122 protein-coding genes, 3 tRNA genes and 4 rRNA genes (2 of these 129 cut by a window edge) are annotated in these 110,276 nt (G+C 53.5%); 87 read left to right on the forward strand and 42 right to left on the reverse strand.

Features of this window, described 5'->3' with window-relative positions; genetic code table 11:
• From ppiA to argD, 5 genes are all read left to right on the forward strand, one after another.
• Window positions 1-350, forward strand: the 3' portion of a protein-coding gene (ppiA, locus tag K6958_RS01790; protein WP_249893093.1) for a peptidylprolyl isomerase A. 223 nt of this gene lie to the left of the window's left edge; 350 of the gene's 573 nt are visible here — the last part of the coding sequence; its start codon lies beyond the left edge, outside the window; the stop codon is at window positions 348-350.
• Window positions 351-448: 98 nt separating this feature from the next.
• Entirely contained in the window at window positions 449-619 is a 171-nt protein-coding gene (locus tag K6958_RS01795; RefSeq protein ID WP_249893094.1) for a YhfG family protein, read from the forward strand.
• On the forward strand, window positions 609-1,202 hold the full coding sequence (locus tag K6958_RS01800; RefSeq protein ID WP_249893095.1) for a putative adenosine monophosphate-protein transferase Fic: 594 nt from the start codon (window positions 609-611) through the stop codon (window positions 1,200-1,202). The genes K6958_RS01795 and K6958_RS01800 overlap by 11 nt, the downstream gene beginning before the upstream one ends.
• A 40-nt stretch (window positions 1,203-1,242) precedes the next feature.
• Window positions 1,243-1,830 (forward strand): aminodeoxychorismate synthase component II, encoded by a 588-nt coding sequence (locus tag K6958_RS01805; RefSeq protein ID WP_249893096.1) that lies wholly within the window; start codon window positions 1,243-1,245, stop codon window positions 1,828-1,830.
• Between the two features lie 89 nt (window positions 1,831-1,919).
• Window positions 1,920-3,143, forward strand: a complete 1,224-nt coding sequence (gene argD / locus K6958_RS01810; protein ID WP_249893097.1) for a bifunctional acetylornithine/succinyldiaminopimelate transaminase — start codon at window positions 1,920-1,922, stop codon at window positions 3,141-3,143.
• Between the two features lie 30 nt (window positions 3,144-3,173).
• On the opposite strand, the gene K6958_RS01815 is transcribed toward argD, so the two are convergent.
• The 5 genes from K6958_RS01815 to K6958_RS01835 form a co-directional block, all read right to left on the reverse strand.
• The gene (locus tag K6958_RS01815) at window positions 3,174-5,249 is read right to left on the reverse strand and encodes a YccS/YhfK family putative transporter (RefSeq protein WP_249893098.1); all 2,076 of its coding nucleotides are present in this window, start codon (window positions 5,247-5,249) and stop codon (window positions 3,174-3,176) included.
• 61 nt (window positions 5,250-5,310) lie between these two features.
• Window positions 5,311-5,943 (reverse strand): cAMP-activated global transcriptional regulator CRP, encoded by a 633-nt coding sequence (crp, locus tag K6958_RS01820; RefSeq protein WP_017803012.1) that lies wholly within the window; start codon window positions 5,941-5,943, stop codon window positions 5,311-5,313.
• Window positions 5,944-6,247: 304 nt separating this feature from the next.
• On the reverse strand, window positions 6,248-7,117 hold the full coding sequence (locus tag K6958_RS01825) for a phosphoribulokinase (protein WP_249893099.1): 870 nt from the start codon (window positions 7,115-7,117) through the stop codon (window positions 6,248-6,250).
• A gap of 123 nt (window positions 7,118-7,240) precedes the next feature.
• Entirely contained in the window at window positions 7,241-7,462 is a 222-nt protein-coding gene (locus tag K6958_RS01830; RefSeq protein WP_249893100.1) for a YheU family protein, read from the reverse strand.
• 3 nt (window positions 7,463-7,465) lie between these two features.
• Entirely contained in the window at window positions 7,466-8,455 is a 990-nt protein-coding gene (locus tag K6958_RS01835) for a hydrolase (protein WP_249893101.1), read from the reverse strand.
• A 79-nt stretch (window positions 8,456-8,534) separates the two neighbouring features.
• On the opposite strand from K6958_RS01835, the gene K6958_RS01840 reads away from it, so the two are divergent.
• Window positions 8,535-9,137 (forward strand): LysE family translocator, encoded by a 603-nt coding sequence (locus K6958_RS01840; RefSeq protein ID WP_249893102.1) that lies wholly within the window; start codon window positions 8,535-8,537, stop codon window positions 9,135-9,137.
• On the opposite strand, the gene K6958_RS01845 is transcribed toward K6958_RS01840, so the two are convergent.
• Window positions 9,138-10,118: a LacI family DNA-binding transcriptional regulator gene (locus tag K6958_RS01845; RefSeq protein WP_249893103.1), complete on the reverse strand. Its 981-nt coding sequence runs from the start codon at window positions 10,116-10,118 to the stop codon at window positions 9,138-9,140.
• Between the two features lie 305 nt (window positions 10,119-10,423).
• Here K6958_RS01845 and tauA point away from each other — a divergent pair, with 305 nt between their 5' ends.
• From tauA to tauD, 4 genes are read left to right on the forward strand one after another with little or no spacing between them, the layout of a single operon-like run.
• Window positions 10,424-11,404, forward strand: coding sequence for a taurine ABC transporter substrate-binding protein (gene tauA / locus K6958_RS01850; RefSeq protein WP_249893104.1), 981 nt, complete (start codon window positions 10,424-10,426; stop codon window positions 11,402-11,404).
• 10 nt (window positions 11,405-11,414) lie between these two features.
• Window positions 11,415-12,182 (forward strand): taurine ABC transporter ATP-binding subunit, encoded by a 768-nt coding sequence (gene tauB, locus K6958_RS01855; protein WP_249893105.1) that lies wholly within the window; start codon window positions 11,415-11,417, stop codon window positions 12,180-12,182.
• Window positions 12,179-13,000 carry a taurine ABC transporter permease TauC gene (gene tauC, locus K6958_RS01860; RefSeq protein ID WP_249893106.1) on the forward strand — a complete coding sequence of 274 codons (822 nt, stop codon included), beginning with the start codon at window positions 12,179-12,181 and terminating at the stop codon, window positions 12,998-13,000. The genes tauB and tauC overlap by 4 nt, the downstream gene beginning before the upstream one ends.
• A complete protein-coding gene (gene tauD / locus K6958_RS01865; RefSeq protein ID WP_249893107.1) occupies window positions 12,997-13,848 on the forward strand; it encodes a taurine dioxygenase in 852 nt (283 codons plus the stop codon). The genes tauC and tauD overlap by 4 nt, the downstream gene beginning before the upstream one ends.
• A 108-nt stretch (window positions 13,849-13,956) precedes the next feature.
• Here tauD and K6958_RS01870 read toward each other — a convergent pair whose 3' ends face one another.
• Both K6958_RS01870 and K6958_RS01875 read right to left on the reverse strand, forming a co-directional pair.
• Window positions 13,957-16,083 carry a sensor domain-containing phosphodiesterase gene (locus tag K6958_RS01870; RefSeq protein ID WP_249894760.1) on the reverse strand — a complete coding sequence of 709 codons (2,127 nt, stop codon included), beginning with the start codon at window positions 16,081-16,083 and terminating at the stop codon, window positions 13,957-13,959.
• 353 nt (window positions 16,084-16,436) lie between these two features.
• Window positions 16,437-18,338: an ABC transporter ATP-binding protein gene (locus K6958_RS01875; RefSeq protein ID WP_249893108.1), complete on the reverse strand. Its 1,902-nt coding sequence runs from the start codon at window positions 18,336-18,338 to the stop codon at window positions 16,437-16,439.
• Window positions 18,339-18,461: 123 nt separating this feature from the next.
• On the opposite strand from K6958_RS01875, the gene kefG reads away from it, so the two are divergent.
• The 4 genes from kefG (at window position 18,462) to slyD (ending at window position 21,807) form a co-directional block, all read left to right on the forward strand.
• On the forward strand, window positions 18,462-19,013 hold the full coding sequence (gene kefG, locus K6958_RS01880; RefSeq protein ID WP_249893109.1) for a glutathione-regulated potassium-efflux system ancillary protein KefG: 552 nt from the start codon (window positions 18,462-18,464) through the stop codon (window positions 19,011-19,013).
• Entirely contained in the window at window positions 19,014-20,819 is a 1,806-nt protein-coding gene (gene kefB, locus K6958_RS01885; protein WP_249893110.1) for a glutathione-regulated potassium-efflux system protein KefB, read from the forward strand.
• 43 nt (window positions 20,820-20,862) lie between these two features.
• Window positions 20,863-21,057 (forward strand): YheV family putative zinc ribbon protein, encoded by a 195-nt coding sequence (locus tag K6958_RS01890; protein ID WP_249893111.1) that lies wholly within the window; start codon window positions 20,863-20,865, stop codon window positions 21,055-21,057.
• Between the two features lie 198 nt (window positions 21,058-21,255).
• Window positions 21,256-21,807 (forward strand): peptidylprolyl isomerase, encoded by a 552-nt coding sequence (gene slyD, locus K6958_RS01895; protein ID WP_249893112.1) that lies wholly within the window; start codon window positions 21,256-21,258, stop codon window positions 21,805-21,807.
• Between the two features lie 101 nt (window positions 21,808-21,908).
• On the opposite strand, the gene K6958_RS01900 is transcribed toward slyD, so the two are convergent.
• The 4 genes from K6958_RS01900 to K6958_RS01915 form a co-directional block, all read right to left on the reverse strand.
• Entirely contained in the window at window positions 21,909-23,039 is a 1,131-nt protein-coding gene (locus K6958_RS01900; RefSeq protein WP_249893113.1) for an ABC transporter permease, read from the reverse strand.
• A complete protein-coding gene (locus K6958_RS01905) occupies window positions 23,039-23,956 on the reverse strand; it encodes an ABC transporter ATP-binding protein (RefSeq protein WP_249893114.1) in 918 nt (305 codons plus the stop codon). Before K6958_RS01905 ends, K6958_RS01900 begins: the two co-directional genes overlap by 1 nt.
• Window positions 23,953-24,906, reverse strand: a complete 954-nt coding sequence (locus K6958_RS01910; RefSeq protein WP_249893115.1) for an HlyD family secretion protein — start codon at window positions 24,904-24,906, stop codon at window positions 23,953-23,955. The genes K6958_RS01905 and K6958_RS01910 overlap by 4 nt, the downstream gene beginning before the upstream one ends.
• 291 nt (window positions 24,907-25,197) lie before the next feature.
• Complete coding sequence (locus K6958_RS01915; RefSeq protein WP_249893116.1) at window positions 25,198-25,416, reverse strand: SlyX family protein; 219 nt, start codon at window positions 25,414-25,416, stop codon at window positions 25,198-25,200.
• 277 nt (window positions 25,417-25,693) lie between these two features.
• Here K6958_RS01915 and fkpA point away from each other — a divergent pair, with 277 nt between their 5' ends.
• The 43 genes from fkpA to K6958_RS02130 all read left to right on the forward strand — a co-directional run bounded on the left by fkpA (window position 25,694) and on the right by K6958_RS02130 (window position 51,926).
• A complete protein-coding gene (fkpA, locus tag K6958_RS01920; RefSeq protein ID WP_249893117.1) occupies window positions 25,694-26,512 on the forward strand; it encodes an FKBP-type peptidyl-prolyl cis-trans isomerase in 819 nt (272 codons plus the stop codon).
• 176 nt (window positions 26,513-26,688) lie between these two features.
• The gene (locus K6958_RS01925; protein WP_249893118.1) at window positions 26,689-27,411 is read left to right on the forward strand and encodes a helix-turn-helix transcriptional regulator; all 723 of its coding nucleotides are present in this window, start codon (window positions 26,689-26,691) and stop codon (window positions 27,409-27,411) included.
• On the forward strand, window positions 27,411-27,794 hold the full coding sequence (gene tusD, locus K6958_RS01930) for a sulfurtransferase complex subunit TusD (RefSeq protein WP_249893119.1): 384 nt from the start codon (window positions 27,411-27,413) through the stop codon (window positions 27,792-27,794). The genes K6958_RS01925 and tusD overlap by 1 nt, the downstream gene beginning before the upstream one ends.
• Window positions 27,794-28,153, forward strand: coding sequence for a sulfurtransferase complex subunit TusC (tusC, locus tag K6958_RS01935; RefSeq protein WP_249893120.1), 360 nt, complete (start codon window positions 27,794-27,796; stop codon window positions 28,151-28,153). Before tusD ends, tusC begins: the two co-directional genes overlap by 1 nt.
• A gap of 9 nt (window positions 28,154-28,162) precedes the next feature.
• The gene (tusB, locus tag K6958_RS01940) at window positions 28,163-28,450 is read left to right on the forward strand and encodes a sulfurtransferase complex subunit TusB (RefSeq protein ID WP_249893121.1); all 288 of its coding nucleotides are present in this window, start codon (window positions 28,163-28,165) and stop codon (window positions 28,448-28,450) included.
• A 125-nt stretch (window positions 28,451-28,575) separates the two neighbouring features.
• Window positions 28,576-28,950, forward strand: coding sequence for a 30S ribosomal protein S12 (rpsL, locus tag K6958_RS01945; RefSeq protein WP_003852912.1), 375 nt, complete (start codon window positions 28,576-28,578; stop codon window positions 28,948-28,950).
• Between the two features lie 96 nt (window positions 28,951-29,046).
• The gene (gene rpsG, locus K6958_RS01950; RefSeq protein WP_038629748.1) at window positions 29,047-29,517 is read left to right on the forward strand and encodes a 30S ribosomal protein S7; all 471 of its coding nucleotides are present in this window, start codon (window positions 29,047-29,049) and stop codon (window positions 29,515-29,517) included.
• Window positions 29,518-29,610: 93 nt separating this feature from the next.
• Entirely contained in the window at window positions 29,611-31,719 is a 2,109-nt protein-coding gene (gene fusA / locus K6958_RS01955) for an elongation factor G (protein WP_249893122.1), read from the forward strand.
• Window positions 31,720-31,788: 69 nt separating this feature from the next.
• Window positions 31,789-32,973: an elongation factor Tu gene (tuf, locus tag K6958_RS01960; RefSeq protein ID WP_249893123.1), complete on the forward strand. Its 1,185-nt coding sequence runs from the start codon at window positions 31,789-31,791 to the stop codon at window positions 32,971-32,973.
• A gap of 204 nt (window positions 32,974-33,177) precedes the next feature.
• Entirely contained in the window at window positions 33,178-33,372 is a 195-nt protein-coding gene (gene bfd, locus K6958_RS01965) for a bacterioferritin-associated ferredoxin (RefSeq protein ID WP_249893124.1), read from the forward strand.
• A 391-nt stretch (window positions 33,373-33,763) separates the two neighbouring features.
• Window positions 33,764-35,743, forward strand: coding sequence for a glycosyl hydrolase family 18 protein (locus K6958_RS01970; RefSeq protein WP_249893125.1), 1,980 nt, complete (start codon window positions 33,764-33,766; stop codon window positions 35,741-35,743).
• A 207-nt stretch (window positions 35,744-35,950) separates the two neighbouring features.
• Entirely contained in the window at window positions 35,951-36,427 is a 477-nt protein-coding gene (bfr, locus tag K6958_RS01975; RefSeq protein ID WP_249893126.1) for a bacterioferritin, read from the forward strand.
• A gap of 353 nt (window positions 36,428-36,780) precedes the next feature.
• Window positions 36,781-37,092 (forward strand): 30S ribosomal protein S10, encoded by a 312-nt coding sequence (gene rpsJ / locus K6958_RS01980; protein ID WP_001181005.1) that lies wholly within the window; start codon window positions 36,781-36,783, stop codon window positions 37,090-37,092.
• A gap of 32 nt (window positions 37,093-37,124) precedes the next feature.
• Complete coding sequence (rplC, locus tag K6958_RS01985; protein WP_085068476.1) at window positions 37,125-37,754, forward strand: 50S ribosomal protein L3; 630 nt, start codon at window positions 37,125-37,127, stop codon at window positions 37,752-37,754.
• Between the two features lie 10 nt (window positions 37,755-37,764).
• Entirely contained in the window at window positions 37,765-38,370 is a 606-nt protein-coding gene (gene rplD / locus K6958_RS01990) for a 50S ribosomal protein L4 (protein ID WP_249893127.1), read from the forward strand.
• A complete protein-coding gene (gene rplW / locus K6958_RS01995) occupies window positions 38,367-38,669 on the forward strand; it encodes a 50S ribosomal protein L23 (RefSeq protein ID WP_038629756.1) in 303 nt (100 codons plus the stop codon). The genes rplD and rplW overlap by 4 nt, the downstream gene beginning before the upstream one ends.
• Window positions 38,670-38,686: 17 nt before the next feature.
• Window positions 38,687-39,508, forward strand: a complete 822-nt coding sequence (gene rplB, locus K6958_RS02000; protein WP_103061372.1) for a 50S ribosomal protein L2 — start codon at window positions 38,687-38,689, stop codon at window positions 39,506-39,508.
• Window positions 39,509-39,524: 16 nt separating this feature from the next.
• Window positions 39,525-39,803 (forward strand): 30S ribosomal protein S19, encoded by a 279-nt coding sequence (gene rpsS, locus K6958_RS02005; protein WP_004929772.1) that lies wholly within the window; start codon window positions 39,525-39,527, stop codon window positions 39,801-39,803.
• 14 nt (window positions 39,804-39,817) lie between these two features.
• Window positions 39,818-40,150 (forward strand): 50S ribosomal protein L22, encoded by a 333-nt coding sequence (gene rplV, locus K6958_RS02010; protein WP_007891659.1) that lies wholly within the window; start codon window positions 39,818-39,820, stop codon window positions 40,148-40,150.
• Between the two features lie 17 nt (window positions 40,151-40,167).
• Window positions 40,168-40,869: a 30S ribosomal protein S3 gene (gene rpsC, locus K6958_RS02015; RefSeq protein WP_085068468.1), complete on the forward strand. Its 702-nt coding sequence runs from the start codon at window positions 40,168-40,170 to the stop codon at window positions 40,867-40,869.
• 12 nt (window positions 40,870-40,881) lie between these two features.
• A complete protein-coding gene (gene rplP / locus K6958_RS02020) occupies window positions 40,882-41,292 on the forward strand; it encodes a 50S ribosomal protein L16 (protein ID WP_008927134.1) in 411 nt (136 codons plus the stop codon).
• Window positions 41,292-41,483: a 50S ribosomal protein L29 gene (gene rpmC / locus K6958_RS02025; protein ID WP_038629759.1), complete on the forward strand. Its 192-nt coding sequence runs from the start codon at window positions 41,292-41,294 to the stop codon at window positions 41,481-41,483. The genes rplP and rpmC overlap by 1 nt, the downstream gene beginning before the upstream one ends.
• Window positions 41,483-41,737 (forward strand): 30S ribosomal protein S17, encoded by a 255-nt coding sequence (gene rpsQ / locus K6958_RS02030; RefSeq protein WP_003850147.1) that lies wholly within the window; start codon window positions 41,483-41,485, stop codon window positions 41,735-41,737. The genes rpmC and rpsQ overlap by 1 nt, the downstream gene beginning before the upstream one ends.
• A 417-nt stretch (window positions 41,738-42,154) precedes the next feature.
• Entirely contained in the window at window positions 42,155-42,526 is a 372-nt protein-coding gene (rplN, locus tag K6958_RS02035; protein ID WP_038629760.1) for a 50S ribosomal protein L14, read from the forward strand.
• A 10-nt stretch (window positions 42,527-42,536) separates the two neighbouring features.
• Window positions 42,537-42,851 carry a 50S ribosomal protein L24 gene (gene rplX / locus K6958_RS02040; RefSeq protein WP_038629761.1) on the forward strand — a complete coding sequence of 105 codons (315 nt, stop codon included), beginning with the start codon at window positions 42,537-42,539 and terminating at the stop codon, window positions 42,849-42,851.
• 14 nt (window positions 42,852-42,865) lie between these two features.
• On the forward strand, window positions 42,866-43,405 hold the full coding sequence (rplE, locus tag K6958_RS02045) for a 50S ribosomal protein L5 (RefSeq protein ID WP_038629762.1): 540 nt from the start codon (window positions 42,866-42,868) through the stop codon (window positions 43,403-43,405).
• A gap of 14 nt (window positions 43,406-43,419) precedes the next feature.
• Entirely contained in the window at window positions 43,420-43,725 is a 306-nt protein-coding gene (gene rpsN, locus K6958_RS02050; RefSeq protein ID WP_085068464.1) for a 30S ribosomal protein S14, read from the forward strand.
• Between the two features lie 33 nt (window positions 43,726-43,758).
• Window positions 43,759-44,151: a 30S ribosomal protein S8 gene (gene rpsH / locus K6958_RS02055; protein WP_017374146.1), complete on the forward strand. Its 393-nt coding sequence runs from the start codon at window positions 43,759-43,761 to the stop codon at window positions 44,149-44,151.
• 11 nt (window positions 44,152-44,162) lie between these two features.
• Window positions 44,163-44,696: a 50S ribosomal protein L6 gene (rplF, locus tag K6958_RS02060; RefSeq protein ID WP_085068462.1), complete on the forward strand. Its 534-nt coding sequence runs from the start codon at window positions 44,163-44,165 to the stop codon at window positions 44,694-44,696.
• A gap of 9 nt (window positions 44,697-44,705) precedes the next feature.
• Complete coding sequence (gene rplR / locus K6958_RS02065; protein ID WP_249893128.1) at window positions 44,706-45,059, forward strand: 50S ribosomal protein L18; 354 nt, start codon at window positions 44,706-44,708, stop codon at window positions 45,057-45,059.
• Window positions 45,060-45,073: 14 nt separating this feature from the next.
• The gene (gene rpsE / locus K6958_RS02070; protein ID WP_085068460.1) at window positions 45,074-45,574 is read left to right on the forward strand and encodes a 30S ribosomal protein S5; all 501 of its coding nucleotides are present in this window, start codon (window positions 45,074-45,076) and stop codon (window positions 45,572-45,574) included.
• Between the two features lie 6 nt (window positions 45,575-45,580).
• Window positions 45,581-45,760 (forward strand): 50S ribosomal protein L30, encoded by a 180-nt coding sequence (gene rpmD / locus K6958_RS02075; RefSeq protein WP_004846568.1) that lies wholly within the window; start codon window positions 45,581-45,583, stop codon window positions 45,758-45,760.
• 3 nt (window positions 45,761-45,763) lie between these two features.
• Complete coding sequence (rplO, locus tag K6958_RS02080) at window positions 45,764-46,198, forward strand: 50S ribosomal protein L15 (RefSeq protein WP_249893129.1); 435 nt, start codon at window positions 45,764-45,766, stop codon at window positions 46,196-46,198.
• Between the two features lie 7 nt (window positions 46,199-46,205).
• A complete protein-coding gene (secY, locus tag K6958_RS02085; protein ID WP_104955947.1) occupies window positions 46,206-47,537 on the forward strand; it encodes a preprotein translocase subunit SecY in 1,332 nt (443 codons plus the stop codon).
• A gap of 31 nt (window positions 47,538-47,568) precedes the next feature.
• Window positions 47,569-47,685: a 50S ribosomal protein L36 gene (gene rpmJ / locus K6958_RS02090; RefSeq protein ID WP_004160566.1), complete on the forward strand. Its 117-nt coding sequence runs from the start codon at window positions 47,569-47,571 to the stop codon at window positions 47,683-47,685.
• Window positions 47,686-47,830: 145 nt separating this feature from the next.
• A complete protein-coding gene (rpsM, locus tag K6958_RS02095) occupies window positions 47,831-48,187 on the forward strand; it encodes a 30S ribosomal protein S13 (RefSeq protein ID WP_008457189.1) in 357 nt (118 codons plus the stop codon).
• 16 nt (window positions 48,188-48,203) lie between these two features.
• Window positions 48,204-48,593, forward strand: coding sequence for a 30S ribosomal protein S11 (gene rpsK / locus K6958_RS02100; protein ID WP_004160563.1), 390 nt, complete (start codon window positions 48,204-48,206; stop codon window positions 48,591-48,593).
• Window positions 48,594-48,624: 31 nt separating this feature from the next.
• A complete protein-coding gene (gene rpsD, locus K6958_RS02105) occupies window positions 48,625-49,245 on the forward strand; it encodes a 30S ribosomal protein S4 (RefSeq protein ID WP_085068454.1) in 621 nt (206 codons plus the stop codon).
• Window positions 49,246-49,270: 25 nt separating this feature from the next.
• Window positions 49,271-50,260 carry a DNA-directed RNA polymerase subunit alpha gene (locus K6958_RS02110; protein ID WP_085068452.1) on the forward strand — a complete coding sequence of 330 codons (990 nt, stop codon included), beginning with the start codon at window positions 49,271-49,273 and terminating at the stop codon, window positions 50,258-50,260.
• Window positions 50,261-50,300: 40 nt separating this feature from the next.
• Window positions 50,301-50,687, forward strand: a complete 387-nt coding sequence (rplQ, locus tag K6958_RS02115) for a 50S ribosomal protein L17 (RefSeq protein ID WP_003850180.1) — start codon at window positions 50,301-50,303, stop codon at window positions 50,685-50,687.
• Window positions 50,688-50,808: 121 nt separating this feature from the next.
• Window positions 50,809-51,177 (forward strand): DnaJ family domain-containing protein, encoded by a 369-nt coding sequence (locus K6958_RS02120; RefSeq protein WP_249893130.1) that lies wholly within the window; start codon window positions 50,809-50,811, stop codon window positions 51,175-51,177.
• Between the two features lie 2 nt (window positions 51,178-51,179).
• A complete protein-coding gene (zntR, locus tag K6958_RS02125; protein WP_249893131.1) occupies window positions 51,180-51,617 on the forward strand; it encodes a Zn(2+)-responsive transcriptional regulator in 438 nt (145 codons plus the stop codon).
• Window positions 51,618-51,671: 54 nt separating this feature from the next.
• Complete coding sequence (locus tag K6958_RS02130; RefSeq protein WP_249893132.1) at window positions 51,672-51,926, forward strand: alternative ribosome-rescue factor A; 255 nt, start codon at window positions 51,672-51,674, stop codon at window positions 51,924-51,926.
• A 9-nt stretch (window positions 51,927-51,935) separates the two neighbouring features.
• Here K6958_RS02130 and mscL read toward each other — a convergent pair whose 3' ends face one another.
• From mscL to def, 5 genes are all read right to left on the reverse strand, one after another.
• Window positions 51,936-52,346 carry a large-conductance mechanosensitive channel protein MscL gene (gene mscL / locus K6958_RS02135; protein WP_249893133.1) on the reverse strand — a complete coding sequence of 137 codons (411 nt, stop codon included), beginning with the start codon at window positions 52,344-52,346 and terminating at the stop codon, window positions 51,936-51,938.
• 127 nt (window positions 52,347-52,473) lie between these two features.
• Window positions 52,474-53,850, reverse strand: coding sequence for a Trk system potassium transporter TrkA (trkA, locus tag K6958_RS02140; RefSeq protein ID WP_249893134.1), 1,377 nt, complete (start codon window positions 53,848-53,850; stop codon window positions 52,474-52,476).
• Between the two features lie 39 nt (window positions 53,851-53,889).
• A complete protein-coding gene (gene rsmB / locus K6958_RS02145; protein WP_249893135.1) occupies window positions 53,890-55,179 on the reverse strand; it encodes a 16S rRNA (cytosine(967)-C(5))-methyltransferase RsmB in 1,290 nt (429 codons plus the stop codon).
• Window positions 55,180-55,227: 48 nt separating this feature from the next.
• Entirely contained in the window at window positions 55,228-56,175 is a 948-nt protein-coding gene (gene fmt / locus K6958_RS02150; protein WP_249893136.1) for a methionyl-tRNA formyltransferase, read from the reverse strand.
• Window positions 56,176-56,189: 14 nt separating this feature from the next.
• Window positions 56,190-56,702 (reverse strand): peptide deformylase, encoded by a 513-nt coding sequence (def, locus tag K6958_RS02155; RefSeq protein WP_249893137.1) that lies wholly within the window; start codon window positions 56,700-56,702, stop codon window positions 56,190-56,192.
• 127 nt (window positions 56,703-56,829) lie between these two features.
• On the opposite strand from def, the gene dprA reads away from it, so the two are divergent.
• The 6 genes from dprA to K6958_RS02185 are packed head-to-tail and all read left to right on the forward strand — an operon-like array spanning window position 56,830 to window position 60,611.
• The gene (dprA, locus tag K6958_RS02160) at window positions 56,830-57,954 is read left to right on the forward strand and encodes a DNA-protecting protein DprA (RefSeq protein WP_249893138.1); all 1,125 of its coding nucleotides are present in this window, start codon (window positions 56,830-56,832) and stop codon (window positions 57,952-57,954) included.
• Complete coding sequence (smg, locus tag K6958_RS02165; protein ID WP_103061387.1) at window positions 57,926-58,399, forward strand: DUF494 family protein Smg; 474 nt, start codon at window positions 57,926-57,928, stop codon at window positions 58,397-58,399. Before dprA ends, smg begins: the two co-directional genes overlap by 29 nt.
• A gap of 25 nt (window positions 58,400-58,424) precedes the next feature.
• Window positions 58,425-58,979: a DNA topoisomerase family protein gene (locus K6958_RS02170; RefSeq protein WP_249893139.1), complete on the forward strand. Its 555-nt coding sequence runs from the start codon at window positions 58,425-58,427 to the stop codon at window positions 58,977-58,979.
• Complete coding sequence (gene tsaC, locus K6958_RS02175) at window positions 58,957-59,544, forward strand: L-threonylcarbamoyladenylate synthase type 1 TsaC (RefSeq protein WP_249894761.1); 588 nt, start codon at window positions 58,957-58,959, stop codon at window positions 59,542-59,544. The genes K6958_RS02170 and tsaC overlap by 23 nt, the downstream gene beginning before the upstream one ends.
• Window positions 59,545-59,547: 3 nt before the next feature.
• Window positions 59,548-60,366, forward strand: a complete 819-nt coding sequence (aroE, locus tag K6958_RS02180) for a shikimate dehydrogenase (RefSeq protein WP_249893140.1) — start codon at window positions 59,548-59,550, stop codon at window positions 60,364-60,366.
• The gene (locus K6958_RS02185) at window positions 60,363-60,611 is read left to right on the forward strand and encodes a DUF1488 family protein (RefSeq protein WP_249893141.1); all 249 of its coding nucleotides are present in this window, start codon (window positions 60,363-60,365) and stop codon (window positions 60,609-60,611) included. The genes aroE and K6958_RS02185 overlap by 4 nt, the downstream gene beginning before the upstream one ends.
• Here the strand turns inward: K6958_RS02185 and K6958_RS02190 are convergent.
• Window positions 60,575-61,141 (reverse strand): gamma carbonic anhydrase family protein, encoded by a 567-nt coding sequence (locus K6958_RS02190; protein WP_249893142.1) that lies wholly within the window; start codon window positions 61,139-61,141, stop codon window positions 60,575-60,577. The genes K6958_RS02185 and K6958_RS02190 overlap by 37 nt on opposite strands.
• A gap of 470 nt (window positions 61,142-61,611) precedes the next feature.
• On the opposite strand from K6958_RS02190, the gene K6958_RS02195 reads away from it, so the two are divergent.
• From K6958_RS02195 to rrf (K6958_RS02225), 7 genes are all read left to right on the forward strand, one after another.
• Window positions 61,612-63,153 (forward strand): 16S ribosomal RNA (locus K6958_RS02195).
• 72 nt (window positions 63,154-63,225) lie between these two features.
• Window positions 63,226-63,302 (forward strand) — tRNA-Ile (locus K6958_RS02200).
• A gap of 112 nt (window positions 63,303-63,414) precedes the next feature.
• Window positions 63,415-63,490: transfer RNA gene (locus K6958_RS02205), tRNA-Ala, on the forward strand.
• Window positions 63,491-63,660: 170 nt separating this feature from the next.
• Window positions 63,661-66,563: ribosomal RNA gene (locus tag K6958_RS02210) — 23S ribosomal RNA — on the forward strand.
• Between the two features lie 201 nt (window positions 66,564-66,764).
• A 5S ribosomal RNA gene (rrf, locus tag K6958_RS02215) occupies window positions 66,765-66,880 on the forward strand.
• Between the two features lie 14 nt (window positions 66,881-66,894).
• Window positions 66,895-66,970: transfer RNA gene (locus K6958_RS02220), tRNA-Thr, on the forward strand.
• An 86-nt stretch (window positions 66,971-67,056) separates the two neighbouring features.
• Window positions 67,057-67,172 (forward strand): 5S ribosomal RNA (rrf, locus tag K6958_RS02225).
• Together the 16S, 23S and 5S rRNA genes with 3 tRNA genes alongside form the textbook arrangement of a ribosomal RNA operon.
• Window positions 67,173-67,369: 197 nt before the next feature.
• Here the strand turns inward: rrf (K6958_RS02225) and K6958_RS02230 are convergent.
• The 17 genes from K6958_RS02230 to acuI form a co-directional block, all read right to left on the reverse strand.
• Window positions 67,370-68,125: an amino acid ABC transporter ATP-binding protein gene (locus K6958_RS02230; RefSeq protein WP_434085184.1), complete on the reverse strand. Its 756-nt coding sequence runs from the start codon at window positions 68,123-68,125 to the stop codon at window positions 67,370-67,372.
• An 11-nt stretch (window positions 68,126-68,136) separates the two neighbouring features.
• The gene (locus tag K6958_RS02235; protein ID WP_249893144.1) at window positions 68,137-69,237 is read right to left on the reverse strand and encodes an amino acid ABC transporter permease; all 1,101 of its coding nucleotides are present in this window, start codon (window positions 69,235-69,237) and stop codon (window positions 68,137-68,139) included.
• Between the two features lie 15 nt (window positions 69,238-69,252).
• The gene (locus K6958_RS02240; protein WP_434085185.1) at window positions 69,253-70,431 is read right to left on the reverse strand and encodes an amino acid ABC transporter permease; all 1,179 of its coding nucleotides are present in this window, start codon (window positions 70,429-70,431) and stop codon (window positions 69,253-69,255) included.
• 66 nt (window positions 70,432-70,497) lie between these two features.
• Window positions 70,498-71,523 carry an amino acid ABC transporter substrate-binding protein gene (locus K6958_RS02245; RefSeq protein ID WP_249893145.1) on the reverse strand — a complete coding sequence of 342 codons (1,026 nt, stop codon included), beginning with the start codon at window positions 71,521-71,523 and terminating at the stop codon, window positions 70,498-70,500.
• 345 nt (window positions 71,524-71,868) lie between these two features.
• Entirely contained in the window at window positions 71,869-72,789 is a 921-nt protein-coding gene (gene lpxP / locus K6958_RS02250; RefSeq protein WP_249893146.1) for a kdo(2)-lipid IV(A) palmitoleoyltransferase, read from the reverse strand.
• Window positions 72,790-72,983: 194 nt separating this feature from the next.
• Entirely contained in the window at window positions 72,984-73,280 is a 297-nt protein-coding gene (fis, locus tag K6958_RS02255; RefSeq protein ID WP_000462905.1) for a DNA-binding transcriptional regulator Fis, read from the reverse strand.
• A gap of 24 nt (window positions 73,281-73,304) precedes the next feature.
• A complete protein-coding gene (dusB, locus tag K6958_RS02260) occupies window positions 73,305-74,270 on the reverse strand; it encodes a tRNA dihydrouridine synthase DusB (protein WP_249893147.1) in 966 nt (321 codons plus the stop codon).
• A 301-nt stretch (window positions 74,271-74,571) separates the two neighbouring features.
• On the reverse strand, window positions 74,572-75,306 hold the full coding sequence (locus tag K6958_RS02265; RefSeq protein ID WP_249893148.1) for a carbonic anhydrase: 735 nt from the start codon (window positions 75,304-75,306) through the stop codon (window positions 74,572-74,574).
• Window positions 75,307-75,474: 168 nt separating this feature from the next.
• On the reverse strand, window positions 75,475-76,356 hold the full coding sequence (gene prmA, locus K6958_RS02270) for a 50S ribosomal protein L11 methyltransferase (RefSeq protein ID WP_249893149.1): 882 nt from the start codon (window positions 76,354-76,356) through the stop codon (window positions 75,475-75,477).
• A gap of 11 nt (window positions 76,357-76,367) precedes the next feature.
• On the reverse strand, window positions 76,368-77,819 hold the full coding sequence (gene panF / locus K6958_RS02275; protein ID WP_249894569.1) for a sodium/pantothenate symporter: 1,452 nt from the start codon (window positions 77,817-77,819) through the stop codon (window positions 76,368-76,370).
• Complete coding sequence (locus K6958_RS02280; protein ID WP_249894570.1) at window positions 77,809-78,066, reverse strand: YhdT family protein; 258 nt, start codon at window positions 78,064-78,066, stop codon at window positions 77,809-77,811. The genes panF and K6958_RS02280 overlap by 11 nt, the downstream gene beginning before the upstream one ends.
• Before the next feature lie 62 nt (window positions 78,067-78,128).
• Window positions 78,129-79,478: an acetyl-CoA carboxylase biotin carboxylase subunit gene (accC, locus tag K6958_RS02285; RefSeq protein ID WP_249893150.1), complete on the reverse strand. Its 1,350-nt coding sequence runs from the start codon at window positions 79,476-79,478 to the stop codon at window positions 78,129-78,131.
• 11 nt (window positions 79,479-79,489) lie between these two features.
• Window positions 79,490-79,957, reverse strand: coding sequence for an acetyl-CoA carboxylase biotin carboxyl carrier protein (gene accB, locus K6958_RS02290; protein WP_085068405.1), 468 nt, complete (start codon window positions 79,955-79,957; stop codon window positions 79,490-79,492).
• Between the two features lie 21 nt (window positions 79,958-79,978).
• Window positions 79,979-80,431 (reverse strand): type II 3-dehydroquinate dehydratase, encoded by a 453-nt coding sequence (aroQ, locus tag K6958_RS02295; protein WP_249893151.1) that lies wholly within the window; start codon window positions 80,429-80,431, stop codon window positions 79,979-79,981.
• Between the two features lie 235 nt (window positions 80,432-80,666).
• Window positions 80,667-81,272, reverse strand: a complete 606-nt coding sequence (msrQ, locus tag K6958_RS02300) for a protein-methionine-sulfoxide reductase heme-binding subunit MsrQ (protein WP_249893152.1) — start codon at window positions 81,270-81,272, stop codon at window positions 80,667-80,669.
• Window positions 81,273-82,277, reverse strand: coding sequence for a protein-methionine-sulfoxide reductase catalytic subunit MsrP (gene msrP, locus K6958_RS02305; protein ID WP_249893153.1), 1,005 nt, complete (start codon window positions 82,275-82,277; stop codon window positions 81,273-81,275).
• Between the two features lie 118 nt (window positions 82,278-82,395).
• Entirely contained in the window at window positions 82,396-83,379 is a 984-nt protein-coding gene (gene acuI / locus K6958_RS02310; protein WP_249893154.1) for an acrylyl-CoA reductase (NADPH), read from the reverse strand.
• A gap of 213 nt (window positions 83,380-83,592) precedes the next feature.
• Here acuI and csrD point away from each other — a divergent pair, with 213 nt between their 5' ends.
• From csrD to tldD, 8 genes are all read left to right on the forward strand, one after another.
• Window positions 83,593-85,542, forward strand: a complete 1,950-nt coding sequence (gene csrD, locus K6958_RS02315; protein WP_249893155.1) for an RNase E specificity factor CsrD — start codon at window positions 83,593-83,595, stop codon at window positions 85,540-85,542.
• A gap of 305 nt (window positions 85,543-85,847) precedes the next feature.
• Entirely contained in the window at window positions 85,848-86,891 is a 1,044-nt protein-coding gene (gene mreB / locus K6958_RS02320) for a rod shape-determining protein MreB (protein WP_003855260.1), read from the forward strand.
• A 69-nt stretch (window positions 86,892-86,960) separates the two neighbouring features.
• Complete coding sequence (mreC, locus tag K6958_RS02325) at window positions 86,961-87,995, forward strand: rod shape-determining protein MreC (RefSeq protein ID WP_249893156.1); 1,035 nt, start codon at window positions 86,961-86,963, stop codon at window positions 87,993-87,995.
• A complete protein-coding gene (mreD, locus tag K6958_RS02330; RefSeq protein WP_249893157.1) occupies window positions 87,992-88,480 on the forward strand; it encodes a rod shape-determining protein MreD in 489 nt (162 codons plus the stop codon). Before mreC ends, mreD begins: the two co-directional genes overlap by 4 nt.
• Before the next feature lie 8 nt (window positions 88,481-88,488).
• Complete coding sequence (locus K6958_RS02335) at window positions 88,489-89,076, forward strand: Maf family protein (RefSeq protein ID WP_249893158.1); 588 nt, start codon at window positions 88,489-88,491, stop codon at window positions 89,074-89,076.
• Entirely contained in the window at window positions 89,076-90,545 is a 1,470-nt protein-coding gene (gene rng, locus K6958_RS02340) for a ribonuclease G (RefSeq protein ID WP_249894571.1), read from the forward strand. Before K6958_RS02335 ends, rng begins: the two co-directional genes overlap by 1 nt.
• A gap of 178 nt (window positions 90,546-90,723) precedes the next feature.
• Entirely contained in the window at window positions 90,724-94,554 is a 3,831-nt protein-coding gene (gene yhdP, locus K6958_RS02345) for an AsmA2 domain-containing protein YhdP (protein ID WP_249893159.1), read from the forward strand.
• Window positions 94,555-94,618: 64 nt separating this feature from the next.
• Window positions 94,619-96,064 (forward strand): metalloprotease TldD, encoded by a 1,446-nt coding sequence (gene tldD, locus K6958_RS02350; RefSeq protein ID WP_249893160.1) that lies wholly within the window; start codon window positions 94,619-94,621, stop codon window positions 96,062-96,064.
• 34 nt (window positions 96,065-96,098) lie between these two features.
• Here the strand turns inward: tldD and aaeR are convergent, their stop codons facing one another.
• Window positions 96,099-97,019: an HTH-type transcriptional activator AaeR gene (gene aaeR, locus K6958_RS02355; protein ID WP_249893161.1), complete on the reverse strand. Its 921-nt coding sequence runs from the start codon at window positions 97,017-97,019 to the stop codon at window positions 96,099-96,101.
• Window positions 97,020-97,290: 271 nt separating this feature from the next.
• Between aaeR and aaeX the strand changes: the two genes are divergently transcribed.
• The 5 genes from aaeX (at window position 97,291) to K6958_RS02380 (ending at window position 102,327) form a co-directional block, all read left to right on the forward strand.
• Window positions 97,291-97,494, forward strand: coding sequence for a p-hydroxybenzoic acid efflux pump operon protein AaeX (gene aaeX, locus K6958_RS02360; RefSeq protein ID WP_249893162.1), 204 nt, complete (start codon window positions 97,291-97,293; stop codon window positions 97,492-97,494).
• Between the two features lie 8 nt (window positions 97,495-97,502).
• Window positions 97,503-98,435, forward strand: a complete 933-nt coding sequence (aaeA, locus tag K6958_RS02365; RefSeq protein WP_249893163.1) for a p-hydroxybenzoic acid efflux pump subunit AaeA — start codon at window positions 97,503-97,505, stop codon at window positions 98,433-98,435.
• Between the two features lie 11 nt (window positions 98,436-98,446).
• Complete coding sequence (gene aaeB / locus K6958_RS02370) at window positions 98,447-100,411, forward strand: p-hydroxybenzoic acid efflux pump subunit AaeB (protein WP_249893164.1); 1,965 nt, start codon at window positions 98,447-98,449, stop codon at window positions 100,409-100,411.
• Between the two features lie 129 nt (window positions 100,412-100,540).
• Entirely contained in the window at window positions 100,541-101,992 is a 1,452-nt protein-coding gene (locus tag K6958_RS02375) for an NAD-dependent succinate-semialdehyde dehydrogenase (protein WP_249893165.1), read from the forward strand.
• Window positions 101,993-102,039: 47 nt separating this feature from the next.
• Window positions 102,040-102,327: a barstar family protein gene (locus tag K6958_RS02380; protein ID WP_249893166.1), complete on the forward strand. Its 288-nt coding sequence runs from the start codon at window positions 102,040-102,042 to the stop codon at window positions 102,325-102,327.
• 102 nt (window positions 102,328-102,429) lie between these two features.
• Here the strand turns inward: K6958_RS02380 and yhcN (K6958_RS02385) are convergent, their stop codons facing one another.
• The 3 genes from yhcN (K6958_RS02385) to argR all read right to left on the reverse strand — a co-directional run bounded on the left by yhcN (K6958_RS02385) (window position 102,430) and on the right by argR (window position 104,165).
• Window positions 102,430-102,699 (reverse strand): peroxide/acid stress response protein YhcN, encoded by a 270-nt coding sequence (gene yhcN, locus K6958_RS02385; protein ID WP_249893167.1) that lies wholly within the window; start codon window positions 102,697-102,699, stop codon window positions 102,430-102,432.
• Window positions 102,700-102,817: 118 nt separating this feature from the next.
• Window positions 102,818-103,081, reverse strand: coding sequence for a peroxide/acid stress response protein YhcN (gene yhcN / locus K6958_RS02390; protein ID WP_249893168.1), 264 nt, complete (start codon window positions 103,079-103,081; stop codon window positions 102,818-102,820).
• Window positions 103,082-103,694: 613 nt separating this feature from the next.
• Window positions 103,695-104,165, reverse strand: a complete 471-nt coding sequence (gene argR / locus K6958_RS02395; protein ID WP_038628827.1) for a transcriptional regulator ArgR — start codon at window positions 104,163-104,165, stop codon at window positions 103,695-103,697.
• Between the two features lie 445 nt (window positions 104,166-104,610).
• On the opposite strand from argR, the gene mdh reads away from it, so the two are divergent.
• Window positions 104,611-105,546, forward strand: coding sequence for a malate dehydrogenase (mdh, locus tag K6958_RS02400; protein ID WP_249893169.1), 936 nt, complete (start codon window positions 104,611-104,613; stop codon window positions 105,544-105,546).
• A gap of 56 nt (window positions 105,547-105,602) precedes the next feature.
• Here the strand turns inward: mdh and degS are convergent, their stop codons facing one another.
• On the reverse strand, window positions 105,603-106,658 hold the full coding sequence (gene degS / locus K6958_RS02405) for an outer membrane-stress sensor serine endopeptidase DegS (RefSeq protein WP_249893170.1): 1,056 nt from the start codon (window positions 106,656-106,658) through the stop codon (window positions 105,603-105,605).
• Between the two features lie 91 nt (window positions 106,659-106,749).
• Window positions 106,750-108,120 carry a serine endoprotease DegQ gene (degQ, locus tag K6958_RS02410; RefSeq protein ID WP_249893171.1) on the reverse strand — a complete coding sequence of 457 codons (1,371 nt, stop codon included), beginning with the start codon at window positions 108,118-108,120 and terminating at the stop codon, window positions 106,750-106,752.
• On the opposite strand from degQ, the gene K6958_RS02415 reads away from it, so the two are divergent.
• The gene (locus K6958_RS02415) at window positions 108,044-108,286 is read left to right on the forward strand and encodes a hypothetical protein (RefSeq protein ID WP_249894765.1); all 243 of its coding nucleotides are present in this window, start codon (window positions 108,044-108,046) and stop codon (window positions 108,284-108,286) included. The two genes, degQ and K6958_RS02415, sit on opposite strands and share 77 nt — an antisense overlap.
• On the opposite strand, the gene zapG is transcribed toward K6958_RS02415, so the two are convergent.
• Window positions 108,229-108,633 carry a Z-ring associated protein ZapG gene (zapG, locus tag K6958_RS02420; RefSeq protein ID WP_249893172.1) on the reverse strand — a complete coding sequence of 135 codons (405 nt, stop codon included), beginning with the start codon at window positions 108,631-108,633 and terminating at the stop codon, window positions 108,229-108,231. The two genes, K6958_RS02415 and zapG, sit on opposite strands and share 58 nt — an antisense overlap.
• Window positions 108,634-108,808: 175 nt before the next feature.
• Between zapG and zapE the strand changes: the two genes are divergently transcribed.
• Both zapE and rplM read left to right on the forward strand, forming a co-directional pair.
• Window positions 108,809-109,936, forward strand: coding sequence for a cell division protein ZapE (gene zapE, locus K6958_RS02425; protein ID WP_249893173.1), 1,128 nt, complete (start codon window positions 108,809-108,811; stop codon window positions 109,934-109,936).
• Between the two features lie 224 nt (window positions 109,937-110,160).
• Window positions 110,161-110,276, forward strand: partial view of a 50S ribosomal protein L13 gene (gene rplM, locus K6958_RS02430; protein WP_006121722.1) — the start only. It continues 313 nt past the right edge of the window; only the first 116 of its 429 coding nucleotides appear in the window; the start codon lies at window positions 110,161-110,163; the stop codon falls past the right edge of the window.

Genomic DNA, 110,276 nt, shown 5'->3' on the forward strand with positions numbered 1-110,276 from the left:
CGGGCTTTATGATTCAGGGCGGCGGCTTCCTGACGGATATGCAGCAGAAACCCACCAACGCGCCGATTAAAAACGAAGCGGACAACGGCTTGCGTAATACCCGCGGCACCATTTCGATGGCGCGTACCGCGGAAAAAGACAGCGCCACCAGCCAGTTCTTTATTAACGTTGCCGACAACGCCTTCCTCGATCACGGACAGCGTGATTTTGGCTATGCCGTATTTGGTAAAGTGGTAAAAGGCATGGACGTAGCCGACAAAATTTCTCAGGTGCCGACTAAAAATATCGGGCCTTATCAAAATGTTCCCAGCAAGCCGGTGGTTATCCTTTCCGCCAAAGTCCTGCCGTAATTTTCTTGCCGTCGCATCTGCGGCGGCACGCCAGCCTTCCTGCAGAGCGCTAATTTGCTGCTTATACTTAGGTCACTCTTTCTTTGACCGGAGGCAGTATGCCAACAAAACTGACCGAAAAGCAGAAAGCCACCTTATGGCAGCGGCGGCGCAACGCTAATTTTCTGGCCAGTAGCAAACTGGAAGGCTTATCTTTTGCGGAAGTGACGCTGGATGCTGAGCAGGCCGAACAGCGCTTAGAAGCATTACGGAGGCAATATGGCGGCTAACGCAATGAACGGGCGCGATCCCTACTACTGGCAAAACGACGATGTGCTGCGTAACCGTCTCGATTTGCATGATGCCGCTCAGTTGCAAAAAGCGGAAGCGGCATTTACCTCGCTGCGGGCAGCGACCATCGAACTGGGGCCGCGCAACCTGGGCTTTCCTTATCTGTGCGCCATTCATCGTACGCTGTTCCAGGATCTTTATGACTGGGCTGGCGAGATCCGCGAAATCGATCTCTACCTCGGCAATACGCCGTTTTGCCACTTTGAATATATCGAGAAAGAGGGCAACGCCCTGATGGACGCGCTTGAGGAAGAAAACGGCCTGGCCGATCTCCCTTTTGAGCAATTTGTGGCAAGGCTGGCGCACTATTATTGCGAAATCAATATGCTGCATCCGTTCCGCGATGGCAACGGCCGCGCTCAGCGTCTGTTTTTTGAACAGTTAATTATTCATGCAGGATATGACATTGACTGGAGTAAGACAGAACGCGAAGCCTGGTTGCGGGCGAACGAAGAGAGCGTGAATGGTGATTTGCAGGGGCTGACCGATATCTTTAGCAACGTAGTGAGCGAGCCGAAGTAAGCGCGTAGAATAGCGGCGTTTTAGTCAGCCCGGAGTAAAAATGCTGCTGCTTATTGATAACTACGACTCTTTTACCTGGAACCTATACCAGTATTTCTGCGAGTTGGGAGCGGAAGTACTGGTGCGCCGCAACGATGAGATTACACTGGCGGAGATGGAGGCGCTGCCGCTAACGCATCTGGTGATCTCTCCTGGGCCCTGTACGCCCGATAAATCAGGCATCTCTCTGGAGGCTATCCGCACCTTTGCCGGACGGCTGCCGCTGCTCGGCGTTTGCCTGGGGCATCAGGCGCTGGCGCAGGTATTCGGCGCGCGTGTTATCCGGGCGCGTCAGGTTATGCACGGTAAAACTTCCGCCGTTGCTCATCAGCAGCGTGGCGTATTCGCCGGACTGGCGCAGCCGCTGACCGTCACGCGTTATCACTCGTTGATTGTGGAAAAAGAGACGCTGCCAGCCTGCCTGGAAGTGACCGCCTGGAGCCTGCGCGACGGTCAGCCGGATGAAATCATGGGGTTACGACATAAAACGCTGGATGTGGAAGGCGTGCAGTTCCATCCGGAAAGCATCCTGAGTCAGCAGGGGCATCAGCTACTGGCTAATTTCCTGCGCCGCCGGCCGGGCGCTTAATACCTTCGCATAATTCCGTTTGACTTATTATGCATATTTTATGATTATTTTTTCACAGATGGCTAACGTAAAATTAAATGAGGTAGCGAATGGCAGCGGAAAAAATGGCGGTTACGCGGGAAACCTTCGACAAAGTGATATTGCCTGTTTATGCACCAGCGCAGTTTGTGCCGGTTAAAGGCAAAGGCAGCCGGGTATGGGATCAGCAGGGCAAGGAATATATCGATTTTACCGCCGGGATCGCCGTAACCGCGCTGGGCCATTGCCATCCGGCACTGGTGGAAGCGCTAAAAACTCAGGGGGAAATGCTGTGGCATACCAGCAACGTTTTCACCAACGAGCCCGCGCTGCGCCTTGCCAGCAAGCTGATTGACGCCACTTTCGCCGAACGGGTGTTTTTCGCTAACTCCGGCGCCGAAGCCAACGAGGCCGCATTTAAGCTGGCGCGTTATTATGCCGCCACGCGCCACAGCCCGTATAAAAGCAAAATCATCGCCTTCCATAACGCTTTCCATGGCCGCACGCTGTTTACCGTATCGGTCGGCGGACAGCCGAAATATTCCGATGGCTTTGGCCCGAAGCCGGCCGATATTGTCCACGTTCCCTTTAACGATCTTGCAGCGGTGAAGGCGGTGATTGACGATCACACCTGCGCCATCGTGGTCGAGCCGATTCAGGGCGAAGGCGGCGTAGTGCCGGCAACCCAGGAATTTATGCAGGGGCTGCGCCAGCTATGCGATCAACATCAGGCGCTGCTGGTGCTGGATGAGGTACAGAGCGGAATGGGACGCAGCGGTAAGCTGTTTGCCTATCAGCATTACGGCGTGCAGCCCGATATCCTGACCTCGGCGAAAGCATTAGGCGGCGGCTTTCCGATTAGCGCCATGCTGACTACCAACGAGATCGCCTCGGCGATGGCGCCGGGCGTCCACGGCACTACCTATGGCGGTAATCCGCTGGCCTGCGCCGTGGCGGAAGCAGCGTTGGATACGATCAATACGCCATGGGTACTGGACGGCATTGAACAGCGGCGTCAACGTTTTGTTGAGGCGCTGGAAGCGATTAACGCCAAACTGGATCTGTTCAGCGAAATTCGCGGTAAGGGATTGCTGATCGGGGCGGAGCTTCAGCCGCAGCATAAGGGCAAAGCGCGCGATATTCTTAACGCCGCTGCGGCCGAAGGGCTGATGATTTTAACTGCGGGCAGCGATGTGCTGCGCTTTGCGCCTTCGCTGGTTATTCCGCTGGCGGATATTGGCGAGGGTATGGCGCGTCTGGCCAGGGCCGCCGATAAGGTGTTGAATCCGGCCTGATTCAGGGGCGCGCCCGCGGCAAGGGCGCGCTTATCTTTTCCGTAGGCGGCGCACCAGCCATTTGCCATGGTGCGGCCGCTGGCTCCATGCCAGTGACGAAATAGTATGCATCACGGAAAGGTGCTCAAGGATACGCTTTACGTGGCGCTCCATAATGGTTGTCGGCCCTTCCTGATTGTCTGATTGCGCTTCCAGAATATTGGTCTGCTGGCCAGGTCCGTCGTAGGCCAGCCGCTGCTGGCAGCGCTGCAGCGCAATTTCGCACGATTGCAGATAGCTTTGCGCCAGCGTAGGAGGCAGCATGGTGTGCTCGCGCGCCAGAATGGTCATCGCGTTAATATGCTCAACAATAAACTGGCTGTGCGTGACCCAAAGTTTCATATCCTTCAGATATCGCGTATTAAAGGCGGGTTCCTGCATCGCCTGACTCAGGGAATTAAACAGCGCGTTGTGCGCCTGATTCACCCGTACCCGCTGCCAGGCCAGCTTCTGCGGCGACGCCTCATTTCCCAGCAGCATTTGTAACGCTTCCTGATAGGCTTCCAGTGCATCATGCGCATTCTGCCGCAATAGCCCGCTTTGCCATTGCGGCCATAGCCAGACCATGCCGCCAAAAGCGATGCAACACCCCATCAGCGTATCCATCAGGCGCGGCAGCAGAAAATGCGCGCCGTTCAGCGACAGCAGCTGCAGTGAATAGACGCCGGTAAGGGTAAAACCGATGGTCGCCCAGCCATAATATTTACGGATAAACAGATAGCTGACCAGAGTAATCGCCAACATGATCACCAGCACTAATGACTCCGGCACCGCAAAGTGCAGCGCTGCCGCGGCAATAATCAACCCGGCCAGCGTACCGAGCGCTCGGTGTTGGATACGCACGCGCGTGGCGCTGTAGCCGTTCTGGCTGACAAACATAATCGTCATTAAAATCCACCACGGCTTCGGCACGTTAAAGGTTAGCGCCAGCACGCTGCCGAACACCAGCATCACCGCAAAGCGTGCCGCGGTACGCAGGGCAGAGGATTTCAGTGACAGATAGCTGCGCAGGGCGGGAAGCAGCGGCAGCTGACGCTGGCGATCGGCCATCAGGTCGCGTCGATAGAGCGGACGTTGAGTACGCAGCACACGGGCGATGCGGCTGAAATGGTAATAACAGAAGTGGCCGACCGGATTTTCCGGATGCTGACGCGCAATTTTTTCCAGACCCAGCAGCGGCTTTTCCATTGTGAAACGTGACGGCAGCCGATGATAAAGCAGGTCGTCCGCCAGTTCGCGCAGCCGTGCGGCAATAGTTTGTGCATTCCAGCGGATCACCGCTTCCGCATGGCTTTGCTCTACCAGCTTTTGTACTTCCTGCGGCTGATGCAGGCTGACAGCGATATGCTCCTGCAGATCGAGCGCGACCTGAAACGCACGCATCAGATGGCGATGGCTGTGATCGCGGTTGGCGGCCAGCATATGCATTTGCTGATAACAGGTATTAATCAGATCGACGGCTTTTTGCTGACGCGCCAGCAGCGGCGGCAGCGCTTTTTCCGGATCGGTAAGCTGCGTTAGCAGGGTATATTTCGCTTCGCAGTAATCCGCCAGTTCGTGGTACAGCAGGCTGAGCGTTTCGCGCATAGGCTGCTCTTTCCACAGCCGGAACCAGAACCAGTTAAACAGCCCATACCAGAAGGTGCCGCCGATATAGAGCAGCGGCGGTCCCCAGATGGGCATATTGCCCACCAGACCGAGGGTAAAAATGGCGGCAATCAATGAAGCGGGCAGCAGGCGGGCATGAAGCGGACCGATTTCCCCGGTCACGCCCAGTACTAACGCCATGGCGAACAGCGTAACGGGTAGCGGCACCTGCTGTAACGATAGCCATTGAAGCAGGAAACTGCTAAAAGCAAACAGCGCACCGCCAACGATAAGGCGCTTAAAGAAACGCCGATGCGGCGTATCCAGACCGGCAATATTGCAGCAGGCGGGAACCAGCGAGAAGAGTAGCCCTTTTTGTAAATCGCCCAGCAACCAGCCAAAGGCTACCGGTAAACAGAGCACCAGCGTTTGACGCAGCGCGTAGTTCACTTCGGGATGGTAAATAATTCTCCGCCACATACTACATCACCAAAATAGACACGGCGTGATGCCAGGCATCACGCCGTGTCTTCAGCGTAGCTTAACGGGTGCCGTAAACGACAATCGTTTTACCGTGCGCGGAGATCAGATTTTGATCTTCCAGCATTTTCAGAATACGACCTACCGTCTCGCGTGAGCAGCCAACGATCTGGCCGATCTCCTGACGGGTAATCTTGATTTGCATCCCGTCCGGGTGCGTCATCGCATCCGGCTGTTTGGCAAGGTTAAGCAGCGTTTGGGCAATGCGGCCGGTAACGTCAAGGAAAGCTAAATTGCCTACTTTCTCTGAAGTTACCTGTAGGCGACGCGCCATCTGTGAAGAGAGACGCATCAAAATGTCAGGATTCACCTGAATCAGCTGACGGAATTTTTTGTACGAAATTTCGGCTACTTCACAGGCGGTTTTCGCTCGTACCCATGCACTACGTTCCTGGCCTTCTTCAAACAGGCCAAGCTCGCCAATGAAATCACCCTGGTTAAGATAGGAAAGGATCATCTCTTTGCCTTCTTCATCCTTGATCAGTACCGCAACCGCACCTTTTACGATGTAATAGAGCGTCTCGGCCTTTTCACCCTGATGAATCAACGTGCTTTTTGATGGATATTTGTGAATATGGCAATGTGACAGGAACCATTCGAGTGTAGGGTCTGTTTGCGGTTTGCCGAGAACCATTCGCTATTATCCTCTGTTGTAATCGTGCCCTAAATACAGGGGGCAGTTTTCCCTGTCAGGCGTTGAAATCTTCAAGCGTTTCCTGCTGGAAATTATGCAGGCAACTGCGAGGCTTAAGGGCGTGCAGTCGTCCCGTTCTCGTTTCATCGAACGAAAATATTACAGCTTTGTTTGTAGCACAGCTTTATCTTACTGTCTCCTGTTGTCTCGCTTCAGCTTGTGCTGAATCGGACAATTGCCGTTTAGCTGTTGAAAGCCCAGGCAGGCAATTCGCTTACTTATCTGAAGACAGAGAATAGGCAGATTATTCGATTTTTTTGCCTTCAATCAGGCGTTTCACTAACGGCAGCATAATCAATTCCATTGCCAGCCCCATTTTCCCGCCGGGCACCACCAACGTATTGATATGTGAAATAAACGAACCCTGCAGCATCGCCAGAAGATAGGGGAAATCAATATCTTCCAGGCCGCGGAAATGGATTACTACAAAGCTTTCATCCAGCGAGGGGATCGCGCGCGCGGCAAAGGGATTCGACGTGTCCACGGTGGGCACGCGCTGAAAGTTGAGATGGGTGCGGGAAAATTGCGGCGTGATGTAGTTAATATAATCTTCCATTGAGCGCACCACCGAATCCATTACCGCTTCGCGTGAGTGGCCGCGTTCGCTGGTATCGCGTACCAGTTTTTGAATCCACTCCAGATTGACGATAGGCACCACGCCAACCAGCAAATCCACCTTTTCCGCCACGTTATGCTGTGGCGTGACGACGCCGCCGTGCAACCCTTCATAAAACAGGATATCCGTGGGTTCCGGCAGCGGCTGCCACGGCGTAAAGGTGCCGGGCACCTGATTCCACGGCACCGCTTCGTCATAGGTATGCAGATATTTACGCGACTGGCCGCGGCCGCTTTCGCCATATTCAACAAAGGTCTGTTCCAGCAGGCCGAAGTCGTTGGCCTCCGGTCCGAAGTAGCTGATGTGCCGGCCCAGATCGCGCGCCTTGCGGATCGCCATATCCATTTCCGGGCGCGTATAGCGATGGAAACTGTCACCTTCCAGCTCGGCAGCGTGCAGGTTAAGCTGCTGAAAAATTTTACGAAAGGCAAGACTGGTGGTGGTGGTTCCCGCTCCGCTGGAGCCGGTCACCGCGATAATCGGATGTCTGGCTGACATAAATACTCTCTGGGTAAAATCGGGCGATGAGCATTGTTAACACGTTTCGGCCTGCAGTGTCATTACCGTGCGCGCCCGTCACCACCTGTTAATGTGACAGGCCGCACAGAGCGAGCCGCAGCGCTATTCGCCGCGAAACTGCCCGCGCGGCATAATGTTTACCGTTTCATGCAGCTCCGACCAGACCAGCACGGCTTCGCCGCTTTTCAGCTGGCGACGGACATCTTCCACCTTTTCCGCCAGCGAACGTTCCTGCTCGCCATAGTCGGTGCCCTCGCGCAGCACGAAAGCTTCAATCAGGTTATCCAGGGTTTCCGGAGAGAGATCTTGCCAGGGAATAATCACAGCTTAGTTATCCAGATAAGGTGATAGCCATTGCGGAATACGCTGCTCCAGCCACATTTGCGGACGGCGCAACGTCCCGCCGACAAAACCGACATGGCCGCCATATTCCGTCAGTTGATATTCAATGTTAGCAGGTAACCGCGTTAGATCGGGAATCACCTCATCGGTCATAAATGGATCGTCCTTAGCGTGAATAATTAACAGCGGTTTACGTACGTCGGGCAGCAGCGGCATGGCGCTGGCGCGCCGATAATAATCACCGGCATCGGCGAAACCGTGAGCGCGCGCGGTGATCGCATCATCGAAATCACGCAGGCGCTTTAGCGCCTCCAGCTGCGGCAGGTCAATCGGCAGCGTGCCGGGCCAGGCCTGTAGCTTGCGCCGGGCATTAAGCTTGAGCTGGCCTAACAAATAGCGCTGATAGACGCGGGAGAATCCCTGTTCAAGCTTAGCGCTACAGGGTTCCAGCATCAGCGGCGCAGAGACGGCAACGGCGGCATCCAGCGGACAGTCATCGCCCTGCTGACCCAGCAAGCAGGCCAGCATATTGCCGCCCAGCGAGACGCCGACCGCGGCCGTCGGCGCATGGCCCAGCGTGGTTTGCAGCCAGCGTAAAAAATAGCTGGCATCTTCGGTTTCTCCTGAATGATAGATGCGGCCCATGCGGTTGGGGACGCCGCTACAGCCGCGAAAGTGCATCACCACCCCCAGCCAGCCGCGGCGTTGCCAGGCCTGCAGCAGACCGTGCGCATAGGGGCTATGGAAGCTTCCCTCCAGCCCATGAAACAACACCGCGCGCGGCTTGTGGCGCGCCTGCATCGGATCTTCGCTCCAGGCCAGATCGATAAAATCCCCGTCGGGCAGTTCAAGGCGCTGCCAGTGAGGACGCAAATAGACCCGACGGCGAAACAGGCGCGGCAGCACCGTTTGCAGATGCGGATTATGCAGTCCTTTCAGGGGAATAAAGGATTCCTGACTGTGAAAAAAGCTCATCGTTTCACGCTTGTACGCATTCAGGCGCACTGTTAGTTTACAGGGATTAACATTTTATCGGGTGGGGAGCACCCTTTTTATGGAACTCAGTCTGTTTTTATCAATGCTTGGTTTTCTTTGGGTAGCGGCGATTACGCCTGGTCCAAATAATACGCTACTGACCACGGCCGGCGCTAATTTTGGTTTTCTGCGGTCGCTTCCCTTGATGCTGGGGATCATGTTGGGCATGCAGCTGATGCTGGCGCTGGTGGCGTTTGGCGTGGGCGGTCTGATTCTGGTTTATCCCTCTCTGCACCTTTTTTTGAAAATTGTCGGCAGCCTCTATCTGCTGTGGCTGGCATGGAAGATCGCCACGGCGGCCTATGAAAAGATCGAGATGGGCGATACGCCTCTCCGGCCGATGCCCTTATGGCAGGGCGGGCTGTTACAGCTGGTGAATCCTAAAGCCTGGCTAATGGCGCTGGGCGCCGTAGCCAGCTTCAGTCTGGCGGGCGAAGCCTATCGCGGTTCAATCGTGGCGATCAGCATTGGCATGGCGCTGGTTAACCTGGTCGCCGGCGTGCTCTGGCTGGGCTTCGGCACCCTGATTGGCCGTCTGCTGCGTAGCCGCCGCGCATGGAAAACTTTCAATTTGTCGATGGGCGTTCTGACCGCCGCCTGCGTGCTGCTGATCTGGCACTGATTAGCTGGAGGCGCGCGCCACCAGCTGGCAGGGAAGCCGCTCATGAATTTGGGGCGCCAGAGGGTTGCGGATGCGCTGCAAGAGCAGCTGTACGCTGCGGGTGCCCAGCTGATGCATCGGCTGTTCCAGCGTGCTGAGCGGCGGTGAAAGCATCGCGCTCCAGGGCAGGCCGTCAAAGCCCAGGATGGCGATATCCTGCGGGATCGCAAGCTGATGCTGACGCGCGCAGTGAATCGCTCCTACCGCCAGCACATCGGAGACGGTGAATACCGCATCGGGCGGCTCTTTCCCCTCCAGCAGCCGCTGCATGGCGGCAAAGCCTGCCTCGCACTCGACTTCATTGGCATATTCCACGCCGGACCACGCCAAACCCAGTTCCGCTAACGCCGAGTGGTAACCAATCTCACGCTGTTGCGCATAGAGATAGCGCGGATCGCCGTTAATCATCGCGATACGTCGCCGGCCACGCTGCGCCAGATGTTGCACCGCCGCGCGCGCGGCCTGTTGGTTATCGATCGTAACCGATGAGCCCGCCACATCAGGATCGCCTTCGGCACATTGTACCCAGGGCGCATCGCCAATCATTTGGCGCAGCTCGGGCAGGTTGCTGGCGGCATCCATAGTAATCACGCCATCCACCACTTTACCGCTGAGCAGCGTCAGGTAAGCGGATTCGCGCTGGGTTTGCGAATCGGAATTGCACAGCAGGATATGGTAGCCATGCGCTTCCGCTTCGGCCTCAATGCCGCGCACCACGCGTGAGCAGAAAGGATTAATAATATTGGACACCAGCACCAGCAACATACGGCTCTGAGAGGTACGTAGCTGACGCGCCAGCAAATTAGGCTGGTATTGGCAGGCGGCGATAGCGGCTAAAACACGTTCACGGGTTGCCGGCCGAACGCCCTCATAGCCGTTCAGCACGCGTGAAACGGTCGCGGTCGATACACCAGCGAAACGGGCAACTTTCTCAATCGACATGGAAAACCCTCTGACAACTCACCAATGAAGGTCGATACACCAGCGAAACGGGCAACTTTCTCAATCGACATGGAAAACCCTCTGACAACTCACCAATGAATAGCCTGTAAAACATCGTTATACAGTGGCTGATTCAGGGCCATTTTTCATCAGAAAAATAACCCTTTTTTAATTTTCAGATAACGATAGCGAAATCTTTTCTAAGTCAATTTAGCGATTAAACATAATTTTTAATTACTTCATGCTGTGTCAGCCTCTCAGTTACAACTGAGCCATCACAAGGATAACAACAGGCGGAACGCAAGATGGTGAAGATTACGCGATTTTTAGCATGGGTAGCGACATTAGCGCTGCTGGCGACTCAGGCGCACGCGGTTGAGGTAACGGTGGCGTATCAGACCTCGGCGGAACCGGCGAAAGTCGCCCAGGCAGACAACACCTTCGCTCAGCAAAGCAGCGCCCAGGTTAACTGGCGTAAATTCGACAGTGGCTCCAGCGTCGTCCGTGCGCTGGCTTCCGGAGACGTACAGATCGGCAATATCGGCTCCAGTCCGCTGGCGGTCGCTGCCAGTCAGAAGCTGCCGATTGAAGTTTTCCTGCTGGCTTCGCAGCTTGGCAGCTCGGAAGCGCTGGTGGTGAAAAAGACGATCGCGTCACCGCAGGATCTTATCGGCAAGCGTATCGCGGTGCCGTTTATCTCTACTACTCATTACAGCCTGCTGGCGGCACTGAAACACTGGGGAATTAAACCCAGCCAGCTGCAGATCATTAACCTGCAGCCGCCAGCGATTATCGCGGCCTGGCAGCGAGGTGATATCGACGGCGCCTATGTCTGGGCACCAGCCGTTAATGAGCTGACCAAAAGCGGCAAGGTGTTGACCGATTCGGCGCAGGTGGGCCAGTGGGGGGCGCCGACGCTGGATGTGTGGGTCGTGCGCAAAGATTTTGCCGCGCAACATCCGGAGATCGTTACCGCGTTCGCCCGCAGCGCACTGGCGGCGCAGCAGGCTTATCTTGCTCATCCGCAGCAGTGGCTACAGCAGCCTGAAAATCTTAACAAACTTTCCCGACTGAGCGGCGTGCCGACGGATCAGGTGGCCGACCTGGTACAGGGCAACACCTACCTTAACGCGCAGCAACAGATTGCCCAACTGGACGGGCCGGTCAACAAGGCGATTGGCGATACGGCTCAGTTCCTGAAGCAGCAGGGCAAAGTGGCGCAGGTTGATACGGATTATCACGACTATGTTACTGACCGTTTTATTCATCCTTTGCTCCAGCCGTAAGGGGTTAACCATGCTTGCTGTTAATCATGTCAGTGCGCGTTACCACGGGCAGCTTGCCTTGCAGGATATCAACTTAACGTTGAACGCGGGCGAACTGGTGGTCGTGCTGGGGCCATCCGGCTGCGGGAAAACCACCCTGTTAAACCTGATCACCGGTTTTTTGCCAACGGAAGAGGGCCAGATCACGCTGGCGGGGGAGCCGATAAGCGGGCCGGGTGCCGACCGCGGGGTGGTTTTTCAACATGAAGGCTTACTTCCCTGGCGCAACGTGGTGGATAACGTGGCGTTGGGTCTGCAGCTGGTGGGCGTGGACGTTAAAACGCGGCGGGAGAAAGCGGGGCGAATGTTAAAAAAAGTCGGGCTGGAAGGCGCAGAAAAGCGCTTTATCTGGCAGCTTTCCGGCGGTATGCGCCAGCGCGTCGGCATTGCGCGCGCGCTGGCCGCCGATCCAAAGCTGTTATTACTGGATGAGCCTTTTGGCGCGCTGGATGCGTTCACCCGCGAGCAGATGCAGGAACTGCTGCTGCGCCTGTGGCGCGATAGCGGTAAGGGGATTTTGCTGATAACCCACGATATTGAAGAGGCGGTATTCCTGGCCAGCGAGCTGGTGCTGATGACGCCGGGACCTGGACGTATCAGCGAGCGTCTGACGCTGGATTTTGGCCGCCGCTTTGCCGCTGGCGAATCCTGTCGCGCCATCAAATCCGATCCCGCCTTTATTGCCCAGCGCGAATATGTGCTGAGCCGGGTATTCCAACAGCGTGAGGCGTTTTCATGAGTCTACAAATGCTGGATAAACCGCGCGTGTGGCGCTGGCGCTGGCCGCTTTCCCGTCAGCTGACGCTGAGCCTGGTGACGTTAACGCTATTGCTGGCGCTGTGGTGGCTGGTTACCGCGTTACGGCTGATTGCGCCGCTGTTTTTACCGCCGCCGCAGCAGGTATTGCATCAGTTGCTGACCATCGCCAGCGCGCAGGGATTTATGGATGCCACGCTCTGGCAGCATCTGGCTGCCAGCCTTGGGCGGATCCTGTTGGCGTTGCTGGCGGCGGTGCTGATCGGGGTGCCGACAGGCATTGTAATGGGGCTAAGCGCGACGGCGCGCGGCATCCTCGATCCGCTGATCGAGCTTTACCGTCCGGTACCGCCGCTGGCCTATCTGCCGCTGATGGTGATCTGGTTCGGTATCGGCGAAACCTCCAAGATCCTGTTGATCTATCTTGCTATTTTCGCACCGGTCGCGCTGTCGACGCTACAGGGCGTCAGAAATGCGCAACAGGTACGTCTGCGGGCGGCGCAGTCGCTGGGAGCCAGTCACTGGCAGCTGCTACGCCTGGTTATTTTGCCCGGTGCGCTGCCAGAAATCCTTACCGGTCTGCGTATTGGTTTGGGCGTTGGCTGGTCAACGCTGGTGGCGGCAGAGCTGATCGCCGCTACGCGCGGACTGGGCTTTATGGTGCAGTCTGCCGGTGAGTTCCTGGCAACGGATGTGGTGCTGGCCGGCATTTTGGTGATTGCGTTAATCGCATTCGGTTTAGAACTGGGCCTGCGGACGCTACAGCGTCGGTTAACGCCCTGGCATGGAGAATCACAATGAATGAACGTCTGGTTATTACCGCGCTGGGACCTTACATCGGCGCCACCGTTGATAATCTCGATCTTTCCCGTCCGCTGAGCGATGGTCAGTTCGAACAGCTGTGGCACGCGCTAATCCGTCATCAGGTGCTGTTTCTGCGCGACCAGCCATTGACGCCGACGCAGCAGCGGGCGCTTGCCGCGCGCTTCGGCGATTTACATATTCACCCGGTCTATCCTCACGCCGACGGCGTGGAAGAAATTATCGTGCTGGATACGCATCACGATAATCCGCCCGATAACGATAACTGGCACACCGACGTTACCTTTATCGCTACGCCGCCGGCGGGGGCGATTCTGGCGGCAAAACAGGTGCCGGAGCATGGCGGCGATACACTGTGGGCCAGCGGCATTGCAGCTTTTGCGGCGCTTTCTCCGCCGCTACGCACGCTGCTGAGCGGCCTGCAGGCTGAACATGATTTTACCCAATCTTTTCCGGAATATAAGCACCGCGCCACGCCGGAACAGCATGCCCGCTGGCGCCAGGCGGCGGCGAACCATCCGCCGCTGTTGCATCCGGTGGTGCGTACCCATCCGGTCAGCGGCCAGCAGGCGCTGTTTGTGAACGAAGGGTTTACCACGCGGATTGTCGATCTGGCGCCGAAAGAGAGCGAGGCGCTGCTGGGCTTTTTATTTACCCATATAAACAAGCCGGAGTTTCAGGTGCGCTGGCGCTGGCGGGCTAACGATGTCGCTATCTGGGATAACCGGGTCACACAGCACTATGCGAACGCCGACTACCTGCCCACCAGACGCATCATGCACCGCGCCACTATTCTGGGGGATAAGCCGTTTTATCGTCCCGCCTGAGCGGGCGCACGGTTTATGACCAGACATAATGCGTATTTTTCATAACTGAAACGGCGCGATCTTTAATCAGGTCGCTGCCGTCGTTTTTTACAGGTTGGGCGCTACGTTTCAGGCGATATTTTCCAGGGGGCCAGGTTGCCCCAACAGATAACCCTGAAGATAATCGACGCCCAGTAGGGTTAACAGGCGCTGTTGCTCAGGGGTTTCGACATATTCCGCTACTACGCATAGCTTTTTCTCACGCGCGATTTCGCAGATGGACTTCACGATAAGTTGGTTGAGTCGGTCGTTTTCAAGATCCTTAATGAACATGCCATCAATCTTAATCACATCAACATTTAACCTTTTAACCTGCTCATAGTTGGCGAAGCCGGTGCCAAAGTCATCGATAGCGATACGAAAACCCGCATTACGCAACTGACAAATATTGTTGATTGCCGTTGGTTGATTAAACAGATACTGCTCTTCAGTGACTTCAAAAAGAACATTTTCATGAGGGAGATGATATTTTTTGAATATCTCGCAGAGGGTCTCGCTAATGCCGCGTTCCGTCAGGGTTGCCGGCAGCAGATTAATCGCCAGCTGTGGCAGCGGTTTGCCCTGTTGCTGGCGCTGGCGCAGGAAGATAGCCGCTTTTTTGACCACCAGTTGATCAAGGCGCGCGCTAAGATGGCATTCAGTCACCAGCGGCATAAACTGACTGGGCATAATGATGGTTTGATCGTCCCGCAAGCGACAAAGGACTTCGTAATAGCGATGCTCGCTTTGAGCAGAGACGATGGGTTGCGCAAATAAAACAAGACTTTCTTTGGCGATAGCCTGCTTAATCTTTTTCAGCATTTCCACCTGAGCAGAAACCTGGTCGGCGATCGTTTTGCCCGTATCATCCAGAAAGAGTAGCCCTCCCTGATGTAGGGCTTGCTCCGCGAGATAGCAAAGTTGACCGCACATACGATAGAGATCGTTGTGCGCTGGCGTAAAAGAGCCAAAAGAGGAGGCATAGTTAAAATCAATGATATTGCCTTGCCATCTAATCTCACTCTGGCTTAATTGTGCCATCAGCTGCCGCAGGCGCTGGGCGATATCGTCCCCCTCTAACAGAATAATTAAGCCATCACCGGCGATTTGATAAACGCCCTCTCTTTCACCAAGACTCGCCTTTATCTCGTCAATGATGCGACGCTTACAGTACACCCGCATTTGAATGCCGTAATGACGCCCGAAGAATTTAAGGTTATCGAGATAGAGATAGCACAGGGTTGGCGACTCAACGGACTTTAACTCTCTTGACAGCGCACGCAAATTAGCACGTTGCACCATGGGGTCTGTTAATGCTAAACGGTAAAAGGCCTGTTGCATCCACTGGCTTTTTCGGTAGGCGGATGCGATATAAAGCAGGCTGATAGTAAACGCGATAAATGTTGAAGAGGCGAAAGTCAGGGAATAGATTGAATTAATAGATAAAACTTCAAGATTAAAATACATCAACAGATAGCAGCTGCAAGCCCAAAGGAAAGTCATCAGGCGCAGTGAAAAACGCATAATGCCCCAGGCGAAAAGAATAAAAATCAGCGGGACTAAATAGCTGGAAATAATTGCCAGATGAGGAAACAGCAAGAAAATAAGAAAGAATGAAGCCAGCATTGCGCACCAAACGATGGCGCTTAATCGATTCTTTTCATTTGTCAGGCTTGATTTGCTGCTGATGTAAAATGTTTTGGCGTAGCGAGGATTAGCCAGCATACGAAGCGGAAAATAAAATAGCGGCGTGAAAATAACCGCTGAAGCGATCAGTATTTGCAAATTAAGTATGCTGTAGAGATCTATATTACTGGAGAAGTAACCTGCAACGGTATCCTCTGGAATGGCATATCCTCTGCCCCAGATAACCGTTAGCACCCGGGTTAATAGGGGAGCCAACATATCCATAAAAAGCAGGCGTATGCCGATGTCGCTGTTACCCAGATTATAGCGCCAGCGCCAGCCAAGTTTTTTGCGCGTCAGCCAGCCGCAAAACAGGATCGGTGTCAGTATGGTTAAGGTCAGGCCAAGGGAGAGCTGGAAAGAATTGAATGCCAGCCAATAGGCCAGGAATAGCGCTGTATAGAGCGGCAGAATAGCAGTGCGGCCAAAAAGATAAAGCGCAGCAATAGATAAACCGTAAGGCAGGTAACAAACATACACCAGATTATCGCTTATCACCTCGGTAGGCGATAACAGGCGAGACAACGGCATGCTGAACAAAAGTAAAGAGAATATAATCAGGCTTTTTTTAAGCTGCCTGGCATACGGTTTATTCACGATGTAACCTGTGTTTGAAAAGAATGCTCATGCTTTCCGGGAGGCAATCTTATGAATAAGAGACACCGGTTACAAGGTAAGGAAAAGTTAAAAAATAGGTAATTGTTAATTTTATAGTATTGCGCTCAGGCAGGCGTAGCCTAACGAACGTTATCAAATGGCATTACTGTCTCATTAATGGTGCTTTATTTTGTAATGCTGAAGTTATAAATGTGAAATAGAATAAATGCTGCGGCGGTTAATTTTTTACGAGGCCGTCGTCCCGTTAATTAACCGCCTCAGGCAAATCAGGAGGCCAGCATGGTTTCCAACTGCTCCTGCACATCCAGCCAGGCCATTTCGCACGCTTCCAGCGCCGATTTCGCCGCGGCCTGCTGCTGTAACGCCGCGGTCAGATCGGCTTTCCGGCTCGCATCGTAAATAGCAGAATCGGCCAGCCTGTTCTCTGCATCGGCCAGCTGGGCGTTAAGCTTATCCATCTCTTTTTCCAGCTTCTCGATCTGTTTACGCAGCGGCTGCGTTTGCGCCCGCAGCTCGGCTTCGCGCCGCTTCTGATCTTTCCTTGCCTGCGCGCTGTTGCCGTTTTCCTGTTTTGGCTCGCTCTCTTGCGTCTGGCGTTTCTGCAGATCGCTTAGCCACTGTTGGTAATCATCCAGATCGCCAGCAAACACTTCTACTTTGCCGTCATGGACCAGGTAAAGATCATCAGTGGTGGAGCGTAGCAAATGCCGATCGTGCGAGACCACCACCAGCGCGCCTTCAAAATCGATCAGCGCTTCGGTTAATGCCTGACGCATATCCAGGTCGAGATGATTGGTCGGTTCATCCAGCAGCAGCAGGTTTGGTCGCTGCCAGACAATCAGCGCCAGCACCAGACGCGCTTTCTCGCCGCCGGAGAAGCGTTCGGTCGGCTCGCTGACTTTATCGCCCTGGAAACCGAAGCCGCCAAGGTAATCGCGCAGCTGTTGTTCCGGCAGCTTCGGCGCCAGACGCGCCAGATGCTGCAATGGAGACTCATCGGCCCGCAGAAATTCCAACTGATGCTGCGCGAAATAACCCAGCTGCACTCCTTTCGCCAGGCCAATTTCCCCTTTTTGCGGCGCCAGTTCACCCGCCAGCAGCTTAATCAACGTCGATTTCCCGGCGCCGTTGCGGCCGAGCAGGCCAATGCGCGAGCCGGGCACCAGGTTAAGTTTGATTGAGTCCAGGATCACGCGGTCATCATAGCCGGCGGTAACCTTCTCCATATTCAGTAGCGGATTAGGTAAGTTCTCCGGCGCGCGGAAGCTGAAGCTGAAGGGGTTATCAACATGCGCAGGAGAAAGAAGCTCCATGCGCTCCAGCATTTTGATACGGCTCTGCGCCTGTTTCGCTTTACTGGCTTTGGCGCGGAAACGATCGATATAACTTTGCAGGTGCGCCACTTTACGCTGCTGATGTTCGTACTGGGACTGCTGCTGAGAAAGCTTGGTGGCGCGCTGCTGTTCAAACGAGCTGTAGTTGCCGGTATATTCAAACAGCGCTTGCTGTTCAATATGCAGGATTTTATCCACCACCGGATCGAGGAAATCCCGGTCGTGCGAAATCAAAATCAGCGTGCCGCTGTAGCTTTTTAACCAGCGCTCCAGCCAAATCACGGCGTCTAAATCAAGGTGGTTGGTCGGCTCATCCAGCAGCAGCAGATCGGAGCGGCATATCAGCGCCTGCGCCAGATTGAGACGCATGCGCCAGCCGCCGGAGAAATCACTGACCGGACGCTGCAGCTGTTGCTGGCTAAAGCCCAAACCGTGAAGCAGACTGGCGGCACGCGCCTGTATGCTCCATGCCTGAATAGCATCCAGCTTGCCGTGCAGCAGAGCGATGGCGTTGCCGTCATTTTTTTCATTGGCGCGCTGTAGCTCGGCTTCGAGCTGTCGATATTCACGATCGCCGTCGATAACGTAATCGATGGCGGCCACCGGCAGCGCGGGCGTCTCCTGGTTAACCCAGGCCAGCGACCAGGTGCCAGGGAAGGTGACGCTGCCCGCATCGGCGCTGAGTTCATTTTTTAACAGCGACAGCAGCGTCGATTTGCCACAGCCGTTTTTGCCCACCAGCCCAACTTTTTGTCCGGGATTGATGGTGGCGGTGGCATTGTCTAACAGCACGCGGGTACCGCGTCGGATCTGTAACGAAGAGAATACAATCATAAGCGCCGTATTGTCAGAATATGTTAATTTATTGTCATCATAATCAGTCAGGAATCGTAGATTCCGTTATGTCGTGCATGGTAGCGGAAATCCTGCATCATGACGACGATTTGGAGGAGTCAGATGGCGCAGCTGCCTAAGGTTTTGCTGCTGTATGCCCATCCGGAATCGCAAGACTCGATCGCCAATCGCATCTTGCTGCAGCCGGCACAGCAATTACCGCACGTTACCGTACACGATCTGTACGCGCACTATCCCGATTTTTTTATTGATATTCACCATGAACAGCAACTGCTGCGGGAGCATCAGGTCATTATCTTCCAGCATCCTCTTTATACCTATAGCTGTCCGGCGCTACTGAAAGAGTGGCTGGATCGCGTGCTGTCGCGCGGGTTCGCCAGCGGCATCGGCGGCAATGCGTTGGAGGGAAAATACTGGCGCAGCGTGATCACTACCGGCGAACCCGAAACTGCCTATCATCAGGACGGCCTTAACCGCTATCCGATGACGGAGATTATGCGTCCCTTTGAGCTGACGGCGCAGATGTGTCGCATGCACTGGCTGTCGCCGATGATTATTTACTGGGCGCGGCGGCAAACGCCGGAAACGCTGAAAAACTATGCCGAGGCCTATGGCAGCTGGCTTTCTTCCCCTTTGCCTGCTGGAGCTTTATAAATGGAAGGGCAAACTTTACTGACGGCAGGCGTGGTTTATCTGTTCGCGGCCGTGGTTGCGGTGCCGATCGCCGCCCGCCTGGGCATTGGCGCGGTGCTGGGCTATTTGCTGGCGGGCATTGCGATTGGCCCCTGGGGGCTGGGATTTATCAGCGACGTTGACGAGATCCTGCACTTTTCAGAAATCGGCGTGGTCTTTTTGATGTTCCTGATTGGTCTGGAGCTGAATCCTGCGAAGCTATGGGCGCTGCGCCGCTCAATTTTCGGCGTCGGCGCCGCGCAGGTTATTTTTAGCGCCGCGGTACTGGCCGGGCTGCTGTTGTTAACCGATTTCTCCTGGCAGGCGGCCATCGTCGGCGGTATTGGTCTGGCGATGTCCTCAACGGCGATGGCTCTGCAGCTAATGCGTGATAAAGGCATGAATCGCAGCGAGTCGGGGCAACTGGGCTTTTCAGTGTTGCTGTTTCAGGATTTGGCAGTGATCCCGGCGCTGGCGCTGGTGCCGTTGCTGGCCGGCACCGATAGCGGCCATACCGACTGGATGAAGGTGGGAATGAAGGTGCTGGCCTTTGCCGGCATGCTGATTGGCGGTCGACTGCTGCTGCGTCCGATTTTCCGCTATATCGCCGCGTCTGGCGTGCGTGAAGTTTTTACTGCCGCGTCGCTGCTGCTGGTGCTCAGTTCCGCGCTGTTTATGGATGCGCTGGGGCTATCGATGGCGCTGGGCACCTTTATCTCCGGTATTCTGCTGGCGGAGAGCGAATATCGCCACGAGCTGGAGATTGCCATCGAACCGTTTAAAGGCTTGCTGCTTGGGTTGTTCTTTATTTCCGTCGGCATGGCGCTGAATCTGGGCGTGCTCTATACACATATTCTGACGGTGCTGCTTGGGGTGCTGGTGCTGGTGGCGGTAAAAACGCTGGTGCTTTATCTGCTGGCGCGCATTTACGGCCTGCGCAGCTCAGAGCGTCTTCAGTTCGCCAGCGTGCTGAGCCAGGGCGGCGAATTCGCGTTTGTGCTGTTTTCCGCTGCCTCGGCCGTGCGGCTGTTTCACGGCGATCAGCTGCCGCTGCTGCTGGTGACAGTGACGCTTTCGATGATGACAACGCCGTTGCTGATGCAGGGCGTTGACCGCATTCTGGTGCGGCGCTTTAACGATGGGGATGAGCAGACGGAAAAACCCTGGGTGGATGACGATCAGCCGCAGGTTATTGTGGTGGGATTCGGACGTTTCGGCCAGGTGATTGGGCGCTTGTTGATGGCGAACAAGAAGCGTATCACCGTGCTTGAACGAGACATTAGCGCCGTCAGTTTAATGCGCAAGTATGGTTATAAAGTATACTATGGGGATGCGACGGAACTGGATTTGCTGCGTGCCGCCGGTGCCGCCAGCGCGCAGTCGATTGTCATTACCTGCAATGACCCAGAAGATACCATGAACATTGTTCATCTCTGTCAGCAGCATTTTCCCCACCTGCAAATTTTGGCGCGTGCGCGGGGGCGCGTGGAGGCGCATGAACTGTTGCAGGCGGGCGTAACGCAATTTTCTCGCGAGACTTTCTCCAGCGCGCTGGAGCTGGGGCGTAAGGCATTAATGTCGCTGGGGATGCATCCGCATCAGGCGCACCGTGCGCAGCAGCATTTCCGGCGGCTGGATATGCGTATGCTGCGTGAGCTCATGCCAGGCCAGACAGATAATGCGCAAATCTCCCGCGCGCGTGAGGCGCGGCGCGAGCTGGAGGATATTTTTCAGCGCGAGATGCAGCAGGAGAAGCGGCAGCTGGATAGCTGGGATGAATTTGAATAATTTGCGCCGCTGAGCGGCCAGACCAAAACTGCAGGAAAGAAAAATGCGTAAACGTTTTATTGCTGATGCAACCTGCCCGCACTGCCAGCAGAAAGATACGCTGGCGATGTGGCGTGAAAATAATGTCGATGTGGTGGAGTGTGTCAAATGCGGGCATCAGATGCGCGAAGCGGATAAGCAGGTGCGCGATCGGATCCGCACTCAGGAGCAAGTCATTGGAATTTTTCATCCGGAGTAGCGGAACAGCGCAGCTTTTTTTAAGCTTACCCTTACAGCGGCACTGAATTCCGTTACAATCGGCATCGTTAACATTGCCTGAGCGTATTGCCTGCATGGCACGCAAAGGGTCAGCATCTGGATCTTTCTGGTTGGTGTTATTGCACGCAAAAATAGACCAATGAGTCGGGATCAAAGCTCTCAACGGTTAGGAGATATCATGAAAGTAGCAAAAGACCTGGTGGTCAGCCTGGCTTACCAGGTACGTACAGAAGACGGTGTGTTGGTCGACGAGTCTCCGGTGAGCGCGCCGTTGGACTATCTGCACGGTCATGGTTCCCTGATTTCTGGTCTGGAAAAGGCACTGGAAGATCATAAAGTCGGCGACAACTTTGATGTGCATATTGCCGCTAATGACGCTTACGGCCAGTATGATGACAATCTGGTTCAGCGCGTACCTAAAGATGTCTTTATGGGCGTGGATGAACTGCAGGTTGGCATGCGTTTCCTGGCTGAAACCGATCAGGGTCCGGTACCGGTAGAAATCACCGAAGTGGAAGACGACCATGTTGTGGTTGATGGCAACCATATGCTGGCTGGCCAGAACCTGAACTTCCACGTGGAAGTGGTAGCTATTCGTGAAGCGACGCCGGAAGAACTGGCTCATGGTCACGTACACGGCGAGCACGATCATCACCATGATCACGACCATGACCATGGTCACGAGCATGGTAAAGGCGGCTGCGGTACTGGCGGCTGCGGCTGTCACTAATCGCACGCATCGCATAATGTGAGGGCAGGGAGCGGTTCGCTCTCTGCCCTTATTATTGGCGTTTTCAGTAGTTGCCGTTATATCCCGCCGTTTTTAATGCGTTAACCAAGCCGATTTTTATAGAGCAAGCGTACCGCCACGCACAGCGCAACGATAATAATCACCAGATAGAGCGCATGTTGCCACAGCGTCATAAGGCTGTTCCCCTTCAGCATGATCCCCCGAATTAAGCGCAGGAAAAAAGTGTTAGGCAGCAGCGAACCCATCATTTTTGCCCATGTCGGCATGCCCTGAAAAGGGAACATAAAACCGCTGATTAAAATGGTTGGCAGCAGATAGAAAAAGGTCAACTGCATCGACTGAAGCTGGCTGGTGGCAAAGAGAGATAGCGCGATGCCGACCATCAGGCTGGAGCAGATAAACAGCAGGATCGTCAGGATCAGTGAAAGGTAATCGCCATACATAGGGATATGAAAGATATGCAGGCTGATGAGCATGATCGCCAACGACTGCAGTGAGGTAATGACAAAGTAAGGCATTATCTTACCGCTAATTACCTCAAACGCCGTTACCGGCGTGGCCAGTAACGTTTCTATCGTGCCGTTTTCTTTTTCTCTTACCAGCGAGAGGCCTGCCAGTAAGACCAGCGTCAGGGTAATTACCAGGCTAAACAATCCCGGAATAATGTTGTACTCCATCCTGTTTTCTGGATTGTAAACGCGCTGGATAACCATGTTGATGGCATGAACCTCACCGTTATGGGAAAGCGCGGCTTTCGGCAGCGACTGGCGCAAAATTTGCTCCGGCAAGGGTTGCGTAGCGGCCAGCGCATTAGCAATGGTTGCCGGATTGGTCGCATCGGCCTCGATTAGCAAGTCCGCCCGCTCTTCGCGGATAAGATGTCGGGAAAAGCCGGCCGGAATGGTCACCACAAACTGAACCTTCCCTTGTTGCAGCGCTTGCCTGGCCTGGCGTTCATCCATTTGGCCGACAATTTCAAAGTACTGAGTATGCGTCAGGGCATGCACGACATTACGGCTGAAACTGCTTTTGTCGTAATCCACCACGGCCGTTGGCAAGCGTTTAGGATCGGGATTCAGCGCATAGCCGAATATAATAACCTGCATAAGCGGAATAAAAATAATCAGGCAGATACTGAGCGGATCCTTTTGCAACTCTTCCAGCTCCTTAATCACCACACCCCACCAGCGCAACCATGAAAAGGCGTGCATCACTTTACCTCTTGCTGCTCATATTGATTTAGCAGATGAGAGAAAATATCTTCCAGGCCGGTTTCTACCGAAATGAACTGGTGGTGCTTGCCGTGCCAGCGCAATGTCTGTTCCGTGACATCTCCCCGACCTCCCGTCACGTGCAGGACATTGCCCAGCCGGGTGAGATATTGAATGCCTGGTTTACCGCGCAGCGTATTCTCCAGCCAGTGGATATTCTCGCCGCGCACTTGCCAGGTTTGTAAATTTTGCCGGGCAATGATCGAGGGGATATCACCGGTTGCCAGCAGTGTGCCCCAGCACAGATAGGCCAGCTGATGGCAACGTTCGGCCTCGTCCATATAGTGAGTGCTGACCAGGATAGTGATTCCCTGCTCGGCCAGCTGATGCAGAATGTGCCAGAATTCACGCCGGGCATTAGGATCGACGCCGGCGGTGGGCTCATCCAACAGTAACAACTTTGGTCGATGCAGAAGCGCGGCGGCCAGCGCCAGGCGTTGTTTCCAGCCGCCGGAGAGATTGCCTGCCAACTGATGCTGCCGTTGCGTCAGCCCCATCTGCTCCAGCACGTCATCGACGCGCTTTCCCGCAGCGGTTAATCTATGCAGGCGGGCCAGAAACCGCAGGTTGGCGCGAACGCTGAGCTTTTTCCATAGAGAAAAATGTTGCGTCATATAGCCCGTCTGTTTTTTTATCGCCGCATAGTTATTAATCAGATCGTGGCCCAGGCATTGGCCAGTGCCGGAGTCAGGTGTCAGTAATCCACACAACATGCGGATGCTGGTGGTTTTTCCGCTGCCGTTTGGCCCAAGAAAACCGCAAATTTTTCCCTGCTCAATGGTCAGCGACAAATCTTTGACGATATGGCGCTGAGCGAAATATTTGTTGAGGTGCCTGACTTCGATAGCGTTACTCATAGCATTACCGTCACTGCCATGCCGGGATGAAGTTGCGTACTCGCCTGCTGAAGATTCTGTGGTACCGCCTCAATAAGGAAAACCATCTGCTCGCGCTGTTGATTGCTGTAAACCAGCGGCGGCGTATATTCGGCCTGCGGCGAGATATAGTTGATTTGCGCCAGCAGCGGCGGGCCTGACAACGGCCTGATGCTGATGGTTTGTGCGTAACGTAGCTGGCTCATGCGCAACGCAGAGACAAAGAAACGGACTTTAATATTCTCAGGCGGCAGGAGCGCCAGTACAGCTTTGCCGGCAGGCACCCATTCGCCTGGCGAATAGTAAATATCGCTCACCTGAGCGTTAACGGGGGCATAACGTGAGGTTTGTTGGTTGGCCCAGGCGGCTTTTGCCAGGGTAGCCTGGGCAGCTTTGATAAGGTGCTGTTGGGCCGCATATTGTGCCGTACGCGCCGGTAGCGATTCCGCAGTAATACGTTGATTGATTTCATCAACGGCAGACGCTTTTTGCTGACGTTCTCGTTTTACCTGCTCGTAATCAAACTCAGAGAGCATCTGCCGCTGATACTTTTTGCGCTCCCGGACCAGTTTCGATTCTGCCAGCGCCAGTGCTTCACTCGCCTGCCTGCGCTGCGCATGCAAAATCGCCAGCTCTTCTTGACGTTTACCCGAAGAGAGATCTTTTAAAACCAGCTGTTCACGTGCCAGCTGTGCCAGCGCCAGGTTGACTTCCTGCTGCTCCTTTTCATTATCCACGGTAAATAATAGCGCCGCCTTTTCCGCCTGCTCTCCTTTATTTACTGCTAAAGTTTTCAGCGTGCCAGATGTAGCTGGAGAAATATAAAGGTAATGGGCTTCGATATAGCCATGAAGACTATTTTCTTCCAGCGGTTTACACCCGACAGGTAACAATAGTATGGCAGGTAAAAGCCAGCCTTTATAATGATCCATAGTTAATTTTTTATTCCATTAATCGATAAGTCAGGCTGGAAAAAATAAGTTTAATGATTGATTAAGTTATCATTTCTTACAACTTTTTCAGTATTTGTTCATCCTTGTTATTTTCATTATATTTTCCCGTTACGCGCAGCAAAATGAATTTTCGGCATGTTGATGTTAATCGATAATTAAAGGTCGAAAAAACAACCAGCGGAGAGGCGTAAATAAGGGAGTGGTAAATAACCCATTAAGGATGCTGCGGCGCGCTAAATAATATGCCGCAGCGTCAGACAGGCGCAACGATTAATAGTGCGGCGGCGGAGTTTCTTCCGATGGATGCGCCATCATTGAAGGCGCCGCAGCTTTTAATTTATCAATCAGCAGGCGTATTTGCTCACGCATTTTAGCCATTTCCATTTCATGCTGGACCACGGTCTGATTTAGATCTTCGATGGTCTGCTCCTGAAAGGCGAGTTTGCTTTCCAGCCGTTCCAGCTGTTGTTCAAAGGTATGTTGCTGCATCGCTATTCCCCTGTTGCGCGTGTCTGGCATGTCGGCTGGCTATCCGTTGAGGCTAAAACCGCATGCCTTCACTTTATGTTGTGCGATTTTGCCCGCGATGGTTGAAAAAGCACAGCCTTATCGTCATATCAATTGGAACTTCCCGACACAAAAAAGGGTCGGATGTACTCTTAAGTTTGCCGGGCGGGCATGATAAGTTGTTCCGCACAGTTATAGTACAGGCCTGTTGGTCTGCAACGATTGCCGAGGTGAGAGGCTTCGGTTTTGGAGATAATGGATGAAATCACTGTTTAAAATTACGCTGTTAGCCGCCACGATGGCCGCCACGCTCAATGCACCGATGGCATTGGCAGCAGACTCCGCACCGGCTGAACAAGCTGCGCCTCAAGCCCCTAAAAACGCGGCTTTCAAAAACGAAGACCAGCAATCTGCCTATGCGCTGGGTGCATCGCTGGGCCGTTATATGGAAAATTCGCTGAAAGAACAGGAAAAACTGGGCATTCAGCTGGATAAATCACAGCTGATTGCTGGCGTGCAGGACGCCTTCGCCGGCAAAAGCAAATTATCCGACCAGGAAATTGAACAAACCCTGCAGTCTTTTGAAGGCCGCGTGAAGGGCGCCGCTCAGGCGAAGATGGAAAAAGATGCGAAAGAAAATGCGGAGAAAGGCGATGCCTACACCGCAAAATTCGCTAAACAGAAAGGCGTGAAGAAAACCGATAGTGGCTTACTCTATCTGGTAGAGAAAGCGGGCAGCGGTGACGCGCCGAAAGATAGTGATACCGTCGTGGTTAACTATAAAGGCACGCTGATTGACGGTACGGAGTTCGATAACTCTTACACCCGTGGCGAGCCGCTCTCTTTCCGTCTTGACGGCGTGATCCCGGGCTGGACTGAAGGCCTGAAGCACGTGAAGAAAGGCGGGAAAATCAAGCTGGTCATTCCACCGCAGCTCGCCTACGGTAAAAATGGCGTTCCGGGCATTCCGGCTAACTCCACGCTGGTGTTTGATGTTGAACTGCTGGATATCAAACCGGCGCCGAAAGCTGACGCGAAAGCGCAGGCTCCAGTCGCCGACGACAAAAAAGCACAGTAATCCTGCTACCGCCGCGTTAACGCGGCGGTTTTATTTGTATGCCCCGCGATCCCCGGCTGGACAAAAATCTGGCATAAGCTGCAGACATTTGCCAGACTAGCGCTGCGCAAATTTGTATGATGAGTCTGCCCTGGCCGCGCTGAGACAGGCTCCAGCCAATTAGGGTAATGTCTTTCATGTCTAATCCATTCAATCCAGGCGATCTGACCGATCTCGATTTACTGGAACAACATCCGTTCGATCAAACTGACTACGATATCCTGAAATCTTACGAAGCCGTTGTTGATGGCCTCGCGATGCTGATTGGCTCACATTGTGAAATCGTGCTGCATTCGCTAGAGGATTTAAAATGTTCCGCGGTGCGTATCGCCAACGGCGAACATACCGGTCGTAAAGTCGGCTCGCCGATTACCGATCTGGCGCTGCGCATGCTGCATGATATGACCGGGGCTGACAGCAATGTCTCACGCGCCTACTTCACCCGCGCGAAAAGCGGGGTGCTGATGAAGTCGGTGACGATCGCTATTCGTAACCGCCAGCAGCGCGTGATCGGCCTGCTGTGCATCAACATGAATCTGGACGTTCCTTTCTCGCAAATCATGTCGACGTTTATGCCGCCGGAAACCCCGGATGTTGCATCACCGGTTAACTTTGCTTCTTCGGTAGAAGATCTGGTGACCCAGACGCTGGAGTTCACCATTGAGGAAGTCAGCGCCGACCGCAACGTGGCGAACAACATGAAGAACCGTCAGATTGTGCTGAATCTGTACGAGAAAGGCATTTTTGATATCAAAGATGCCATTAACCAGGTCGCCGACCGGCTTAATATTTCTAAACATACGGTTTATCTCTATATCCGCCAGTTTAAAAGTGGCGATACCCAGGGGCAGGAGCGTTAATGCGTTATACGCTTGTGGTGACGGGACCGGCTTACGGCACCCAGCAAGCCAGCAGCGCGCTGCTTTTTGCTCGCGCTTTGCTGACGGCCGGGCATCAGCTGGTGAGCATCTTCTTCTATCGGGAAGGGGTGCTGAACGGTAACCAGCTTACGGCTCCGGCCGGTGATGAGTTTGATATGGTGCGCGCCTGGCAAGCGTTGCAGCAGCAGGGCGTGGCGCTGAACATTTGCGTAGCGGCGGCATTAAGACGCGGCGTGACCGATAAACAGGAAGCTGCCAGCCTGGGGCTGGGTTCGGCCAATCTTCAGCCTGGATTTACCCTGGCAGGTCTGGGCGCGTTAGCCGAAGCGATGCTTACCAGCGATAGAGTGGTGCAGTTCTGATGAAATCGATCGCCTTTGTTTTTACCCGCGCGCCTCACGGCAGCAGCAGCGGACGGGAAGGGCTGGATGCGGCATTGGCCACCGCCGCCCTGTGCGAGCAGGTCTCGCTCTTTTTTATCGGCGACGGCGTACTGCAGTTGAGCGATCGGCAACAGCCGGAAAAAGTGCTGGCGCGCAATTATATCGCCACCTTCGGCGTCCTGCCGTTGTATGAGGTCGAGGCGTGTTATATTTGCGCCGACTCGCTTGCTGAACGCGGGCTGACGCCAGAGAGCCCGCGCGTGCTGCCCGTGCAGGTTCTGGACAGCGCGGCGCTACGCGTCCGTCTGTCGCAGGCTGACCATATCCTGACTTTTTAAGGAGCCTTGATGCTGCATACGCTGATGAGTTCACCGTTTCAGTGCGATTATTTTTTATTGCTGCGCATGCTGCAGGCGGATGACGATCTGTTGTTGATGCAGGACGGCGTCCTGGCCGGGCTACAAAATAATCGCCTGTTGCCACAGCTGTTGCAAGCCCCAGCGCGGCTCTGGGCGCTGAAGGAGGATGTCGAGGCGCGCGGATTAACTGCGCAAATTTCATCCGAAATCACCGTTATCGACTATAATGATTTCGTTATGCTGACGGTAAAACAGCAACAACAAATGCCCTGGTGAGCATAAGACGCCTGGTTATTTCTTGACACCTTTTCTGCTCAGCCCTAAAATTCTGCGTCCTCGTATTAATACGAGGCGATTTATTACGTGTTTACGAAGCAAAAGCTAAATCCAGGAGCTATTTAATGGCAACAGTTAATCAGCTGGTTCGCAAACCGCGCGTACGCAAAGTTGCTAAAAGCAACGTGCCGGCGCTGGAAGCTTGCCCGCAGAAACGTGGTGTTTGTACCCGTGTGTACACCACTACCCCGAAAAAACCGAACTCCGCACTGCGTAAAGTATGCCGTGTTCGTTTAACCAACGGTTTCGAAGTGACTTCCTACATCGGTGGCGAAGGCCACAACCTGCAGGAACACTCCGTAATCCTGATCCGTGGCGGTCGTGTTAAAGACCTGCCAGGTGTGCGTTACCACACCGTTCGTGGCGCGCTTGACTGCTCTGGTGTTAAAGACCGTAAGCAGGCTCGCTCCAAGTATGGCGTGAAGAAGCCAAAGGCTTAATGGTTCTCCGTTAAGTAAGGCCAAACGTTTTAAATTAAATGTCAAAATAAACTCGTAGAGTTTTGGACAATCCTGAATTAACAACGGAGTATTTCCATGCCACGTCGTCGCGTCATTGGTCAACGTAAAATCCTGCCAGATCCTAAGTTCGGATCTGAGCTGCTGGCCAAATTTGTAAATATCCTGATGGTAGATGGTAAAAAATCTACTGCTGAAGCAATCGTCTATACCGCGCTGGAGACCCTGGCTCAGCGTTCTGGTAAAACCGAACTGGAAGCTTTCGAAGTCGCTCTCGACAACGTACGTCCGACTGTAGAAGTTAAGTCACGTCGCGTTGGCGGTTCTACTTATCAGGTACCGGTTGAAGTCCGTCCGGTCCGTCGTAATGCTCTGGCAATGCGTTGGATCGTAGAAGCTGCTCGTAAACGCGGTGATAAATCGATGGCTCTGCGCCTGGCGAACGAACTTTCTGATGCTGCAGAGAACAAAGGTACTGCAGTGAAGAAACGTGAAGACGTTCACCGTATGGCCGAAGCCAACAAGGCGTTCGCTCACTACCGCTGGTAATAACCGCGTAGTTATTGTTAACCCAGCGGGCGCTCAATTAGCCAACCCGCTGGGGATGACTTATTTTGAACGTCCGAGAATCAGAGGAATCAAATGGCTCGTACAACACCCATTTCACGTTACCGTAACATCGGTATCAGTGCTCACATCGACGCCGGTAAGACCACTACCACCGAGCGTATCCTGTTCTACACCGGTGTTAACCACAAAATCGGTGAAGTACATGATGGCGCTGCAACCATGGACTGGATGGCACAGGAGCAGGAACGTGGTATTACCATTACTTCTGCTGCGACCACCGCGTTCTGGTCAGGTATGGCCAAGCAGTTTGAGCCGCACCGCATCAACATCATCGACACCCCGGGACACGTTGACTTCACCATCGAAGTTGAACGTTCCATGCGTGTTCTTGATGGCGCGGTAATGGTTTACTGTGCGGTTGGTGGTGTTCAGCCGCAGTCTGAAACCGTATGGCGTCAGGCTAACAAATATAAAGTTCCGCGCATCGCGTTCGTTAACAAAATGGACCGCATGGGCGCTAACTTCCTGAAAGTTGTTGGTCAGATCAAAACCCGTCTGGGTGCAAACCCGGTTCCTCTGCAGCTGGCTATCGGCGCTGAAGAGAAATTCACCGGCGTTGTTGACCTGATCAAAATGAAAGCCATCAACTGGAACGAAGAAGATGCAGGCGTGACCTTCACTTATGAAGAGATCCCGGCTGACATGGTTGACCTGGCTGAAGAATGGCATCAGAACCTGATCGAATCTGCGGCAGAAGCCTCTGAAGAGCTGATGGAGAAATACCTCGGCGGCGAAGAGCTGACTGAAGAAGAGATCAAAAAAGCACTGCGTCTGCGCGTGCTGAACAACGAAATCATCCTGGTTACCTGTGGTTCTGCATTTAAGAACAAAGGTGTTCAGGCGATGCTGGATGCAGTGGTTGAATTCCTGCCAGCACCGACCGACGTACCGGCTATCAAGGGTATGCTGGACGACGGTAAAGATACTCCGGCAGAGCGTCACTCTGACGATAAAGAGCCGTTCTCTGCTCTGGCGTTCAAAATTGCCAACGACCCGTTCGTGGGTAACCTGACCTTCTTCCGCGTGTACTCAGGCGTGGTTAACTCAGGTGATACCGTACTGAACTCTGTGAAATCACAGCGTGAGCGTTTTGGCCGTATCGTACAGATGCACGCCAACAAACGTGAAGAGATCAAAGAAGTTCGCGCGGGCGATATCGCTGCGGCGATCGGTCTGAAAGACGTGATCACCGGTGATACCCTGTGTGATCCGAACAACCCGATCATCCTGGAACGTATGGAGTTCCCGGAGCCGGTTATCTCTATCGCGGTTGAACCGAAAACCAAAGCTGACCAGGAAAAAATGGGTCTGGCTCTGGGCCGTCTGGCGAAAGAAGACCCGTCATTCCGCGTATGGACTGACGAAGAATCTAACCAGACCATTATCGCTGGTATGGGTGAGCTGCACCTCGACATCATCGTTGACCGTATGAAGCGTGAGTTCAACGTTGAAGCTAACGTAGGTAAACCGCAGGTTGCTTACCGTGAAACTATCCGCGACACCATCAAGGATGTCGAAGGTAAACACGCGAAACAGTCTGGTGGTCGTGGTCAGTACGGTCACGTTGTGATCGACCTGTACCCGCTGGAGCCGGGCGGCAAAGGCTACGAATTTGTCAACGACATCAAAGGCGGTGTGATTCCTGGTGAATACATCCCTGCAGTTGACAAAGGTATCCAGGAGCAGCTGAAATCTGGTCCGCTGGCGGGTTACCCGGTAGTTGACTTGGGCGTTCGTCTGCACTTCGGTTCTTACCATGATGTGGACTCCTCTGAACTGGCGTTTAAACTGGCTGCATCTCTGGCGTTTAAAGACGGCTTTAAGAAAGCGAAGCCGGTTCTGCTTGAGCCGATCATGAAGGTTGAAGTTGAAACGCCGGAAGAGAACATGGGTGACGTAATCGGTGACCTGAACCGTCGTCGTGGTATCATCGAAGGTATGGATGACACCGCTACCGGTAAAACCGTTCGCGCTCAGGTACCGCTGTCTGAAATGTTCGGTTATGCTACTGACCTGCGTTCTCAGACCCAGGGCCGTGCTTCTTACTCCATGGAGTTCCTGAAGTACGCGGAAGCGCCGAACAACGTCGCTCAGGCCGTTATTGAATCTCGTAGCAAATAAGCTACGGTTTTAGAATAGTGAACAGATGCCCTCATCAAGCATGAGGGCATAACAGTAAGGAATATCGCCATGGCGAAAGAGCAATTTCAGCGTAACAAAACGCACGTTAACGTTGGTACTATCGGCCACGTTGACCACGGTAAAACCACTCTGACCGCAGCTATCACCACCGTTCTGTCCAAAACTTACGGTGGCCAGGCTCGTGCGTTCGATCAGATCGATAACGCGCCGGAAGAGAAGGCTCGTGGTATCACCATCAACACTTCTCACGTTGAATATGAAACCCCGACCCGTCACTACGCGCACGTTGACTGCCCGGGCCACGCCGACTATGTGAAAAACATGATCACCGGTGCTGCTCAGATGGACGGCGCTATCCTGGTTGTTGCTGCGACTGACGGCCCGATGCCGCAGACTCGTGAGCACATCCTGCTGGGTCGTCAGGTTGGCGTTCCTTACATCATCGTGTTCCTGAACAAATGTGACATGGTTGATGATGAAGAGCTGCTGGAACTGGTTGAAATGGAAGTACGTGACCTGCTGTCACAGTACGACTTCCCGGGCGACGACACTCCGATCGTTCGCGGTTCCGCGCTGAAAGCGCTGGAAGGCGAAGCTGAGTGGGAAGAGAAAATCGTTGAGCTGGCTGGTCACCTGGATTCTTACATCCCTGACCCGCAGCGTGCTATCGATCTGCCGTTCCTGCTGCCGATCGAAGACGTATTCTCTATCTCTGGCCGTGGTACCGTTGTTACCGGTCGTGTTGAGCGTGGCGTGATCAAAGTGGGTGAAGAAGTTGAGATCGTGGGTATCAAAGATACTGCGAAATCTACCTGTACCGGCGTTGAAATGTTCCGCAAACTGCTGGATCAGGGTCAGGCTGGTGAGAACGTTGGCGTTCTGCTGCGTGGTATCAAACGTGAAGAGATCGAGCGTGGCCAGGTTCTGGCTAAGCCGGGCTCCATCAAGCCGCACACCACTTTTGAATCAGAAGTTTACGTTCTGTCCAAAGACGAAGGCGGCCGTCATACTCCGTTCTTCAAAGGCTACCGTCCGCAGTTCTACTTCCGTACTACTGACGTGACTGGTTCCGTTGAACTGCCGGAAGGCGTTGAGATGGTGATGCCGGGCGACAACATCAAAATGGTTGTTACCCTGATTCACCCAATCGCGATGGACGACGGTCTGCGTTTCGCAATCCGTGAAGGCGGCCGTACCGTAGGCGCGGGCGTTGTTGCTAAAATTATCGCTTAATTGTCGATAAGCCGGCGGCGCTTTGGTGCCGCCTTAGCCTGAAAAGAGCGCTTCGGTGCTCTTTTTTTTTAAACATTCTCATTGTGCTTCTGTCTCCCCAGCCCAGCCCAGCCCAGCCCATGGCGTTAATCCACATAAACTGCACGTTGTAATACAAACGATTCTCATTTAGAATGCGATCAAATTTTGTACTGGAGCGGCTGAATGTACGTCTGTTTGTGTAATGCGATTAGTGATAAAACCATCCGTGAAGCTGTGCGCCGTTATCAACCAAAATCGATTCAGCATTTGCGAAAAATTGTGCCGGTAGGTCAGCAGTGTGGGAAATGCATCCGCGCTGCGCGTGAGATTATGGATGAAGAGCTGCTGCTGTTAACGGAGTATCAGGAAATCGCTTAATATACCTCTGCCATGCGATAAGAACGCGGGCGCTGCCAGCTTTCCAGCGCGCCTGCGTGACATAAGAACCTGGCGTTGGGAAGCAGAATAAGCCCTCATATTGAATAAGCAACCTCTTCTGCTTTGGTTGAACGCTTATGTTATTCTTCAGTCCGCTTCCTTAGCCTGCATCGTTTATCCTACTCAATATAAACCTCGTATTAATTAAGTAAGTTCATCGCGATTTTGCTGATGAGATTATTTATCTTCTGCCCTGCAGTGAATTTTTCAGCCTGTTTTTAAACCCTTATTAAACGCTTGCTGGGTATGGCGTCATGTCATTCCAGCCGTTACGGGTTAATTAGCCATATTGATTTAGCAACAATATTTATGGATCAACGAGGGAAAAGGAATGCGTTTAAATAAAATTGTCAGCGGATTGTTGTTAGCAAGCTGTACTGTGATGGCAAGCTATACCGCGATGGCGTCGGATGGCGTGCTGTTGGTAGACGATCAGCAAAACATTATCGTTGGACTAACAGATCTAAAGATGTATTCAACGGACGGCGGCAAAACCTGGCATGAAATTTATGCGGGCGGTAAAGATGAAAATGGTAAAGAGATAAAATTTTTCGGCGAGGCTGAGGTTATAGTTGCCGAGTATGATTGGGAATTCTTTGAGTATGCCTATGACGAGACCAAGGTTTACGACCAGAAGTCTCAGTATATTATTTATGACGATTCCCTTTGGCAAAACCAGTGGTGGGCCGGCCCAGGACAATTACCGGGTACCGATCCGGTCTGGAGAAGGATAGGGGACGCTAAGCCAGATATTATTAAAGTGCTCCGCTTTAGTCCTTATACTGGTCAGCAGGCGCAAGATTTCCAAAAACAACTGAAAGAAGCGCTCTCCAGTAAACGTAAAGTTATTGGTTATTTCCCGGAGTGGGGCGTCTATAAGGCGCATGACTATTTTACGCCTGAAAAAGTGGCTTATAACCAAATTTCCCACTTAAACTATGGCTTTGCTGTAGTTACTTCTGCGGGCATAGTAGAGACGCATGACACCGGGAAAGGCCCGGCACTAATGAAAGAGCTCGCTAAGCGCACCAAAGAAGCGGGTGTGATAAATATGCTTTCTGTCGGCGGCTATACCAATTCTCAGGTTTGCGCGGAGCGTTGTAATGAGCCTGAAGAAAATCAGGTTAAGGTGTTTGAAGCCGCTACGGCCACGCCGCAACGCGTGGAGCGTCTGGCCAGTAGTATCGTTGATTATATGATCCAGTGGGGCTTTGACGGCGTTGATATCGACTGGGAATACCCCAGCACCGAGAAACAGGCTGCGCAGTATACTCAGCTAATTAAAAGCCTGCGCGCCAAGCTGGACGCGTTAGGCCTGAAAAACGATCGCTATTACCAGCTTTCATCAGCGGTTACGGCGAATCATAATAATATTAAGTATACCAATCCGGCAGAAACGGCCCCTCTGCTTGATAGTGTTAATGTCATGAGCTACGACTATCATGGCGCCTTTGATGCGATTACCGGTCATAATTCGCCGCTTTATGCGAATTCCCTTGATAGCGATAAGAAATTCAATATCGATTCGACCATGAAGGAATATAACCAAACCTGGGGCATACCAAAAAACAAACTGATGGTAGGCCTGTCATGGTATGGGCGTGCCTGGGATTTCGTTTCAGCCAATGAAAACATCGCCGGTCTGCCAGGGCTGTTTAATAGTGGCCGCGCAGGGGTAAAAGGCCAGTGGGATGATAAAAACGAATTCACCGGCACCAATCCTTATCGCAAGCTAAAACAGATGGCCCTGGACAAACAGTTCCAGCGTTACTGGGACGCTCAGGCGCATGTACCTTACCTCTACAATGCCAGCGCGCAGGAGTTTTATACCTATGATGATACGGACTCTATTCGAGAGAAGGTAAACTATATCGAACGTGAGGGCTATGGCGGCGCCATTATCTGGGATCTGAGCGGCGATACCGACGATCATGAACTGGGCGCCATCTCCGCTAAGCTGCTCTCTCAGGAAATTGGCCTTGACCTTAACGTTGATGTCGCGCGTCAGCCTGACGGCAGAATGGCGATTAAAACCACGTTGGATAAAGAGACGTTTAATGCTGAAAAACGCATTATGATCTATATCAACAACACCTATGAGGGTGAGATTTACAACAGTAGATCATATTACTCTTCCAATACTTATAATGCTAATGGCACGGTAACGGTGAAAACTAACATTACGGCGGAACCGAACGTGGGCGATACCGTAAAAGTTGTTCTGGCCGAAGGCCAGCCAGGCTGGAGCCATAGCGTTGATAGCGGGAAATTACTGAAGCAGGTTACCATCACGGAAGAAATGCTGAAGTAATCTGGTTTCGCTCGACATATTTTGTCTTATTGCGCCGCCTGCACTCCCAGGGCGGCGCTTTTTTATTGCCGGCGCGTAGCAAACCGCAGACGGTGCAAAACTTTCAATCGCGATACATCGCGCAAAGTGCGGAAGAGAATGCCGGGCAGAGTGGCAAGTTTACCAACCCGGTATAGGCTCAAAGTAACTGGAAGCGGAGGTAGCGAAATGAAAGGCGATGCAAAGGTAGTGAGTTATCTTAATAAATTGCTGGGCAATGAGCTGGTTGCGGTTAATCAATATTTTCTGCATGCGCGCATGTTCAAAAACTGGGGACTGATGCGTCTGAATGACGTTGAGTACCACGAGTCGATTGATGAGATGAAGCATGCCGATAAATATATTGAGCGCATTCTCTTTCTCGAAGGCATACCTAATCTGCAGGACCTGGGGCGTTTGCGCATTGGCGAGGATGTGGAAGAGATGCTGCGCTCCGATCTGGCGCTGGAGCTGGAGGGCGCAAGCGATCTGCGCGAGGCGATTGCCTATGCGGATAAAATCTTCGACTACGTGAGCCGCGATATGATGATCGAAATCCTTGCTGATGAAGAGCACCATATCGACTGGCTGGAAACGGAGCTAGAGCTAATACAAAAAATGGGCATCCAGAACTATCTCCAGGCGCAAATCAGAGAAGAGTCTTAGCCCTGCCAGGATAAACAAGCGGCAATACCAGCGCCGTAGCGCTACACGAGCAACAGGCCTGAGCGGGCCAATGGCGGATAAGGCCAACGGGTTGCTGGCGACTGCGGCGCGCCACTTTTTTAGCGGCGAGGGCGTTCTGCGGGTTGCTATCTGAGCGAATTCCCGTATAATGCGCGGGCCTGCTAATATTGCAGGCGCGATTCGAGCAGAATCGCAGGCTAGTCGGATATCGCCTGGCCTGACAATACTCCCGATTGGGGAGTTATATGCTGAACGATTACACTCCCCCATCAATCGTAATGGGTGTGAGGAGTAATTTTTTTCGTTTATAAAATAATTGGAGCTCTGGTCTCATGCAGAACCAAAGAATCCGTATCCGTCTTAAAGCGTTTGATCATCGTCTGATCGATCAATCAACCGCGGAAATCGTCGAGACCGCCAAGCGCACTGGTGCGCAGGTGCGTGGTCCGATCCCGCTGCCGACCCGCAAAGAGCGCTTTACCGTTCTGATCTCCCCGCACGTTAACAAAGACGCGCGCGATCAGTATGAAATCCGCACTCACAAGCGTCTGGTTGACATCGTTGAGCCAACTGAAAAAACCGTTGATGCTCTGATGCGTCTGGATCTGGCTGCCGGTGTAGACGTGCAGATCAGCCTGGGTTAATCAGGTCATCGAGCGATTGAGAGGTTGAAACAATGATTGGTTTAGTCGGTAAAAAAGTGGGTATGACCCGCATCTTCACTGAAGAAGGCGTTTCTATCCCTGTAACCGTTATCGAAGTTGAAGCAAACCGTGTTACTCAGGTTAAAGGTCTGGACAGCGACGGTTACCGCGCCATCCAGGTTACCACCGGTGCTAAAAAAGCAAACCGTGTGACCAAACCTGAAGCAGGTCATTTTGCTAAAGCTGGCGTAGAAGCTGGCCGTGGTCTGTGGGAATTCCGCACCGCTGAAGGTGAAGAATATACCGTTGGCCAGGACATCAGCGTTGAAATTTTCGCTGAAGTTAAGAAAGTTGACGTGACTGGTACCTCCAAAGGTAAAGGTTTCGCCGGTACTGTTAAGCGCTGGAACTTCCGTACCCAGGATGCTACTCACGGTAACTCCTTGTCTCACCGCGTTCCGGGTTCTATCGGTCAGAACCAGACTCCGGGCAAAGTGTTCAAAGGCAAAAAAATGGCAGGTCAGCTGGGTAATGAGCGCGTAACCGTTCAGAGCCTGGACGTAGTACGTGTTGACGCTGAGCGCAACCTGCTGCTGGTTAAAGGTGCAGTTCCCGGTGCTACCGGTAGCGACCTGATCGTTAAACCAGCTGTGAAGGCGTAAGGGGATAGCAATGGAATTAGTATTGAAAGACGCGCAAAGCGCGCTGACTGTTTCCGAAACTACCTTCGGTCGTGATTTCAACGAAGCGCTGGTACATCAGGTTGTTGTTGCTTATGCAGCTGGTGCCCGTCAAGGTACTCGTGCCCAGAAAACCCGTGCTGAAGTAACTGGTTCCGGTAAAAAACCGTGGCGCCAGAAAGGCACCGGCCGTGCGCGTTCAGGTTCTGTTAAGAGCCCGATCTGGCGTTCAGGTGGTGTGACTTTCGCTGCGAAGCCGCAGGATCACAGTCAAAAAGTTAACAAAAAGATGTACCGCGGCGCGCTGAAAAGCATTCTGTCCGAGCTGGTACGTCAGGATCGTCTGATCGTTGTCGAGAAGTTCTCTGTAGAAGCGCCGAAAACCAAGCTGCTGGCACAGAAACTGAAAGATATGGCGCTGGAAGACGTGCTGATCATCACCGGTGAACTGGATGAAAATCTGTTCCTGGCTGCGCGTAACCTGTACAAGGTTGACGTGCGTGATGCAGCGGGTATCGATCCGGTTAGCCTGATCGCCTTCGACAAAGTCGTTATGACTGCTGACGCAGTTAAGCAAGTTGAGGAGATGCTGGCATGATCCGTGAAGAACGTCTGCTGAAAGTGCTGCGCGCGCCGCACGTTTCTGAAAAAGCGTCTACCGCGATGGAAAAAACCAACACCATCGTTCTCAAAGTTGCGAAAGACGCGTCCAAAGCAGAAATCAAAGCCGCTGTGCAGAAACTGTTTGAAGTTGAAGTCAAAGACGTGAACACCCTGGTCGTTAAGGGCAAGGTTAAGCGTCATGGACAGCGTATTGGTCGTCGTAGCGACTGGAAGAAAGCTTACGTCACCCTGAAAGAAGGCCAGAATCTGGACTTCGTCGGCGGCGCAGAGTAAGTCGGAGGAGAAGAACAATGGCAATTGTTAAATGTAAACCGACATCTCCGGGTCGTCGCCACGTAGTTAAAGTGGTGAACCCAGAGCTGCACAAGGGCAAACCATTTGCTCCGCTGCTGGAAAAAAACAGCAAATCCGGTGGCCGTAACAACAATGGCCGCATCACCACGCGTCACATTGGTGGTGGTCATAAGCAGGCTTACCGTATCGTTGACTTTAAACGCAACAAAGACGGTATCCCGGCAGTTGTTGAACGTCTTGAGTACGATCCGAACCGTTCCGCGAACATCGCGCTGGTTCTGTACAAAGATGGCGAACGCCGTTATATCCTGGCCCCTAAAGGCCTGAAAGCTGGCGACCAGATTCAGTCTGGCGTTGATGCTGCGATCAAAGCAGGTAACACCCTGCCGATGCGTAACATCCCAGTAGGTTCCACCGTTCATAACGTAGAAATGAAACCAGGCAAGGGCGGTCAGATTGCTCGTTCTGCTGGTGCTTACGTGCAGATCGTTGCGCGTGAAGGTTCCTACGTAACCCTGCGTCTGCGTTCAGGTGAAATGCGTAAAGTCGAATCTGACTGCCGCGCAACACTGGGCGAAGTCGGTAACGCTGAGCACATGCTGCGCGTTCTGGGTAAAGCAGGTGCAGCCCGCTGGCGTGGTGTTCGTCCGACCGTTCGTGGTACTGCGATGAACCCAGTAGATCACCCGCACGGTGGTGGTGAAGGTCGTAACTTTGGTAAGCACCCGGTAACCCCGTGGGGCGTTCAGACCAAAGGTAAGAAGACCCGTAGCAACAAGCGTACTGATAAATTTATCGTACGTCGCCGTAGCAAATAATATTAGAGGATAAGCCATGCCACGTTCTCTCAAGAAAGGTCCATTTATTGACCTGCACTTGCTGAAGAAGGTAGAGAAAGCGGTGGAAAGCGGTGACAAGAAGCCCCTGCGCACTTGGTCCCGTCGTTCAACGATCTTTCCAAATATGATCGGTTTGACCATCGCTGTCCATAATGGTCGTCAGCACGTACCTGTCTTTGTTTCCGACGAAATGGTTGGTCACAAACTGGGTGAATTCGCGCCGACTCGTACTTATCGCGGTCACGCGGCTGATAAAAAAGCCAAGAAACGCTAAGGCAGGAGGAAGAGATGGAAACTATTGCTCAACATCGCCACGCTCGTTCTTCTGCTCAAAAGGTTCGCCTGGTGGCTGACCTGATTCGCGGTAAGAAAGTGTCGCAGGCTCTGGACATCCTGACCTACACCAATAAGAAAGCGGCTGTACTGGTCAAGAAAGTTCTGGAATCTGCCATTGCTAACGCAGAACACAACGATGGCGCTGATATCGACGATCTGAAAGTCGCGAAAATTTTCGTCGACGAAGGCCCAAGCATGAAGCGCATTATGCCGCGTGCGAAAGGTCGTGCAGATCGCATCCTGAAGCGCACCAGCCACATTACTGTGGTTGTGTCCGATCGCTGAGACTCTGGAGACTAGCAATGGGTCAGAAAGTACATCCTAATGGTATTCGACTGGGTATTGTTAAACCCTGGAACTCTACCTGGTTCGCTAATACCAAAGAATTCGCTGACAACCTGGACAGCGATTTTAAAGTGCGTCAGTTCCTGACTAAAGAACTGGCTAAAGCGTCTGTATCGCGCATCGTTATCGAGCGTCCGGCTAAAAGCATCCGTGTGACCATTCACACTGCTCGCCCGGGCATCGTTATCGGTAAAAAAGGCGAAGACGTAGAAAAACTGCGCAACGTTGTAGCGAATATCGCTGGCGTTCCTGCGCAGATCAATATCGCCGAAGTCCGTAAACCGGAACTGGACGCGAAATTGGTTGCTGACAGCATCACTTCTCAGCTGGAGCGTCGCGTGATGTTCCGCCGCGCGATGAAGCGTGCTGTACAGAACGCAATGCGTCTGGGCGCTAAAGGTATCAAAGTTGAAGTTAGTGGCCGTCTGGGCGGCGCAGAAATCGCACGTACCGAATGGTACCGCGAAGGTCGCGTACCGCTGCACACCCTGCGTGCTGACATTGACTACAACACCTCAGAAGCGCACACCACTTATGGTGTAATCGGCGTTAAGGTATGGATCTTCAAAGGTGAGATCCTGGGTGGTATGGCTGCTGTTGAACAACCGGAAAAACCGGCTGCTCAACCGAAAAAGCAGCAGCGTAAAGGCCGTAAGTAAGGAGAGTCGCTGATGTTACAACCAAAGCGTACAAAATTCCGTAAGGTGCACAAAGGCCGCAACCGTGGTCTGGCTGCCGGTACGGATGTGAGCTTCGGTACTTTCGGTCTGAAAGCTGTTGGCCGTGGTCGTCTGACTGCTCGTCAGATCGAAGCAGCACGTCGTGCTATGACCCGTGCAGTTAAGCGTCAAGGTAAGATCTGGATCCGTGTATTCCCGGACAAACCGATCACCGAGAAGCCGCTGGAAGTGCGTATGGGTAAAGGTAAAGGTAACGTGGAGTATTGGGTTGCCTTGATCCAGCCGGGTAAAGTCCTGTATGAAATGGACGGCGTACCGGAGGAGCTGGCCCGTGAAGCATTCAAGCTGGCAGCAGCAAAACTGCCTATCAAAACCACCTTTGTTACTAAGACGGTGATGTAATGAAAGCAAAAGAGCTGCGTGAAAAAAGCGTTGAAGAGCTGAACACTGAGCTGCTGAACCTGCTGCGTGAGCAGTTTAACCTGCGCATGCAGGCAGCATCTGGCCAGCTGCAGCAGACTCATCTGCTGAAGAATGTGCGCCGTGATGTTGCACGCGTTAAAACTTTACTGACTGAGAAGGCGGGTGCGTAATGACCGATAAAATTCGTACTCTGCAAGGTCGTGTTGTTAGTGACAAAATGCAGAAATCTGCAGTTGTTGCTATCGAGCGTTTCGTGAAGCACCCGATCTACGGTAAATTCATTAAGCGTACGACTAAGCTGCACATCCATGACGAGAACAACGAATGCGGTATCGGTGACGTGGTAGAAATCCGCGAATGCCGTCCGCTGTCCAAGACTAAGTCCTGGACTCTGGTTCGCGTTATTGAGAAAGCGGTTCTGTAATAGAAGCCTCTTTCTTATTGAAACCCTCTGCCTCGGCAGAGGGTTTTTTTTTGCCTGTCGCCCGGCTTCGCCGATCCGGCATTAAAAAGGGTTGATATAAGAGACGTTGGCTGCGATGGGGAAGGGCCATTAGGCGCTAACTTTGGCGCCTGAAGCGCCTTATCAGCCCCGGCACCGAAGAATAACTGCTAATAAGATGAAGAAGTGTGCAGATTACGATTGCTACAGAGTGAACAATTCCTTAGAATGTCGCGTTCCTTAATTTACAGGTTCAAATATCGGCTCGACATGAGCCGTTTATTTTTTCTACCCATCTGCGGGGACCGGTGTTATAATGCCGCGCCCTCAATTATGGGGCTTTCTAACGACCCGCTGTTTGGGTCCCGAAGTAGTAGTTGACATTAGCGGAGCACTAAAATGATCCAAGAACAGACTATGCTGAACGTCGCCGACAACTCCGGTGCACGTCGCGTAATGTGTATCAAGGTTCTGGGTGGCTCGCACCGTCGCTACGCAGGCGTAGGCGACATCATCAAAGTTACCATCAAGGAAGCAATTCCGCGTGGTAAAGTGAAAAAAGGTGATGTGCTTAAGGCGGTAGTGGTGCGCACCAGGAAGGGTGTTCGTCGCCCTGACGGTTCTGTCATTCGCTTCGATGGTAATGCATGCGTTATTCTGAACAATAACAGCGAGCAGCCTATCGGAACGCGTATTTTTGGGCCGGTAACTCGTGAACTTCGTAATGAAAAGTTCATGAAAATTATCTCCCTGGCACCAGAAGTACTCTAAGGAGCGAGCAATGGCAGCGAAAATCCGTCGTAACGACGAAGTTATCGTGCTGACCGGCAAAGATAAAGGTAAGCGCGGTAAAGTAAAAAATGTCCTGTCTTCTGGCAAGGTCATTGTTGAAGGTATCAACCTGGTGAAGAAACATCAGAAGCCGGTTCCGGCTCTGAACCAACCAGGCGGCATCGTTGAAAAAGAAGCTGCAATCCAGGTTTCTAACGTTGCTATCTTCAATGCGGCTACCGGTAAGGCTGACCGTGTAGGCTTTAGATTCGAAGACGGCAAAAAAGTCCGTTTCTTCAAGTCTAACAGCGAAACTATCAAGTAATTTGGAGTAGTACGATGGCGAAACTGCATGATTACTACAAAGACGAAGTAGTTAAAAAACTCATGACTGAGTTTGGCTACAATTCTGTCATGCAAGTCCCTCGGGTCGAGAAGATCACCCTGAACATGGGTGTTGGTGAAGCGATCGCTGACAAAAAGCTGCTGGATAACGCAGTAGCTGACCTGGCAGCAATCTCCGGTCAAAAACCGCTGGTCACCAAAGCACGCAAATCAGTTGCAGGCTTCAAAATCCGTCAGGGCTATCCGATCGGCTGTAAAGTAACTCTGCGTGGCGAACGCATGTGGGAGTTCTTTGAGCGTCTGGTCACTATTGCTGTACCGCGTATTCGTGACTTCCGTGGCCTGTCTGCGAAGTCTTTCGATGGTCGTGGTAACTATAGCATGGGCGTCCGTGAGCAGATCATCTTCCCAGAAATCGACTACGACAAAGTCGATCGCGTTCGTGGTTTGGATATCACCATTACCACTACTGCGAAATCTGATGATGAAGGCCGTGCTCTGCTGGCTGCTTTTGACTTCCCGTTCCGCAAGTAAGGTAGGGTTACTTAATGGCTAAGCAATCAATGAAAGCACGCGAAGTCAAGCGTGAGAAATTAGCAGACAAATTCTTCGCAAAACGCGTAGAACTGAAAGCGATCATTTCTGATGTGAACGCCTCCGACGAAGATCGTTGGAATGCTGTTCTCAAGCTGCAGAGTCTGCCGCGTGATTCCAGCCCGTCTCGTCAGCGTAACCGCTGCCGTCAAACAGGTCGTCCGCATGGTTTCCTGCGGAAGTTCGGGTTGAGCCGTATCAAGGTCCGTGAAGCCGCTATGCGCGGTGAAATTCCGGGTCTGAAAAAGGCTAGCTGGTAATTGTCACCAATTGAATCACGGGAGTAAAGACAGATGAGCATGCAAGATCCGATCGCGGATATGCTGACCCGTATCCGTAACGGTCAGGCCGCGAACAAAGTTGCGGTCACCATGCCTTCCTCCAAGCTGAAAGTGGCAATCGCCAACGTGCTGAAGGAAGAAGGTTATATTGAAGATTTCAAAATCGAAGGCGACATCAAGCCGGAACTGGAACTGACTCTTAAGTATTTCCAGGGTAAAGCTGTGGTAGAAAGCATTCAACGTGTTAGCCGTCCTGGCCTGCGCATCTATAAGAAAAAAGATGAGCTGCCGAAGGTAATGGCTGGACTGGGTATTGCTGTTGTTTCTACCTCTAAAGGTGTTATGACTGATCGTGCAGCGCGCCAGGCTGGTCTTGGTGGCGAAATTATCTGCTACGTGGCTTAACGGAGGAAACTATGTCTCGTGTTGCTAAAGCACCTGTCGTTGTTCCTGCCGGCGTAGAGGTAAAACTCAACGGTCAGGAAATTTCGATCAAAGGTAAAAACGGCGAGCTGACTCGTACTATCAATAATGCTGTTGAAATTAAGCATGCTGACAACGCTCTGACTTTCGCTCCGCGCGAAGGTTTCGTTGACGGCTGGGCGCAGGCGGGTACTGCCCGTGCGCTGCTGAACGCAATGGTTATCGGTGTTACCGAAGGCTTCACTAAGAAGCTGCAGCTGGTTGGTGTAGGTTATCGTGCAGCCGTTAAAGGCGATGTCGTGAATCTTTCACTGGGTTTTTCTCACCCGGTTGAACACGCTCTGCCTGCGGGAATCACTGCAGAATGTCCGTCTCAGACTGAAATCGTACTGAAAGGTGCTGATAAACAGCTGATCGGCCAGGTTGCGGCTGACTTGCGCGCCTACCGTCGTCCTGAGCCTTACAAAGGCAAGGGTGTTCGTTACGCCGACGAAGTCGTGCGTACCAAAGAGGCTAAGAAGAAGTAAGGTAACACTATGGATAAGAAATCTGCTCGTATCCGTCGTGCGACCCGCGCACGTCGCAAGATCAAAGAGCTGGGTGCTACTCGCCTGGTGGTACATCGTACCCCGCGTCATATCTACGCACAGGTCATCGCCCCGAACGGCTCTGAAGTTCTGGTTGCTGCTTCTACTGTAGAAAAAGCTATCTCTGAACAACTGAAGTACACCGGTAACAAAGACGCGGCTTCCGCTGTAGGTAAAGCTATTGCTGAGCGCGCGCTGGAAAAAGGCATCAAAGGCGTTGCTTTCGACCGTTCCGGTTTCCAATATCATGGTCGCGTCCAGGCACTGGCAGAAGCTGCCCGTGAAGCTGGCCTTCAGTTCTAAGGTAGAGGTCTAAGATGGCACACATCGAGAAACAAGCTGGCGAACTGCAGGAAAAACTGATCGCGGTAAACCGTGTATCTAAAACTGTGAAAGGTGGCCGTATTTTCTCCTTCACCGCACTGACTGTAGTGGGTGATGGTAACGGTCGCGTAGGTTTTGGTTACGGTAAAGCGCGTGAAGTTCCGGCAGCGATCCAGAAAGCGATGGAAAAAGCCCGTCGCAACATGATTAACGTCGCGCTGACTAACGGCACCCTGCAGCACCCTGTTAAAGGTGCGCACACAGGTTCCCGTGTGTTCATGCAACCGGCTTCTGAAGGTACCGGTATCATCGCCGGTGGTGCAATGCGCGCCGTCCTGGAAGTCGCTGGAGTTCATAACGTTCTGGCTAAAACCTATGGTTCCACCAACCCGATCAACGTGGTTCGTGCAACTATTGATGGCCTGGAAAATATGAAATCTCCGGAAATGGTCGCTGCCAAGCGTGGTAAATCCGTTGAAGACATTCTGGGGTAATTGACCATGGCAAAGACGATCAAAATTACACAAACCCGTAGTGCAATCGGCCGTTTGCCTAAGCATAAGGCAACGCTGCTTGGCCTGGGTCTGCGTCGCATTGGTCATACCGTTGAGCGTGAAGACACGCCTGCTGTTCGCGGTATGGTTAACGCTGTTTCCTATATGGTTAAAGTGGAGGAGTAACAGATGCGTTTGAATACTCTGTCTCCGGCCGAAGGCTCAAAACAGGCGGGTAAACGCCTGGGTCGTGGTATCGGTTCTGGTCTCGGTAAAACCGGCGGCCGCGGTCACAAAGGTCAGAACTCTCGTTCTGGCGGTGGCGTACGTCGTGGTTTCGAAGGCGGTCAGATGCCTCTGTACCGTCGTCTGCCGAAATTTGGCTTCACTTCTCGTAAAGCAATGGTAACGGCGGAAATTCGCCTGTCCGAGCTGGCGAAAGTGGAAGGCGGTATCGTTGACCTGAATACGCTGAAAGCAGCAAACATCATCGGTACTCAGATTGAATTCGCGAAAGTGATTCTGTCTGGCGAAGTTTCTGCACCGGTTACGGTTCGCGGTCTGCGTGTCACTAAAGGCGCTCGTGCTGCAATCGAAGCTGCTGGCGGTACAATTGAGGAATAAGTAGCAGATGGCTAAGCAACCAGGATTAGATTTTCAAAGTGCCAAGGGCGGTTTCGGCGAACTGAAACGCAGACTTTTGTTTGTCATCGGTGCGCTGATTGTATTCCGCATTGGCTCTTTTATTCCGATCCCTGGTATCGATGCCACTGTACTTGCCAAACTGCTTGAACAACAGCGTGGCACCATCATTGAAATGTTCAACATGTTCTCTGGTGGTGCTTTAAGCCGTGCTTCAATCTTTGCTCTGGGTATTATGCCGTATATCTCGGCATCAATTATTATCCAGCTGCTGACGGTGGTTCATCCCGCCCTGGCAGAAATAAAGAAAGAAGGGGAGGCTGGCCGTCGCAAGATTAGCCAGTACACCCGTTACGGTACTCTGGTGTTGGCGATATTTCAGTCGATCGGTATTGCTACCGGTCTGCCGAATATGCCTGGGATGCAGGGCCTGGTAATTAATCCAGGCTTTGCTTTCTACTTCACCGCTGTTGTGAGTCTGGTTACGGGAACGATGTTCCTGATGTGGCTGGGCGAGCAGATTACTGAACGAGGTATCGGCAACGGTATTTCAATCATAATCTTTGCTGGTATTGTTGCGGGGCTTCCGCCGGCCATTGGCCATACCATCGAGCAAGCGCGGCAAGGCGACCTGCACTTCCTTCTGTTGCTGTTGGTTGCAGTTCTCGTATTTGCAGTGACCTTCTTCGTTGTTTTCGTTGAGCGTGGTCAACGCCGCATTGTGGTGAACTATGCGAAACGTCAGCAAGGCCGTCGTGTCTATGCTGCACAGAGTACACATTTACCGTTGAAGGTGAACATGGCAGGGGTTATCCCGGCAATTTTCGCCTCCAGCATTATCCTGTTCCCGGCTACCATCGCATCATGGTTTGGTGGTGGTACAGGATGGAACTGGCTGACAACTATTTCGCTGTATTTGCAGCCAGGACAGCCGCTTTATGTGCTACTCTATGCGACTGCAATCATCTTCTTCTGTTTCTTCTATACGGCATTGGTTTTCAATCCGCGCGAAACAGCAGATAACCTGAAGAAGTCTGGTGCATTTGTACCAGGAATTCGTCCGGGAGAGCAAACGGCGAAGTACATCGATAAAGTGATGACGCGTCTGACGCTAGTTGGTGCGCTCTACATTACTTTCATCTGCCTGATCCCGGAGTTCATGCGTGATGCGATGAAAGTACCGTTCTACTTCGGTGGAACCTCACTGCTTATCGTCGTTGTGGTCATCATGGACTTTATGGCTCAAGTGCAAACTCTGATGATGTCCAGTCAGTACGAGTCTGCATTGAAGAAAGCAAACCTGAAAGGCTATAGCCGCTAATCAGGCGCTTGAGAAGTTACGGAGAGTAAAAATGAAAGTTCGTGCTTCCGTCAAGAAATTATGTCGTAACTGCAAAATCATCCGTCGCGACGGCGTCGTGCGTGTGATTTGCAGCGCCGAGCCTAAGCATAAACAGCGCCAGGGCTGATTTTCTCGCATATTTTTCTTGCAAAGTTGGGTTGAGCTGGCTAGATTAGCCAGCCAATCTTTTGTATGTCTGTGCGTTTCCATTTGAGTATCCTGAAAACGGGCTTTTCAGTATGGGGCGCATATATAATTTATAGGAGTGCATAGTGGCCCGTATAGCAGGCATTAACATTCCTGATCAGAAACATGCCGTAATCGCATTAACTTCGATCTACGGTGTCGGCAAAACTCGCTCCAAGGCCATCTGTGCTGCTGCGGGTATCGCTGAAGATGTTAAGATCAGTGAGCTGTCTGAAGAACAAATCGACACGCTGCGTGACGAAGTTGCCAAATTTGTCGTTGAAGGTGATCTGCGCCGTGAAGTGAGCATGAGCATCAAGCGTCTGATGGACCTTGGTTGCTACCGCGGTTTGCGTCATCGTCGTGGTCTGCCAGTGCGCGGTCAGCGTACCAAGACCAACGCCCGTACCCGTAAGGGTCCGCGCAAACCGATCAAGAAATAATCGGGGTGATTGAATAATGGCAAAGGCACCAGTTCGTGCACGTAAGCGTGTAAGAAAACAAGTCTCAGATGGCGTGGCTCATGTCCATGCTTCTTTTAACAACACCATCGTTACCATTACTGACCGTCAGGGTAACGCACTGGGTTGGGCAACTGCCGGTGGTTCCGGTTTCCGTGGTTCTCGTAAATCTACGCCGTTCGCTGCACAGGTTGCTGCTGAGCGCTGCGCAGAGGCCGTGAAAGATTACGGTATCAAGAATCTGGAAGTTATGGTTAAGGGTCCGGGTCCGGGTCGCGAATCTACCATTCGTGCTCTGAACGCCGCAGGTTTCCGCATCACTAATATTACTGATGTGACTCCGATCCCTCACAACGGTTGTCGTCCGCCGAAAAAACGTCGCGTATAACGCCCGTTTTTAGGATAGTTGGAGAAAGAAAATGGCAAGATATTTGGGTCCTAAGCTCAAGCTGAGCCGTCGTGAGGGCACAGACCTGTTCCTGAAGTCTGGCGTTCGCGCGATTGATTCCAAGTGTAAGATTGAACAAGCCCCTGGCCAGCACGGTGCGCGTAAACCGCGTCTGTCTGACTACGGCGGTCAGTTACGTGAAAAGCAAAAAGTTCGTCGTATCTACGGCGTTCTGGAGCGTCAGTTCCGTAACTATTACAAAGAAGCAGCACGTCTGAAAGGCAACACCGGTGAAAACCTGTTACAACTGCTGGAAGGTCGTCTGGACAACGTAGTTTACCGTATGGGCTTTGGCGCCACTCGTGCAGAAGCACGCCAGCTGGTTAGCCATAAATCTATCATGGTAAATGGTCGCGTTGTTAACATCGCTTCTTATCAGGTATCTCCGAATGACGTAGTCAGCATCCGCGAGAAAGCCAAAAAGCAGTCTCGCGTGAAAGCCGCTCTGGAGCTGGCTGAGCAGCGTGAAAAGCCAACCTGGCTGGAAGTTGATGCAACTAAGATGGAAGGTGTGTTCAAGCGTATTCCTGAACGTACCGATCTGTCTGCGGACATTAACGAACACCTGATCGTCGAGCTTTACTCTAAGTAAAGCTTAGTACCAAAGAGAGGACACAATGCAGGGTTCTGTGACAGAGTTTCTAAAACCGCGCCTGGTAGATATCGAGCAACTGAGTTCGACGCACGCCAAGGTGACCCTTGAGCCTTTAGAGCGTGGCTTTGGCCATACTCTTGGTAACGCACTGCGCCGTATTCTGCTGTCATCCATGCCGGGTTGCGCGGTGACCGAGGTTGAGATTGATGGTGTACTTCATGAGTACAGCACAAAAGAGGGCGTACAGGAAGATATCCTGGAAATCCTGCTTAACCTGAAAGGGCTGGCGGTAAGAGTTCAGGGTAAAGATGAAGTCATCCTTACGCTGAATAAATCTGGCATTGGCCCTGTGACTGCAGCCGACATTACCCATGATGGTGATGTCGAAATCGTCAAGCCGCAGCACGTGATCTGCCATCTGACCGATGAAAACGCATCTATTAATATGCGTATCAAAGTTCAGCGTGGCCGTGGTTATGTGCCGGCTTCTGCCCGAATTCATTCGGAAGAAGATGAGCGCCCAATCGGCCGTCTGTTGGTCGACGCCTGCTACAGCCCTGTAGACCGTATCGCCTACAATGTTGAAGCTGCGCGCGTAGAACAGCGTACCGACCTGGACAAGCTGGTCATCGAAATGGAAACCAACGGCACTATCGATCCTGAAGAGGCGATCCGTCGTGCGGCAACCATTCTGGCAGAACAACTCGAAGCTTTCGTTGACCTGCGTGACGTACGTCAGCCGGAAGTTAAAGAAGAGAAACCAGAATTCGATCCGATCCTGCTGCGCCCTGTTGACGATCTGGAATTGACTGTCCGCTCTGCTAACTGCCTTAAGGCAGAAGCTATCCACTACATCGGTGATCTGGTACAGCGTACCGAGGTTGAGCTACTTAAAACGCCTAACCTTGGTAAAAAATCTCTTACTGAGATTAAAGACGTGCTGGCCTCACGTGGTCTTTCTCTGGGCATGCGCCTGGAAAACTGGCCGCCGGCAAGCATTGCTGATGAATAACCAGATCGCAGGTTAAGGTTTTACTGAGAAGGATAAGGTCATGCGCCATCGTAAGAGTGGTCGTCAACTGAACCGCAACAGCAGCCATCGTCAGGCTATGTTCCGCAACATGGCCGGCTCTTTGGTTCGTCATGAGATCATCAAGACGACCCTGCCGAAAGCGAAAGAGCTGCGTCGCGTAGTTGAGCCGCTGATTACTCTTGCCAAGACCGACAGCGTAGCTAATCGTCGTCTGGCATTCGCCCGCACTCGTGATAACGAGATCGTGGCAAAACTGTTTAACGAGCTGGGCCCGCGTTTCGCGAGCCGTGCCGGTGGTTACACTCGTATTCTGAAGTGTGGCTTCCGCGCTGGTGACAACGCTCCGATGGCTTACATCGAGCTGGTTGATCGTCCAGAAGCTCAAGCAGAAGCTGCAGCAGAGTAATCTGCTGTATGTTAAAGAAACCGGGCCTGGTGCCCGGTTTTTTTATATCCTATTTTCATCTCCGCTTTACCTGTTTCCATTCTGCGCTATTCTGAAGCTCTGCTATTTTCCGGAGCATGATATGTGGTTAATCGATCAGCTGGCTGAACAGCATATTCGCGATGCACAACAAAAGGGTGAGCTGGAAGGCCTGCCTGGCGAAGGTGCGCCGCTCGTATTAGACGATGACAGCCATGTACCTCCTGAGCTTCGCGCTGGCTACCGCCTGTTAAAAAATGCGGGTTATCTGCCACCAGAACTGGAAATGCGTCGCGAAGCGCTGGAGCTTAATGATCTGTTAAAAGAGCTTCATCCCGAGGATAAGACGCACAGCGAGACGTTAAAGCGTCTGCGCCTGTTAGAAATAAAACTCAGACAGGCAGGTATGAATACCGATTTTCTTTCTGGTCAATATCGGGATGCCATCGCCCAACGTCTTGTAGGAGAGTAAATATGTATCGTATCGGGGAGTTGGCTCGGCTGGCCGACGTCACGCCAGATACCATCCGTTATTATGAAAAAGAAAATATGATGGATGCGCCAGCGCGATCCACAGGCGGATTTCGCTTATATAACGATGAGGATCTGCGGCGGCTAAAATTTATTCGGCATGCAAAGCGATTAGGATTAACGTTAGACGCGATCCGCGATTTACTTTCGATCCGCATTGATCCGGAACATCACACCTGCCAGGAATCTAAAAATATCGTCACGGCGCGCCTGCAGGAAGTTGAAACGCGTATTGTGGAGTTGCAATTGATGCAACGTTCTTTACAAAGCTTGAGTGACGCCTGCTGCGGCTCTGCTCATACCAGCATTGAGTGCGCTATTCTGGAAAGCCTGGAACAGGGAACGGTAAAAAACAACGAGGCAAGGGCGGGCAAACATTGATTTCAGCCAAAAACAGATCTATATACTTACCCGACGATCAACAAAGGAGACGTTATGTCTGGTTACCAGCATAAAAAAGGTAAAATCAACAACAACGCTATCGAAGCTTTATTGCATGATCCTCTGTTCAAAACGCGGATCGAGGTAAATGTGAAGGGTAAAGGCAGCTATCGGCGTAAAGCAAAACACAACAATAAGGCCAGTTGGGAGGCCAGTGGTAAAGCAGACTTTACCACTGGCCTTTTGATTAATAAGAGAGCGCTAAGCGCTGCACTGCACGTAAAAGCCTGCGCCTCTTACTCTGAATAACATGAATGTTTAGCCTTTATTATTCTGTTGCTTCATCAAGTCACGGATTTCAGTTAACAACGTCGCTTCCGCGCTGGGTTTTGCTGCCGGCTTTTCAACTTCCTTCTTCTTATGCAGTTTATTCATCAATTTGATAGCGATAAAAATCGCAAACGCGATGATGATGAAGTCAAAAATGTTCTGCAAAAAGATCCCGTACTCCATCACTACCGGCGGCGTCTCTCCCTGAGCCGGTTTTAATACCCACTTGAACTGCTTGAAATCTACCCCGCCGATCAGTAATCCCAGCGGCGGCATAATGATGTTTGCCACCAGCGATGAAACGATTTTACCGAAGGCTGCACCGATAATGACACCGACGGCCAGATCCACCACGTTGCCGCGCATAGCGAAATCACGGAATTCTTTAAAAAAACTCATAAACAGCTCCTTTCCATTGCCAAACCATAAAGTCTAACAAACGAATCAGGGATTGCCATGGCCAATTAACGAAGCGCGAAATTCATGGGGTGAGGTGTTTAAGCAGCATCCTTGCTACTTAACGGTTTTACAGGAAGAACGGGCTGGGCTGGAAAAGACGCTCCACGTCCGGCACGAACTTTTTGTCCGTCAGGAACATGATGACATGATCGCCCTGTTCGATACGCAGGTTGTTATTGGCGATCATGACGTCATCGCCGCGGACCACGGCACCGATAATGGTACCTGGCGGCAGTTTAATCTCTTCAACCAGACGGCCAACCACGCGAGAAGTGGTTTCATCCCCATGCGCAATAGCCTCAATGGCTTCAGCAACGCCGCGGCGCAACGATGAGACACTCACGATATCTGCTTTACGTACGTGACTTAGCAGAGCGGATATCGTTGCCTGCTGTGGAGAAATGGCGATATCGATTACGCTGCCCTGTACCAAATCGACATAAGCACGCCGCTGGATAAGCACCATTACTTTTTTGGCGCCCATCTTTTTAGCCAGCATGGCTGACATGATATTGGCTTCATCGTCATTAGTGACGGCGATAAAAAGATCGACCTGATCAATATGCTCTTCCACGAGCAGCTCTTGATCCGATGCATCGCCATAGAAAACGATGGTGTCCTGCAACAGCTCGGCCAGCTCTGCAGCGCGCTGCTGATTACGTTCAATCAGTTTTACGCTGTAGTGTTTTTCCAGCCGCATCGCCAGGCCATAGCCAATATTGCCGCCGCCAACCAGCATGATTCTTTTATAAGGTTTTTCCAGCCGCTGCATCTCGCTCATCACCGCACGGATATGCTGGCTGGCTGCGATAAAAAAGACCTCATCGCCGGCTTCGACAATGGTTGACCCCTGCGGGCGAATAGGACGATCCTGGCGGAATATCGCGGCAACGCGCGTATCGATATGCGGCATATGCTCACGCATAATCGATAACGGGTTACCAATCAGCGGACCGCCGTAATAGGCTTTCACTACCGCCAGGCTCACTTTACCCTCGGCAAAATTGACCACCTGTAGCGCGCCGGGATACTCGATCAAGCGATAAATATTATCGATCACCAGCTGCTCTGGTGAAATTAGATGATCGATAGGCACCGCTTCCGGTATGAACAACTTATCTGCATCACGAACATAGTCGGCAGCCCGAATACGCGCGATACGGTTTGGCGTGTTGAATAAGGTATAGGCCACCTGACAGGCGATCATATTCGTTTCATCGGAGCTGGTTACCGCTACCAACATATCGGCATCCTGCGCGCCGGCTTCACGCAATACGCGTGGATGGGAACCGTGCCCCTGGACGACACGTAAATCGAACTTATCCTGCAGCTGACGTAGACGCGTAGCGTCTTTATCCACCACGGTAATATCGTTATTTTCACCCACCAGGTTTTCTGCCAGCGTGCCGCCAACCTGGCCTGCTCCGAGAATGATTATTTTCATCGTTGTTTCAACTTATAGGTTGCCGCAGCGCATACTACGTTATCTTTTTATTAGCTTAGCGTAAAAGAATCCATCCCCATCCTGCGGGTGCGGGAAACACTGTAGGCCGATGGTTGCATCACCGCTAAGGGAAATATGTTCCGCATCCTGATGGCGCGCCAGGAAGCTTTCAATCTGCAGATGATTCTCTTCCGGCAGGATGGAGCAGGTTGCATAAACCAGCGTACCGCCGCTTTTCAGATAAGGCCAGATGGCATCCAGGATCTCACGCTGCAGGGCTGCCAGCTCTGGAATATCACGATCGCGTCGCAGCCACTTAATATCAGGATGGCGACGAATCACGCCGGTCGCAGAGCAGGGCGCATCCAGTAAAATGCGATCGAACTGCATGCCCTTACACCACTGCTCCGGGTAACGCCCATCGCCCTGTTTAACATCCGCCTGCATATTCAATCGCTTCAGGTTTTCATAAACGCGTTTCAAGCGTTGCGCATCTACATCCACCGCCATAACCTGCGCGTCCGGCGCCGCTTCCAGAATATGGGTGGTCTTGCCGCCGGGCGCTGCGCACAGATCGAGGATACGCTCTCCGTTCTGTGGTGCAAGCCAAGTGACGCAGCCCTGCGCAGAAGCATCCTGGACCGTAACCCATCCCCGATCGAAGCCGGGCAGCTGACCTACCGATGAGGGCGTTTCCAGCATCAAGGCATCAGGATAAAGAGGATGAGGCGTGGCGCTGTTGCCGCTTTCCTGCAACAGAGCCAGCCACTGTTCACGGCTATGGTGCTGACGATTGACGCGTAGCCACATCGGCGGTCGTTGATTATTTGCCTCAATAATCTGCTGCCACTGATCTGGCCATGCCAGCTGCAGACGTTTCAGCAACCATCCTGGATGTAAAAAGCGTTGCGGAGATTGTTCAAGCTGCGCCATTAATTCAGTCTGCTGACGCTGAAACTGGCGCAAAACGCCGTTTACCAGTCCTTTCATTTGCGGGCGTTTCAGGACGGTTGCGCCTTCAACCGTTTCAGCCAGCGCGGCATGAGCCGGAATACGCGTATAAAGCAGTTGATAAAGGCCGACCATCATCAAGAAGTGCAGAGAACGCTGCTTGCCGGTTAACGGGCGAGACATCAGTTGCTTAATCGCAGCTTCAAGAAGCGGCAGCGTGCGTAATACGCCGAAGCAGAGTTCCTGTAACAACGCGCCGTCTTTATCCGAGAGGTTTTTTTGCGCTGTCGGCAACAGGTTGCTCAGCGATTGCCCCTGTTCTACCACGCGCTCAAGAGTTTGGGCCGCAAGGCTGCGGAGATTAACCGTTTTTTTCATATATGAATCATCAATAAACTAAGCCCGGCATGATTACCGGGCTTTGAGTCAGGCGAGGCGCGTTCCTGGCGTAAACCACTCACGGCGTGAATTCAGGATATCCTGGGCCGACATGGCTTTTTTACCTGCAGGCTGCAGCGTTTGGATATTTAAGATGCCCTCCGCGGTGGCAACCTGAATACCGTTCTTATCCGCCTGTATAACTTCGCCAGGCTGATATCCGGTCTGATGCGGCAGAACGCTGGCCTGCCATACCTTAACTGGCTGCTCTTCAATGTAAAAGTAGCTGACCGGCCACGGATTAAACGCGCGGATACAGCGTTCCAGCTGAGCGGCCGAAAGCGACCAGTCGAGCTGCGCTTCTTCTTTGCTGAGTTTTTCAGCGTAGGTTGCCAGCGCGTCATCCTGCGGCTGAGGCTGGGCGCTGCCATGACTTAACTGCGTCAGGGTTTCCAGTAAACCTTGCGGACCCAGCTCCGCCAGTCGGCTATATAGCGTTGCGCTGGTATCCGCCGCGCTGATGGGGCTGGCCAGTTTCAATAGCATGGCGCCGGTATCCAGGCCCGCATCCATTTGCATAATGGTGACGCCGGTCTCGCTGTCGCCGGCCCAAAGCGCGCGTTGAATAGGCGCCGCGCCGCGCCAGCGTGGGAGCAGAGAACCGTGAACATTAATACAGCCGAGACGCGGCATATCCAAAACCGCCTGCGGCAGGATCAAACCGTAGGCGACCACCACCATCACATCAGCCTGCAAATCGGCAACCAGCTGCTGGCTTTCTGCCGGACGCAGCGATTTTGGCTGGAATACTGGCAGAGCGTGCTGTTGCGCCAGCAGTTTAACCGGACTGGGAGTCAGTTTATTACCACGTCCAGCGGGGCGGTCGGGCTGGGTAAAAACCCCCACAATCTGATGTTCAGACGTAAGCAGCGCGTCAAGATGACGCGCTGCGAAGTCAGGGGTGCCGGCAAAAATTATTTTTAATGATTCGGACACGCTATTCCTTACTGTCAGGAGGCACGGGTATTAAGGCGAGCCAGCTTTTCCAGTTTTTGACGAATACGCTGGCGTTTTAATGGGGAGAGATAATCAATAAACAGCTTCCCGACCAGGTGATCCATTTCATGCTGAATACAGATCGCCAGCAGGCCATCCGCTTCCAGCTCAAAAGGTTTGCCTTCACGATCCAGCGCGCGAATTTTAACTCGCTCAGAACGCGGCACCAGCGCACGCTGTTCAGGAATAGAAAGGCAGCCTTCTTCAATACCGGTTTCACCGCTTTCTTCCAGCAGCTCAGGGTTAATCAGCACCAAACGCTCGTCACGATTTTCAGAGACATCGATAACAATAATGCGCTGGTGGATATCTACCTGCGTAGCCGCCAGGCCAATACCTTCTTCAGCGTACATCGTCTCGAACATATCATCGACGATGCGCTGGATTTCCGCATCCACTTCAGCGACGGGTTTCGCAACAATGCGAAGACGATCGTCGGGGTAATGTAATACTTGTAAAACTGACATAACTTTCCAGATCTGTATTCAGAGAAGTAACCATCGTTACCTCTTATTGTAGACATTTCATTCCTTGATTGACAGCATTGCGCAGTATGGAAAGCGGCGACTGGCGCACATTGACAGGGAAAGCGAGATGGCTTCAAGAGAAGTATGGTTACGCCTGATGAGCGTAAAAGGGCTGTGCGGCGAAAAAATGGTGCGGGCGGCAAAATTGTTAAGTCACGACGGTCATAACGAACCGCAAAACTATACTGCCGCAGGCCTTAATGCCAGTCAGGCCGAGGCGTTTCAGGCGGTGCCGGAAAAACGTCTGGAACAGGCGTTGCGTTGGCTAGAACAACCCGATCGCCATTTAATTACGGCTGAGGATGCGTTATTCCCCGCCTTATTAAAGCAGGCTGCGCGTTATCCCGCAGCCTTAATGATATACGGCGATCCACACCTGCTCGCTACGCCGCAGCTGGCGATCGTAGGCAGCCGCAATGCTTCCCATTATGGCCGCCAGTGGGGCGACTACTTCACCCAGATCCTGGCGGCAAGCGGGCTGACTATTACCAGTGGGTTGGCGCGCGGAATCGATGCCGTGGCCCATCGCGCGGCCTTAAAGGTAAAGGGCAAAACCATCGCGGTGCTGGGAAGCGGGCTGGAGCGGCTATATCCCGCAAACCATCATCGTCTGGCGCAAGAGATAGTTATGGCGGGCGGGGCGTTGGTATCCGAGTTCCCGCTTGATACCTTCCCGCTGGCCTATAATTTTCCTCGGCGTAACCGCATCATCAGCGGGCTGAGTCTTGGTGTCCTGGTGGTTGAGGCTTCCCTTAAAAGCGGATCATTAGTAACGGCGCGCTATGCGCTGGAGCAAAATCGGGAGGTTTATGCCTTGCCCGGTCCGCTGGGCAGCGATGTCAGCGAGGGCAGCCACTGGCTTATTCAGCAGGGCGCGCTATTAGTGGCCCATCCCAATAATATCCTTGAACAGATTCACAGCGAGCTGCAGTGGCTACCACTTTCAGCGCAGAACAGAATTAATTCTTCAGACAATGCTGATGGTCCATTGCCATTTGCCGAGGTGTTGGCTAACGTAGGAGATGAGGTTACACCTGTTGACGTCGTCGCTGAACGTGCCGGCCAACCTGTGCCAGCCATCATAGCTAAACTGCTTGAGCTGGAGTTAGCAGGATGGATCGCAGCTGTACCCGGCGGCTATGTCCGATTGAGGAGGGCATGCCATGTTCGACGTACTAATGTACTTGTTTGAAACTTATATCCACAGCGAAGCAGAGATGCGCGTTGACCAGGATAAACTGACTGATGATCTGGCTGATGCTGGCTTTCATCGTGACGATATCAATAATGCGTTGAACTGGTTGGAAAAATTAGCAGACTATCAGGACGGACTTGTCGCTCCGATACTGCTTACCACCGATCCGCTCTCGATGCGTATCTATACAGAGGAAGAGAGTCAGCGTCTTGATGCCAGCTGTCGCGGCTTCATTCTGTTTCTGGAGCAAATTCAGGTTTTGAACCTGGAAACGCGTGAGATGGTTATCGAACGGGTCATGGCCCTGGATACGTTTGAATTTGATCTGGAAGATCTTAAATGGGTGGTGCTGATGGTGCTGTTTAACATCCCTGGATGTGAAAATGCCTATCAGCAGATGGAAGAGTTACTTTTCGACGTCAATGAAGGAATGCTGCACTGAGTTTTTTACACAGTGTCCTAACACAATGAGTAAACCAGCACTTTTCACAGTGCGAAAACAGGAATCCTGCCCCACTTGTGGGGCAGATCTCGTTATTCGCTCCGGAAAGCATGGTCCTTTTCTTGGCTGCTCACATTATCCAGAATGCGATTATGTCCGTCCGCTAAAAAATCAGTCTGATGGCCATATCGTTAAAGTTCTGGAAGGACAACATTGTCCAGTATGCCAGGCCGATCTGGTATTACGTCAGGGGCGTTACGGCATGTTTATCGGCTGTAGCCGCTACCCGGAATGCGAGCATACTGAAGTGATCGATCGTCCGGATGAAACCTCTATCGCTTGCCCACAGTGCCAGCAGGGGCATCTGGTACAACGACGTTCACGTTTTGGTAAGACTTTTCATGCCTGCGATCGTTATCCGGATTGCCAGTTTGCAGTGAATTTCACGCCAAAAGAGGGAACGTGCAAATATTGTCATTTCCCCTTATTAATCGAAAAGAAGACAGCACAAGGTTTGAAACGCTTTTGCGCCAGCAAAGCGTGCGGTAAACCGGTTGATGCAGGAAACAGTAGTGAATAAAGAAATCATTCCCGGAACAGTTAGCTGGTGTGTTGAACAGTTGCAACAGCAGGCGGTTATCGCTTATCCCACCGAGGCTGTATTCGGACTGGGTTGCGATCCTGACAGTGAAGAAGCCGTTATGCAGTTATTGGCGTTTAAACAGCGCCCGGTAGAAAAAGGATTAATTCTTATTGCCGCTGATTATCAGCAGCTGATGCCCTACGTTGCCGATCACGAACTCTCTGTAACGCAGCGAGAAAAGATGTTTGCCTCCTGGCCGGGGCCGGTGACTTGGGTATTGCCAGCACTGCCGCGGACACCCCGCTGGTTAACGGGACGTTTCGATACGCTGGCGGTACGCGTTAGCGATCATCCGGCAGTACAGGAACTGTGTCGTCAGTTTGGCAAGCCTCTGGTTTCAACCAGTGCAAACCTGAGCGGGCAGCCTCCCTGTCGTAACGTTGATGAAGTGCTGCGTCAGTTCGGCGACGATTTTCCTGTTTTGCAGGGGGAAACTGGCGGTCGGCTTAATCCTTCTGAGATTCGCGACATTATCAGCGGCGATATTATTCGTCAGGGATAAGATATGGATAACTTCGTGGTTATTGGCAACCCGATTGCCCACAGCAAATCGCCTCTTATTCATCATGAGTTTGCTCAACAGACGGGAATTGAGCATCGTTATGGGCGTTTGCTTGCGCCGCTTGATGGCTTTGCTTCAACGTTGCATGAGTTTTTACAGCAGGGTGGGCAGGGTGCCAACGTAACGTTACCCTTTAAGCAGCAGGCTTATGAACTGGCTGACGAGTTAACGGAGCGGGCGGCGCTGGCGGGTGCGGTAAATACCTTATATCAACGCCAGGATGGGCAATTACTGGGGGATAATACTGACGGAATCGGCCTGTTGAGCGATCTTGAGCGATTATCTTTTATCAAACCCGGCGATCGTATTCTATTGGTTGGTGCAGGTGGTGCGGCGCGCGGCGTGATCCTGCCCTTACTTTCCCTGGGATGTTCGCTAACGTTAACCAATCGTACGCCGGCACGGGCTAGTGAGCTGGCCGCTATTTTCGCCCATACCGGCGACATTAGCGCGTTAGCCATGACAGAGCTGGCCGGTAAAAAATTTGATTTGATCATTAACGCGACTTCCAGCGGGGTTGAGGGCGCTATTCCGGACTTGCCCGCTTCCCTGATCAATGCCGACACCCGCTGTTACGATATGTTTTATCAGCAAGGAGCGACGCCTTTCCTGAAGTGGTGCCAGCAGTCAGGGGCAACGGCCACGGCCGATGGTTTAGGCATGCTGGTGGGGCAGGCGGCACACGCCTTCCTGCTCTGGCATGGGATACTGCCGGACGTTACGCCGGTACTGAATTGTTTGCAGGCGGAACTGGTTTCATGAACCAGGCGATTCAGTTTCCTGACAGAGAAGATTGGGATGAAATACGGCAGGCCGTTTGTTTCCCGGTAATAGTTAACGGTTTTCAATTAACCTGCGGTATTACACGAAAGGCACTTTGCCAGCGGTTCGGTGAAGGTGAACCGCTGGTGCTGTTTCGTGCTAATCGCTGGGACCTGGAAGATCAGGCGCAAGAGTTGTTAGAAGATCATCAAGAAGACGAGCAGGGCTGGGTCTGGCTTTCCTGATCCAGGTAGTCATTTTTCCAGTTAACGTAGTTGTTGGCAGAATAGCGTAATCCTTCCAGCTCTTTTTCATTCAGTGGACGAACTTGCTTAACCGGGCTGCCAAGATAAAGGTAGCCTTTCTCGAGTCGTTTACCGGGCGGAACCAGGCTGCCAGCGCCAATCATCACATCATCTTCTACTACTACGCCGTCTAAAAGAATCGATCCCATGCCAACCAGTACACGGTTGCCAATGGTACAGCCATGCAACATCGCTTTATGACCAACGGTGACCTCTTCCCCAATGATGAGGGGGAAGCCTTCCGGCCGCGCGGCTGATTTGTGTGTCACGTGCAACACGCTGCCATCCTGAATATTGCTGCGTTTACCAATCACCACTTTATTCACATCTCCCCGTATCGCTACCAATGGCCAGATACTGACATCATCTTCCAGCGTAACATCACCCACCACTACGCTAGTGGCATCGACCATCACACGATCGCCAGTATCAGGGAAAAACTGCTTATAAGGGCGTAAAGCACTGCTCATGATATTGCTCCTGTAGGATGAGGACATGCAGCGTAATGAATAACAGATAAAACCATCGTTGATATTGTGCTGTAATTTTCATCCGATCGCATAAGATCGCAGCGAAAAGAATGAAAAGTCAGCAACCAGCAAAAAAGATCGAAAAAAGGCTTGTGCAATGAATTCGGATCCCTATAATGCGCCTCCATCGACACGGCACAACGGCTTACGCCACGCGGTGTTGAGCGGTTCAGCGAAGTCTGAATCGCCGGAGAAAAACTTCTGAAAAAGGGGTTGACTCTGAAAGAGGAAAGCGTAATATACGCCACCTCGCGACAACGGCACGAAGCGCCGGTCGCACCGCTCTTTAACAATTTATCAGACAATCTGTGTGGGCACTCACGGACGGGATATCGCAAAAATAATTGCAGTATCAAGTCTCAGAGTGAACACGTAATTCATTACGACGTTTTTCTCGAGCATCAGACTTTTAATTGAAGAGTTTGATCATGGCTCAGATTGAACGCTGGCGGCAGGCCTAACACATGCAAGTCGAACGGTAACAGAGAGCAGCTTGCTGCTCTGCTGACGAGTGGCGGACGGGTGAGTAATGTCTGGGGATCTGCCCGATGGAGGGGGATAACCACTGGAAACGGTGGCTAATACCGCATAACGTCGCAAGACCAAAGTGGGGGACCTTCGGGCCTCACACCATCGGATGAACCCAGATGGGATTAGCTAGTAGGTGGGGTAACGGCTCACCTAGGCGACGATCCCTAGCTGGTCTGAGAGGATGACCAGCCACACTGGAACTGAGACACGGTCCAGACTCCTACGGGAGGCAGCAGTGGGGAATATTGCACAATGGGCGCAAGCCTGATGCAGCCATGCCGCGTGTATGAAGAAGGCCTTCGGGTTGTAAAGTACTTTCAGCGGGGAGGAAGGGAGTGAGGTTAATAACCTTATTCATTGACGTTACCCGCAGAAGAAGCACCGGCTAACTCCGTGCCAGCAGCCGCGGTAATACGGAGGGTGCAAGCGTTAATCGGAATTACTGGGCGTAAAGCGCACGCAGGCGGTCTGTCAAGTCGGATGTGAAATCCCCGGGCTCAACCCGGGAACTGCATTCGAAACTGGCAGGCTAGAGTCTCGTAGAGGGGGGTAGAATTCCAGGTGTAGCGGTGAAATGCGTAGAGATCTGGAGGAATACCGGTGGCGAAGGCGGCCCCCTGGACGAAGACTGACGCTCAGGTGCGAAAGCGTGGGGAGCAAACAGGATTAGATACCCTGGTAGTCCACGCCGTAAACGATGTCGACTTGGAGGCTGTGAGCTTGACTCGTGGCTTCCGGAGCTAACGCGTTAAGTCGACCGCCTGGGGAGTACGGCCGCAAGGTTAAAACTCAAATGAATTGACGGGGGCCCGCACAAGCGGTGGAGCATGTGGTTTAATTCGATGCAACGCGAAGAACCTTACCTGGCCTTGACATCCACGGAATTCTGCAGAGATGCGGAAGTGCCTTCGGGAACCGTGAGACAGGTGCTGCATGGCTGTCGTCAGCTCGTGTTGTGAAATGTTGGGTTAAGTCCCGCAACGAGCGCAACCCTTATCCTTTGTTGCCAGCGGTTCGGCCGGGAACTCAAAGGAGACTGCCGGTGATAAACCGGAGGAAGGTGGGGATGACGTCAAGTCATCATGGCCCTTACGGCCAGGGCTACACACGTGCTACAATGGCGCATACAAAGAGAAGCGACCTCGCGAGAGCAAGCGGACCTCATAAAGTGCGTCGTAGTCCGGATCGGAGTCTGCAACTCGACTCCGTGAAGTCGGAATCGCTAGTAATCGTGGATCAGAATGCCACGGTGAATACGTTCCCGGGCCTTGTACACACCGCCCGTCACACCATGGGAGTGGGTTGCAAAAGAAGTAGGTAGCTTAACCTTCGGGAGGGCGCTTACCACTTTGTGATTCATGACTGGGGTGAAGTCGTAACAAGGTAACCGTAGGGGAACCTGCGGTTGGATCACCTCCTTACCATGCTGAATCCCGCCCGTGAAGTGCTCACACAGATTGTCTGATAGAAGTAACGAGCAGTAAAACCCCGGCAGGCTTGTAGCTCAGGTGGTTAGAGCGCACCCCTGATAAGGGTGAGGTCGGTGGTTCAAGTCCACTCAGGCCTACCAATTCCTTCCAGCACTGCGTTATGGTTTCGGCTCGCATAGTTGACTATGCGTCGCAAAACCATGCCTTGTTCTGAAAGGAATGAAGGTAACCGGCGGTTTTACGAACACATCTGGGGCTATAGCTCAGCTGGGAGAGCGCCTGCCTTGCACGCAGGAGGTCAGCGGTTCGATCCCGCTTAGCTCCACCATCAACCTGTGGTTGATGAACACTCCAGAGTGCATTTGCGAATGTACTGTGTAGTTTTGCTCTTTAACAATCCGGAAACAAGCTGAAAATTGAAAACGGAACAACGTTATGTTGTTCACGATTCTCTCAATGCTCACACCTCAGGTGTCGGAAGACGTCTGTGGGTTGTGAGGTTAAGCGAATAAGCGTACACGGTGGATGCCCTGGCAGTCAGAGGCGATGAAGGGCGTGCTAATCTGCGATAAGCGCCGGTAAGGTGATATGAACCGCTATTAACCGGCGATACCCGAATGGGGAAACCCAGTGCAATCCGTTGCACTATCATGTCATGAATACATAGTGACATGAGGCGAACCGGGGGAACTGAAACATCTAAGTACCCCGAGGAAAAGAAATCAACCGAGATTCCCTGAGTAGCGGCGAGCGAACGGGGAACAGCCCAGAGCCTGAATCAGCATGTGTGTCAGTGGAAGCGTCTGGAAAGGCGCACGGTACAGGGTGACAGTCCCGTACACGAAGATGCATGTGCTGTGAGCTCGATGAGTAGGGCGGGACACGTGGTATCCTGTCTGAATATGGGGGGACCATCCTCCAAGGCTAAATACTCCTGACTGACCGATAGTGAACCAGTACCGTGAGGGAAAGGCGAAAAGAACCCCGGCGAGGGGAGTGAAAAAGAACCTGAAACCGTGTACGTACAAGCAGTGGGAGCCTCTTTATGGGGTGACTGCGTACCTTTTGTATAATGGGTCAGCGACTTATATTCTGTAGCAAGGTTAACCGTATAGGGGAGCCGCAGGGAAACCGAGTCTTAACCGGGCGCTAAGTTGCAGGGTATAGACCCGAAACCCGGTGATCTAGCCATGGGCAGGTTGAAGGTTGGGTAACACTAACTGGAGGACCGAACCGACTAATGTTGAAAAATTAGCGGATGACCTGTGGCTGGGGGTGAAAGGCCAATCAAACCGGGAGATAGCTGGTTCTCCCCGAAAGCTATTTAGGTAGCGCCTCGTGAATTCATCTCCGGGGGTAGAGCACTGTTTCGGCTAGGGGGCCATCCCGGCTTACCAACCCGATGCAAACTGCGAATACCGGAGAATGTTATCACGGGAGACACACGGCGGGTGCTAACGTCCGTCGTGAAGAGGGAAACAACCCAGACCGCCAGCTAAGGTCCCAAAGTCATGGTTAAGTGGGAAACGATGTGGGAAGGCCCAGACAGCCAGGATGTTGGCTTAGAAGCAGCCATCATTTAAAGAAAGCGTAATAGCTCACTGGTCGAGTCGGCCTGCGCGGAAGATGTAACGGGGCTAAACCATGCACCGAAGCTGCGGCAGCGACACTGTGTGTTGTTGGGTAGGGGAGCGTTCTGTAAGCCGTCGAAGGTGTGCTGTGAGGCATGCTGGAGGTATCAGAAGTGCGAATGCTGACATAAGTAACGATAAAGCGGGTGAAAAGCCCGCTCGCCGGAAGACCAAGGGTTCCTGTCCAACGTTAATCGGGGCAGGGTGAGTCGACCCCTAAGGCGAGGCCGAAAGGCGTAGTCGATGGGAAACGGGTTAATATTCCCGTACTCGGTGTTACTGCGAAGGGGGGACGGAGAAGGCTATGTTGGCCGGGCGACGGTTGTCCCGGTTTAAGCGTGTAGGCTGACTTTCCAGGCAAATCCGGAAGGTCAAGGCTGAGGCGTGACGACGAGGCACCACGGTGCTGAAGCAACAAATGCCCTGCTTCCAGGAAAAGCCTCTAAGCATCAGGTAACAACGAATCGTACCCCAAACCGACACAGGTGGTCAGGTAGAGAATACCAAGGCGCTTGAGAGAACTCGGGTGAAGGAACTAGGCAAAATGGTGCCGTAACTTCGGGAGAAGGCACGCTGGCATGTAGGTGGAGGGACTTGCTCCCCGAGCCGAAGCCAGTCGAAGATACCAGCTGGCTGCAACTGTTTATTAAAAACACAGCACTGTGCAAACACGAAAGTGGACGTATACGGTGTGACGCCTGCCCGGTGCCGGAAGGTTAATTGATGGGGTTATCGCAAGAGAAGCTCCTGATCGAAGCCCCGGTAAACGGCGGCCGTAACTATAACGGTCCTAAGGTAGCGAAATTCCTTGTCGGGTAAGTTCCGACCTGCACGAATGGCGTAATGATGGCCAGGCTGTCTCCACCCGAGACTCAGTGAAATTGAACTCGCTGTGAAGATGCAGTGTACCCGCGGCAAGACGGAAAGACCCCGTGAACCTTTACTACAGCTTGACACTGAACATTGAGCCTTGATGTGCAGGATAGGTGGGAGGCTGTGAAGTGCGGACGCCAGTTCGCACGGAGCCATCCTTGAAATACCACCCTTTAATGTTTGATGTTCTAACCTGGCGCCGTGAACCGGCGTGGGGACAGTGTCTGGTGGGTAGTTTGACTGGGGCGGTCTCCTCCCAAAGTGTAACGGAGGAGTACGAAGGTCAGCTAATCACGGTCGGACATCGTGAGGTTAGTGCAATGGCATAAGCTGGCTTGACTGCGAGAGTGACGGTTCGAGCAGGTGCGAAAGCAGGTCATAGTGATCCGGTGGTTCTGAATGGAAGGGCCATCGCTCAACGGATAAAAGGTACTCCGGGGATAACAGGCTGATACCGCCCAAGAGTTCATATCGACGGCGGTGTTTGGCACCTCGATGTCGGCTCATCACATCCTGGGGCTGAAGTAGGTCCCAAGGGTATGGCTGTTCGCCATTTAAAGTGGTACGCGAGCTGGGTTTAGAACGTCGTGAGACAGTTCGGTCCCTATCTGCCGTGGGCGCTGGAAGACTGAGAGGGGTTGCTCCTAGTACGAGAGGACCGGAGTGAACGCACCGCTGGTGTTCGGGTTGTCATGCCAATGGCACTGCCCGGTAGCTAAGTGCGGAAGAGATAAGTGCTGAAAGCATCTAAGCACGAAACTTGCCTCGAGATGAGTCTTCCCTGAGACCCTGAGTCTCCTGAAGGGACGTTGAAGACGACGACGTTGATAGGCCGGGTGTGTAAGCGCAGCGATGCGTTGAGCTAACCGGTACTAATGACCCGTGAGGCTTAACCTTACAACGCCACAGGCGTTTTGAGTTGAGAGATTTTCAGCTTTGTTCACCGGATAGATATTTGCGGGAACGGAAGATTTTGTGCTGAAGCCAGGCGGCCAGCGAGACATAACGAAGGCGCATACAGAAGTATGTAACTGAGTTATGCGAGAGCAGCCAACGCAGCAGCAGCGCAAAAGAGCCGTTCCGTGCACAAAGAATTTGCCTGGCGGCAAGAGCGCGGTGGTCCCACCTGACCCCATGCCGAACTCAGAAGTGAAACGCCGTAGCGCCGATGGTAGTGTGGGGCTTCCCCATGCGAGAGTAGGGAACTGCCAGGCATCAAATTTAGTGTGCTGATATGGCTCAGTTGGTAGAGCGCACCCTTGGTAAGGGTGAGGTCCCCAGTTCGACTCTGGGTATCAGCACCAGTTATACCAGGGCGACAACATTGTGGCCCAAGCTTAGAAAGCAACAGTTTAAATAAGTCGTCTCAGACAACTTATAAAAGGATTTGCCTGGCGGCAAGAGCGCGGTGGTCCCACCTGACCCCATGCCGAACTCAGAAGTGAAACGCCGTAGCGCCGATGGTAGTGTGGGGCTTCCCCATGCGAGAGTAGGGAACTGCCAGGCATCAAACAAACGACAGAGCCTCAGCGAAAGCTGAGGCTTTTTCGTTTTTGGCGATTAAAAACGCATCACTCGCCGTAAAAAGATCTGGCTTTACTTAGCCAGTAATTAATCATCTACCCCAGCCCAGCCCAGCCCAGCCCAGCCCAGCCCAGCCCAGCCTAGCCCAGCCCAGGCAGGGTAGATTCTCTCTGCGATCCTTAATGAATAACCTGCGATAAAAACATACGCGTACGCTCAGATTTAGGATGCGCAAAAAATTCCTCGGGTGGCGCCTGTTCAACAATCTCTCCACGATCCATAAAGATCACACGGTCGGCAACGGTGCGCGCAAAGCCCATCTCATGCGTAACGCAAAGCATTGTCATCCCATCCTCGGCAAGTCCAATCATGGTATCCAGCACTTCCTTCACCATTTCCGGATCGAGCGCTGATGTCGGCTCATCGAACAGCATGATTTTGGGTTTCATGCAGAGTGAGCGGGCAATCGCCACGCGCTGCTGCTGGCCGCCAGAAATCTGTCCGGGAAATTTGTGAGCATGTTCCGCGATACGAACCCGTTCCAGATAATGCATCGCCAGCGCTTCCGCCTCCTTTTTTGGCGTCTTACGCACCCAAATCGGCGCCAGCGTACAGTTCTGCAGCACGGTCAGATGAGGGAACAGGTTAAAATGTTGAAATACCATGCCCACTTCGGTACGGACTTTTTCAATATTGCGCAGATCATCATTTAAATGAATGCCATCAACAATAATTCGTCCCTGTTGATGCTCTTCCAGATGATTAATACAGCGGATGGTAGTTGATTTGCCGGAGCCGGAAGGGCCGCACAACACGATACGTTCACGCGGTTTCACCGTCAGGTTTATATTTTTCAGAACGTGGAACTGACCATACCACTTATTCACATTTTCGAGCGTAATCATAGTATCTGCTGCATGAGTAACAGGTTTCATTAACATATTCCTTAGTGCGCTTTACGCCCGGTATTAAAACGATTTTCAAGGTACTGACTGTAGCGCGACATACTGAAACAAAAGATCCAGTAAACCAGTGCGGCAAAGACGTAGCCTTCGGTCGACATGCCAAGCCAGGCGGGATCGACCGTAGCCTGCTGTACGCTGCTGAAGAGATCAAACAGACCGATGATGATCACCAGACTGGTATCTTTAAACAGCGCGATAATGGTATTGACCAGGCCAGGAATGGTGAGTTTGAGAGCCTGCGGAAGGATGACCAGCAGTTGGGTCTTCCAGTATCCCAGCGCTAAGGATTCCGCGGCTTCGGTTTGCCCTTTAGGCAACGCTTGTAGCCCGCCGCGCACCACTTCCGCCACATAAGCCGATTGAAAGAGAATCACGCCAACCAGCGCCCGCACCAGCTTATCTATTGATGTTCCCTCTGCCATAAACAGCGGCAGCATGACAGATGACATAAACAGGACGGTAATCAGCGGCACGCCGCGCCAGAACTCGATAAAAATCACTGACAATGCGCGTACCACCGGCATTTTTGAACGGCGCCCCAGCGCCAGTAAAATGCCCAGCGGCAAAGCGCCGGCAATGCCTACTGCCGCGATAATCAATGTCAGCGTTAAACCGCCCCACTGGCGCGTTTCCACGCGCTCCAGCCCAAACAGACCGCCATAGAGCATCAGCCAGACGAAAAGGGGGTATACCACTGCCCAGACGGCGATATAGCGACCTCGCCGCGGCATACGGTTGATAAACATCGGGATCAGGGAAAACAGCCCAACAATTAATGCCACGTTGATACGCCAGCGCAGCTCATGCGGATAGAGACCATACATAAACTGGCCGAAACGTGCATGAATGAATACCCAACAGGCACCCTCTTTTGTACAGTCGGCCCGGCTTTCACCAAGCCAGTTAGCCTGAAAAATCAGCCAGTTCAACGCAGGGGGTATTAGGCTCCATATAATCCATAAACAGAGCAACGTCAGCAGCGTATTAAACCAGCTGGAAAAAAGATTTTTACGCGCCCAGCGCGACATGCGCATTACAGCATTTGTCGGAACAGGGGGCGAATCGTGTGTAGTGACTGTCATGATATGCCGTACCTTTTAACGCTCAACCAGGGCGATTTTGCGGTTGTAGATGTTCATAAGCAGCGAGATCAGCAGGCTGATCGTCAGGTAAACCGCCATTGTCATGGCAATCGTCTCTATGGCCTGGCCGGTCTGATTTAGCACCGTACCGGCGAACAGCGAAACCATATCGGGATAGCCAATAGCGGCTGCCAGCGAGGAGTTTTTAACGATATTCAGATACTGGCTGGTCAGCGGTGGAATGATCACCCGCATCGCCTGCGGAATGATCACCTGGCGTAACGTAACCGGATTAGGTAAACCCAGCGACATAGCCGCCTCATGCTGCCCATGCGGCACCGACTGAATACCGGAACGGATCACCTCAGCGATGAATGAAGAGGTATAAATAGAGAGCGCCAGCGTCAGCGCGGCCAGCTCAGGGATCAATACAAAGCCGCCGCGAAAGTTGAAGCCGCGCAGCGCAGGAATATCCCAGTGCATGGCTGCGCCAAATAGCAGATGGGCAATTAAAGGAAAAACAATCAGCATCGCCACTGCGGCGGGCCAGCTGCGGCGTAACCGGCCGGTTTTCAACTGATAGTTACGGTTGAAGCGAAATAGCGCAACCGTAGCGATAATAGCCAACAGCAGAGCGGCGATAAACGGCAGCGTTCCCGACGTATATTCAGGCCATGGGATATAAAGCCCACGGTTACTGATAAAAGCCAGATCAAAGGCATTCAGCGCCTGCCTGGGGCCGGGCAGGTTACGCAGCACGGCAAAGTACCAGAAAAATATCTGCAACAGCGGCGGAATATTGCGGAAGGTTTCAATATAAACGGTGGAAATCTTACGCAGCAGCCAGTTATCGGAAAGGCGCGCCAGGCCGATAAAAAAACCTAATACGGAAGCAAACACAATACAAAGCGCAGAGACCAGCAGGGTATTGGTTAAGCCCACCAGGAAAACGCGAGCATAGGTATCGCCGTCGGAATAGTCGATAAGATGCTGCACAATCCCGAAACCAGCGCTGCGTTCCAGAAAGCCGAAGCCGGAGGTAATTCCCCGGTTGGCCAGGTTGATAACGGTATTGTGGATGAGATAACCCACCACGGAAAACACCGCGAGAACGGCGAAAATCTGGTAAAGCCAGGCGCGAACCGCAGGATTAGAGAATGAAAAGTCCCTTTTCACGGTTGGGCGTTGAGACATGATCGACCTCAGAAACGAGAATACTGACGAGGGCACCGCTGGCGGTGCCCCGTGTGGTAGCAGGAATTAACGTACGGGTGGTGCGTACTGAATACCGCCATCTTTCCACAGAGCATTCTGCCCACGGGCGATTTTGAGCGGGCTATCTTTACCTACATTGCGATCGAAGCTCTCCTGATAGTTGCCGACCTGCTTGATAATGTTATAAGCCCACTTGTTATCCAGCTTCAGATCCTTACCAAAATCGCCTTCCGATCCCAGTAAGTGCGCCATATCCGGCGTGGTGGGTTTGGCCGCCATTTGGTCGACGTTCTTCGAGCTGATGCCCATCTCTTCAGCGTTAAGCATGGCGTAGAAAGACCACTTAACCACGGTGAACCAGTCGTCATCGCCACGACGGACGACCGGGCCAAGCGGCTCTTTAGAAATCACTTCTGGCAGAACAATAAATTCATCGGGCTTGCCCAGCTTAATGCGCAGGGCATACAGCTGTGACTGATCGGAGGCCAGCGTGTCGCAGCGACCGCTGTCGAGCGCCTTCGCTGACTCGTCGGAACGGTCAAAGGTTACTGGCGTGTACTGCATCTTATTGGCTTTGAAATAGTCCGCTACGTTGAGTTCTGTATCCGTACCGGCCTGAATACAGACAGTGGCGCCATCCAACTCTTTCGCGCTTTTTAGCCCGGCTTTGTTATGGGTAAGAAAGCCGATGCCATCATAGTAATTGACGCCCGCAAACAGGAAGCCCATGCCGCCGTCGCGAGAGGAGGTCCAGGTGGTATTACGCGATAAAATATCAACTTCGCCCGATTGCAGGGCGGTAAAGCGCTCTTTCGCGGTCAGCGGGGTGTATTTCACTTTACCTGCGTCGCCGAATAGCGCAGCGGCGGCGGCCCGGCACACATCCACATCCAGGCCAGTAAATTTACCGCTGGCATCGGCATAGGAAAAGCCAGGCAAGCCATCGCTAATCCCGCACTGAATAAATCCTTTCTTCTTAATGGCATCAAGGGTAGCGCCAGCATGGGCCTGATTCGCTACGGCCAGCAGCGACGCGGTAGCAAACAGAGCGGAAAGCATCATTTTATTCATACATATTCCTGTGTGGCGTGATCGTATTGTTATGGGGTGACGAGCGCTTTTACTGCGCTTTTCCTGTCTGTGGCGGTCAGCCATCCACAACTTTGCAAGGAGAGTGCCAAAGTTGCAGGATCCTGAATTTTTGTAGGGACGGTATTAATAACTGAAGGTAACGGAAAAGTTTGGTTACTATCGCGCACCAGTATGATGCGACGTAAGTCGCCGCGATCACAAAGAGTGCAAAGAGTTAAACAGGATGAGCGTAATGTGAAGTGGTGCGCAGATTAACGCCGGATGTTACGCGCATAAAAAAGCCCGCTAGCGTTACCGCTAACGGGCTGTAGAAAATTTAATTAACTAGTAGAGCGACGTTGCGCCAGCCGGGCGGGTTTTAAAACGGCGGTGCAGCCACAAATACTGGCTAGGCGCACGCAAGATTTCCCGCTCAATAATTTTATTCATATAGGCTGCGGCGGCCTGCTCATCGTCCAGCGGATAATCTTCCAGCTGCGGTTGAATCACCAGTTCATACCCTTGACCACGCTCTTTACGAATCAGCACCACGGTGATCATCGCTGGTTTGGCCATACGCGCCAGCATAAAGGTACCGTTGGTGGTCGCGGCCTGCGGAACAGCGAACAAAGGCGCAAAGACGCTGCCTTTCGGGCCGTAATCCTGATCGGGAGCAAACCAGACGGCTTCGCCTTGCTTAAGCGCTTTCACCATACCGCGCAGATCGCGGCGATCGATCATCGCCTTATTGGAGCGGGTACGCCCTTTGGTTTGTACCCATTCCATCAGCTTATTATTATGCGGTCGGTACATAGCCATCATCGGCTGACACAGCCCCATAGTGCGGCCGCCTAGTTCCAGCGACATAAAATGCACGCCGATAATTAGCGCGCCGCGTTTGTTTTTCTGCGCCGCGTGCAGGTTATGCAAACCATTGACGGTAAACCAGCGCTTCACACGGGCATCTGACCAAAACCACGCCATGCCGGTTTCCATCAGGCCCATACCTAACGATTCAAAATTATGGATGATCCGCTGTTCTAATTCATACGGGCTGAGATCGGGAAAGCAGAGTTCTAAATTACGCCGCGTGATACGTACCCGACGCGGCAAAAAGCGCATCGAGGTGCGGCCCATCCAGACGCCCAGGCGTTCAAGCAACGGAAAAGGAAGCTGAACCAGCAGGAACAGTACGCCAAGACCAAACCAGGTAAGCCAATGGCGCGGGTGCAACATATCAAGGGTAAAACGTGGAGAAGATTTCATGACGCTCTCATATGCGTAAAAGAAAGATGTAACGCATAAAGATGCCAATCAGTCGCGGTACAGGTTCTCAGACAACGATGGTACACAGAAGTTAGGCCGGGCGGCCCATATTTACAAAAAACGGACAATTCTTGAGGTCCAGACATTAAAAAAGGCGCATCCGGATGGAGCGCCTTTTTTCACAGCGGAGAAAATTAATTCATGCCGTATTTTTTCAGTTTCTTACGCAGCGTACCGCGGTTGATGCCCATCATCAGGGCTGCACGGGTCTGGTTGCCACGGGTATATTGCATCACCATGTCCAACAGAGGCTGCTCTACTTCAGCCAGTACCAGCTCATACAGATCATTGACATCCTGACCATTCAGTTGAGCAAAATAGTTCTTCAGTGCCTGTTTTACCGAATCACGCAGCGGCTTTTGCGTCACCTGATCCTGTGAGTTAACGGTAGAAACGGTCAGTACGTCAGAATTTACGCGTTGTTCGAACATAGTTCTGTCAGCTCTTTATTTCGTTTACGCAAGTTTTTCGAAGTATGCCTCCAACGCCTCCAGCTGTTCGCTGGCATCCTCAATGGCGTTGAATGTGCGCCGAAACTGGTCGTTTGGGGCGTTCTCCTGGAGATACCAGGAAACGTGTTTTCGCGCAATACGGTATCCCTTGCCATGACCGTAAAAGTCGTGCAGTTCCCGTATATGCCCGATGAGCAAGCGCTTCACTTCTGCCAGCGGCATGGGTGGGAGCAACTCCCCAGTGTCCAGATAATGCTGGATTTCCCGGAAGATCCACGGTCTTCCCTGAGCGGCGCGTCCTATCATCAGAGCATCAGCTCCCGTATAGTCGAGCACCGCCCTGGCCTTGTGCGGGTCAGTAATGTCTCCGTTCGCGATAACCGGAATGGAAACGTTCTGCTTAACTGTCCGAATGCTGTCGTATTCAGCGTTGCCGTTGAACAAACAGGCGCGGGTACGGCCATGAATGGTCAGAGCCTGGATACCACAACGTTCAGCCAATTGGGCAATTTCAGTGCAATTACGATTATCTCTATCCCAGCCAGTACGAATCTTTAAGGTCACCGGCACCTCTACTGCATTAACCACGGCGGTAAGAATATTCTTCACCACCTCGGGGTATTGCAGCAGCGCAGAGCCTGCCATCTTACGATTAACTTTTTTGGCCGGGCAGCCCATATTGATATCAATAACCTGAGCGCCGGATGCCACATTAATCCGTGCCGCTTCAGCCATTTCATCAGGATCGCAACCGGCAATCTGCACGGCGCGAATTCCGGGCTCGTCACTATGTACCATACGCAAACGAGATTTATCGCTGGCCCAAACTTCCGGGTTCGACGACATCATCTCGGAAACGGCCATACCGGCCCCCATCTGATAACAAAGCGTTCTAAAAGGCCTGTCAGTAATACCGGCCATCGGAGCGGCTATCAGTTGATTACGGAGCTGGTGTTGTCCAATGCGCATGAAAGAAGTGACCGTATCTACTCGCAAGGCGGCGTATATTACGCATTTTTTACCGAAGATGAAAGGCCAAACTTTGAACAATCAGTGGGTAAAAATCATGGAAAAGCCGGTTACTCCGTGACCCTTTAAACTTTATCTTTAAAAAACATAAGCTTAAAAACATGCGCTTGAATTGTGAGCAAAGATTTTTATTAAAATGTGATCTCAACCACAGGATAAAAGCGTCTTTCGGGCGCATAAAACCAGAGATATGACGTCAATAACGGCCCTGAAAGCAGCGATGGGCGGAGCGATCAACGCCTTACTCAGTTATTTGTCGGCCATGAAGCGGCTGCAGCGGACGACTATTCGCATTACGCAGCGCCTGCGTAATACGAGAAAGCTGCATTTGGGATGCTTCGACCGGCTGCTTCATGACCAGCCATATAATGCCTTCCGTGCAGGGCGGCGTCGTCAACGATCCGCTGAAGCGGTAATAGTGCTTATCTTGCGGAAACAGCGAGGCGAAAGAGACATTGGGCGGCAATGCTGCGCTATGATGTTGCCGCTGCGGCAGGGCGTTAAGCACCATTTCCAGCGCCGGATTGGCCTGACCGGCAACCAGCATAACGGCGACCACCATGCCTTCATCCTTGCTGTTAGCATGCACGAAATGCACCTCCAGTGGAAAGCGTTGCCCGTTAATATAATTCTCGCTGGGCGCGTGGAAATGGAACTGCTTTAACTGCCAGTGCTGCCTATCCAGCGCCACGCTGTTTCCCTCTTCAACGGTAATGTGAATCGTGTGGCCGTTATGGGTAATGCTGCCGGCAGGAGAAGAGAGATAAAGGTTTAACGGCGGCAGGTTCCCCGTAACAGGATCCCGGATATCAATGGGTGACTGATATTGACCTTGATTGCAGAAAAACCACTGCGCATTGAGGTTGCCCCAGTGCTCGGGCGCCGTATCGCCTTTATATGACCAGTGATTCTCCGCCAGCACCGATGTTATCCAGGCGAGCGGCAAGCTCAGCAGCACAGCGGTTATTTTTTGCATCCCTCTATCCCTTTAAGACTATCCGGTGTCTCAGCACCATCCAAGTTAAAGCCGCAAAGCGTTAACCCGTAGGGATGATATAAAAAACGCCATCTTTTGATGAATAGAAAAGAGGAAAAGGGAAATGGCGCGTTGCGATAGGAGCCCGCAACGCGCGCGAGGCAGGGTTTAGCGGCGGGTACCGGTAATACGGCACCACTCCTCTTTTTCAGCCACCGGATCAAGCGCAAAACGCTCACGGTAAGCTTCACACACGCTGTCAGCCTGGCTGGCGAGAATACCGGACAAGCCTAAATGGCCGCCGTGCTTCGGCAGAACGCTGATAAGCGGCGCCAGCTCGCGTAGCGGCCCGGCAAGAATATTCGCCACCACTACATCGGCGTTCAGATTATCTGGCTGCTGGTGGGGCAGGTAGAGCGACAGGCGATCGGAGACGCCGTTACGCTCAGCGTTATCACGGCTGGCCTGAATGGCCTGCGGATCGATATCAATACCGATGGCCTGAGCGGCGCCAAGCTTCAGGGCGGCGATAGCCAGAATACCGGAGCCGCAGCCGAAATCGATCACGGTTTTACCCTGCAAATCCAGGCCGTCAAGCCAGCTCAGACACATCGCGGTGGTCGGGTGGGTACCGGTGCCGAAAGCGAGGCCTGGATCGAGCATTACGTTAACCGCATCTGGGTCGGGTACATCGCGCCAGCTTGGACAGATCCATAACCGTTGTCCAAAACGCATCGGATGAAAATTTTCCATCCATTCGCGTTCCCAGTCCTTATCCTCGATCTGTTCGATCTTATGGCGAAAGCCGACGCCCAGCAGTGGATCCTGCTCCAGCAGGCTCACCACCTCCGCCATATCGGTTTCGGCATCAAACAGGCCGATAGCATCGGTATCGCCCCACAGGCGCGTCTCGCCCGGCAGCGGCTCAAATACCGGCGTATCGTGCGTATCCTGGAAGGTTACCGACACGGCTCCCTGTTCCATTAACAGGTCACCCAGCGCTTCTGCATCCGCACCGGTTGTGTTGATCTTAATTTGTATCCAGGGCATAGCGATTCTCTTTATTCATACAGTGAAGATGCGTCCGACGCTGAAGCCGAACGACCAAACAGGTTACCGATAATAAATGCCAGCAGGCTTAACAGCAGGGCCGGTACGATAGGATGAAATCCTGCCGGCTGCAGTTGCAGCGCCGCTAACAGGGTATAACAGGCCGCGCCGACAATCATGGCGCTCAGCGCGCCCGCCGCATTGGCTTTTTCCCAGTAAAGACCTAATACCAGCGGCCACAGGAACACCGCCTCCAGTCCGCCGAACGCCAACAGATTCAGCCAGATCAGCATATCGGGCGGATTCCACGCGGCCAGCAGCAGTAAAAGCCCCAGAACCAGCGTTACGATGCCGGAAAGGCGCCGCAGCCGTGGCTCGTTATCCATCTGTTGCGGATAGAGGCGCAGATAGAGATCTTTCACGATCGTGGCGGAAGATTGCAGTAGTTGCGCGTTGATCGTCGACATGATCGCCGCCATTGGCGCCGCCAGAAAGATTCCGGCGGCGAACGGCGGCAGGACAGTCAGCATCAGGGTAGGAATGACGCGATCCGGAATGGTCAGATCGGGCAGGATCGCCCGGCCCAGCGCCCCCGCCAGATGCATGCCAAACACCAGCACCGAAACAACCATGGTGCCGAAAATAATGCCGCGGTGCACCGCCTTGCTGTCTTTATAAGAGATACAGCGCACGGCGGTGTGGGGCAGGCCGATCACGCCGAAGCAGACCAATACCATAAAGGAAGAAAGGAACGTGGGCGTAATTATATTATCGACGCCCTGCGGCGTAATTAGACGCGGATCGATCTGCTGCAGCTTGCTGACGGCGGCGTGCATGCCGCCTGCCGCATGCACAACGGCAAACAGCAGCAAAAAGGTGCCGATCAGCATCACCAGTCCCTGCATCGCATCGTTCAGCACGCTGGCGCGAAAGCCGCCAAAAGCGGTATAGAGGGCAATGGTGCCGCCGAAGATCAGCAAACCGGTGTCATAGGGAATGCCCGCGGCGGTTTCCAGCAGCCGGGCGCCGCCGATAAACTGTACGGTCATGGCGCCGACAAATGCCACCAGCAGACTAAGGCTGGCCAACCAAACCAGCAGCGGGCTGCGGTAGCGCGCGTAGAGCATATCGTTGAGGGTAACCGCATTGTAGCGCCGCGCCAGGATAGCGAACTTTTTACCCAACACGCCAAGCGATAACCAAACGGCGGGTACCTGAATCATCGCTAACAGCACCCAGCCCAGGCCATATTTGTATGCCGCGCCCGGCCCGCCAATAAAGGAGCTGGCGCTGATATAAGTGGTAGTCAACGTCATCGCCAGCACGAAGCCGCCCATTGAGCGGCCGCCTAGGAAGTATTCGTTAAGGAAGTTTCCCTGACGGCGTTTGCGCATCGCGTAAACCGAGAGCAGGGCGATTAACAGCAGATAACCGAGCAGAGGAAGGATCACTTCAGTTTGCATCATCATCCTCCAGCGGAATCTCGCGGAAGCAGACGCGAACCATCAGCCAACAAAGAAAAATAAATAACAGCGGCGCAAACAGGCAGGAAAGTTCAAACCAGCGCGGCAGGCCGGTTAAGCCGGGCTGCATGCCGCCCAGCCAGGCGCAAAGCGCCCAGACGGCCAGATAGGCCACGGCCAGCCAGAAGGACCAGCGCGCCTCACGGTGTGCCTGAATAAAGCGCGTATCGACAAGAGTGCTTTTCATCATCAGCAAAACCAGAAAGAAAAAAGGCCGGACAAGCCGGCCTCAGACAGGGCAACAGGAAATTATTTCTCTGCCAGACCCAGTTTTTTCTCCAGATAGTGGATATTAGTGCCACCGTGCTGGAAGTTTTCGTCGCACATGATCTTCATCTGCAGTTCAACGTTGGTTTTTATCCCGTCGATGATCAGTTCAGCCAGCGCGTTTTTCATGCGGGCAATCGCCACGTCACGGTTTTCACCGTAGGTGATCAGCTTGCCAATCATGGAGTCATAGTATGGCGGCACGGTGTAACCGGCATAAATATGCGATTCCCAACGCACGCCGAAACCACCCGGCGCGTGGAAGCGCGTGATTTTGCCCGGGCTTGGCAGGAAGGTATTAGGATCTTCCGCGTTGATACGGCACTCCACCGCGTGGCCTTTCACCACGACTTCTTCCTGTTTGATCGACAGCGGCTGACCGGCAGCAACACGTAGCTGCTCTTTGATCAGATCCACGCCGGTAATCATCTCGGTAACCGGATGCTCAACCTGAATACGGGTGTTCATCTCGATAAAGTAGAACTCGCCGTTTTCATACAGGAACTCAAAAGTACCCGCACCGCGATAGCCGATCTCAACGCAGGCCTGGGTACAACGCTCGCCGATATAACGGCGCATTTCTGCCGTAATGCCCGGCGCCGGCGCTTCTTCCACCACTTTCTGGTGACGACGCTGCATAGAGCAGTCGCGTTCAGCCAGATAGATAGCGTTGCCCTGACCGTCCGCCAGCACCTGAATTTCGATGTGGCGCGGGTTCTCCAGGTACTTCTCCATGTAGACCATGTCGTTGTTGAAAGCGGCTTTCGCTTCCGCACGCGTCATGTTGATGGAGGTTTCCAGCTCTTTATCGCTACGGACAACGCGCATACCGCGTCCGCCGCCGCCGCCGGAGGCTTTGATAATGACCGGATAGCCGATACGTTTCGCGATCGACCGATTTTTCTCCATGTCATCGCCCAGCGGACCGTCAGAACCAGGTACGCAAGGTACGCCCGCTTTTTTCATCGCGTTGATTGCGGAAACTTTATCGCCCATCAGACGAATCGTTTCGGCACGCGGCCCGATGAAAATAAAGCCGGAGCGCTCAACCTGCTCGGCAAAGTCAGCGTTTTCAGACAGGAAGCCGTAGCCCGGATGAATAGCCACCGCGCCGGTGATTTCCGCAGCGGAGATCAGCGCCGGAATATTCAGATAGCTTTTTACTGACGGCGCCGGACCGATACAAACGGTCTCGTCAGCCAGCAGTACATGTTTTAAATCACGATCCGCGGTGGAGTGAACCGCAACGGTTTTGATGCCCAGTTCTTTACAGGCACGCAAAATACGCAGGGCAATCTCACCACGGTTGGCAATAACAATTTTATCCAGCATGGTTCGCCTCGTTATTCGATGACGACCAGCGGCTCGTCAAACTCAACAGGTTGACCGCTCTCGACCAGGATAGCTTTAACCACGCCCGCCTTGTCTGCTTCGATCTGGTTCATCATTTTCATGGCTTCAACGATGCACAGGGTATCGCCGATATTGACCTTCTGGCCCACTTCAACAAACGCTTTAGCATCCGGGCTCGGGGTGCGGTAGAAGGTTCCGACCATCGGTGAGCGAACAATGTGACCACTCAGTTCAGCGGCGGCAGGCGCTTCGATCGCTGGCGCGCTGGCTGGGGCAACGGCGGTAGCCAGCGCCGGCTGCGGAGCCGGTACAGCGTAAGCCTGTTGCATCATGGGATAAGGAGCGGCTGCAGGTGCGCGGCTGATACGAACTGATTCTTCGCCTTCGGAAATTTCAAGTTCAGCGATACCGGATTCTTCAACCAGTTCGATCAGTTTTTTAATCTTACGAATATCCATGAGTGTGGTTCCGTACTCTGTTTAATTTGATTTTGACAGGCGTTTTACTGCCGTTTGTAAAGCCCAGGAGTAACCGTCGACGCCAAGTCCACAGATTACACCGGCAGCAATATCAGAAAGCCAGGAATGGTGGCGGAAAGGCTCGCGGGCATGCACGTTAGTGATATGCACCTCGATAAAGGGAATATCCACCGCCAGCAGCGCATCACGAAGCGCTACGCTGGTATGCGTGAAAGCCGCCGGGTTGATAATGATGTAATCAACGTTGCCTCTCGCCTCGTGAATACGATCAATCAGAACGTGTTCTGCATTCGACTGTAAATGGCTTAGTTTCACATTCAACGCGCTGGCCTGCGATGTCAGATCGTCTACGATCCCGGACAGCGTGGTATGCCCATATTTGTCTGGCTCACGCGTCCCCAATAAATTGAGGTTGGGGCCATTCAAGAGCAGAATATGAAAATTATGCGCCATTATGCTGCTATCTCCTGCAATAAGTGAGGCATCGCGTAAAATACCTCGTGAAAAGCCATTTGTCACCTTTCTGAAGTGAAAAAGAGGCTTTCATCGCAACCGAAGCCGGGCATTATATCTATTTCGTTACTTTTCGCAGCTAAATACTGGTCGTATCTGCGGAGATTATCAACGCGAGCGGAAAAACTTTCTCTGAAGTTAGGCAGATATGTGGGATGCGGCACAAATTATGCCGCTATTTGGGCCACCAACGGCGAAATTTCTTATAACGCCAGGCCAGCAGGAGAATCGCCAGCAACACATAGAGAAGCGGCTGCGGAGAAACCACTTTAACTGACCAGATATAGTGGATGGGCGCAAGAATCGCGACCAGATAGATAAAGTTGTGCAGCGTTTGCCAATGTGGCCCAAGTCTGCGCTGAAACTTCTGCAACGAGGTAATCGCCAGCGCCAGCAGGATGACCCAACTAATAATGCCCAGCGTTAGATAAGGACGCGAAATTAATTCGGCGCCGAGCAGCGACAGATTATTGATGCCCAGTTCCAGCAGCGCGTAGCTTGCCAGATGCAGCGTGGCCCAGGCAAAACACCATAACCCCAGCAGGCGTCGTACGCGAATCAACAGCGGCTGGCGGCCATAGCGCGCCAGCGGCGTCACCAACAGCGTTGCCAGCAAAAACTTTAACGCCGTGCGCCCGGTAAAATGCTGAATATCTTTCGCCGGGTCGGCGCTAAATCCGCTGCCCTGTAGCACGGAGAAAATCAGCCACAGCAGGGGCAACAGGCCGGCCAGATGCAGCAGCACTTTCAGGCTCGTTATCTGTTTTAACGTCAGGCGCACTCAATAATTCTCCCTTAAATCCAGCCCGCGGTAGAGAGAGGCAACCTGTTCGCCATAGCCGTTAAATAACAGCGTAGGCTGCCGTTTAACATCCAGAATGCCGCCGCTGCCGATAAAACGCTCGCTGGCCTGCGACCAACGCGGATGATCGACGTGCGGGTTTACATTGGCGAAAAAGCCGTACTCATCCGGCGCCAGCTGATTCCAGGTGGTAGGCGGACGATCGCGCGTCAGTTTGATATGCACAATCGACTTAATGTTTTTAAAACCATATTTCCACGGCACCGTCAGACGGATCGGCGCGCCATTCTGCGGCGGCAGGGCTTTGCCATAAACGCCGGTGGTAAGCAGCGTCAGCGGATGCATCGCCTCATCCAGGCGTAAACCTTCGACATAGGGATAATCCAGCCCGCCGCCAATAAAGCGATCCTTTTGCCCTGGCATCTGGTCAGGTGCGTACAGCGTTTGAAAGGCGACATAGCGCGCATTGCCGGTCGGTTCGGCCGCTTTGAGCAATGCGCCTAATTCGAAGCCAATCCAGGGGATAACCATCGACCAGGCTTCAACGCAGCGCATACGATAAATACGCTGCTGCTGGGGAAAACGTTTAAATATATCGTCCATATCCAGCGTCAGCGGCTTCGCCACTTCACCATCGATACGAATTTTCCAGTTCTCTGTTTTTAGCGTGCCGGCGTTGGCGGCAGGGTCCGCTTTATCCAGGCCGAACTCATAAAAATTATTGTAACCGCTGACCTTTTCCTCTGGCGTGAGCGGCAGCGCCGCCTGCCAGGCGTCGGGTTTACTGAAATCCAGCGGACGGCCTGCGGGCGCAGGTGGACGATCGTTGCCCTTGAACCAGGAGAGTACGTCGGCCTGCGCGCCGCCGGGTACGCTAAGCGCAGCCGCACTTAAGCCCAGCGCCTTCAGCACCTGGCGCCGCTGCTGGTGGAAAATCGTTTCTGGGGTTACATCCGCTTCGGTAAGCTTATTCACCGGCTTCATGGTTCTACTCCTGTGCAGGCCCCCCGCCGCGCGGGCAGGGAGCAGATAACTAAGCATGAAGCAAAACAGCCATCCCGCGTCTGTTTTCACGCGAAAATATGAAATTTCCTGGTGAGCTTTATGCCTGAGCGATTTTTACCAGCGTGCGACCGGTTACTTTATTATCCAGCAGGCGCTGCGCGGCATCGGCGGCTTCCGCTAACGTCACCTCCGTGGTGGCCTGTTGATAGAAGCTGGCCGGCAGCGTTTTAACCAGGCGCTTCCAGGCTTCGATGCGGCGGGCGACAGGCGTTTGCACTGAATCGACGCCCTGCAGACGCACGTTGCGCAGAATAAACGGCATTACCGAGGTAGGCAGCGCAAAGCCGCCAGCCAGACCGCAGGCGGCCACCACGCCGGAATAGTGCATTTGCGCCAGCACGCTGGCCAGCACCTTATCGCCGACGGTATCAATCGCCCCGGCCCAGCGCTGTTTCTCCAGCGGTCGGCTTTCAGCCGTAAACTCGCTGCGCGGCAGCACCTTAACGGCGCCGAGCTGGCGCAGGTAATCGGTGTTGCTTTCCCGCCCGCTGACGGCGGTCACCTGATAGCCCAGCGCGCTGAGCAGGGCGACTGCCGTGCTGCCGACGCCGCCGCTGGCGCCGGTCACCAGCACCTCGCCTTTATCTGGCGTAATACCGCCATCTTCCAGTGCCATAACGCACAGCATAGCGGTAAAACCGGCGGTGCCTAAGATCATCGCCTGACGCCCCGTCATCCCTTCCGGCAACGGCACCAGCCAGTCGCCATTGACGCGCGCCTGTTCCGCCAGTCCGCCCCAGTGCGTTTCGCCAACGCCAAAGCCGGTCAATAACACTTGCTGACCCGGGTGAAAGCGCGGATCCTCGCTGTGATGCACGCTACCGGCAAAATCAATGCCGGGCACCATCGGAAACTGACGGATAATTTTGCCGTTACCGGTGATCGCCAGCGCATCTTTATAGTTGATGCCTGACCAGCTAACATCTACCGTGACGTTGCCCGGCGGCAACTGCTGTGGCGAAATATCGCTTAAGGCGACGCGGTAAGCGCCGTCAGATTGCTCAATCAATAAAGCCTGCATGAGATTCTCCTGAATTTTGTTATTCAATAGTAACGATACAGCCTCTGGCAACTATACTCGCCGAAGGGTAATAGAGTCTGACCGTTCGCAAATAAAACGCAGGCTATTGATTATTTTGCTGCTGGCGACGCGATACCTTCCGCATGTTTACCCTCTGGCACCCGCTCCTTATCGTAGTGGCGTGGTCATAACCGCAGTGAAAAAGGCACAGGGATGCGATTAACCACCAAACTCTCAGCGTTTGTTACGCTGCTTATTACTCTGGCGATAGTGTTGATGTTGGCAGGCTGTACGCTGAGCTTTATCTGGCTACGCAGCGAATGGACAGAACAGCAGGTACAGGCGTTGAGGACGGAAGTCGATCAGGCGCTGCTAACGCAAAGTCCCGCCGACTTGACGCCATGGCTACGGCGCACCATGCCGTTGATGGCGATAGAACAGTTACAAATTATCAGCAAAGAGAACGCCATTCTTTCGCTATCCCGCCGCCAGTATCCTCTGCTGGATGATGAACCCAATCGCTTTCGCCGTTACGATTTGCCGCTGCTGCATCAGCAGGGTTGGGTGCTGCGCGTTGAACTGCTCGACCCGGCAAATACCCGGTTTAAATCGCTGCTCGGCTCCTCAATGATCATTGCCGTGGTGCTGGCTGCGGCTTTTATGCTGTTGCTGCTGGTGCCCACCCATCGCTGGCTATGGCGGCAACTCAAGGGGATGGAAAGCCTGGAAAAGCGCGCTGAACGAATTATTGACGGCGAGCGGCGCGGTATCGGGCGCGGCAATGTGAATGAATGGCCTTCAAAAGCCTCTACCGCCATCGATTTGCTGCTGGACGATCTGCAGGAGGCGGGCGAACAGCGCACCCGCATCGATACCCTTATCCGCGCCTTTACCGCGCAGGATGCCGCGACCGGCCTGAATAACCGCCTGTTTTTTGACAATCAGCTGGCGACGCTGTTGGAAGATCAGGAGAAGGTGGGCACGCACGGCGTGGTGATGATGATCCGTCTGCCCGATTTTGACAGCCTGAGCGAAATATGGGGCAGCAGCGTGGTACAGGACACGCTCTTTTCGCTGGTTAATATGCTTTCAACCTTTGTTATGCGCTATTCGGGCGCGCTGCTGGCACGCTACTTTCGCAGCGATTTTATGGTTCTGCTGCCGCACCGCACGTTAAAAGAGGCGGACGGCATCGCCGCGCAGCTGATTAAAGCGGTTGATGCGCTGCCGCCTGGGGCGATGATTGACCGGCAAAACATGATGCATATCGGCATCAGCGCGTGGCGCAGCGGGCAAACCACCCAACAGGTGATGGAAAGCGTTGAGCAAGCCACGCGCCATGCCTCGTTGCAGGGCGGCAACACCTGGGTAACGGCGGAAGGCGCGGATACCGACGGCGGACGCGGCAGCGTTAAATGGCGCACGCTGCTGGAGCATACGCTGAAGCGCGGCGGGCCGAGGCTCTATCAAAAGCCCGCCGTATTACGCGATGGCCATGTTCATCACCGAGAGATGCTGCCGCGAATTTTTGACGGTGAAAAAGAGCTGCTGGCGGCGGAGTTTATGCCGCTGGTACAGCAGATGGGGTTGGCGGAGGCTTACGATCGTCAGCTAATGCAGCGCATCATGGCGCTCTCCGCCTGTTGGCCGGAAGAGACGCTGGCGGTTCCGCTCACTATCGATTCGTTATTACAGCCTGCGTTTCAGCGAACGCTGCGCGATATGCTGCTGCAATGTACAAAATCGCAGCGGCAGCGTTTTTTATTTGAACTTGCTGAGGCAGAAGTGTGTCAACACTTCAATCGTTTGCAACCGGCGCTGCGATTGCTGAAAGGTTTTGGCTGCCGTTTGGCCGTCAGCCAGGCCGGATTAACGGTGGTTAGCACCGCCTACATTACCCTGGCGGGCGTTGAGCTGATTAAGCTGCATCCGGGCCTGGTGCGTAATATTGATCGACGCACTGAAAACCAGCTGTTTGTGAAGAGTTTACTGGAGGTGTGTACCATGACGCCGGCGCAGGTTTTCGCCGCGGGCGTCAGGACGCGGGAAGAGTGGCAAACGCTATCGGCGCTTGGCGTTGCCGGCGGGCAGGGCGACTTTTTCTCTACTTCCCAGCCGGTTAACAGCAATGTGAAAAAATATTCGCAAAGAGTTCGGGTTTAGCCGGATGATTTGACATAATGACGCGCGGTTAGGGAGCCAGCGGCTGTTTGCGGCGGCCAACCGCCGTGGAATTTAAATGTTAGATTTTATAACCGTTATGTCCGCTTACCAGCCCGATTTCGTGGGTATTCAGCTGGTTTTTCGGCCGAATATTGTGGCATCACTTCGATCACTTGGTAACCAGCGCGAGATAGCGTGATTTTTCACCGAAGTAGAACGTTTTTGCGCCTTGTGGCGGCTTCGCGTGGTTGGTAAAGTAAGCGGATTTTATTTTCCGCCCCCAGCTTGCAGGATTATCCTTTAGTATGTTTAAAAAATTTCGTGGCATGTTTTCCAACGACTTGTCCATTGACCTGGGTACCGCGAATACCCTGATTTATGTCAAAGGCCAGGGTATCGTGCTGAATGAGCCCTCAGTCGTTGCTATCCGTCAGGATCGTGCCGGCTCCCCCAAGAGCGTTGCGGCTGTCGGTCATGATGCAAAACAGATGCTTGGTCGTACGCCGGGCAATATTGCCGCTATTCGTCCAATGAAAGATGGCGTTATCGCTGACTTCTTTGTTACTGAAAAAATGCTGCAGCACTTTATTAAGCAGGTGCATAGCAACAGTTTTATGCGTCCCAGCCCGCGTGTGCTGGTATGCGTTCCGGTCGGCGCCACGCAGGTTGAGCGCCGCGCAATCCGTGAATCTGCTCAGGGAGCAGGCGCACGCGAAGTCTTTCTGATCGAAGAGCCGATGGCGGCCGCCATTGGCGCAGGCCTGCCGGTATCTGAAGCAACCGGTTCGATGGTGGTGGATATTGGTGGCGGTACCACCGAGGTGGCGGTTATCTCCCTTAACGGCGTCGTCTACTCCTCTTCCGTGCGTATCGGTGGCGATCGTTTTGATGAAGCTATTATTAATTATGTGCGCCGTAACTACGGTTCACTGATTGGTGAAGCTACCGCAGAGCGTATTAAGCATGAAATCGGTTCTGCCTATCCGGGTGATGAAGTACGCGAAATCGAAGTCCGCGGACGTAACCTGGCGGAAGGCGTGCCGCGTGGCTTTACGCTGAATTCCAACGAAATCCTCGAAGCCCTGCAGGAGCCGTTGACCGGCATCGTGAGCGCGGTGATGGTGGCGCTTGAGCAGTGTCCGCCGGAGCTGGCCTCTGATATTTCAGAGCGCGGTATGGTACTGACCGGCGGCGGCGCGCTGCTGCGCAACCTCGACCGTCTGCTGATGGAAGAGACCGGCATTCCGGTAGTGGTGGCGGAGGATCCGCTGACCTGCGTCGCACGTGGCGGCGGTAAAGCGTTGGAAATGATCGACATGCACGGCGGCGATTTGTTCAGCGAAGAATAATCTGCCAGAAGGGAGTGCGCGGCGAAAGCAACACTCCCTTTTTTTGATGTCGGGGAATACGCAGAGTTTATGAAGCCAATTTTCAGCAGGGGGCCCTCCCTGCAGCTCCGCCTTTTTCTGGCGGTTATTGTGGCCATCGGCATTATTGTTGCCGACAGCCGCGTGGGTTCGTTTACCCAAATCCGTAACTATATGGACACGGCAGTCAGTCCATTCTATTTTCTGGCCAACGGGCCACGACAAATTCTGGACAGCGTTGCTGATACGCTGGCCTCTCGCCAGCAGCTGGAACAGGAAAATAAAGCGCTGCAGCGCGAACTCTTTCTGAAAAATAGCGAGCTGCTGATGCTGGGACAATACCGGCAGGAAAATGCGCGTCTGCGCGAACTGTTAGGATCGCCGCTGCGTCAGGATGAGCACAAGATGGTGACGCAGGTCATCTCTACCGGCACCGATCCCTATACCGATCAGGTGGTGATTGATAAAGGCAGCGTGAACGGCGTTTATGAAGGCCAGCCGGTGATTAGCGATAAAGGCGTCGTCGGGCAGGTGATTGCGGTAGGTCAGATGACCAGCCGCGTGCTGCTGATTTGCGATGCCTCGCATGCGCTGCCGATTCAGGTACTGCGTAATGATATCCGGGTTATCGCCGCCGGCAATGGCTGCACTGAAGATCTGCAGCTGGAGCATCTGCCGGGCAATACTGATATTCGCGTCGGCGATGTGTTGGTCACTTCCGGCCTCGGTGGCCGTTTCCCGGAAGGGTATCCGGTGGCGGTGGTCTCCTCGGTGAAAGTGGATACGCAGCGCGCCTATACGGTTATTCAGGCGCGTCCGACGGCCGGGCTGCAGCGTCTGCGCTATTTGCTGCTGCTGTGGGGCGCGGATCGTAACGGTGATATGCCGATGGCGCCGGATGAGGTTCATCGGGTAGCGAACGAACGGCTGATGCAGATGATGCCGCAGGTGCTGCCGCCTGCCGGTGAGATGGGCCCGCCGCTGCCGCCGGAAACCGAAAGCGCGCCAGCGCAGACGGCACCATCAGCCGAAAGCCGAGCCGCGGCACCGGGCAACCAGCCTGCCACACAGGGAGGCCGTCCTTGAGCCGCTATCGCAGCCACGGCCGCTGGGTTATCTGGCTCTCTTTCCTGGTGGCGCTGATACTGCAAATTATGCCGTGGCCGGACGATTTCTATATGTTTCGTCCTTCCTGGCTGTTGCTGATCCTGATCTACTGGCTGTTGGCGTTACCGCATCGGGTGAGTGTTGGCACCGGCTTTGTGATGGGCGGCATTATGGATCTTATCTCCGGTTCCACGCTGGGCGTGCGCGCGCTGGCGCTGAGCATTATCGCCTATCTGGTGGCGTTTAAGTTCCAGCTTTTCCGTAACCTGGCGTTGTGGCAACAGGCGTTAATGGTTATGGTGCTGTCGCTGGCGATGGATGTCATTGTTTTCTGGGCTGAGTTTTTAGTTATCAATATTTCGTTCCGACCAGAGATATTCTGGAGTAGCGTAGTAGACGGTATTTTGTGGCCGTGGCTATTCTTATTGATGAGAAAGATTCGTCGTCAATTCGCTGTTCAGTAAGGACAACTATGTTATCCCTTTATCTTGCCTCCGGTTCACCGCGTCGTCGTGAACTGCTGACGCAGCTTGGCCTGCATTTCGAACGCGTTATGACTAACGTTGAAGAGCGGCGCCGCGAGGAAGAGAGCGCACAGCACTATGTGCGTCGGCTGGCGCGTGAAAAAGCCCAGGCGGGCGTCGCGGCGGCGCCGCAGGATCTGCCGGTGCTGGGCGCCGATACCATTGTGGTGCTGAACGGCGAAGTGCTGGAAAAGCCGCGCGATGCGCGGCATGCTGAAGAGATGCTGACGCGCCTCTCCGGTCAGACGCATCAGGTGCTGACGGCGGTGGCGCTGGCGGATCGTCAGCGTGAGCTTGATTGTCTGGTCACCACGGAGGTGACATTCCGCTTGCTGACGCCGCAGGATATTCATGACTACATCGCCAGCGGCGAGCCGATGGATAAAGCGGGCGCTTACGGTATTCAGGGGCTTGGCGGCAATTTTGTCAGAAAAATTAACGGAAGCTATCACGCCGTGGTTGGCCTGCCGCTGGTGGAAACCCGCGAACTGCTCAGCCATTTTCAATCGTTGCGTGAGGTAAGTAAGGGGAGATGATGACGGCTGAGCTACTGGTTAACGTCACGCCATCAGAAACGCGCGTGGCCTACATTGACGGCGGTATCCTGCAGGAAATTCATATCGAACGCGAAGCGAAACGCGGCATCGTCGGCAATATCTATAAAGGCCGCGTAAGTCGGGTGCTGCCGGGCATGCAGGCCGCGTTTGTCGATATCGGCCTGGATAAAGCGGCGTTTCTGCACGCCTCCGATATTATGCCGCATACCGAATGCGTGGCTGGCGAAGAACAGAAGAACTTCAGCGTCAGGGATATCGCCGAGCTGGTGCGTCAGGGCCAGGATCTGATGGTGCAGGTGGTAAAGGATCCGCTGGGCACCAAAGGGGCGCGCCTTACTACCGACATTACCTTGCCTTCGCGCTATCTGGTGTTTATGCCGGGCGCCTCGCACGTGGGCGTATCGCAGCGCATTGAAAGCGAAGCCGAGCGCGATCGCCTGAAGGCGGTGGTTTCCGCCTGGTGCGACGAGCAGGGCGGCTTTATCATTCGTACCGCGGCGGAAGGCATTGGCGAAGAGGAGCTGGCGCAGGACGCCGCGTTTCTTAAGCGCCTGTGGACCAAGGTGATCGAGCGTAAAAAGCGCAATAAAACGCGCTGCCGCCTGTATGGCGAGTTAGCTCTGGCGCAGCGCGTACTGCGTGATTTTGCCGATAGCGCGCTCGATCGTATTCGTGTCGATTCACGACTGACCTATGAGCTACTGCTGGAATTCACCTCTGAATATATGCCGGAAATGACCGCCAAGCTGGAGCATTACAGCGGCCGTCAGCCGATTTTCGATCTCTATGACGTGGAGAATGAAATTCAGCGTTCGCTCGATCGTAAGGTTGAGCTGAAGTCGGGCGGCTATCTGATCATCGACCAGACGGAAGCGATGACCACCATCGATATCAATACCGGCGCCTTCGTCGGTCATCGCAACCTTGATGAAACCATCTTTAACACCAATATCGAAGCGACGCAGGCGATTGCGCGCCAGCTACGACTGCGCAACCTTGGCGGCATCATTATTATCGATTTTATCGATATGAATAATGAAGAGCATCGTCGCCGCGTGCTGCACTCGCTGGACAGCGCGCTGAGTAAAGATCGGGTGAAAACCAGCATTAACGGCTTCTCCGCGCTGGGGCTGGTGGAAATGACACGCAAGCGGACCCGGGAAAGCATTGAGCATGTGCTGTGTCAGGACTGCCCGGTCTGTAAAGGTCGCGGTACGCTGAAAACCGTCGAAACCGTCTGCTACGAAATCATGCGTGAAATTGTGCGCGTTCATCATGCCTATGATTCCGACCGTTTCCTGGTCTATGTATCACCCACCGTGGGCGAGGCGCTGAAAAGCGACGAGTCGCACGCGCTGGCCGAAGTGGAACTGTTTGTCGGCAAGCAGGTGAAAGTGCAGATCGAACCGCTTTACACTCAGGAACAGTTCGACGTCGTGATGATGTAAAATCTGGTTAATATTTTGGTCTGCCTTTGACGATTTCTCTCCAGTCAAGCGCTAAAAATGCGCGTCTGTTTCAGGTAAACTCTGCTGACCTGATTCTCCCTGGCTGCTGCAACGGCACGTTCGGGAATAGGAGCCAGCTTATTCATCCGTTCAGTGTGCGCAAGGCAAGGAGAGGTGTGTGAGGCAACTGCCCAGGATCCTGTTACTTACAGGCGCTGCGGTAATCGTGATCGTTGCGCTACTGGTCAGTGGCTTGCGGCTGGTGATGCCGCAGCTTAATCATCATCGCAGCGCGCTGCTCAGCGCCGTTTCCTCGGCGACCGGTTTAACCGTTGATGCCGCTTCCCTGAACGGGCGTTGGGAAAACTTCGGGCCAACGCTGGATGTGCGTCAGCTGGCGGTTTCCCTGCCCGACGGCGGTTCGCTGGATATCAACCGCGTGACGCTGGCGCTGGATGTCTGGCAATCTCTGTTACATGCCCGCTGGCAGTTTCGTGAGCTGACCTTCTGGCAGCTCGATTTCGATAGCCGTTCGCCGCTCATCAGTAATGATAAAAATAACCATACGTTAAAGGCGGGGCAAATCAATGAACTGTTCCTGCGACAGTTCGATCACTTCGATCTACGCGATAGCCGCATTCGCTTCCAGACCCTTTCCGGTCAGCGTGCCGAACTGTCGATCCCGCGTCTGAGCTGGCTAAACGAAAAAGCGCGTCACCGTGCGGAAGGGGAAGTGAACCTCTCCAGCTTTACCGGCCAGCATGGCGTGGTACAGGTACGTCTGGATTTGCATGATGAAAACGGCCTGCTGAACGATGGTCGCATCTGGTTACAGGCGGACGATGTCGATCTCAAGCCCTGGCTGGGACAATGGATGCGCGACAACACCACGTTGCAGAGTGCGCGCTTCAGCCTGGCCGCCTGGCTAAGCCTGAAAGAGGGTGAAGTCTATGATGGCGATGTCTGGCTGAAACAGGGCGGCGCGCGCTGGCAGGGTGATAAGCAAGCGCATCGGCTGGACGTGGATAACCTGACGATGCATCTGGCGCGCTGGCGCAGCGGCTGGACGGTCACTGTGCCGCAAAATAGCCTGCGTACCGACGGCCAGGCCTGGCCAAAAGGGCACTTTTCTCTTGCCTGGCTGCCGCAGCACGCTATCGGCCCGGATCCGCAGAATGTGGAAGAGCTGCGCGTACGCGCTACCGGGCTGCATCTGCAACGGCTGGAGCCGTTAATTCCGCTATTTTCTCGCCTGTCCCCTCAGATGCTGGAAAACTGGCGCACCCTGCAGCCGCAGGGGAAAATTGATGCGCTGGCGCTGGATATTCCGCTGCAGCAGCCTGATCAAACCCGCTTTCAGGCGCGCTGGCACGATTTAAGCTGGCAACACTGGCAGTTGCTGCCCGGCGCGCAGCATGTCAGCGGCACACTGAGCGGCAGCCTGCCGGATGGGCGTCTGGATATTGGCATTAAGGATGCGGTAATGCCTTACGGCACGATGTTCCGCGCCCCGCTGGAGATCAGCAGCGCCACCGGCACGCTAAGCTGGCAGCGCAGTGAAAATGCGTTGGCGCTACAGGGCAAAAACCTGGATGTGCAGGCGCGATCCCTGTGGGCCAAAGGGGATTTCAGCTATCGCCAGGGCGCGGGGCTGGCGCCACGTCTCGATATTCTGGCCGGTATCAACGTAACCGATGCCGGCGACGCCTGGCGCTATTTCCCTGAGCCTCTGATGGGCACCCATCTTACTGACTATCTCAGCGGCGCCATCAAGGGCGGTCAGGCGACTAACGCCACGCTGCTGTTCGCCGGCAATCCGAAACTGTTCCCCTTCCGCCATAACGACGGCATGTTTGAAGTCGCGGTGCCGCTGCGTCGGGCAAGCTACGCTTTCCAACCGGGCTGGCCCGCGCTTGAAAACATGGATATCGATCTCGACTTTGTTAACGATGGCCTGTGGATGAAAGCAAAGCAGGCGATGCTCGGGAAGGTGCAGGCAAATAACGTTAGCGCCGTCATACCGGATTACTTGAAAGAGAAGCTGATCATCAACGGCGATCTACGCGGCGAGGCGGCGGATATTCATGACTATTTTAAGCAGACGCCGTTACGATCTTCGCTGGGCGCCGCGCTGGATGAGCTACAGCTAAGCGGGCAGACCGGCGGACATTTACAGCTGGATATCCCGCTGGACGGCAAGCTGGTTCATGCGCGCGGCGATGTACAACTTGCTGATAACAGTCTGTTTGTCGTGCCGCTGAATAGTCGGTTAACCGCACTCAACGGCAGCTTTACCTATGATAACGGCAACCTGCGCAGCGATACGCTGCGGGCCAACTGGTTCGGACAGCCGGTGACGGTTGATTTCCATACCGAAGAGCGCCCGCAGGATTATCAAATCGGCGTTAATCTGGCGGCAGACTGGCAGGTGAATAAACTGTCGCCGCTGCCTGCCGGGGTCAGCCAACAGCTGAAGGGCACGCTCCCCTGGCGGGGAGATGTAGCGATAAAGCTACCGCATCAGGGCGGGGCGAATTATAAGATCAATCTCACCGGCGACCTGAAAGAAGTAAGCAGTAACTTACCTTCGCCGTTGGGCAAAAAGCGCGGCGAAGCGTTGCCGCTGAAGATCACCGCCACCGGCGATCTGCAACACTTTGATTTACAGGGCGCGATAGCGAATCGGCAGCGTTTTAACAGCCGCTGGCTGCTCGGGAAACAGCTGCGCCTCGATCGCGGTATCTGGCTGAACGAGGCGAAAAGCACGCCCGCCTTACCGGACACGCGCGGCATGACGCTGCACCTGCCGCCGCTGGATGGCGACAGCTGGCTGAAACTGTTGATGGCCAACGGCGGAACGCAGAACCCCACGCCAAAAGCGGGCGGCGGTAGCGCCATCAGTAGTAACAGGCTGCCGGGCGATATCACGCTGAGCACCCCCGCGCTTCAGCTGGCGGGTCAGCAGTGGCACGATACGCAGGTAACGCTACGGCAGTTAATGGCCGGCGGCATACAGGTTGACGCGCAAAGTAAGGAGATCAACGGCCAGCTAGATATTCCTGCCAGCGGTCCGTGGCGCGCGCATCTTGGCTGGCTTTATTACAATCCTGAATGGAAAAGCAACAGCGACGCCTCTGGCACCGCATTGTCGCAGGAAAGCATGGCGATTAACTTTGCCGCCTGGCCGGCGTTGCAGATTAACTGTGACGAATGCTGGCTGCGCGGGCAAAAATTCGGCCGTATCCAGGCCAACCTGACGCCGCAGAACGATACCTTAACCTTGACCAATGGCCTGGTGGATACCGGCAGTTCGCGTCTGAGCGTGAGCGGAGAGTGGGTGAATCGTGCTAATGAACAGCGCACCTCGCTTAAAGGCAAGCTGAGCGGCAGCAATATCAATAATGCGACCAACTGGTTCGGCGTCAATACGCCGCTGCGCGATGCGCCTTTTGCGCTGGAATATGATTTGCACTGGCGCGCCGCGCCCTGGCAACCGTCGGAATCTTCATTGAGCGGGCTGCTGAAAACCCATTTTGGTAAAGGGCAAATCGCAGATGTCAGTAGCGGACGCGCTGGCCAGCTGTTGCGTCTGGTGAGCTTCGATGCGCTATTGCGCAAGCTGCGTCTCGATTTTAACGATACCTTTAGCGAAGGCTTCTGGTTTGACTCGATTAACGGCACGGCATGGATTAAAGATGGCGTGATGCAAACCGACAATTTACTGGTCGATGGCCTTGAGGCGGATATCGCCATGCAGGGCAAGCTGGATCTGGTGCAGCGGCAGATCGATATGGAGGCGGTCGTCGCGCCTGAAATCTCGGCATCGGTAGGCGTCGCCACCGCATTCGTTATCAATCCCGTGGTCGGCGCGGCGGTTTTCGCCGCCAGCAAAGTGCTGGCGCCGCTGTGGAACAAAATTTCGCTGCTGCGTTATCACATCAGCGGACCGATAGATAAGCCGGAAATTAACGAAGTGCTGCGTAAACCGCGCGAAAAGAGCGCGAAGTGAATTTGACGCCGCAGGGGAATTACCGCAGGCTATAGCAATAATGTCACACAACGAGTGAGAAACGATGAGTCTGAATCTGGTAAGTGAGCAATTGCTAACTGCGAACAACATCAATCAGCAGGATTTGTTCACCCTGCTTGGGCAGCTTTCAGAACGTCGCCTGGATTATGCCGACCTCTATTTCCAGTCCAGCTACCATGAGTCCTGGGTGCTGGAAGATCGCATCATTAAAGATGGCTCCTGGAATATCGATCAGGGCGTTGGGGTACGCGCCGTTAGCGGTGAAAAAACCGGCTTCGCCTATGCCGATCAGATCACCCTGAACGCGCTGCAGCTGAGCGCTCAGGCCGCGCGCAGCATTGTACGCGAGCAGGGCAACGGCAAGGCGCAGGCGCTGGCGGCGGTAACGCACCCGGCGCTCTATCCCGCTTTCGATCCGTTACAAAGCCTGTCGCGTGAAGAAAAAATCGCCCTGCTGCACCGCGTCGATAGCGCGGCGCGCGCGGCGGATAAGCGCGTGCAGGAAGTCAGCGCCAGCCTGAGCGGCGTGTATGAACTGGTGCTGGTGGCGGCCACCGACGGCACGTTGGCGGCAGACGTTCGTCCGCTGGTGCGCCTGTCGATAAGCGTACTGGTGGAAGAGGATGGTAAACGCGAGCGCGGCGCCAGCGGCGGCGGCGGACGTACCGGCTATGATTTCTTCCTGGCTGATGAGGCAGGCGAAGTGCGGGCGGAGCGCTGGGCGCGCGAAGCGGTACGCATGGCGCTGGTCAATCTCTCCGCCGTAGCGGCGCCAGCGGGATCCATCCCGGTGGTACTGGGCGCTGGCTGGCCGGGCGTACTGCTGCACGAAGCGGTCGGGCATGGTCTGGAAGGCGATTTTAACCGTCGCGGCACCTCGATGTTCAGCGGTCAGATGGGCAAGCTGGTGGCCTCTGAACTTTGTACGGTGGTGGATGACGGTACGCTGGATGGCTTGCGTGGTTCGTTAGCGGTTGATGATGAAGGCGTGCCGGGCCAGTACAACGTGCTGATCGAAAACGGCGTACTGAAAGGCTATATGCAGGATAAGCTTAATGCGCGTCTGATGGGCGTTAAGCCCACCGGCAACGGCCGCCGCGAATCCTATGCGCATCTGCCGATGCCGCGTATGACCAACACCTATATGCTGGCGGGGCAGTCTACGCCGCAGGAAATTATCGAAAGCGTCGATTATGGTCTTTATGCGCCTAACTTCGGCGGCGGCCAGGTGGATATCACCTCCGGCAAGTTTGTTTTCTCTACCTCAGAAGCTTATCTGATCGAAAAAGGGAAAGTGACGCGTCCGGTAAAAGGCGCCACCCTGATTGGCTCCGGTATTGAGGCGATGCAGCAGATCTCGATGGTTGGCAACGACCTGGCGCTGGATAAAGGCGTGGGCGTTTGCGGCAAAGAGGGGCAAAGCCTGCCGGTAGGCGTCGGCCAGCCGACGCTGAAACTGGATCGTTTGACCGTAGGCGGCACCGCCTGATCCTTCTCCCCTGGCAGGCTCTCTGCCAGGGGATTTAACCGCTGTTGCGGTGCTCCTGATAGATTTCCGCCACCTTGTTAAACCAGGCGCTAAGGTAATCAATACAGACCTGCACCTTAAGCGGCAGTTTATCTTTCTGGGTATAAAGCGCATACACCGGACGCGGATCTGACTGATAGCGGCTAAACAGAATCTCCACCTCACCCGCCTTAATCTCTTCAATCACCCACATCAGCGGAACATAAGCGATGCCGCAGCCTGCCTTCAGCCAGCGGATCAGCGTTTGTGAATCATTAGTCACAAAGCGTCCCTGTGGCGAAAGATGGGTGCTGATCCCTTCCGGAGCGATCAGTTCGAAATCGCTGTCCGGCCGCACGCTGTATTCCAGCCAGGAAAAATTAGCGATATCGGCGGGTTTGTCGGGCGTACCGTGCTGCTCAAGATAGTGTTTCGCGGCGCAAACCACCATCGGCATCGAGCCGAGGCGGCGGGAAAAGAGGCTGGAATCCTGTAACGCGCCGACCCGAATCACTACGTCCAGCCCGTCGGCAATCAGATCAGGAGCCGGAATGCCGGTGACCAGATTCACCGTCAGCCCGGGGTATTCCTGCAACATTTCCGCCGTCATGGTGGCCAGGACGTTTTGCGCCATGGTCGACGAGCTGCCGATGCGCAGCGTGCCAATCGGCGAGTTATTAAAAGCATACAGCTGTTCATGCACCTGATGCGCTTCCGTCAGCATGCGGCGGCAGCCCTGATAATAGATGCGGCCCGCCTCGGTTAGCCCAATGCTGCGAGTGCTGCGGTTCAACAATTTAACCTGTAGTTCATCTTCCAGTTTGGAGACGATTTGGCTGATTGCCGAAACGCTCATATGCAACTGGCGCGCAGCGGCAGTAAATGACCCCAATTCAACCACTTTGGCAAAAACCGACATACCCTTGAGTCGTTCCATTATTCACTCTGGCTTAAAAGTGATTTAGATCACATTATGTAGATAACTTATAGTCAGGCGCGTTACTATATGACGCCGGGTTGCCGTCTGGTAACTCACCTTTTGTGCCAGGACACTTAAGTACACGCTATGCTTTAGGTGCTGATATCCGTCTGACAGTGTACCTGTCGTCCGATCATCATCAACCCGTAATATGAAACCACCTGTATTTGCAGGCCGTTTCGTGCTGGCATAACGGTATGACCCGGTTACGTATTAATAAGGATAAAAGATGAGTGTGTTACCGGTTATCGTCATATTTGGGCTCTCTTTCCCGCCCATATTTTTTGAAATCATTGTCTCGCTCTTGCTGTTCTGGCTGGTACGTCGCGTACTGCTGCCGGTCGGCCTGTATGATTTTGTCTGGCATCCGGCGCTATTTAATACCGCACTCTACTGCTGCCTGTTCTATTTAGTATCCTGTCTGTTCGTCTGAGGTTATAAGTGAAAGCTCTAATAAGAAAAATTGCGCGCTATGCCATTACCCTGATTCTGGTTGTTATCGCCGTGGTGGTTGTTTTCCGCGCCTGGGCTTTTTATACCGAATCGCCCTGGACTCGAGACGCTAAATTTACCGCTGACGTGGTGGCTATCGCCCCTGATGTCACCGGCCTGATTACTGACGTGCGCGTGCATGATAACCAGCTGGTGAAACAAGGCGATGTGCTGTTTACCATCGACCAGCCGCGTTTTGAGAAAGCGCTCGCAGAAGCGGAAGCGGATGTCCAGTATTACCAGGCGCTGGTTAGCGAGAAACGTCGCGAAGCGGCCCGCCGCAATCAGCTGGGCGTGATCGCCATGTCGCGTGAAGCGATCGAACAGTCTAATAACGATCTGCAAACCGCTGAACATCAGCTGGCGAAGTCGCAGGCCTCGCGCGATCTGGCGAAGCTGGATCTGGATCGTACGGTGATCCGTGCGCCGGCCAACGGCTGGGTCACTAACCTTAACGTCTTTACCGGCGAGTTTATTACGCGTGGCACCACTTCGGTGGCGTTGGTAAAACAGAACTCTTACTACGTGATGGCCTATATGGAAGAGACCAAGCTGGAAGGCGTTCGCCCCGGCTACCGTGCGGAGATCACGCCGCTGGGCAGCGATCGTGTGCTGCGCGGTACGGTTGATTCAGTGGCCGCTGGCGTGACCAACAGTAGCAGCAGCGTGGACAGCAAAGGCATGGCGACCATCGATTCCAATCTAGAGTGGGTGCGTCTGGCGCAGCGCGTGCCGGTTAAAATCCTGCTTGATCAACAGCCAGGTAACCTCTATCCGGCGGGTACCACCGCCACTATCGTGGTGACCGGTGAGAATGATCGCGAGCAGAAGCCTGAATCTCCGCTGACCCGGCTGCTGCATCGCCTGCGTGAGTTCGGTTAAGCGAGGGCGTGATGCAACTCGAACGGTTACGCTTTCCGGTTAAACTGACTTTTGCCGTCCTGACGGCGCTACTGATCGGCTTTCACTTCAATCTGGAAACGCCGCGCTGGGCGGTGATGACCGCCGGCATCGTCGCAGGCGGTACCGCCTTTGCCGCCGGGGGCGATCCTTACTCCGGCGCGCTGCGCCATCGCGGCATGCTGCGTATTATTGGCACCTTTCTGGGCTGCCTGGCGGCGCTGGTGATTATGATCGCCACCATCCGCGCACCGGTGGTGATGATGCTGCTCTGCTGTATCTGGGCGGGTTTCTGCGTCTGGGTTTCTTCATTGATGCGGGTTGAAAACTCCTATGCGCTGGGGCTGGCGGGCTATACCGCGCTGATTATCGTGGTCAGCGTTGATTTAACCGCCGGCACGCCGATGCTGGCTCCGCAGTTTGCGGTAGAACGCTGCAGCGAGATTGTGATTGGCATCATCTCGGCGATTTTGGCGGATATGGTGTTCTCGCCGCGCTCAATCAAAAAGGTAATAGATAAAGAGATCGAATCGCTGCTGCTGGATCACTATCGTCTATTGCAGCTTTGCGTGGCCCATGGCGATAAGGAAGAGGTAGATAAGGCGTGGGGCAACCTGGTGCGTCGGACCACCACCCTTAATGGTATGCGCAGCCAGTTGAATATGGAATCGTCACGCTGGCAGCGGGCAAACCGCCGTTTGAAAGGGATGCATACGCTGTCGCTGACGCTGATTACCCAGGCGGCGGAAACCTTTTTGATCCAAAATTCCCGCCCGGAATATATTCCACCGCAGTATCGGCTGCTGCTGGAAAAAGAGGTGAATAACCTTAACGACCTGCACAAGCATCTGAAAAATTTACGCCGCGTGATAAGCGCCTCGGGCAGCAAAAGCACGCCGATTACGCTGGGTAGCTGGGTTGGGGCCGCAACGCAGTATTTGATGCTGTTAAAAGGGGTGCAAACCAACAGCAGCATCAGTCAGCAGGAAGAAGGGCTGCTGAACAATGAGGTGGAAGTTGTGCGCGCGCGCTCCGCGGAGACCCATCATGCGATGATTAACGGTATCCGAACTTTCGTGGCTACCGCGCTGGGTACGCTGTTCTGGTTATACAGCGGCTGGACCTCCGGCAGCGGCTGTATGTTGATGCTGGCGGTGATTACCGCGCTGGCGATGCGGGCGCCCAACCCTCTGATGATGGCGAAAGACTTCCTTTACGGTATGACGGTGGCGGTCCCGCTGGGGGCGCTCTACTTCATGTTGATTATGCCCTCTACGCAGCAGAGTATGCTGCTGCTGTGCATCGCTATCGGCGCGCTGGCGTTTGTCGCCGGGATCTTTATTCAGCGACGGCAACTGGGCACGCTCGGGGCATTTGTCGGCACGCTGAATGTCCTGGTGTTGGATAACCCGATGTCGTTCTCGGTGGACGCATTTCTGGATAACGCGCTGGGCCAGGTGATCGGCTGTTTCGTGGCGCTGATGGTCATCCTGATTATTCGCGATAAATCGCGCGCGCGCACCGGCCGCACGCTGCTGAACCGCTTTATGTATGCGGCGGTATCGGCGCTGACCACCAACCCCGCGCGACGTAAAGAGAACCATCTGCCCGCGCTGTATCAGCAGCTGTTTTTACTGTTGAACCTGTTCCCCGGCGATATTGATAAATACCGGCTGGCGCTGACGTTGATTATTGGCCATCAGCGCCTGCGTAACGCTGAGATCCCGGTGAATGCCGATCTCTCCGCGTTTCATAAGCAGCTACGCTATACTGCTGACCGGGTGATTGCTTCACGTAGCGATGAAAAACGACGTTACTACTATCACAAGCTGCTGCGCGAGTTTGATACCTATCAGGAAAAGCTCCAGCAGTACCAGGCGCCGCTAAGCGTGACCGAGCCGGTGAAGCGTCTGGCCGATATGCTGAAAAAATATCAGAATACCCTGATCAATATTTGATCCTGCCGCCGGTGCCTTCTGGCACCGGCTTTTTGCCTGTTTTCCCTGTTTCCTGCTGCGCTGAAACCAGAGGCCTGAGCTTTGCCAACTATACTTGGCACAACAGGATGACAAAAACAGGAGCGTAAAATGTCCCATTCCCTGCAAGATCACGAATTATTCCAGACGGGCTGTCTGATTAACGGCCAGTGGCAAACCCTGAGCGAAACCTTTGACGTGCTTAATCCAGCCAGCGGAGAAGTGATTGCCCGCGTTGCTAAAGGCGGTAAGCGCGAAACCGAACAGGCTATTGCCGCAGCCGAGCGCGCATTTCCCGCCTGGCGCGCCCTGACGGCGAAGCAGCGCTCGGAAATCCTTTACCGCTGGTATCAGCTGATGATCGAAAATAAACGCTGGCTGGGGCAGTTGATGACCGCTGAACAGGGGAAACCGCTGAAAGAGGCGGAAGGCGAAGTGGAATATGCCGCCAGCTTTATTCAGTGGTTTGCCGAGCAGGCCAAGCGCGTTAATGGCGAAATCATCCCACCGGCTAAAAGCGGCGCGCGCATTCTGGCGACGCGTGGACCGATCGGCGTAGTCGCGGCGATTACCCCATGGAATTTCCCGATGGCGATGCTGACGCGCAAGCTTGGCCCGGCGCTGGCGGCCGGCTGTACCGGCATTATCAAACCGGCCAACAACACGCCGCTTTCCGCTTTTGCCCTGCTGGCGCTGGCGCAAAAGGCAGGCGTGCCCGATGGCGTATTGAATGGCGTAGCCGGCGATACGCACGCCATCAGCGACGCCATTATGGCCAGCAGCGCGGTACGCAAAATCTCTTTTACCGGCTCCACCGCCGTAGGCAAAACGCTGATGCGTAACGCCGCGGAAACGATGAAAAAAATCTCAATGGAGCTGGGCGGCAACGCGCCTTATATCGTCTTTGAGGATGCGGATATCGATGCAGCAGTGCAGGGAGCGGTCGCCAATAAATTCCGTAATGCCGGGCAGGTATGCGTTAGCGTAAATCGCTTTTTTATTCACGAAGCAGTTTACGATCGTTTCGTTAATCAGCTGGCAGAAGAAGTCAGCAAGCTGAAAGTTGGTAACGGCATGGATGAGGGCGTGGTGGTAGGGCCGTTAATCAATGCTGCAGCGGTAGATAAAGTAGAGGAGCACGTTAAAGATGCGCAGGCGAAGGGGGGACGTATTGTCACTGGCGGCGCGCGACATGCTTTGGGCGGCAATTTTTGGCAGCCAACAGTCATTGCCGATGCCAGTGAAGAGATGAAGCTATCACGGGAAGAGACCTTCGGCCCGGTCGCGGCCTGTTTTCGTTTTAGCGATGAGGATGAGGTTATCCGCCGGGCAAACGCCACGGAGTATGGCCTGGCCGCCTACTTTTATACGCAAAATTTGCAGCGGGTGTTTCGCGTCTCCTCTGCGCTGGAAAGCGGCATGATTGGTATCAACGAATGCGCAGTATCCACCGAGCTGGCACCTTTCGGCGGCGTAAAAGAGTCCGGGCTGGGACGCGAAGGCTCAGTATTAGGTATGGAAGAGTATCTGGAAGTAAAAGCCCTGCATATCGGTGGTCTGTAAGCAGATTGGGCGCTCAGGCGCCCAGTTGCGTATTAAGGAGCAGCCGCATGAAAAAAGAGATTTTCGACTTTGATGAGATTGTCGATCAGGCGCATTTTTATCGCCAGTTCAGCGAACGCTTTGCGCTTAACGATCGGTTAATTGTGGATCTGGATTCATTATGGGATGCCGTCACCCAATCGCAGCTGCCGTTACCGGTAGAAATTGAGTTCATTCATTTAGGCGCCGGCCAAAAACGCCGCTATGGCGCGTTGATTTTACTGTTTGATGAGGCGGAAGAGGAGCTGGAAGGTCAGCTGCGTTTTAATGTCCGCCAGTCGAAAAAAAGCCAATAAAAAAGGCCCCAAACAGCAGGGCCAAAGGGTTCGTCAGCAGCTGACGAGGAATTGCTTATAGAATTTTACTGGCGTTAATTTTCAGACCTTCAGGCTCGCTAATTATTTATAGATTTCAGCGGTAGCGTGGTAGTTACCGTTGGCATAAGCCTCAACAACACGGTAAGCAGACGCGCCTTCTTTATCCGCTTTCTGCGACAGATGTTGGCGAATTGCAGTTGGGCTGGCATCGATACCGCTAACGGAAATGGTGCCAATTGGCTGCAGGTTTTGGCTGGCGACGTCTTGTTGCGTGACCAGATCGGCCGCGGCTACGCCGAATGAAAGCAGTGAGGCCAGACCTAAAGCGGCAAAGGTAAATGTAGTTTTCATCTCTTACTCCTGAATATGGGTGTTATGGCAGCCTGGATGGCTTGATAGCGATTATTATTTCTGGGGCTGCCTGGGTCGTTCATCGGGTAAAGCGGTTTACAACCGGATTAGGTTCCGCTTATTTATACAGTTCAGCAGTGACGTGATAGTTATCGTTGTTACGCGCTTCGATAATGCGATACGCACTGGCGCCCTGACGTTCGGCTTTTGCCTGCAGCGCCTGATGAATATCCATCGGCGTACCTGCTACACCACTCACGCTTACCGTACCCACAGACTGCAGATTTTGCGCCTGCTCTGCGTTAATGGATTCTGCGGCAAAAGCGCCAAATGACAGGGTAGAAAGAAGCCCTACGGCTGCGATGGTAGTTTTAATGTTCATTGATCTGTTCCTCGTCTTCTGTTTTTGTCTTTATTTGCTCTGTGATCCGCATCACGAAAACAAGTATAGATCTAATCACGTATGAAATTAATATTCTGCTAATAATGTTTTGTTGTGACACTTTAGCCAATGACGGTTTTTTTATAACGTTAAGTTATAAAAGGTGCACATATTTTGCTCTATTGCCGTTATTTTTTAACCAAAACAATGATATGAGAGACTTTATCTATTTGTGCTTTGTCTGCTGGCCAAATACACCAGTGAAAACAAAAAGGCAGTGATATGCCCTGATTTATAGCCATAAAGGCAGCACGATATGCGAATGAGGTGCCTGGGCAGGCTTTCTGGCGACAGTCGCTTATTCCATTTGGCGCTGATAGTACGGTTTATTAACAGCCTGGAACGGATAACGGACAGTGAATGAATAATCAAAGCGTCGACGGAAAGTCATCATGGCAAGCTACGAGCGACCACGACAGATGACGGACGGTGGCGGCAGGTAAACAGGTACCAGCGGCGGGTTAAAATATCAGCGGCAGGTAAAGAGAGATATAAGCGTCGAGTGCGAGAGAACAGCGGGATCGCTTACCTAAGGGCCACGATCCCGCTTTACTTACAGCTCTTGCTCAAACAGATTCAGGATAGCTTCATAAAGTTGTTTTACGGTAAAGGCGCGCGCCGGGGTAATAAAAATGGTGTCGTCACCGGCAATAGTCCCAAGGATCCCTTCCGCTTTACCTAATGAGTCCAGCAGGCGCGCGATCAGCTGCGCTGCGCCAGGGCTGGTATGAATCACCACCAGCGCATCATTGTAATCAATATCCAATACCAGATTTTTAAGCGGTGAAGTGGTGGTTGGCACCCCCAGTTCGGCTGGCAGGCAATAGACCATCTCCATCTTGGCGTTACGGGTACGCACCGCACCAAACTTAGTCAGCATGCGGGAAACTTTCGACTGATTGATATTGTCGAAGCCTTCTTCCTGTAGAGCGGTCACGATCTCGCCCTGCGAGCTGAATTTTTCTTCTTTCAGCAAAGCTTTAAACGCTTTAATCAGATCTTCTTGTTTAGATGGGTTACGCATAGGCTACCGATAATATAAAAACAGTGTGAAGCCCGGCCTGCAGGCGATACATTATTATGCATTTAAATGAATGTTTATGCAAATAAGCGGCGGCGAATAATAGCTTTGCCGCGCAGTGGGCGCGCATTTTACCAGACTTTCCGCGCAGAGAAAATTTACGCTGAGCGCATAGCTATGGCAGACGAAGTGAAGGAATTGTTATAAAATTGATGTTGTTCTGCTAAGCGCGAACGGTGTAAGGTATTGCTGATTAATCAATCTGTATCCGGTTACGATCAGTGTCGGTTCTGTACGTAATGCGGTCATTTTCACCCGTTTTCGCTGGTGGTTTGTGCCTTGCTACGCAAAACGATGACAACGTCCTCGCTATTACTTCTCAGGTCCTCCAGCATTGTACCCCGCTGGATTCCGGCATTTTTCTGCTCACAATAATAAGGAGTTTAGGATGAAAGTTGCAGTTCTCGGTGCGGCTGGTGGTATCGGCCAGGCACTCGCACTTCTGCTAAAAACCCAGCTGCCTGCGGGTTCAGAACTCTCTCTGTACGATATTGCTCCCGTAACGCCCGGTGTGGCCGTTGATTTAAGCCACATTCCTACACCGGTTAAAATCAAAGGGTTCAGCGGTGAAGATGCAACGCCTGCGCTGCAGGGCGCCGATGTAGTATTGATCTCTGCCGGCGTGGCGCGTAAGCCGGGTATGGATCGCTCCGACCTGTTTAATGTTAACGCCGGCATCGTGCGCAACCTGATTGAGCAGGTGGCGAAAACCGCCCCTAAAGCGCTGATCGGCATCATTACCAACCCGGTTAACACCACTGTCGCCATTGCCGCGGAAGTGCTGAAAAAAGCCGGCGTGTACGATAAAAATCGTCTGTTCGGCGTGACGACGCTGGATATCATCCGCTCTAATACGTTTGTTGCCGAGCTGAAAGGCAAACAGCCGACCGAGCTGAACGTGCCGGTGGTGGGTGGGCATTCTGGCGTAACCATTCTGCCGTTGCTTTCTCAGGTGCCTGGCGTTTCTTTCAGCGAGCAGGAAGTGGCTGATCTGACCAAACGTATCCAGAATGCGGGTACCGAAGTGGTGGAAGCGAAGGCGGGTGGCGGATCCGCTACGCTGTCGATGGGGCAGGCAGCGGCACGCTTTGGCCTGTCGCTGGTACGCGCGCTGCAGGGTGAAAGCAACGTGGTTGAATGCGCCTATGTTGAAGGCGATGGCGAGTATGCCCGTTTCTTCTCGCAGCCGCTGCTGCTGGGTAAAGAGGGCGTTGCCGAGCGTCGTCCGATTGGCCAACTGAGCGACTTTGAACAAAAAGCGCTGGAAGGCATGCTGGATACGTTGAAGAAAGATATTCAGCTGGGCGAAGAGTTTGTTAAGTAAGATCGCGCCTGTGAAAAAGGGAGCCTGAGGCTCCCTTTTTTCTTGTCGGGCAGCGACTATTGCGCCGGATATTCCTGAATGGTGGCTTTCAGCGTCAGTTTGCGATCGTTACGAATAACCTGCACATCAATGACCGAGCCTGGGCGTATCTCCGCCACCTGATCCATGGTTTCCTGCGCAGAAACGGCGGGCTTGCCGTTTACGTTAATAATCAGATCGTTAACCTGAATACCGGCTTTGGCTGCCGGGCCTTCCGGCGCAACGTTATTCACCACGATGCCCTGGATATGATCCATTCCGGCATTCTGCCCATGCAGCGGCGGCACTTCGCGGCCGGTAATGCCGATATAGCCACGAATAACCCGCCCGTCACGGATCAGCTTATCCATAATTTTGGTTGCCAGTGCGGTAGGAATTGCAAAGCCGATGCCTTCAGGCGTTTCACCATCGTTACTTTTATCGAAAGAGAGCGTATTGATGCCCATCAGCTCGCCCAGCGAGTTGATTAGCGCGCCGCCTGAGTTACCCCGATTAATCGAGGCGTCGGTTTGCAGAAAGTTTTGCCGTCCGGAAGGGCTTAAGCCAACGCGGCCAGTGGCGCTGATGATGCCCTGCGTTACGGTTTGTCCCAGGTTATAAGGATTACCGATAGCCATTACGATATCGCCGACATGCGCGATACGTTCACGGTTAATGGGAATCACCGGTAAATTCGTCGCGGTGATTTTCAGCACCGCCAGATCGGTCAGGCTATCCGAACCGACCAGCATGGCTTCAATAAAGCGTCCGTCCTGTAACGCGACGATAATCTGATCGGCGCCGTTAATGACGTGACGGTTAGTCAGGATATAACCTTTATTGTTCATTATCACGCCGGAGCCGAGCGTGGTAATGCCTCGCCCGTTACTGCTCGACGCGCTGCGGTTATAAACGTTTACCACGGCCGGAACGGCGCGGCGTACACCCTGATTAAAGCTAAATGGCGTTTGATCGGCGCTGCTTTCCGGTTCGGAAAGCAAACTGTTGCCGATGCGCAACGCGGGCATCACCGCCAGTAAAATACCTGCGACGATCAGCCCCAGAACTACCGAGCGCAAGAGTTTAGGAAACATGATGTTAAGCTATATCGGAAAAGAACTGGGGCAGAATATCATGACTCAGGCGGACACACACGAGCTTGTGTCCGCCATATGCCAGGGCTTGTTAGCGCAGCAGCAAGTAGAGGCTCTCACCGCCACGTACCACATTCAGCGCCAGGAAAGGCGGCTTGCTGGCCAATACCTTACGCATCTCGTCCAGATTCTGCACCCGCGTGCGGTTAACGCCGATGATGACATCATCTTTTTGCAAACCGATCTGTTCGGCTGGCGTGCCTTTCTGGACGCTGTCAACCTTCACGCCTTTATTACCATCCGGCAGCTGACCATCGCTGAGCGATGCGCCCTGTAACGCTGGGGTCATCAGTTCATCGCTGTTCATGCTGCGCGCGCTGGCATCCAGTTTCACCATCACGCTCAGCGGCTTCCCTTCGCGCAGCAGGCCGATTTTGACCTCTTTGCCCGGCGGCGTGGTGCCGATTTTTACCCGCAGTTCGGCAAAGCTGGTAATCGGTTTATCATCTACGGAGGTAATAATGTCGCCAGATTTAATTCCGGCGGTTGCTGCCGCGGACTTAGGCAGAACTTCCGAGACAAATGCGCCGCGCTGCGCATCGACGTTAAAGGCGCGCGCCATATCGGCGGTCATTTCCGTGCCCTTAATGCCCAACTGACCGCGTTTAACTTCGCCGGTCTCAATCAGCTGCTTAGCCAGTTCCATCGCCATATTGCCCGGGATCGCGAAGCCGATACCAATATTGCCGCCGCTGGAAGCAAGAATCGCGGTATTGATGCCGATCAGCTCGCCGTTCAGATTGACCAGCGCGCCGCCCGAGTTGCCGCGGTTAATGGCGGCATCGGTCTGGATAAAGTTTTCCAGGCCTTCCAGGTTCAGGCCGCTGCGGCCCAGCGCAGAGATAATGCCTGAGGTGGCGGTTTGGCCAAGGCCAAATGGGTTGCCGATGGCGATAGCGAAGTCGCCGACCCGTAACTGGTCGGAATTCGCGACGGTTACCTGCGTCAGGTTTTTCGCATTCTGGATCTGAATCAGCGCAATGTCGGTTTGGTCATCGCGGCCCAGCAGTTTGGCGTCATATTCACGGCCATCGTTCAGCTGCACGCTAATCTTATCGGCCCCGTTAACCACATGATTGTTGGTTAATACATAGCCTTTCTGCGCATCGATAATGACCCCTGACCCTAAGCCTTCAAATGGCTGAGGCTGCGCATCGCCCTGTCCCTGACCAAAAAAGCGTTTTAACGGCTCAGGCAGGTCCTGCGCCGCGTCTTCGGTCGATGTGCCTTCAACATGCACGCTGACCACCGCCGGCAACACTTTTTCCAGCATCGGCGCCAGGCTGGGCAGCGCCTGATTCTGAACCTGGGCAGGCAGCGACGCCATGGCTGAAGGCGCCAGGGTCAAATTTAAACCAACGGCCAGGGATACCGCGCTCAACAATAATGATTTTTTCTTCATCGTTACGACGCTCTCGCTGCTCAACAGGGAAAAGACAGGCTTGCTTGCCAGCGCAGGCGGCTGGCTTGATAAAGCAAAAAGAAACAGGGCGCTGGCGCGCCCCGGGGATCAGTTGCGCGGGGTGCGTTCACCACCACGCAGCAAACCGGATGCATTTTCTGAATAATCGCGAGGGATCTGAACCGGCGCCTGATCGTTATCCGCTTCCGCTTCGGTAAGCTGATAAGCGAACGGGTTTTTCTCACCCGGCAGGTCAGGCAGCAGATCGTTAGATCCTTTCGCCATATGCTGATAAAGCTGGCGATAATCACGCGCCATGTTATCCAGCAGCTCTGCGCTATGAGCAAAGTGGTTGGTCAGCTCTTCACGGTAATCCGCCAGCTCCGCTTTGGATTTCTCCAGTTCATACTGCAGGCTGCGCTGCTCACGCAATTTTTTATTACCAAAACGCATGGCGACAGCGCCGATAATAATACCAATGACTAAACCAATTAGCCCGTATTCCCAGGTCATAATGACTCCCGTATTGTCCTCGTTGTTCCGTAGGGCGTTCCACTTCAATAGTAGCCACTATAACCGTTAATCTTATGGAAGTGGAATCCTGCGGCAGCATCGCTTAGTGTAGAACGAACTTTTTTTCGACAAACAGGCAGTTGCCTGACATTTTTTTAGGAAAGCAGGATCACGAATGCAAACGATGTCTCCGCTGGCGCGTTATCAGCAGGCGTTGGATAAAGGTGAATATCAGCCTGATGAAGTCCAGCATGCCGCGATTAGCCGCTTAGATGCGATTCAGCAAGCGCTTATCGCGCGTCAACCTTCCGCCGCTCAGTCCGCTTCAGGCTGGCGCGGCAAGCTTAATAAGCTGCTGGGAAAAGAAAAAAACAGTCATCAACCACCGGTGCGCGGGCTCTATATGTGGGGCGGCGTCGGGCGCGGCAAGACGTGGGTGATGGATCTCTTTTTTCAGTCTATTCCTGGGGAGCGCAAGCTGCGGCTGCATTTCCACCGTTTTATGCTGCGGGTGCATGAAGAGTTAACCGCGCTGCAGGGCGAAAGCGATCCGCTGGAAATCGTGGCGGATCGCTTTAAAGCGCAGGCGGATGTGCTGTGCTTCGATGAGTTTTTCGTCTCTGATATTACCGACGCCATGCTGCTGGGCACCCTGATGGAAGCGCTGTTCGCGCGCGGCATTACCCTGGTGGCCACCTCGAATATTCCCCCGGATGAGCTTTACCGCAACGGCCTGCAGCGCGCGCGCTTTTTACCCGCCATTGAACAGATTAAGCAGCACTGCGAGATCATGAATGTCGATGCGGGCATCGATTACCGGCTGCGTACGTTAACCTCAGCGCATCTGTGGATGTCGCCGTTGAGCGAAGAAACGCGTCAGGCGATGAGCCGCATGTTTATCGCGTTGGCGGGGCAGGCGGCCGAAGAGAAACCGGTGCTGGAGATTAATCATCGCCAGCTGCCGACGCAGGGCGTAGAGAAGGGCGTACTGGCGATCGATTTCGCCACGCTGTGCGGGGAAGGGCGTAGCCAGCACGATTACATTGAACTGTCGCGACGTTTTCACAGCGTGCTGCTGCTGGATGTGCCAGTGATGCAGGCGCGCAGCGAAGACCGGGCGCGCCGCTTCCTGGCGTTAGTGGATGAATTTTACGAACGCCACGTTAAGCTGGTGGTTTCCGCTGAGGCGTCGCTGTTTGAGATTTATCAGGGCGAGCGGCTGAAGTTTGAATATCAGCGCTGCCTGTCGCGCCTGCAGGAGATGCAAAGCGAAGAGTATTTGCGCTTAAAGCATCTCACCTGAGAATGCACTTTTTTTGTCGAAAAGTGATCGATCTTTGGCAACGACTTCTCTATAATCTTGCGACCCCACGTTACGGCAAAGTTTTTTTTCCCAGAAACTTTGTAGCACCGGCAAAACTGTCCGAGGGGGTGGCTTGCTGGTCGATAAGGTCGTGTGAGCCTCAACCGTTTATTCAAGCGTTTGGGATTTCACCAACGTGTAACTTAATTTGGGTAAGCTTTTAGATGAAAACTTTTACAGCTAAGCCAGAAACCGTCCAACGTGACTGGTATGTCGTTGACGCGACGGGCAAAACTTTAGGTCGTTTAGCGACTGAACTGGCTCGCCGTCTGCGTGGCAA

This window comes from Mixta hanseatica, assembly GCF_023517775.1.
GTDB lineage: Bacteria > Pseudomonadota > Gammaproteobacteria > Enterobacterales > Enterobacteriaceae > Mixta > Mixta hanseatica.

What these genes read in the sequence shown, in the direction of transcription:
- K6958_RS01795 (WP_249893094.1), top strand. Translation starts at nt 449, where the DNA reads ATGCCAACAAAACTGACCGAAAAGCAGAAAGCCACCTTATGGCAGCGG.
- K6958_RS01800 (WP_249893095.1), top strand. Translation starts at nt 609, where the DNA reads ATGGCGGCTAACGCAATGAACGGGCGCGATCCCTACTACTGGCAAAAC.
- K6958_RS01805 (WP_249893096.1), top strand. Translation starts at nt 1,243, where the DNA reads ATGCTGCTGCTTATTGATAACTACGACTCTTTTACCTGGAACCTATAC.
- argD (WP_249893097.1), top strand. Translation starts at nt 1,920, where the DNA reads ATGGCAGCGGAAAAAATGGCGGTTACGCGGGAAACCTTCGACAAAGTG.
- K6958_RS01815 (WP_249893098.1), bottom strand. Translation starts at nt 5,249, where the DNA reads ATGTGGCGGAGAATTATTTACCATCCCGAAGTGAACTACGCGCTGCGT.
- crp (WP_017803012.1), bottom strand. Translation starts at nt 5,943, where the DNA reads ATGGTTCTCGGCAAACCGCAAACAGACCCTACACTCGAATGGTTCCTG.
- K6958_RS01825 (WP_249893099.1), bottom strand. Translation starts at nt 7,117, where the DNA reads ATGTCAGCCAGACATCCGATTATCGCGGTGACCGGCTCCAGCGGAGCG.
- K6958_RS01835 (WP_249893101.1), bottom strand. Translation starts at nt 8,455, where the DNA reads ATGAGCTTTTTTCACAGTCAGGAATCCTTTATTCCCCTGAAAGGACTG.
- K6958_RS01840 (WP_249893102.1), top strand. Translation starts at nt 8,535, where the DNA reads ATGGAACTCAGTCTGTTTTTATCAATGCTTGGTTTTCTTTGGGTAGCG.
- K6958_RS01845 (WP_249893103.1), bottom strand. Translation starts at nt 10,118, where the DNA reads ATGTCGATTGAGAAAGTTGCCCGTTTCGCTGGTGTATCGACCGCGACC.
- tauA (WP_249893104.1), top strand. Translation starts at nt 10,424, where the DNA reads ATGGTGAAGATTACGCGATTTTTAGCATGGGTAGCGACATTAGCGCTG.
- tauB (WP_249893105.1), top strand. Translation starts at nt 11,415, where the DNA reads ATGCTTGCTGTTAATCATGTCAGTGCGCGTTACCACGGGCAGCTTGCC.
- tauC (WP_249893106.1), top strand. Translation starts at nt 12,179, where the DNA reads ATGAGTCTACAAATGCTGGATAAACCGCGCGTGTGGCGCTGGCGCTGG.
- tauD (WP_249893107.1), top strand. Translation starts at nt 12,997, where the DNA reads ATGAATGAACGTCTGGTTATTACCGCGCTGGGACCTTACATCGGCGCC.
- K6958_RS01870 (WP_249894760.1), bottom strand. Translation starts at nt 16,083, where the DNA reads ATGCCGTTGTCTCGCCTGTTATCGCCTACCGAGGTGATAAGCGATAAT.
- K6958_RS01875 (WP_249893108.1), bottom strand. Translation starts at nt 18,338, where the DNA reads ATGATTGTATTCTCTTCGTTACAGATCCGACGCGGTACCCGCGTGCTG.
- kefG (WP_249893109.1), top strand. Translation starts at nt 18,462, where the DNA reads ATGGCGCAGCTGCCTAAGGTTTTGCTGCTGTATGCCCATCCGGAATCG.
- kefB (WP_249893110.1), top strand. Translation starts at nt 19,014, where the DNA reads ATGGAAGGGCAAACTTTACTGACGGCAGGCGTGGTTTATCTGTTCGCG.
- K6958_RS01890 (WP_249893111.1), top strand. Translation starts at nt 20,863, where the DNA reads ATGCGTAAACGTTTTATTGCTGATGCAACCTGCCCGCACTGCCAGCAG.
- slyD (WP_249893112.1), top strand. Translation starts at nt 21,256, where the DNA reads ATGAAAGTAGCAAAAGACCTGGTGGTCAGCCTGGCTTACCAGGTACGT.
- K6958_RS01900 (WP_249893113.1), bottom strand. Translation starts at nt 23,039, where the DNA reads ATGCACGCCTTTTCATGGTTGCGCTGGTGGGGTGTGGTGATTAAGGAG.
- K6958_RS01905 (WP_249893114.1), bottom strand. Translation starts at nt 23,956, where the DNA reads ATGAGTAACGCTATCGAAGTCAGGCACCTCAACAAATATTTCGCTCAG.
- K6958_RS01910 (WP_249893115.1), bottom strand. Translation starts at nt 24,906, where the DNA reads ATGGATCATTATAAAGGCTGGCTTTTACCTGCCATACTATTGTTACCT.
- K6958_RS01915 (WP_249893116.1), bottom strand. Translation starts at nt 25,416, where the DNA reads ATGCAGCAACATACCTTTGAACAACAGCTGGAACGGCTGGAAAGCAAA.
- fkpA (WP_249893117.1), top strand. Translation starts at nt 25,694, where the DNA reads ATGAAATCACTGTTTAAAATTACGCTGTTAGCCGCCACGATGGCCGCC.
- K6958_RS01925 (WP_249893118.1), top strand. Translation starts at nt 26,689, where the DNA reads ATGTCTAATCCATTCAATCCAGGCGATCTGACCGATCTCGATTTACTG.
- tusD (WP_249893119.1), top strand. Translation starts at nt 27,411, where the DNA reads ATGCGTTATACGCTTGTGGTGACGGGACCGGCTTACGGCACCCAGCAA.
- tusC (WP_249893120.1), top strand. Translation starts at nt 27,794, where the DNA reads ATGAAATCGATCGCCTTTGTTTTTACCCGCGCGCCTCACGGCAGCAGC.
- tusB (WP_249893121.1), top strand. Translation starts at nt 28,163, where the DNA reads ATGCTGCATACGCTGATGAGTTCACCGTTTCAGTGCGATTATTTTTTA.
- rpsL (WP_003852912.1), top strand. Translation starts at nt 28,576, where the DNA reads ATGGCAACAGTTAATCAGCTGGTTCGCAAACCGCGCGTACGCAAAGTT.
- rpsG (WP_038629748.1), top strand. Translation starts at nt 29,047, where the DNA reads ATGCCACGTCGTCGCGTCATTGGTCAACGTAAAATCCTGCCAGATCCT.
- fusA (WP_249893122.1), top strand. Translation starts at nt 29,611, where the DNA reads ATGGCTCGTACAACACCCATTTCACGTTACCGTAACATCGGTATCAGT.
- tuf (WP_249893123.1), top strand. Translation starts at nt 31,789, where the DNA reads ATGGCGAAAGAGCAATTTCAGCGTAACAAAACGCACGTTAACGTTGGT.
- bfd (WP_249893124.1), top strand. Translation starts at nt 33,178, where the DNA reads ATGTACGTCTGTTTGTGTAATGCGATTAGTGATAAAACCATCCGTGAA.
- K6958_RS01970 (WP_249893125.1), top strand. Translation starts at nt 33,764, where the DNA reads ATGCGTTTAAATAAAATTGTCAGCGGATTGTTGTTAGCAAGCTGTACT.
- bfr (WP_249893126.1), top strand. Translation starts at nt 35,951, where the DNA reads ATGAAAGGCGATGCAAAGGTAGTGAGTTATCTTAATAAATTGCTGGGC.
- rpsJ (WP_001181005.1), top strand. Translation starts at nt 36,781, where the DNA reads ATGCAGAACCAAAGAATCCGTATCCGTCTTAAAGCGTTTGATCATCGT.
- rplC (WP_085068476.1), top strand. Translation starts at nt 37,125, where the DNA reads ATGATTGGTTTAGTCGGTAAAAAAGTGGGTATGACCCGCATCTTCACT.
- rplD (WP_249893127.1), top strand. Translation starts at nt 37,765, where the DNA reads ATGGAATTAGTATTGAAAGACGCGCAAAGCGCGCTGACTGTTTCCGAA.
- rplW (WP_038629756.1), top strand. Translation starts at nt 38,367, where the DNA reads ATGATCCGTGAAGAACGTCTGCTGAAAGTGCTGCGCGCGCCGCACGTT.
- rplB (WP_103061372.1), top strand. Translation starts at nt 38,687, where the DNA reads ATGGCAATTGTTAAATGTAAACCGACATCTCCGGGTCGTCGCCACGTA.
- rpsS (WP_004929772.1), top strand. Translation starts at nt 39,525, where the DNA reads ATGCCACGTTCTCTCAAGAAAGGTCCATTTATTGACCTGCACTTGCTG.
- rplV (WP_007891659.1), top strand. Translation starts at nt 39,818, where the DNA reads ATGGAAACTATTGCTCAACATCGCCACGCTCGTTCTTCTGCTCAAAAG.
- rpsC (WP_085068468.1), top strand. Translation starts at nt 40,168, where the DNA reads ATGGGTCAGAAAGTACATCCTAATGGTATTCGACTGGGTATTGTTAAA.
- rplP (WP_008927134.1), top strand. Translation starts at nt 40,882, where the DNA reads ATGTTACAACCAAAGCGTACAAAATTCCGTAAGGTGCACAAAGGCCGC.
- rpmC (WP_038629759.1), top strand. Translation starts at nt 41,292, where the DNA reads ATGAAAGCAAAAGAGCTGCGTGAAAAAAGCGTTGAAGAGCTGAACACT.
- rpsQ (WP_003850147.1), top strand. Translation starts at nt 41,483, where the DNA reads ATGACCGATAAAATTCGTACTCTGCAAGGTCGTGTTGTTAGTGACAAA.
- rplN (WP_038629760.1), top strand. Translation starts at nt 42,155, where the DNA reads ATGATCCAAGAACAGACTATGCTGAACGTCGCCGACAACTCCGGTGCA.
- rplX (WP_038629761.1), top strand. Translation starts at nt 42,537, where the DNA reads ATGGCAGCGAAAATCCGTCGTAACGACGAAGTTATCGTGCTGACCGGC.
- rplE (WP_038629762.1), top strand. Translation starts at nt 42,866, where the DNA reads ATGGCGAAACTGCATGATTACTACAAAGACGAAGTAGTTAAAAAACTC.
- rpsN (WP_085068464.1), top strand. Translation starts at nt 43,420, where the DNA reads ATGGCTAAGCAATCAATGAAAGCACGCGAAGTCAAGCGTGAGAAATTA.
- rpsH (WP_017374146.1), top strand. Translation starts at nt 43,759, where the DNA reads ATGAGCATGCAAGATCCGATCGCGGATATGCTGACCCGTATCCGTAAC.
- rplF (WP_085068462.1), top strand. Translation starts at nt 44,163, where the DNA reads ATGTCTCGTGTTGCTAAAGCACCTGTCGTTGTTCCTGCCGGCGTAGAG.
- rplR (WP_249893128.1), top strand. Translation starts at nt 44,706, where the DNA reads ATGGATAAGAAATCTGCTCGTATCCGTCGTGCGACCCGCGCACGTCGC.
- rpsE (WP_085068460.1), top strand. Translation starts at nt 45,074, where the DNA reads ATGGCACACATCGAGAAACAAGCTGGCGAACTGCAGGAAAAACTGATC.
- rpmD (WP_004846568.1), top strand. Translation starts at nt 45,581, where the DNA reads ATGGCAAAGACGATCAAAATTACACAAACCCGTAGTGCAATCGGCCGT.
- rplO (WP_249893129.1), top strand. Translation starts at nt 45,764, where the DNA reads ATGCGTTTGAATACTCTGTCTCCGGCCGAAGGCTCAAAACAGGCGGGT.
- secY (WP_104955947.1), top strand. Translation starts at nt 46,206, where the DNA reads ATGGCTAAGCAACCAGGATTAGATTTTCAAAGTGCCAAGGGCGGTTTC.
- rpmJ (WP_004160566.1), top strand. Translation starts at nt 47,569, where the DNA reads ATGAAAGTTCGTGCTTCCGTCAAGAAATTATGTCGTAACTGCAAAATC.
- rpsK (WP_004160563.1), top strand. Translation starts at nt 48,204, where the DNA reads ATGGCAAAGGCACCAGTTCGTGCACGTAAGCGTGTAAGAAAACAAGTC.
- rpsD (WP_085068454.1), top strand. Translation starts at nt 48,625, where the DNA reads ATGGCAAGATATTTGGGTCCTAAGCTCAAGCTGAGCCGTCGTGAGGGC.
- K6958_RS02110 (WP_085068452.1), top strand. Translation starts at nt 49,271, where the DNA reads ATGCAGGGTTCTGTGACAGAGTTTCTAAAACCGCGCCTGGTAGATATC.
- rplQ (WP_003850180.1), top strand. Translation starts at nt 50,301, where the DNA reads ATGCGCCATCGTAAGAGTGGTCGTCAACTGAACCGCAACAGCAGCCAT.
- K6958_RS02120 (WP_249893130.1), top strand. Translation starts at nt 50,809, where the DNA reads ATGTGGTTAATCGATCAGCTGGCTGAACAGCATATTCGCGATGCACAA.
- zntR (WP_249893131.1), top strand. Translation starts at nt 51,180, where the DNA reads ATGTATCGTATCGGGGAGTTGGCTCGGCTGGCCGACGTCACGCCAGAT.
- K6958_RS02130 (WP_249893132.1), top strand. Translation starts at nt 51,672, where the DNA reads ATGTCTGGTTACCAGCATAAAAAAGGTAAAATCAACAACAACGCTATC.
- mscL (WP_249893133.1), bottom strand. Translation starts at nt 52,346, where the DNA reads ATGAGTTTTTTTAAAGAATTCCGTGATTTCGCTATGCGCGGCAACGTG.
- trkA (WP_249893134.1), bottom strand. Translation starts at nt 53,850, where the DNA reads ATGAAAATAATCATTCTCGGAGCAGGCCAGGTTGGCGGCACGCTGGCA.
- rsmB (WP_249893135.1), bottom strand. Translation starts at nt 55,179, where the DNA reads ATGAAAAAAACGGTTAATCTCCGCAGCCTTGCGGCCCAAACTCTTGAG.
- def (WP_249893137.1), bottom strand. Translation starts at nt 56,702, where the DNA reads ATGTCAGTTTTACAAGTATTACATTACCCCGACGATCGTCTTCGCATT.
- dprA (WP_249893138.1), top strand. Translation starts at nt 56,830, where the DNA reads ATGGCTTCAAGAGAAGTATGGTTACGCCTGATGAGCGTAAAAGGGCTG.
- smg (WP_103061387.1), top strand. Translation starts at nt 57,926, where the DNA reads ATGTTCGACGTACTAATGTACTTGTTTGAAACTTATATCCACAGCGAA.
- K6958_RS02170 (WP_249893139.1), top strand. Translation starts at nt 58,425, where the DNA reads ATGAGTAAACCAGCACTTTTCACAGTGCGAAAACAGGAATCCTGCCCC.
- tsaC (WP_249894761.1), top strand. Translation starts at nt 58,957, where the DNA reads ATGCAGGAAACAGTAGTGAATAAAGAAATCATTCCCGGAACAGTTAGC.
- aroE (WP_249893140.1), top strand. Translation starts at nt 59,548, where the DNA reads ATGGATAACTTCGTGGTTATTGGCAACCCGATTGCCCACAGCAAATCG.
- K6958_RS02185 (WP_249893141.1), top strand. Translation starts at nt 60,363, where the DNA reads ATGAACCAGGCGATTCAGTTTCCTGACAGAGAAGATTGGGATGAAATA.
- K6958_RS02190 (WP_249893142.1), bottom strand. Translation starts at nt 61,141, where the DNA reads ATGAGCAGTGCTTTACGCCCTTATAAGCAGTTTTTCCCTGATACTGGC.
- K6958_RS02230 (WP_434085184.1), bottom strand. Translation starts at nt 68,125, where the DNA reads ATGAAACCTGTTACTCATGCAGCAGATACTATGATTACGCTCGAAAAT.
- K6958_RS02235 (WP_249893144.1), bottom strand. Translation starts at nt 69,237, where the DNA reads ATGACAGTCACTACACACGATTCGCCCCCTGTTCCGACAAATGCTGTA.
- K6958_RS02240 (WP_434085185.1), bottom strand. Translation starts at nt 70,431, where the DNA reads ATGTCTCAACGCCCAACCGTGAAAAGGGACTTTTCATTCTCTAATCCT.
- K6958_RS02245 (WP_249893145.1), bottom strand. Translation starts at nt 71,523, where the DNA reads ATGAATAAAATGATGCTTTCCGCTCTGTTTGCTACCGCGTCGCTGCTG.
- lpxP (WP_249893146.1), bottom strand. Translation starts at nt 72,789, where the DNA reads ATGAAATCTTCTCCACGTTTTACCCTTGATATGTTGCACCCGCGCCAT.
- fis (WP_000462905.1), bottom strand. Translation starts at nt 73,280, where the DNA reads ATGTTCGAACAACGCGTAAATTCTGACGTACTGACCGTTTCTACCGTT.
- dusB (WP_249893147.1), bottom strand. Translation starts at nt 74,270, where the DNA reads ATGCGCATTGGACAACACCAGCTCCGTAATCAACTGATAGCCGCTCCG.
- K6958_RS02265 (WP_249893148.1), bottom strand. Translation starts at nt 75,306, where the DNA reads ATGCAAAAAATAACCGCTGTGCTGCTGAGCTTGCCGCTCGCCTGGATA.
- prmA (WP_249893149.1), bottom strand. Translation starts at nt 76,356, where the DNA reads ATGCCCTGGATACAAATTAAGATCAACACAACCGGTGCGGATGCAGAA.
- panF (WP_249894569.1), bottom strand. Translation starts at nt 77,819, where the DNA reads ATGCAAACTGAAGTGATCCTTCCTCTGCTCGGTTATCTGCTGTTAATC.
- K6958_RS02280 (WP_249894570.1), bottom strand. Translation starts at nt 78,066, where the DNA reads ATGAAAAGCACTCTTGTCGATACGCGCTTTATTCAGGCACACCGTGAG.
- accC (WP_249893150.1), bottom strand. Translation starts at nt 79,478, where the DNA reads ATGCTGGATAAAATTGTTATTGCCAACCGTGGTGAGATTGCCCTGCGT.
- accB (WP_085068405.1), bottom strand. Translation starts at nt 79,957, where the DNA reads ATGGATATTCGTAAGATTAAAAAACTGATCGAACTGGTTGAAGAATCC.
- aroQ (WP_249893151.1), bottom strand. Translation starts at nt 80,431, where the DNA reads ATGGCGCATAATTTTCATATTCTGCTCTTGAATGGCCCCAACCTCAAT.
- msrP (WP_249893153.1), bottom strand. Translation starts at nt 82,277, where the DNA reads ATGAAGCCGGTGAATAAGCTTACCGAAGCGGATGTAACCCCAGAAACG.
- acuI (WP_249893154.1), bottom strand. Translation starts at nt 83,379, where the DNA reads ATGCAGGCTTTATTGATTGAGCAATCTGACGGCGCTTACCGCGTCGCC.
- csrD (WP_249893155.1), top strand. Translation starts at nt 83,593, where the DNA reads ATGCGATTAACCACCAAACTCTCAGCGTTTGTTACGCTGCTTATTACT.
- mreB (WP_003855260.1), top strand. Translation starts at nt 85,848, where the DNA reads ATGTTTAAAAAATTTCGTGGCATGTTTTCCAACGACTTGTCCATTGAC.
- mreC (WP_249893156.1), top strand. Translation starts at nt 86,961, where the DNA reads ATGAAGCCAATTTTCAGCAGGGGGCCCTCCCTGCAGCTCCGCCTTTTT.
- K6958_RS02335 (WP_249893158.1), top strand. Translation starts at nt 88,489, where the DNA reads ATGTTATCCCTTTATCTTGCCTCCGGTTCACCGCGTCGTCGTGAACTG.
- rng (WP_249894571.1), top strand. Translation starts at nt 89,076, where the DNA reads ATGACGGCTGAGCTACTGGTTAACGTCACGCCATCAGAAACGCGCGTG.
- tldD (WP_249893160.1), top strand. Translation starts at nt 94,619, where the DNA reads ATGAGTCTGAATCTGGTAAGTGAGCAATTGCTAACTGCGAACAACATC.
- aaeR (WP_249893161.1), bottom strand. Translation starts at nt 97,019, where the DNA reads ATGGAACGACTCAAGGGTATGTCGGTTTTTGCCAAAGTGGTTGAATTG.
- aaeX (WP_249893162.1), top strand. Translation starts at nt 97,291, where the DNA reads ATGAGTGTGTTACCGGTTATCGTCATATTTGGGCTCTCTTTCCCGCCC.
- aaeB (WP_249893164.1), top strand. Translation starts at nt 98,447, where the DNA reads ATGCAACTCGAACGGTTACGCTTTCCGGTTAAACTGACTTTTGCCGTC.
- K6958_RS02375 (WP_249893165.1), top strand. Translation starts at nt 100,541, where the DNA reads ATGTCCCATTCCCTGCAAGATCACGAATTATTCCAGACGGGCTGTCTG.
- K6958_RS02380 (WP_249893166.1), top strand. Translation starts at nt 102,040, where the DNA reads ATGAAAAAAGAGATTTTCGACTTTGATGAGATTGTCGATCAGGCGCAT.
- yhcN (WP_249893167.1), bottom strand. Translation starts at nt 102,699, where the DNA reads ATGAAAACTACATTTACCTTTGCCGCTTTAGGTCTGGCCTCACTGCTT.
- yhcN (WP_249893168.1), bottom strand. Translation starts at nt 103,081, where the DNA reads ATGAACATTAAAACTACCATCGCAGCCGTAGGGCTTCTTTCTACCCTG.
- argR (WP_038628827.1), bottom strand. Translation starts at nt 104,165, where the DNA reads ATGCGTAACCCATCTAAACAAGAAGATCTGATTAAAGCGTTTAAAGCT.
- mdh (WP_249893169.1), top strand. Translation starts at nt 104,611, where the DNA reads ATGAAAGTTGCAGTTCTCGGTGCGGCTGGTGGTATCGGCCAGGCACTC.
- degS (WP_249893170.1), bottom strand. Translation starts at nt 106,658, where the DNA reads ATGTTTCCTAAACTCTTGCGCTCGGTAGTTCTGGGGCTGATCGTCGCA.
- K6958_RS02415 (WP_249894765.1), top strand. Translation starts at nt 108,044, where the DNA reads ATGGCTGAAGGCGCCAGGGTCAAATTTAAACCAACGGCCAGGGATACC.
- degQ (WP_249893171.1), bottom strand. Translation starts at nt 108,120, where the DNA reads ATGAAGAAAAAATCATTATTGTTGAGCGCGGTATCCCTGGCCGTTGGT.
- zapG (WP_249893172.1), bottom strand. Translation starts at nt 108,633, where the DNA reads ATGACCTGGGAATACGGGCTAATTGGTTTAGTCATTGGTATTATTATC.
- zapE (WP_249893173.1), top strand. Translation starts at nt 108,809, where the DNA reads ATGCAAACGATGTCTCCGCTGGCGCGTTATCAGCAGGCGTTGGATAAA.